At 64.5% G+C, this 115,343-nt stretch carries 88 protein-coding genes and 1 tRNA gene (2 of these 89 running past the window's edge); 43 read left to right on the top strand and 46 right to left on the bottom strand.

Annotated features, from left to right (window positions below; translation table 11 throughout):
* The 8 genes from QRN51_RS10435 to QRN51_RS10470 all read right to left on the bottom strand — a co-directional run.
* On the bottom strand, positions 1 to 66 hold the 5' portion of the coding sequence (locus tag QRN51_RS10435; RefSeq protein ID WP_284989776.1) for an inositol monophosphatase family protein. It extends 762 nt beyond the left edge of the window; only the first 66 of its 828 coding nucleotides appear in the window; it begins with the start codon at positions 64 to 66; its stop codon lies beyond the left edge, outside the window.
* Positions 63 to 2,339: an NAD-dependent DNA ligase LigA gene (gene ligA, locus QRN51_RS10440; RefSeq protein ID WP_284989777.1), complete on the bottom strand. Its 2,277-nt coding sequence runs from the start codon at positions 2,337 to 2,339 to the stop codon at positions 63 to 65. Before ligA ends, QRN51_RS10435 begins: the two co-directional genes overlap by 4 nt.
* 65 nt (positions 2,340 to 2,404) lie before the next feature.
* On the bottom strand, positions 2,405 to 3,028 hold the full coding sequence (locus QRN51_RS10445; protein ID WP_284989778.1) for a hypothetical protein: 624 nt from the start codon (positions 3,026 to 3,028) through the stop codon (positions 2,405 to 2,407).
* A 107-nt stretch (positions 3,029 to 3,135) separates the two neighbouring features.
* On the bottom strand, positions 3,136 to 3,930 hold the full coding sequence (locus QRN51_RS10450; protein ID WP_284989779.1) for a PP2C family protein-serine/threonine phosphatase: 795 nt from the start codon (positions 3,928 to 3,930) through the stop codon (positions 3,136 to 3,138).
* Positions 3,930 to 5,093 carry an adenylate/guanylate cyclase domain-containing protein gene (locus tag QRN51_RS10455; RefSeq protein WP_284989780.1) on the bottom strand — a complete coding sequence of 388 codons (1,164 nt, stop codon included), beginning with the start codon at positions 5,091 to 5,093 and terminating at the stop codon, positions 3,930 to 3,932. The genes QRN51_RS10450 and QRN51_RS10455 overlap by 1 nt, the downstream gene beginning before the upstream one ends.
* Positions 5,083 to 5,718 carry a PH domain-containing protein gene (locus QRN51_RS10460; RefSeq protein ID WP_059387891.1) on the bottom strand — a complete coding sequence of 212 codons (636 nt, stop codon included), beginning with the start codon at positions 5,716 to 5,718 and terminating at the stop codon, positions 5,083 to 5,085. Before QRN51_RS10460 ends, QRN51_RS10455 begins: the two co-directional genes overlap by 11 nt.
* Entirely contained in the window at positions 5,711 to 6,619 is a 909-nt protein-coding gene (locus QRN51_RS10465) for a biotin--[acetyl-CoA-carboxylase] ligase (RefSeq protein WP_059387892.1), read from the bottom strand. Before QRN51_RS10465 ends, QRN51_RS10460 begins: the two co-directional genes overlap by 8 nt.
* Positions 6,620 to 6,666: 47 nt before the next feature.
* Positions 6,667 to 7,566 (bottom strand): SDR family oxidoreductase, encoded by a 900-nt coding sequence (locus QRN51_RS10470; protein WP_284989781.1) that lies wholly within the window; start codon positions 7,564 to 7,566, stop codon positions 6,667 to 6,669.
* 211 nt (positions 7,567 to 7,777) lie between these two features.
* Between QRN51_RS10470 and QRN51_RS10475 the strand changes: the two genes are divergently transcribed.
* The 9 genes from QRN51_RS10475 to QRN51_RS10515 all read left to right on the top strand — a co-directional run bounded on the left by QRN51_RS10475 (position 7,778) and on the right by QRN51_RS10515 (position 19,821).
* Positions 7,778 to 9,361: an acyl-CoA carboxylase subunit beta gene (locus QRN51_RS10475; protein WP_284989782.1), complete on the top strand. Its 1,584-nt coding sequence runs from the start codon at positions 7,778 to 7,780 to the stop codon at positions 9,359 to 9,361.
* Entirely contained in the window at positions 9,358 to 9,609 is a 252-nt protein-coding gene (locus tag QRN51_RS10480; RefSeq protein ID WP_059387894.1) for an acyl-CoA carboxylase subunit epsilon, read from the top strand. The genes QRN51_RS10475 and QRN51_RS10480 overlap by 4 nt, the downstream gene beginning before the upstream one ends.
* Positions 9,610 to 9,864: 255 nt before the next feature.
* Positions 9,865 to 11,550, top strand: coding sequence for a DUF885 domain-containing protein (locus QRN51_RS10485; protein ID WP_284989783.1), 1,686 nt, complete (start codon positions 9,865 to 9,867; stop codon positions 11,548 to 11,550).
* Between the two features lie 230 nt (positions 11,551 to 11,780).
* Entirely contained in the window at positions 11,781 to 13,193 is a 1,413-nt protein-coding gene (locus tag QRN51_RS10490; RefSeq protein ID WP_284989784.1) for a dicarboxylate/amino acid:cation symporter, read from the top strand.
* A 99-nt stretch (positions 13,194 to 13,292) separates the two neighbouring features.
* Positions 13,293 to 13,745 (top strand): YbjQ family protein, encoded by a 453-nt coding sequence (locus QRN51_RS10495; protein ID WP_284989785.1) that lies wholly within the window; start codon positions 13,293 to 13,295, stop codon positions 13,743 to 13,745.
* 37 nt (positions 13,746 to 13,782) lie between these two features.
* Positions 13,783 to 14,469, top strand: coding sequence for a TetR/AcrR family transcriptional regulator (locus QRN51_RS10500; protein ID WP_284989786.1), 687 nt, complete (start codon positions 13,783 to 13,785; stop codon positions 14,467 to 14,469).
* Positions 14,470 to 14,495: 26 nt separating this feature from the next.
* Positions 14,496 to 17,018 (top strand): MMPL family transporter, encoded by a 2,523-nt coding sequence (locus QRN51_RS10505; protein WP_284989787.1) that lies wholly within the window; start codon positions 14,496 to 14,498, stop codon positions 17,016 to 17,018.
* 170 nt (positions 17,019 to 17,188) lie between these two features.
* Positions 17,189 to 17,863, top strand: a complete 675-nt coding sequence (locus tag QRN51_RS10510) for a Maf family protein (protein WP_059387898.1) — start codon at positions 17,189 to 17,191, stop codon at positions 17,861 to 17,863.
* Positions 17,864 to 18,012: 149 nt separating this feature from the next.
* On the top strand, positions 18,013 to 19,821 hold the full coding sequence (locus tag QRN51_RS10515) for an acetyl/propionyl/methylcrotonyl-CoA carboxylase subunit alpha (RefSeq protein ID WP_284989788.1): 1,809 nt from the start codon (positions 18,013 to 18,015) through the stop codon (positions 19,819 to 19,821).
* A gap of 189 nt (positions 19,822 to 20,010) precedes the next feature.
* Here QRN51_RS10515 and QRN51_RS10520 read toward each other — a convergent pair whose 3' ends face one another.
* Positions 20,011 to 21,420 (bottom strand): MFS transporter, encoded by a 1,410-nt coding sequence (locus QRN51_RS10520; RefSeq protein WP_059387901.1) that lies wholly within the window; start codon positions 21,418 to 21,420, stop codon positions 20,011 to 20,013.
* A 290-nt stretch (positions 21,421 to 21,710) separates the two neighbouring features.
* On the opposite strand from QRN51_RS10520, the gene QRN51_RS10525 reads away from it, so the two are divergent.
* Genes QRN51_RS10525 through QRN51_RS10535 form a run of 3 tightly spaced genes read left to right on the top strand, consistent with a single transcriptional unit; the run spans position 21,711 to position 26,906 of the window.
* Entirely contained in the window at positions 21,711 to 23,117 is a 1,407-nt protein-coding gene (locus QRN51_RS10525) for an MFS transporter (RefSeq protein WP_370872196.1), read from the top strand.
* Between the two features lies 1 nt (position 23,118).
* A complete protein-coding gene (locus tag QRN51_RS10530; protein ID WP_284989789.1) occupies positions 23,119 to 25,347 on the top strand; it encodes a molybdopterin oxidoreductase family protein in 2,229 nt (742 codons plus the stop codon).
* Positions 25,344 to 26,906 carry an FAD-dependent oxidoreductase gene (locus tag QRN51_RS10535; RefSeq protein ID WP_284989790.1) on the top strand — a complete coding sequence of 521 codons (1,563 nt, stop codon included), beginning with the start codon at positions 25,344 to 25,346 and terminating at the stop codon, positions 26,904 to 26,906. Before QRN51_RS10530 ends, QRN51_RS10535 begins: the two co-directional genes overlap by 4 nt.
* On the opposite strand, the gene QRN51_RS10540 is transcribed toward QRN51_RS10535, so the two are convergent.
* Both QRN51_RS10540 and QRN51_RS10545 read right to left on the bottom strand, forming a co-directional pair.
* Positions 26,872 to 27,645: a tyrosine-protein phosphatase gene (locus QRN51_RS10540; protein WP_284989791.1), complete on the bottom strand. Its 774-nt coding sequence runs from the start codon at positions 27,643 to 27,645 to the stop codon at positions 26,872 to 26,874. The genes QRN51_RS10535 and QRN51_RS10540 overlap by 35 nt on opposite strands.
* Positions 27,646 to 27,801: 156 nt before the next feature.
* Positions 27,802 to 29,625 carry an HNH endonuclease signature motif containing protein gene (locus QRN51_RS10545; protein ID WP_284989792.1) on the bottom strand — a complete coding sequence of 608 codons (1,824 nt, stop codon included), beginning with the start codon at positions 29,623 to 29,625 and terminating at the stop codon, positions 27,802 to 27,804.
* Positions 29,626 to 29,683: 58 nt separating this feature from the next.
* Between QRN51_RS10545 and QRN51_RS10550 the strand changes: the two genes are divergently transcribed.
* The gene (locus QRN51_RS10550) at positions 29,684 to 29,932 is read left to right on the top strand and encodes a type II toxin-antitoxin system RelE family toxin (protein ID WP_370872622.1); all 249 of its coding nucleotides are present in this window, start codon (positions 29,684 to 29,686) and stop codon (positions 29,930 to 29,932) included.
* A gap of 100 nt (positions 29,933 to 30,032) precedes the next feature.
* Here the strand turns inward: QRN51_RS10550 and QRN51_RS10555 are convergent, their stop codons facing one another.
* Positions 30,033 to 31,448 (bottom strand): NAD(P)H-quinone dehydrogenase, encoded by a 1,416-nt coding sequence (locus QRN51_RS10555; protein WP_059387905.1) that lies wholly within the window; start codon positions 31,446 to 31,448, stop codon positions 30,033 to 30,035.
* Positions 31,449 to 31,593: 145 nt separating this feature from the next.
* Between QRN51_RS10555 and QRN51_RS10560 the strand changes: the two genes are divergently transcribed.
* The 6 genes from QRN51_RS10560 (at position 31,594) to QRN51_RS10585 (ending at position 39,726) form a co-directional block, all read left to right on the top strand.
* On the top strand, positions 31,594 to 32,394 hold the full coding sequence (locus tag QRN51_RS10560; RefSeq protein ID WP_284989793.1) for a purine-nucleoside phosphorylase: 801 nt from the start codon (positions 31,594 to 31,596) through the stop codon (positions 32,392 to 32,394).
* Between the two features lie 105 nt (positions 32,395 to 32,499).
* The gene (locus QRN51_RS10565; RefSeq protein WP_284989794.1) at positions 32,500 to 33,102 is read left to right on the top strand and encodes a hypothetical protein; all 603 of its coding nucleotides are present in this window, start codon (positions 32,500 to 32,502) and stop codon (positions 33,100 to 33,102) included.
* Positions 33,103 to 33,219: 117 nt separating this feature from the next.
* Positions 33,220 to 33,954 (top strand): YcnI family copper-binding membrane protein, encoded by a 735-nt coding sequence (locus QRN51_RS10570; RefSeq protein WP_284989795.1) that lies wholly within the window; start codon positions 33,220 to 33,222, stop codon positions 33,952 to 33,954.
* 505 nt (positions 33,955 to 34,459) lie between these two features.
* Positions 34,460 to 36,064 (top strand): glycoside hydrolase family 68 protein, encoded by a 1,605-nt coding sequence (locus QRN51_RS10575; protein ID WP_059387908.1) that lies wholly within the window; start codon positions 34,460 to 34,462, stop codon positions 36,062 to 36,064.
* Between the two features lie 105 nt (positions 36,065 to 36,169).
* On the top strand, positions 36,170 to 37,825 hold the full coding sequence (locus QRN51_RS10580; protein ID WP_284989796.1) for a glycoside hydrolase family 32 protein: 1,656 nt from the start codon (positions 36,170 to 36,172) through the stop codon (positions 37,823 to 37,825).
* A 152-nt stretch (positions 37,826 to 37,977) separates the two neighbouring features.
* Positions 37,978 to 39,726, top strand: coding sequence for a phospho-sugar mutase (locus tag QRN51_RS10585; protein ID WP_284989797.1), 1,749 nt, complete (start codon positions 37,978 to 37,980; stop codon positions 39,724 to 39,726).
* Between the two features lie 51 nt (positions 39,727 to 39,777).
* On the opposite strand, the gene nirD is transcribed toward QRN51_RS10585, so the two are convergent.
* The gene (gene nirD / locus QRN51_RS10590) at positions 39,778 to 40,149 is read right to left on the bottom strand and encodes a nitrite reductase small subunit NirD (protein ID WP_284989798.1); all 372 of its coding nucleotides are present in this window, start codon (positions 40,147 to 40,149) and stop codon (positions 39,778 to 39,780) included.
* Positions 40,150 to 40,428: 279 nt separating this feature from the next.
* Here nirD and nirB point away from each other — a divergent pair, with 279 nt between their 5' ends.
* Genes nirB through QRN51_RS10605 form a run of 3 tightly spaced genes read left to right on the top strand, consistent with a single transcriptional unit; the run spans position 40,429 to position 45,277 of the window.
* Positions 40,429 to 43,059 (top strand): nitrite reductase large subunit NirB, encoded by a 2,631-nt coding sequence (nirB, locus tag QRN51_RS10595; RefSeq protein ID WP_284989799.1) that lies wholly within the window; start codon positions 40,429 to 40,431, stop codon positions 43,057 to 43,059.
* Positions 43,060 to 43,071: 12 nt separating this feature from the next.
* Complete coding sequence (gene cobA, locus QRN51_RS10600) at positions 43,072 to 44,106, top strand: uroporphyrinogen-III C-methyltransferase (RefSeq protein WP_284989800.1); 1,035 nt, start codon at positions 43,072 to 43,074, stop codon at positions 44,104 to 44,106.
* Between the two features lie 10 nt (positions 44,107 to 44,116).
* A complete protein-coding gene (locus QRN51_RS10605) occupies positions 44,117 to 45,277 on the top strand; it encodes a uroporphyrinogen-III synthase (RefSeq protein ID WP_284989801.1) in 1,161 nt (386 codons plus the stop codon).
* On the opposite strand, the gene QRN51_RS10610 is transcribed toward QRN51_RS10605, so the two are convergent.
* On the bottom strand, positions 45,274 to 46,731 hold the full coding sequence (locus tag QRN51_RS10610) for a sugar porter family MFS transporter (RefSeq protein WP_284989802.1): 1,458 nt from the start codon (positions 46,729 to 46,731) through the stop codon (positions 45,274 to 45,276). The two genes, QRN51_RS10605 and QRN51_RS10610, sit on opposite strands and share 4 nt — an antisense overlap.
* 134 nt (positions 46,732 to 46,865) lie before the next feature.
* On the opposite strand from QRN51_RS10610, the gene QRN51_RS10615 reads away from it, so the two are divergent.
* The 8 genes from QRN51_RS10615 (at position 46,866) to QRN51_RS10650 (ending at position 53,676) form a co-directional block, all read left to right on the top strand.
* Entirely contained in the window at positions 46,866 to 47,876 is a 1,011-nt protein-coding gene (locus QRN51_RS10615) for a LacI family DNA-binding transcriptional regulator (RefSeq protein WP_284989803.1), read from the top strand.
* A 140-nt stretch (positions 47,877 to 48,016) separates the two neighbouring features.
* Positions 48,017 to 48,922: an FAD-dependent oxidoreductase gene (locus tag QRN51_RS10620; protein ID WP_284989804.1), complete on the top strand. Its 906-nt coding sequence runs from the start codon at positions 48,017 to 48,019 to the stop codon at positions 48,920 to 48,922.
* A 94-nt stretch (positions 48,923 to 49,016) separates the two neighbouring features.
* Positions 49,017 to 49,721: a deoxyribose-phosphate aldolase gene (gene deoC / locus QRN51_RS10625; protein ID WP_284989805.1), complete on the top strand. Its 705-nt coding sequence runs from the start codon at positions 49,017 to 49,019 to the stop codon at positions 49,719 to 49,721.
* A gap of 53 nt (positions 49,722 to 49,774) precedes the next feature.
* On the top strand, positions 49,775 to 49,999 hold the full coding sequence (locus QRN51_RS10630) for a hypothetical protein (RefSeq protein ID WP_284989806.1): 225 nt from the start codon (positions 49,775 to 49,777) through the stop codon (positions 49,997 to 49,999).
* 257 nt (positions 50,000 to 50,256) lie between these two features.
* Complete coding sequence (locus QRN51_RS10635; RefSeq protein WP_284989807.1) at positions 50,257 to 50,712, top strand: hypothetical protein; 456 nt, start codon at positions 50,257 to 50,259, stop codon at positions 50,710 to 50,712.
* A 93-nt stretch (positions 50,713 to 50,805) separates the two neighbouring features.
* Positions 50,806 to 51,651 carry a COG1470 family protein gene (locus QRN51_RS10640; protein ID WP_284989808.1) on the top strand — a complete coding sequence of 282 codons (846 nt, stop codon included), beginning with the start codon at positions 50,806 to 50,808 and terminating at the stop codon, positions 51,649 to 51,651.
* Between the two features lie 16 nt (positions 51,652 to 51,667).
* Positions 51,668 to 52,177, top strand: coding sequence for a hypothetical protein (locus QRN51_RS10645; RefSeq protein WP_284989809.1), 510 nt, complete (start codon positions 51,668 to 51,670; stop codon positions 52,175 to 52,177).
* Positions 52,174 to 53,676, top strand: coding sequence for an OmpL47-type beta-barrel domain-containing protein (locus QRN51_RS10650; protein ID WP_284989810.1), 1,503 nt, complete (start codon positions 52,174 to 52,176; stop codon positions 53,674 to 53,676). Before QRN51_RS10645 ends, QRN51_RS10650 begins: the two co-directional genes overlap by 4 nt.
* 9 nt (positions 53,677 to 53,685) lie before the next feature.
* Here QRN51_RS10650 and QRN51_RS10655 read toward each other — a convergent pair whose 3' ends face one another.
* The gene (locus tag QRN51_RS10655; protein WP_284989811.1) at positions 53,686 to 54,489 is read right to left on the bottom strand and encodes a metal-dependent hydrolase; all 804 of its coding nucleotides are present in this window, start codon (positions 54,487 to 54,489) and stop codon (positions 53,686 to 53,688) included.
* A gap of 6 nt (positions 54,490 to 54,495) precedes the next feature.
* Positions 54,496 to 58,212, bottom strand: a complete 3,717-nt coding sequence (gene mfd, locus QRN51_RS10660) for a transcription-repair coupling factor (RefSeq protein ID WP_284989812.1) — start codon at positions 58,210 to 58,212, stop codon at positions 54,496 to 54,498.
* A 144-nt stretch (positions 58,213 to 58,356) separates the two neighbouring features.
* On the opposite strand from mfd, the gene QRN51_RS10665 reads away from it, so the two are divergent.
* The 3 genes from QRN51_RS10665 (at position 58,357) to nhaA (ending at position 60,567) form a co-directional block, all read left to right on the top strand.
* The gene (locus tag QRN51_RS10665; RefSeq protein ID WP_284989813.1) at positions 58,357 to 58,854 is read left to right on the top strand and encodes a DUF2505 domain-containing protein; all 498 of its coding nucleotides are present in this window, start codon (positions 58,357 to 58,359) and stop codon (positions 58,852 to 58,854) included.
* A gap of 1 nt (position 58,855) precedes the next feature.
* Positions 58,856 to 59,077: an SCO4848 family membrane protein gene (locus QRN51_RS10670; RefSeq protein WP_284989814.1), complete on the top strand. Its 222-nt coding sequence runs from the start codon at positions 58,856 to 58,858 to the stop codon at positions 59,075 to 59,077.
* A 182-nt stretch (positions 59,078 to 59,259) separates the two neighbouring features.
* Complete coding sequence (gene nhaA / locus QRN51_RS10675) at positions 59,260 to 60,567, top strand: Na+/H+ antiporter NhaA (RefSeq protein WP_284989815.1); 1,308 nt, start codon at positions 59,260 to 59,262, stop codon at positions 60,565 to 60,567.
* Between the two features lie 387 nt (positions 60,568 to 60,954).
* Here nhaA and QRN51_RS10680 read toward each other — a convergent pair whose 3' ends face one another.
* The 5 genes from QRN51_RS10680 to QRN51_RS10700 form a co-directional block, all read right to left on the bottom strand.
* Positions 60,955 to 61,092 carry a hypothetical protein gene (locus QRN51_RS10680; protein ID WP_172465507.1) on the bottom strand — a complete coding sequence of 46 codons (138 nt, stop codon included), beginning with the start codon at positions 61,090 to 61,092 and terminating at the stop codon, positions 60,955 to 60,957.
* Positions 61,093 to 61,160: 68 nt separating this feature from the next.
* Positions 61,161 to 61,673, bottom strand: coding sequence for a Fe-S cluster assembly sulfur transfer protein SufU (sufU, locus tag QRN51_RS10685; RefSeq protein ID WP_059387921.1), 513 nt, complete (start codon positions 61,671 to 61,673; stop codon positions 61,161 to 61,163).
* Positions 61,670 to 63,004, bottom strand: a complete 1,335-nt coding sequence (locus QRN51_RS10690; protein WP_284989817.1) for an aminotransferase class V-fold PLP-dependent enzyme — start codon at positions 63,002 to 63,004, stop codon at positions 61,670 to 61,672. The genes sufU and QRN51_RS10690 overlap by 4 nt, the downstream gene beginning before the upstream one ends.
* Before the next feature lie 101 nt (positions 63,005 to 63,105).
* Positions 63,106 to 65,760 carry a LuxR C-terminal-related transcriptional regulator gene (locus tag QRN51_RS10695; protein ID WP_284989818.1) on the bottom strand — a complete coding sequence of 885 codons (2,655 nt, stop codon included), beginning with the start codon at positions 65,758 to 65,760 and terminating at the stop codon, positions 63,106 to 63,108.
* 540 nt (positions 65,761 to 66,300) lie between these two features.
* Positions 66,301 to 66,516: a hypothetical protein gene (locus tag QRN51_RS10700; protein ID WP_284989819.1), complete on the bottom strand. Its 216-nt coding sequence runs from the start codon at positions 66,514 to 66,516 to the stop codon at positions 66,301 to 66,303.
* A gap of 28 nt (positions 66,517 to 66,544) precedes the next feature.
* On the opposite strand from QRN51_RS10700, the gene QRN51_RS10705 reads away from it, so the two are divergent.
* A complete protein-coding gene (locus QRN51_RS10705) occupies positions 66,545 to 67,282 on the top strand; it encodes a hypothetical protein (RefSeq protein WP_284989820.1) in 738 nt (245 codons plus the stop codon).
* A gap of 126 nt (positions 67,283 to 67,408) precedes the next feature.
* Here QRN51_RS10705 and QRN51_RS10710 read toward each other — a convergent pair whose 3' ends face one another.
* Positions 67,409 to 68,791, bottom strand: coding sequence for a glycosyltransferase family 2 protein (locus QRN51_RS10710; RefSeq protein ID WP_284989821.1), 1,383 nt, complete (start codon positions 68,789 to 68,791; stop codon positions 67,409 to 67,411).
* Complete coding sequence (locus QRN51_RS10715; protein WP_284989866.1) at positions 68,788 to 69,969, bottom strand: polysaccharide deacetylase family protein; 1,182 nt, start codon at positions 69,967 to 69,969, stop codon at positions 68,788 to 68,790. Before QRN51_RS10715 ends, QRN51_RS10710 begins: the two co-directional genes overlap by 4 nt.
* Between QRN51_RS10715 and QRN51_RS10720 the strand changes: the two genes are divergently transcribed.
* Both QRN51_RS10720 and QRN51_RS10725 read left to right on the top strand, forming a co-directional pair.
* Positions 69,917 to 70,225, top strand: coding sequence for a hypothetical protein (locus tag QRN51_RS10720; RefSeq protein WP_253257238.1), 309 nt, complete (start codon positions 69,917 to 69,919; stop codon positions 70,223 to 70,225). The two genes, QRN51_RS10715 and QRN51_RS10720, sit on opposite strands and share 53 nt — an antisense overlap.
* Before the next feature lie 488 nt (positions 70,226 to 70,713).
* The gene (locus QRN51_RS10725) at positions 70,714 to 71,877 is read left to right on the top strand and encodes a chitinase (RefSeq protein ID WP_284989822.1); all 1,164 of its coding nucleotides are present in this window, start codon (positions 70,714 to 70,716) and stop codon (positions 71,875 to 71,877) included.
* Between the two features lie 202 nt (positions 71,878 to 72,079).
* On the opposite strand, the gene QRN51_RS10730 is transcribed toward QRN51_RS10725, so the two are convergent.
* From QRN51_RS10730 to QRN51_RS10750, 5 genes are all read right to left on the bottom strand, one after another.
* A complete protein-coding gene (locus QRN51_RS10730) occupies positions 72,080 to 72,853 on the bottom strand; it encodes a hypothetical protein (protein ID WP_284989823.1) in 774 nt (257 codons plus the stop codon).
* Positions 72,854 to 72,974: 121 nt separating this feature from the next.
* The gene (locus tag QRN51_RS10735) at positions 72,975 to 73,979 is read right to left on the bottom strand and encodes a dTDP-glucose 4,6-dehydratase (protein WP_059387927.1); all 1,005 of its coding nucleotides are present in this window, start codon (positions 73,977 to 73,979) and stop codon (positions 72,975 to 72,977) included.
* 31 nt (positions 73,980 to 74,010) lie between these two features.
* Positions 74,011 to 75,393, bottom strand: a complete 1,383-nt coding sequence (locus QRN51_RS10740) for a nucleotide sugar dehydrogenase (RefSeq protein WP_284989824.1) — start codon at positions 75,391 to 75,393, stop codon at positions 74,011 to 74,013.
* Between the two features lie 494 nt (positions 75,394 to 75,887).
* On the bottom strand, positions 75,888 to 78,569 hold the full coding sequence (locus tag QRN51_RS10745; RefSeq protein ID WP_284989825.1) for a helix-turn-helix transcriptional regulator: 2,682 nt from the start codon (positions 78,567 to 78,569) through the stop codon (positions 75,888 to 75,890).
* Positions 78,566 to 81,100: a helix-turn-helix transcriptional regulator gene (locus QRN51_RS10750; protein ID WP_284989826.1), complete on the bottom strand. Its 2,535-nt coding sequence runs from the start codon at positions 81,098 to 81,100 to the stop codon at positions 78,566 to 78,568. The genes QRN51_RS10745 and QRN51_RS10750 overlap by 4 nt, the downstream gene beginning before the upstream one ends.
* Before the next feature lie 46 nt (positions 81,101 to 81,146).
* Here QRN51_RS10750 and QRN51_RS10755 point away from each other — a divergent pair, with 46 nt between their 5' ends.
* Positions 81,147 to 81,386, top strand: a complete 240-nt coding sequence (locus QRN51_RS10755; RefSeq protein WP_172465510.1) for a hypothetical protein — start codon at positions 81,147 to 81,149, stop codon at positions 81,384 to 81,386.
* 170 nt (positions 81,387 to 81,556) lie between these two features.
* On the opposite strand, the gene QRN51_RS10760 is transcribed toward QRN51_RS10755, so the two are convergent.
* The 7 genes from QRN51_RS10760 to QRN51_RS10790 form a co-directional block, all read right to left on the bottom strand.
* On the bottom strand, positions 81,557 to 84,316 hold the full coding sequence (locus QRN51_RS10760; protein WP_284989827.1) for a LuxR C-terminal-related transcriptional regulator: 2,760 nt from the start codon (positions 84,314 to 84,316) through the stop codon (positions 81,557 to 81,559).
* Entirely contained in the window at positions 84,294 to 87,014 is a 2,721-nt protein-coding gene (locus QRN51_RS10765) for a helix-turn-helix transcriptional regulator (RefSeq protein WP_284989828.1), read from the bottom strand. Before QRN51_RS10765 ends, QRN51_RS10760 begins: the two co-directional genes overlap by 23 nt.
* A gap of 189 nt (positions 87,015 to 87,203) precedes the next feature.
* A complete protein-coding gene (gene pth / locus QRN51_RS10770; RefSeq protein ID WP_059387937.1) occupies positions 87,204 to 87,788 on the bottom strand; it encodes an aminoacyl-tRNA hydrolase in 585 nt (194 codons plus the stop codon).
* Between the two features lie 121 nt (positions 87,789 to 87,909).
* Positions 87,910 to 88,482 carry a 50S ribosomal protein L25/general stress protein Ctc gene (locus QRN51_RS10775; protein ID WP_284752518.1) on the bottom strand — a complete coding sequence of 191 codons (573 nt, stop codon included), beginning with the start codon at positions 88,480 to 88,482 and terminating at the stop codon, positions 87,910 to 87,912.
* Positions 88,483 to 88,885: 403 nt separating this feature from the next.
* Positions 88,886 to 89,866, bottom strand: a complete 981-nt coding sequence (locus QRN51_RS10780) for a ribose-phosphate diphosphokinase (RefSeq protein WP_028266439.1) — start codon at positions 89,864 to 89,866, stop codon at positions 88,886 to 88,888.
* Positions 89,863 to 91,371: a bifunctional UDP-N-acetylglucosamine diphosphorylase/glucosamine-1-phosphate N-acetyltransferase GlmU gene (glmU, locus tag QRN51_RS10785; RefSeq protein ID WP_284989829.1), complete on the bottom strand. Its 1,509-nt coding sequence runs from the start codon at positions 91,369 to 91,371 to the stop codon at positions 89,863 to 89,865. The genes QRN51_RS10780 and glmU overlap by 4 nt, the downstream gene beginning before the upstream one ends.
* Before the next feature lie 154 nt (positions 91,372 to 91,525).
* A tRNA-Gln gene (locus QRN51_RS10790) sits at positions 91,526 to 91,597 on the bottom strand.
* A gap of 189 nt (positions 91,598 to 91,786) precedes the next feature.
* Here QRN51_RS10790 and QRN51_RS10795 point away from each other — a divergent pair.
* On the top strand, positions 91,787 to 92,473 hold the full coding sequence (locus QRN51_RS10795; RefSeq protein ID WP_370872197.1) for a TetR/AcrR family transcriptional regulator: 687 nt from the start codon (positions 91,787 to 91,789) through the stop codon (positions 92,471 to 92,473).
* Between the two features lie 964 nt (positions 92,474 to 93,437).
* Here the strand turns inward: QRN51_RS10795 and QRN51_RS10800 are convergent.
* The 5 genes from QRN51_RS10800 to QRN51_RS10820 all read right to left on the bottom strand — a co-directional run bounded on the left by QRN51_RS10800 (position 93,438) and on the right by QRN51_RS10820 (position 99,580).
* The gene (locus tag QRN51_RS10800) at positions 93,438 to 95,273 is read right to left on the bottom strand and encodes an ABC-F family ATP-binding cassette domain-containing protein (RefSeq protein ID WP_284989830.1); all 1,836 of its coding nucleotides are present in this window, start codon (positions 95,271 to 95,273) and stop codon (positions 93,438 to 93,440) included.
* 39 nt (positions 95,274 to 95,312) lie between these two features.
* Positions 95,313 to 96,290 (bottom strand): 4-(cytidine 5'-diphospho)-2-C-methyl-D-erythritol kinase, encoded by a 978-nt coding sequence (locus QRN51_RS10805; protein ID WP_284989831.1) that lies wholly within the window; start codon positions 96,288 to 96,290, stop codon positions 95,313 to 95,315.
* Entirely contained in the window at positions 96,287 to 97,168 is an 882-nt protein-coding gene (gene rsmA / locus QRN51_RS10810; protein ID WP_284989832.1) for a 16S rRNA (adenine(1518)-N(6)/adenine(1519)-N(6))-dimethyltransferase RsmA, read from the bottom strand. The genes QRN51_RS10805 and rsmA overlap by 4 nt, the downstream gene beginning before the upstream one ends.
* A gap of 109 nt (positions 97,169 to 97,277) precedes the next feature.
* Entirely contained in the window at positions 97,278 to 98,429 is a 1,152-nt protein-coding gene (locus QRN51_RS10815; protein ID WP_059387941.1) for a resuscitation-promoting factor, read from the bottom strand.
* Positions 98,430 to 98,695: 266 nt separating this feature from the next.
* Complete coding sequence (locus tag QRN51_RS10820) at positions 98,696 to 99,580, bottom strand: TatD family hydrolase (RefSeq protein ID WP_284989834.1); 885 nt, start codon at positions 99,578 to 99,580, stop codon at positions 98,696 to 98,698.
* A gap of 188 nt (positions 99,581 to 99,768) precedes the next feature.
* Between QRN51_RS10820 and QRN51_RS10825 the strand changes: the two genes are divergently transcribed.
* The 3 genes from QRN51_RS10825 (at position 99,769) to QRN51_RS10835 (ending at position 104,817) form a co-directional block, all read left to right on the top strand.
* Positions 99,769 to 100,845 (top strand): AAA family ATPase, encoded by a 1,077-nt coding sequence (locus QRN51_RS10825; protein ID WP_284989835.1) that lies wholly within the window; start codon positions 99,769 to 99,771, stop codon positions 100,843 to 100,845.
* Between the two features lie 22 nt (positions 100,846 to 100,867).
* Positions 100,868 to 102,286 (top strand): DUF58 domain-containing protein, encoded by a 1,419-nt coding sequence (locus QRN51_RS10830; RefSeq protein WP_284989836.1) that lies wholly within the window; start codon positions 100,868 to 100,870, stop codon positions 102,284 to 102,286.
* A gap of 155 nt (positions 102,287 to 102,441) precedes the next feature.
* Complete coding sequence (locus QRN51_RS10835; protein ID WP_350224969.1) at positions 102,442 to 104,817, top strand: transglutaminase TgpA family protein; 2,376 nt, start codon at positions 102,442 to 102,444, stop codon at positions 104,815 to 104,817.
* A 217-nt stretch (positions 104,818 to 105,034) separates the two neighbouring features.
* Here QRN51_RS10835 and QRN51_RS10840 read toward each other — a convergent pair whose 3' ends face one another.
* Together QRN51_RS10840 and rsmI are read right to left on the bottom strand one after the other, a co-directional pair.
* Entirely contained in the window at positions 105,035 to 106,516 is a 1,482-nt protein-coding gene (locus QRN51_RS10840) for an NAD-dependent succinate-semialdehyde dehydrogenase (RefSeq protein ID WP_059387943.1), read from the bottom strand.
* A gap of 188 nt (positions 106,517 to 106,704) precedes the next feature.
* Entirely contained in the window at positions 106,705 to 107,547 is an 843-nt protein-coding gene (rsmI, locus tag QRN51_RS10845) for a 16S rRNA (cytidine(1402)-2'-O)-methyltransferase (RefSeq protein WP_284989869.1), read from the bottom strand.
* A gap of 155 nt (positions 107,548 to 107,702) precedes the next feature.
* Here rsmI and QRN51_RS10850 point away from each other — a divergent pair, with 155 nt between their 5' ends.
* Entirely contained in the window at positions 107,703 to 109,349 is a 1,647-nt protein-coding gene (locus QRN51_RS10850) for a dolichyl-phosphate-mannose--protein mannosyltransferase (protein ID WP_284989840.1), read from the top strand.
* Between the two features lie 117 nt (positions 109,350 to 109,466).
* On the opposite strand, the gene QRN51_RS10855 is transcribed toward QRN51_RS10850, so the two are convergent.
* Both QRN51_RS10855 and QRN51_RS10860 read right to left on the bottom strand, forming a co-directional pair.
* Positions 109,467 to 110,651, bottom strand: a complete 1,185-nt coding sequence (locus QRN51_RS10855) for a TIGR01906 family membrane protein (RefSeq protein WP_284989841.1) — start codon at positions 110,649 to 110,651, stop codon at positions 109,467 to 109,469.
* Between the two features lie 146 nt (positions 110,652 to 110,797).
* Positions 110,798 to 111,790: a stage II sporulation protein M gene (locus QRN51_RS10860; RefSeq protein ID WP_284989842.1), complete on the bottom strand. Its 993-nt coding sequence runs from the start codon at positions 111,788 to 111,790 to the stop codon at positions 110,798 to 110,800.
* A gap of 140 nt (positions 111,791 to 111,930) precedes the next feature.
* Here QRN51_RS10860 and QRN51_RS10865 point away from each other — a divergent pair, with 140 nt between their 5' ends.
* Entirely contained in the window at positions 111,931 to 112,731 is an 801-nt protein-coding gene (locus tag QRN51_RS10865; RefSeq protein WP_284989843.1) for an RDD family protein, read from the top strand.
* A 66-nt stretch (positions 112,732 to 112,797) separates the two neighbouring features.
* Here the strand turns inward: QRN51_RS10865 and QRN51_RS10870 are convergent, their stop codons facing one another.
* Positions 112,798 to 114,030: a L,D-transpeptidase gene (locus QRN51_RS10870; RefSeq protein WP_284989845.1), complete on the bottom strand. Its 1,233-nt coding sequence runs from the start codon at positions 114,028 to 114,030 to the stop codon at positions 112,798 to 112,800.
* A 156-nt stretch (positions 114,031 to 114,186) separates the two neighbouring features.
* Positions 114,187 to 115,343, bottom strand: partial view of a L,D-transpeptidase gene (locus tag QRN51_RS10875; RefSeq protein WP_284989871.1) — the 3' portion only. 76 nt of this gene lie beyond the right edge of the window; the window shows 1,157 of its 1,233 coding nt (coding positions 77-1,233); its start codon lies beyond the right edge, outside the window; it ends in the stop codon at positions 114,187 to 114,189.

Here is a 115,343-nt window from a genome sequence, read left to right on the forward strand (position 1 = left end):
CACCTCCGCTCCTGCCGCCGCCGCCACGCGGGCAACAGCGAGAAGCTCCAAGACATCGGCCGTCATTCGGCAGCGTCCACTTCCGCCGCCGCAGCGCCCGCCAGGGCAACGGCTGCGTCTTCATCATCCGGAGCCGTGCCGCCGGCGGGTTCCAGGACGCCGTCGAGCAATGCCTTGAAGCCGTCCTCGTCCAGTACCCGGATGCCGAGTTGCTCAGCCTTGTCCAGCTTGGAGCCTGCGTTCTCGCCGGCCACGACGTAACTGGTGTTCTTGGAAACCGAGCCCGCCGCTTTGCCGCCCCTGATGATGATGGCTTCCTTGGCTTCGTCCCGGCTTAGGGTGGGCAAAGAGCCTGTCACCACGATGGTGAGGCCTTCCAGGTTCCGCTGGATGCCGGCGTCGCGCTCGTCAACCATGCGCACCCCGGCAGCTGCCCAGCTATCCACGATTTCCTGGTGCCAGTCAACGGCGAACCATTCCTTGAGTGCCGCGGCGATGGTCGGTCCCACCCCGTCAACGTTGGCCAGTTCCTCCTCGGAGGCGGCCCGGATGGCGTCCATGCTCCCGAGGGCCGTGGCCAGGGCACGGGACGCAGTGGGGCCGACGTGCCGGATGGAAAGGGCAACCAGGACGCGCCAGAGAGGTTGCGTCTTGGCTTTCTCAAGTTCCTTGAACAGTTTCTCGGTGGTGGCGGTGGGTTTGGAAGGGGTCTTGGCGGTGGCCTTGGAATAGAAGTAGGGCACCAATTCGAACGTTCCCGTGCCCACGCCTTTGGAGCGCTTCTCGCGGTGGATGCGGACGTCGGCGAGGTCCTCCGGCGTGAGGCTGAACAAGGCCGCCTCGCTGCGCAGGGGCGGAGTTTCCGGTTCCGCAGGCTGGGTGAGTGCGATGGCTGCCTCCCACCCGAGAGCCTCGATGTCGAAGGCTCCCCTGCTCGCGACGTGGAAGACACGCTCGCGCAGCTGGGAGGGGCACGACTTCGCGTTGGGGCAGCGGATATCGACGTCGCCCTCCTTCGCCGGAGCAAGGGGCGTGTGGCAGGAGGGGCATTCCGTGGGCATCACGAACTCGCGCACAGGAGGATCCTGCTGATCGCGCAGCGCCAATACCGGCCCGACGATCTCAGGAATGACGTCTCCGGCCTTCCGGAGAATCACGATGTCGCCGATCATGACGCCCTTGGCCTTGACCACGTCCTGGTTGTGCAGGGTGGCCATCTCCACAGTGGATCCGGCCACTTTGACCGGTTCCATTACCCCGTAGGGAGTGACGCGGCCGGTGCGGCCGACGTTGACTTGGATGTCCAGCAGCTTGGTGTGGACTTCCTCCGGCGGGTATTTGTAGGCAACGGCCCATCGCGGCACGCGCGAGGTGTAACCGAGGGCACGCTGCGTGGCGAAGTCGTCGATTTTGACCACGATGCCGTCGATCTCGTGCAGGAGGTCGTGCCGGTGTTCGCCGAAGTGCTTGATGAAGTCGAGGACCTCCTCGAAGGAGTCCAGGACCTTCAGGTAGGGGCTGACCGGCAAGCCCCATTCCTCCAGCAGCTTGTACGTTTCCGACTGGCTCGTGGAGTCGAGGCCTTCGCGTGCCCCGATGCCGTGGACGAACATCCGCAACGGACGCTTGGCGGTTTCCGCGGGGTCTTTCTGGCGCAGGGAGCCGGCCGCGGCGTTGCGGGGGTTGGCCAACGGCGCCTTGCCGGCCTCGATCAGCGCTTCGTTGAATTCGGCGAATGCCTTGGACGGAATGAAGACTTCGCCCCGGATTTCCACCTCGGACGGATATCCGCTGCCGCTGAGCTGGCGCGGGATCTCCTTGATGGTGAGCACGTTGTGGGTGATGTCCTCGCCCGTGGTGCCGTCTCCGCGCGTGGCGGCACGGACCAGCTTGCCGTCGCGGTACAGCAGGTTCACTGCCAGGCCATCGATCTTCAGCTCCGTCAGCCACGCAATGCGGGAAGCCGCCGTGCCCAGCTTTTCGACCGAAGCCTCGGCCTTGCGGACCCACGCTTCCAACTCGTCGAGCGAGAAGACGTCCTCCAGGCTGTACATCCTCTGGAGGTGCTCGACGGCGGCGAAAGCAGCCGACACCTCGCCGCCTACTTCCTGTGTGGGCGAATCGTTGGACACGAGCTCGGGATGCAGGGCCTCGAGCTCCTCGAGGCGGCGGTACAGGGAGTCGAACTCGGCATCCGAAACCGTCGGCGCATCTTCCTGGTAGTACGCGTAGCGGTACTTGCGGACGAGGTCTGCGAGGTTTTCGTACTCTTCCCGTACGGCTTCCGTTGGAACTGCGGTTTCGCTCTCTGCTGTGCTCACGTACCTATCTTGCCGCAAAGCCGCGACAAAATACGGCCCCCGGACGGGAAGCAGGGATCACAAGCAGGAATCACAAGCGGGTATCAGTGCGTAAAGCGGTGGCGGCTCCACAAGGCGAAGGCAATGCCTCCGGCCGCCACCAAAAGCACGCCGCCCATGATCGCGATCACGGCGAACATGTCCGAGCCCGGTCCTTTGGTGCCGCTCACCGAGGCAGCTTGCGTGGCCTTGAGCCCGTCCTGGATGGGGGTATTCCAATTGGACGATGCCGACGGCGAGGCGCTCGCCGTCGGGCTGTTCGACGGGGTCGCCGGGCTGGAGGCGACAGAAGCCTCCGACGGCGCCACGCTGGGTTCCGGTTCCACGGTCACCTGAGTCATGGGGGCCGGTTCGGGCGCGGCGGGCGCGGGCGCCACCGGGGCTGGTGCCGGGGCCACCGGCACGACGACGGGTGGCTTGGAGGGCGCCGGGTCCACGATTATCGGCTGGGTTGGCGTGGGCTCGGTTGGTGCCGGGTCCGGGGCCGGGGTCGGGGCAGTGGTCGATTGGCTATTCTGAGGAGCCAGAGTGGTCTCGGCATGGGCCGAAAGCAACGGGAAGGCGCACATCACCACGGCCATGGCAATGCCCGCGAGGGCAACGGAGAACGGGCGTCGCACGGCGGCACGGGTCGCGCCGCCAGAGCGCGCTGAGGAGCGTTGGGTCATGTTTACCTCTGCAGGACGGCACGGGCCGCCCGGAGTTGGGGTGGTATTGACCGGAATCTTCCTACATAGTCCGGGCATGTCGCAAATCCCGTTCCCTGCAAAGGCCATCAGGAAGAGCCGGTGCCGGTCCCTGCGGCGTCGTTCAACTCGATCCTGGCATCAACCACAATCGCGGTCACATTGTCCCGCCCGCCACTCAGCAACGCTTCGTGGATGAGGGCATCCACCGCGTCCTGGGGCTTCTCAACCGTCCTCAAGATCCGGAACATGTGCTCGTCGCCCAGCTCCCCGGTGAGTCCGTCCGAGCAGATCAGCATCCGATCCCCGTCCTGGATGGGCAGCAACCAGAAGTCCGCTTCGTTTTCGCCCCCTGTGCCGAGGGCGCGGGTCACCACATTGCGGCGCGGATGCACCGTGGCTTCTTCCCGCGTGATGCTTCCGGCCTCCACGAGTTCCTGGACTTCCGAATGGTCCACGCTGATCTGCCTGAATTCGCCCCCGTTCACCCGATACGTCCGTGAATCGCCGATGTTCATGACCAGCCAATACGGGACGCCCATATGCTCGGCGACGACGACGCCGGTGAGCGTTGTTCCAGCGCGGCCACCCGTGGCATTCCGGATCTGGGAGTCGGCAGCCAGGATGCACCTTTGCAGGGCAACGGCAGTTGCCGTGCGGACTCCCGGCGCCAATTGCGGCATGCTGCCGAGGGTACGCACGCACAACGCGCTGGCAATCTCGCCTGCCTCATGCCCGCCCATGCCGTCAGCCACCGCGAAGACCGGATCCTTTGCGATGAGCGAGTCTTCGTTGAGTTCCCGGCTGAGTCCACGGTCCGTCCCGAAGCCATAGCTCAACGTGAATCCCGGCTCAGGGGCGGTTGCTGCGGACGGTGAATTCATCAGTCGAGGACCAGTCCCTTGCCAAGTCCGCGGGCAAGCCGGACGGGAAGGATTTCCCCGAAACCACGAACGTTTTCGGCCGTCTGCGGAACCAGGACGAAGCGTTCGTCCTGGCCCAGCGCTGCCGCCGTCATCTCGTCGACGAGGACCGTGCCGGGTTCAGCCAAGGCCGTGAGGCGGGCCGCCAGGTTGACGGTGGGGCCGTAAATATCGCCGAGACGGGAAAGGATCCGTCCCCAGACCATGGCCACGCGGGCTTCCGGGAGGATTTCGTCTTCCGTGAAGGCTTGGGCGAGCGCCAAGGAGATCTCGGCACCAGCGGCCGGCGTCTCGGCGATGTAGAGGACTTCGTCGCCGACGGTCTTGACCAGGCGTCCGCCGCCGATGGAGATGATCTCCGCGCACTTGTTCTCGAAGCGCTGGACCAACTGGGCCAGGGTTTTCTCGTTCATGCGGCGGGACAGGCTCGTGTAGGAGACGAGGTCGGCAAAACCTACGGCGCGGGCCAAAGGCAAAGGAGCGTCGTCTTCATCTCCTTCGCGGCCTGCTTCGCTCGCCTGCAAACCTGCCTCTGCACGGACGGCCAGGCGCTGCACACCGGCGTTCATCTGGCGTCGCCATGAGTACAGCAGGATCTCTTCCATGGCGTCCACAAGGTTGGGCAGTTCGTTGACGAGCTGCTTGCGGGCAACGGCATCGGGGATGCCTTGCTGCACCACCATGTCTTCAATCAGCGCCTCGACTTGCCACACCACCATGCGGTCGGTCATCTGACCGATGGCGCGCGTCACGGAGATGGCAGCTTCCTCGGTGAGCTTTCCGGCGCGGACCAGGTCGAGGATGGTGGAAAGCGCCGCGAGGTCGCGCTCGGTGAACGCTACATCCTGGTCACCGAAATTCGGGAATCCCAGCGCCCGCCACAGTTTGCGGGCTGACAACAGCGAGACGCCTGCTCCGGCCGCCACTTCGCGCCGCCGGAGTTTGCGTTCGCCGCCCAAGAGCCGCGTTTCCAGCGCTTTGATGGCAAGCCGTTCTGCTGACAATGCACCGGTCGGCGGGGACACCACGGGGAGGACCCCCGTAGGTGCTTGGTCCACGGAAGGTTCGGGCACGGCGTCGGGCTCGTGGTCCATGTACTCAGGCTCCTGCTCGTCAACGCTCATCTCTTCCACCTTCTCTCACATCCCAGGGCAACGCGGCACCAGAGTAGTCAACTGGTCCAACAAAACCGTCAAAGTCGCCATGCTCCGGTACGGCGCCCGGGCCGAACCCGACATTTGTCGGAAGCTCGGCCATGGCATCCAGGATGAAACTTCGAAACTTGCCGACCTCCGGAACATCCGCGAGAACGGCCTCGCCGGGGTGCCCGGTATCCAAGGATATATTCCCGGAGCGCAATATCCGTTGGAGCAGCGATTGTTTGATCCCCACGCTGCGCACCGCGGCCAGCGGGACCTGCCAGTCTCCCCGGCGAAGCATTCCGAAACGGGCAACTATCCGGCCGCTTGTCAGGATGTACCGTACGCCGCGCCAGCGGATGAATCGCGGAAGGCTGTAGCCAAGCAGCACGATCGCCACGATGGCCAGGCATGCGGCCACCAACCATTGGGTCCAATCACTCGTGATGACCGGAAGCAACTTACCGGGTCCGCCCTTGACTATCCATGCACAGGCGAAGGCCGCCGCGGCGGGGACCAAGATGAACGCCAGGACGGGACCGAAAAGCGCCCTGGGCTGCTGCCGCGTAATCACGATGACTTGCTCCCCGCGCAGGAGCTCTTTACGCATAACCGCTTTCGGTAGCCCTCAGATGGACGACGTCGCCGGCGGTCACAACGTGCTCGCGGCCACCATGGTCCACCACCAAAAGGGAACCATATTCATCCAGCCTGGACGCATGCCCCACCAATTCGTGGTCGCCGGGCAAATGCGCCTTCACTTCGCGTCCCAAGGTGACCATGACAGCTTCCACCCGTTTGTGCAGGGAAGATCCGCCGGCCAATCCCGCCGTGGGGTCGCCGTCGGCATTGCAGAAACTGCGGTAGAGCGCCGCGAAGCGTGACAGGTAGTTCCGCAGAAGCACGGTGCGGTCCGTGGTCGTGGCACCCTCGAGCACAAGGGACGTCGCTGTCGGGACAGGCAACTCATCTTCGCTGAGCGTCACGTTGAGGCCGGTGCCCAGGATCACGGCCGGAACGGATCCATCCCCCATCGGTCCCATCTGGGCCAGGATCCCGGCGATCTTCTTGCCTCGGACCAGGACATCGTTGGGCCACTTGATCTCGGCGGGCAGGCCGGCGGTTTCGAGGAGGGTCTCGCGCAAGGCCAGCGCGCCCAGGAGGGACAGCCAGGAATAGCTCTGGGTGGGAACGGGGAGGCCTTGGGAATTCACGGGACGCAGGACGATCGAAACGGAAATCGCCGAACGTTCGGGAGACTCCCAGTGACGGTCGAGCCGGCCCCGGGCCGCCGTCTGGTGCTCGGCGGTAAGGACCGCGAGGTCTGCCCATTCCTTAGGCTCAATGGTCACGGCGCGCAGCAGATCGGCGTTCGTGGAGCCTGTGGTCTCCACGATCTTCAATTGCGAAATACCGGCGGCCGCGAGGAAGTCGGGGTGAAGCAGGGCATCGCGGTCCAGGCCCAAGCGCGGGGCACGTGGTTCGCTGCTGGCAGGCTGTTCGACGTCCATAGACAGAATCCTATCCAGCCACACCGGTCCGGGAAGAAGTTGTCCGCTTAGAGGAAGATATCCGGTACCAGCTTCTCCTCCGGGGCACCCAGACTGTAGGGCCTGAAGTCGGATACTCCGGTAGCCCTCAACACCTGTTCGTCCGTATAGAAGTTGCCTGTATTGCTTGCTGAAGCGCCTGAGTCTGCGGACAGGTTCGCCCCGGTCAGGACAGCGTGGGCCGCATCGGCCATGATTTCCGGGCCCCTGGCCGCTTGGACGATCTGTGCCCCGCCGGGCATATTCCGAATGGCGGCAGTGTCGATCAGCGTGCAGGGCCACAGCGAGTTGACCGACACGCCGTCGTTCTTGAGTTCTTCGGCCAGGCCCAGCGTGGTGAGGCTCATGCCGTACTTGGCCATGGTGTAGGCCAGATGCATGCCTGCCCACTTCGGGTCAAGGTTCAGCGGCGGCGAGAGCGTCAGGATGTGGGCGTTGTTCGATGTCCGCAGAGCCGGAAGCGCGAGCTTGGACAGCAGGAAGGTGCCTCGGACGTTGATGTCCTGCATGAGGTCATAGCGTTTCATGTCAATTGCGTCAGTGCGGGAGAGGTCTATCGCCGAGGCGTTGTTGACCACGACGTCGATTCCGCCAAAGTGTTCGACGGCGGCGGCAACCGCCGCGGCAACGTCGCCGTCGTTGCGGACATCACCCACCAGCGGCAGCGCTTGGCCGCCCGCCGCTTCCAGTTGTTCGGCGGCCGTGAAGACCGTTCCTTCAAGCTTGGGGTGTGGCTCCCCGGTCTTGGCCATGATGACGATGTTGGCGCCGTCACGTGCCGCGCGGGTAGCGATTGCCAGGCCGATGCCGCGGCTGCCGCCGGACATCAGAATGGTGCGGCCCTTCAGTGATCCACGTGCCTGGTAGGGAAGGGCAGGGCTTGCAGAAGCATCGTTGCTTGAGGTCATGAGGACACTGTAGCCCAACTATGTTACTGGCGAGTAACATCACTCGATGCTCGACTTGAAGTCGGAAAATTGTAGGGTTTCTACAGCGGTCTGTGGCTTTTGCGTCATTAGACTAGCCAACAGGGCCCGCACTTTGTACGGATGCTACTTAAGAGCGCATGCCTAACAAAGCAGTGCCAGCGTAAATCAGCTACAGAGCCGGAGACATTTGATGAGCCACGATCTGACAACGACAGCGGGAAAGATTGCCGACTTCCGCGACCGCCAGGCCCGTGCAGAACAACCGTCCGGCCCCGAAGCCATCGAGAAGCAACATGCCCGCGGCAAGAACACCGCCCGCGAACGCATCGACATGCTCCTCGACGAAGACTCCTTCATAGAGTTCGATGCTTTGGCCGTCCACCGCTCCACCGCGTTCGGCATGGAAAAGAAGAAGCCCCTCGGCGACGGCGTGGTCTCAGGCTACGGCACCGTCGACGGCCGCCTCGTAGCCATCTACAGCCAGGAATTCAGCGTCTACGGTGGCTCCCTGAGCCAGGTCAACGGCGAGAAGATCGTCAAGGTCCAGGAATTCGCCCTCCGCAACGGCTGCCCGATGGTGGGCATCAACGACGGCGGCGGCGCGCGCATCCAGGAAGGCGTCGCCTCGCTGGCGATGTTCGCTGACATCTTCCGCAACAACGTCCATTCTTCGGGCGTCGTCCCCCAGATTTCCCTCATCATGGGCCCGTGCGCCGGCGGGGCGGCCTACTCCCCCGCCCTCACCGACTACATCGTGATGGTGGACAAGACCTCCCACATGTTCATCACCGGCCCCGACGTCATCAAGACCGTCACCGGCGAAGACGTGGACATGGAAACCCTTGGCGGCGCACGCCAGCACAACGCCACCACCGGTACTGCAACATACCTCGCCAATGACGAAGCCGACGCGATCGAGTTCGTCCGCGAACTCCTGGACTTCCTACCGTCCAACAACCTGTCCGAGGCGCCCGTCCTGGAGCACGAGCAGGAACTGGAGCTCGACGACGACGACCTCGCCCTCGACACGCTCATCCCGGACTCGGCCAACCAGCCGTACGACATGCGCAAGGTCATCGAGCAGATCGTGGATGACGCCCATTTCCTCGAAATGCAGTCGCTCTACGCCCCCAACGTGATCATCGGCTACGGCCGGGTTGAAGGCCACACGGTCGGGATCGTGGCCAACCAGCCCATGCAGTTCGCGGGCACGCTGGACATCTCGGCTTCGGAAAAGGCCGCCCGCTTTGTCCGCCACTGCGACGCCTTCAACGTTCCCATCATCACCTTGGTGGACGTCCCCGGGTTCCTGCCCGGCAAGGACCAGGAATTCCAAGGCATCATCCGCCGCGGAGCCAAGCTGCTTTACGCCTACGCCGAGGCCACCGTGCCCAAGCTGACGGTGATCACGCGCAAGGCCTACGGCGGAGCGTACATCGTCATGGGTTCCAAGAAGCTCGGCGCGGACCTCAACCTGGCGTGGCCTACGGCCCAGATCGGCGTCATGGGCGCCCAAGGTGCCGTCAACATCCTGTACCGCCGCGATCTTGCCGCGGTCGCCGAGGCCGGTGGCGACGTCGAAGCCAAGCGCGCCGAGATCATCCGCCAGTACGAGGAAGAACTCCTCAACCCCTACCAGGCGGCCGAGCTGGGCTACGTCGACGCCGTCATCGCGCCGTCGGAGACCCGCCTGCAGATCATCAAGGGCCTCCGCGCCCTCCGCGACAAGCGGGCCAGCCTGCCCACCAAGAAGCACGGAAACATCCCCCTGTGAGCGTCGAACAGAACCCAGGCTCCGGGCCCGGTTCCACGGACGCGGTGCCCGCCGAGCCCTTGCTTTCGGTAGTCAAGGGAGACCCTACGCCGGAAGAGCTCGCGGCGCTTGCCGCCGTCGTCGCCTCCCTTGGAGCGTCCGAGGAAGCCGAAGCTCCAAAACCGAGCACGCGGCACTGGCTGCGCCGGCAGCAACTGCGCATGGATCCCACACCGGGTCCAGGCGCCTGGAAGCGCAGCCGGGGCTGAGTTTTGTGGTCACCCAACCGACTCGCATTTAATGCCGTTTTGAAGGCCCGGAACGACATTAAATGCGGGGGCCCACGCCGCCAGGGTTCCCTGGCCGTGGGGCCACACCGGCGAGGGCCCCGGCCTGAGCTTGCGAAGGCTGGGAGCCGGTGGGGACTTGCGAGGCGAGGGTGGCGGTGGGGATGGTTGGGTTGGCGGCCGGATCTTCTGCAACAACCCTTTCATAAGGCGCCTGGACGCGGTTAGGCTCTTGGGGTGACTACCTCTAACACAGCTCCGGCACGCCTCCAGACTGCCATCGACGCGGTCGCCGACGCCTACACGGACACCCTTCTTGCCCTCAACCCGAGCCTCGCCACCACCCTCGGCCTGCCCGGACACGAAACCGAATACCAGGATTTCTCGCCCTCAGGCGCCGCGGCCTTCGCCAAGGCAGCACGGGACACCCTCGACGAGCTCGCCACCCTCGAACCCACGGACGCCTCCGACGTCGTCACGCTGGACGCGATGCGGGAACGGCTCGGCCTGGCCCTTGAGATCCACGAGTCCGGCTGGGACGCCGCGGACCTGAACAACATCGAGTCTCCGGCCCAAACCATCCGTGCGATCTTCGACCTCATGCCCACCGACACGGCCGAACACTGGGAGCACATCGCCGGCCGCGCTGCCAACGTCGCAGACGCGATCGACGGGTACATCGTTTCCCTTCGCTCGGCGAAGGACGCAGGGAAAGTCTCCGCGGTCCGCCAGGTCAAGATCGTCATCGAACAGACCAGCAAATACGCGGCCGAAGACGGCTTCTTCGCCAAGCTCGCCGCCGAAGCCACCATCGACGGCCAGCCGCTGCCGGCGGAACTGCAGGAAAAGCTCGACGCCGGTGCCGCCGTCGCGCGCTCCGCCTACTTGCGTCTTGCCGCCTTCCTCGAAGCGGAACTTCTGCCCTTTGCTCCCGAAAAGGACGCCGTGGGCCGCGATCGCTACGCCCTGGCCTCACGCTTGTTCCTTGGCGCAACTGTGGACCTCGAGGAAACATACGCCTGGGGCGTGCAGGAACTCGAGCGGCTCATTGCCGAACAGGAACAGGTGGCCGAGCAAATCAAGCCCGGCGCGTCCATCGAGGAAGCCAAAGCCATCCTCGACAACGATCCCGCGCGGCAAATCAAGGGCACCTACGCACTCAAAGCCTGGATGCAGGAACTCTCAGACCGGGCAATATCCGAATTGGCCGACGTCCACTTCGACATCCCGGACATCATGAAGACGCTCGAATGCCGCATCGCCCCCACGGACGAAGGCGGCATCTACTACACAGGCCCTTCGGACGACTTCTCCCGGCCCGGCCGCATGTGGTGGTCCGTCCCCGCGGGCGAAGACACCTTCACCACCTGGGCCGAAACCACCACAGTGTTCCACGAAGGCGTCCCCGGTCACCACCTCCAGGTGGCCACCGCCGTCTACCGCCGCGAGCTCCTCAACAACTGGCGGCGGAACGTCTGCTGGGTGTCCGGGCACGGCGAAGGCTGGGCACTCTATGCAGAAAAGCTCATGCTCGAGCTCGGCTACCTCAAGGACCCGGGCGACCACATGGGCATGCTGGACATGCAGCGCATGCGCGCGGCCCGCGTGGTGTTCGATATCGGCGTCCACCTCGAGCTGGAAGTTCCGGAACGCTGGGGCAGCGGCACCTGGACATCGGACAAGGGCTTCGAATTCCTCAAGGCCAACCTCCCCATCAGCGCGGGCCAGCTCCAGTTCGAATTCACACGCTACCTCGGATGGCCGGGGCAGGCTCCGTCGTACAAGGTGGGGCAACGGCTGTGGGAAGAAATCCGGGCTGAACTCGAACGCCGCGACGGATTTGACTTGAAGTCCTTCCACACGGATGCCCTGAACATCGGGTCTGTCGGCCTGGATACGCTTCGCCGGGCGCTGCTGGGGTGACCCAACTGACTCGCATTTGTTGTCGTTTTGGAGGCTCATAACGACAACAAATGCGAGTCAGATGGGCTGAGACGTACGAGACATTCCCCACATTCTGTCCGGGAATAACTTCATAAACGGGTGGATTGGCGGCGAATTCTTGGGCCTTTTTGGTAGTGGGTCGAATGTGAGACCGTAACATTTCTCAACGTCGGGTCGCGGTGGTATTTTCCGGGGCCTAGTTTGTTTCGGTGAGCAATTCATCCAACACTTTGACTTCCGCCGGAAAGACTTCGTCCCGGCTTCCCAAGTGGGCAACGTCCTTCGGCGTCCAGATCATCGCGGCCCTCGTGATCGGCCTGGCCCTCGGCCTCCTGGCCAAAGCCACCGGCAGCACCACGAAAGCTCCCAACGGGCTCGGCGCCACGCTGCAGACCATCGGCTCGAGCTACGTCTCGCTGCTGCAGACCGCCGTCGTGCCCTTGATCTTCACAGCCGTGGTGAGCTCCATCGCGAACCTGCGCCAAGTGTCCAATGCCGCGAAATTGGCGTGGAACACTCTGCTCTGGTTCGCCATCACGTCACTCATCGCCGTGACGATCGGCATCGGACTTGGAGTGCTCTTGCAGCCAGGCTCCGGCACCGGCATCACCAAGAAGGCCGAGTACGCCGGAAAGACCGGCGACTGGTGGGCGTTCCTGACAGGTCTTTTCCCCAAGAACTTCCTGGGCCTGGGAGCGAGCACCACCGTCACGGACGGCGTCGCCAGCACGTCGATCACCTTCAACGTGCTGCAGATCCTGGTGATCGCCATCGCCGTCGGCGTCGCAGCCCTCAAGGTGGGCAAGCAGGCCGAACCGTTCCTGAACCTCAACGCTTCCGCCCTGGCCGTCATCCAGAAGGTCCTCTGGTGGATCATCCGCATTGCCCCGCTGGGCACCATCGGCCTGATCGGCAACGCAGTGGCCGTCTACGGGTGGGATACCATCGGTTCGCTCGGCAAGTTCACGGTGGCCATCTACGCGGGCCTCGCCCTTGTGCTGTTCGTCGTCTACCCCATCCTGGTCAAGACCCATGGACTGTCCGTCAAGCAGTACTTCTCGGGCGTGTGGCCCGCCGTGCAGTTGGCATTCGTCTCGCGTTCCTCGATCGGCACGCTGCCGCTCACGCAGCGCGTCACCGAACGCAACCTGGGCGTCCCCCAGGGTTACGCATCGTTCGCCGTGCCGCTCGGCGCGACTACCAAGATGGACGGTTGCGCCGCCATCTACCCGGCCGTCGCCGCGATCTTCGTTGCCCAGTTCTTCGGCATCAACCTGGACTTCAGCCAGTACTTGCTGATCGTGGTGGTTTCCGTCCTTGGTTCCGCGGCAACGGCAGGCACCACGGGCGCCGTCGTCATGCTCACGCTGACACTTTCCACGCTGGGACTGCCGCTGGCCGGCGTCGGACTCCTCCTGGCGATCGACCCCATCCTGGACATGGGCCGCACGGCCGTCAACGTGGCAGGACAGGCGCTGGTTCCGGCCATCGTCGCCAAGCGGCAGGGAATCCTGGACGAATCGCTCTACAACGCGCCCCGCAAGGGAACGGCATTCGCGGCCGAGGGTGAGTCCCCGGAGGCATCCGAGGAGACCCGCGAGCTCGCTGGCGCCAAGGCCTAGCGACGGCACATCGTCGCGCGGACAAATCCCCGGGGGCCAGTTCAAAATGCCCCGGGGATTTGTCCTTTTAACGGGGTGGATTCTGGATAGGCTCTGTCCATGCTCATAGTCACCTCAAACAAGATTCCGGGCCACAAGATCGACGCCGTCTTCGGCGAAGTCATGGGCCTCACCGTCCGCTCACGGGATATCGGCGCCCAGGTAATGGCCGGCTTCCGTTCCCTCGGCGGCGGCGAGCTGCCCGAAATGACCAAGGCGCTCTATGAGAGCCGCCAGGAAGTCATGGCCCGCATGGTCAACGAGGCACAGCAGCGCGGTGCCAACGCAATCGTCGCGATGCGCTTCGACACGTCCGAGATGGGCGGCAACTGGACCGAAGTGTGCGCCTACGGGACTGCCGTTTTCGCCATTCCCCTGGCCGAAGGCGAGCCAGGCGCCACAGGCCAGTCGATCTACCTCACCAGCGCGGCAGCCCAACAGCCCACCCAGCAATCCACGCAGACCGCGACGTCGGCCGCGCCCCAGGAATACGAGACCCCACCGGAGATTTAACTTGCCCTGAGTGCAAAGTTGCACTTAGTGTAACTATGTGACGCCTTCCGACACTATCGCCCTCCCGTCGCGCCGCGAACAGAACAAACTGGCCACCCGCCAAGCGATCTCCGACGCGGCCCTCGCCGTGTTGCGCAGCAAGGGGGCCGGAAATTTCACCGTGGAAGACATCGCGGAAGAAGCCGGCGTATCCCGGCGCACCTTCTTCAACTACTTCCCCAGCCTCGAAGCAGCCTTGGCGTCCGTGACCGAAGGCTTCCTGGGCCATGCCTTGGAACAGTTCCGATTGCGCCCTTCGGACGAACCCATCCTCGATTCCGCCCGGGCCGCCCTCACGGCGCTGGCTGACCCTATGACGGTTTCCCCCATGGCCGAACTCTTCAGCCTCACCCACGACAACCGTGCCTTGGTGCGTTCCGAACTGGAAGCCTGGGACCACTGCACCACTCAGATCATCGACGCTGCCCGTCGTCGCCTCGGCCCGGATGTCAACGAGCTATATCTGCGGGCCCTGGCAGGGTCCATCATTTCCTGCGGCAAGGCAGCCATGAGCGTCTGGTTCGAACAACACGGCCCGGATCTATCCGCTGAATCCCTCGCGAGCTTGCGGCAGCACTTGATCGACGCTATTGGCCTGCTCGGTTCAGGCTTCAAGGCACCCGCCCCTCAAACCCCGTCGGCGCACAGCCCTCAGCCCGCGGCAGACTCCCAACACTCGGCATAACCACACACCGACAGATCGGTTCCGATATGGCACTCCTGCTCTACCGCCTTGGCAAGTTCTCCTACCGTCACCGCTGGCTGGTGATCTCCCTCTGGCTGGCAGTGCTCGTGGCCGTCGGCGGCTCTGCCGCCGCCTTCCACGGCACCATGTCCAACAATTTCCAGATCCCCGGCACTGAGACCCAGCAGATGCTGGACAAACTCAAGAAGGACCTTCCTGCCTCCTCGGGCGGTTCCGCAGGGATCGTCTTCGAAGCCGGCGACGCCGGATTCAACCAAGCCGGCAAGGACGCCATTGCGTCGGCCCTCGCCCAGCTGGAAAAGCTGCCGGATGTGCAGTCCACGGTCAACCCGTTCACGACCCAAGCCGCCTTGGACAAGGCACCGTCCGATCTTGCTGCCGGGGAACAGAAAGCTGCCGCCGGGCAAGCTGAGCTGGACAAGGCGCGGGCCACGCTCGACGCAGGCGATGCCCAACTCAAGGCCGCCGAGCAGCAAATGACCGCCGTCGGTATGCCCGCGGCGCAGATCCAGGCCCAGCTTGCCCCTCAAAAGGCCGAACTCCTGGCCGGACGCCAGAAGCTCGATGCCGGCCAGAAGCAAGCCGCCGACGGCGCCGCCACCCTCGCCCTGGCCAAACGCCAAGTGACCGCTTCCCAAGGGATGCGCTTTGTCTCCACGGACGGTAAAGCGGCGATCGCACAGGTCCAGTTCAAGACCTCGATCAATGGCCTGACCCCCGCCGTCCGGCAGCAAGTCCAGGACATTGTCCATGGGGTCTCCTCGGCAGGCGTCACAGCCTTGGCCAGCAAGGAAATCACCGAGGACGTCTCCCAATTGTTCGGTGTCTCCGAAATCATCGGTATCGCCGTCGCGGCCATTGCCCTGATTGTGATGCTGGGAACGCTCGTCGCCGCCGGCCTTCCCCTGCTGATGGCGATCGTCGGCGTGGCGGTGGGCGTCGGCGGTACCTTTGCCCTCACCGGCGTCATTGACATGAGTTCCATCTCCCCGATGCTCGCGCTCATGCTGGGACTCGCCGTCGGGATCGACTACTCGCTCTTCATCGTCAACCGCCACCGCGGGCAATTGCTTTCGGGGATGGACGCCGAGGAATCAGTGGCCCTCGCGACCGGCACTTCAGGCAACGCCGTCCTTTTCGCCGGCCTCACTGTCGTCATCGCGCTTGCGGCACTGGTGGTTCCCGGGCTGCCATTCCTTGCGGTCATGGGTCTGTCGGCCGCCGCGACGGTGGCAGTCGCCGTCGTCGTCTCCCTCACTCTGACTCCGGCAGTCCTCTCGCTGGTGGGCCGCAAACTGATCTCTAAGCGGGCCTGGGCCAAGGCAGAGCGGCACAACGCCGAGCCTGACCACGCCTCGGCGGACCGCGCGGCGGACCAGCAGCGAAGCAGCCGTGGTTGGGGCGGGCTTGTGACCCGGCATCCGGTGGTCTCGCTGCTTGCCGGCGTCGTGCTGCTCGGGGTGCTGGCCCTCCCGGCCTCCCAGCTGCGCCTCGCTTTGCCCGACGGCGGTTCGGAGCCGGTCGATTCGCAAGCGTTCAAGGCGTACGACCTCACCCGGACCAGCTTCGGCGAGGGAATGACCGGTCCCATCGTGGTTGTCGGCACCTTCCCGGACGGGCTCAGCGACGATCAGGCCAAGACGAAGCAGTTCGACGTCGCGGACAAGCTGCGCAGTGTCGACAACGTCGTGGCGGCCGTTCCGGTAGCCCTCAGCCAGGATCACCGCACGGCCGTTTTCCAGGTCATCCCCAAGGACGGCCCCGCGAGCGCCAGCACGGTCCAGGTGGTCTCGGAACTGCGGGGCAAGGGTTCCGAAATCCAGCAGGCCACAGGCGCCACCATCGGATTGACGGGGCAGACGGCCGGCAACATCGACGTCTCCGCGAAGCTCGGTGCCGCCTTGCCGCCGTACTTGGCGATCGTCGTCGGGCTCTCGCTGGTCCTCCTGCTCCTGGTGTTCCGCTCGATCGTCGTCCCGCTGCTCGCCACCGGCGGTTTCCTGCTCTCGCTCGCGGCAGCGTTCGGCGCCGTGGTGGCCGTATACCAGTGGGGCTGGCTGGGCTCCGTGTTCGACGTCGCCAATCCCGGAGCGGTGCTGAGCTTCCTGCCGATCATCCTCATTGGTGTGCTGTTCGGCCTGGCCATGGACTACCAGGTGTTCATCACATCGGGCATGCGCGAATCGTTCATGCATGGCGAGAATGCGAAGCAAGCAGTCCGAAGCGGCTTCAGCCATGCCGCAGCTGTGGTCACGGCCGCCGCCATCATCATGGTCAGCGTGTTCGCCGGCTTCATCTTCAGCCACCTGACCATGGTCCGGCCGCTCGGTTTCGCGATGGCGTTCGGCGTGCTCGTCGATGCGTTCGTGGTGCGGATGACCATTGTCCCGGCCGTGATGTACCTGTTGGGCGAAAAGGCCTGGTGGCTGCCGCGATGGCTGTCCCGGGTCCTGCCCGACGTCGACGTCGAGGGCGCAAACCTGCAGCGCACGACGTCGGCGGGCGGGACCAAGGAGCTGGTCCACTAAGCGTCTGGTTGCCTATCAGCGGGCGTCGGTTCTGTGTCCAGAACCGACGCCCGCTCACCTTTAAGGCCCTTTCCCCAAACGCCCGCTCACCCAAGTGAGCGAGCGTCCGGCCAAACACCCATATAAGTGAGCGAGCGTCGTGGGAAGGCAGCGCGTACTACGCTTGAGCCGTGACCCGATTGATCCTGGCTTCCCAGTCCCCCGCCCGCACCAAGCTCCTCACGGAGGCCGGCATCCACCACGAGGTACTCGTCTCGGACGTGGACGAGGACGCCGTGCAAGCCCGGTACGGCGTCACCGATGCGCATGACACCGCTCTCCTCCTCGCCCGCGCCAAGGCCGAGGCTGTCGCTTCCCTGCCCGACGCCGAGGGGGCCCTGGTGATCGGCTGCGATTCCGTGTTCGAGTTCGACGGCGAATCGCACGGTAAGCCGTACACAGTAGACATTGCCAAGGAACGAATGCTGCGCATGAGCGGCTCCAAGGGCGTCCTCCACACCGGGCACTGGCTCGTGGACTGCCGCGAAACCGCAGCGGACATGAACGACGGCGAGACGGCCGTCGGCACCGGAGCAACGGTCGGTGCGGTGTCCAGCGCAGAGGTCCACTTTGCGGAGATGAGCGAGAAGGACATCGACGCCTACATCGCAACCGGCGAGCCCCTGCACTGCGCCGGTTCGTTCACGATCGACGGCTTGGGCGGGGCCTTCATCCGCAAGGTCGACGGCGACCCGCACGCCGTCGTCGGGCTCTCCATCTCGACCCTCCGCGATCTGCTCGGGCAAGCGAACGTCGGGATCACCGAACTCTGGACCCACAACGGCTCCGAAGCGGGCAGCGAATAGCGGCGGTCTGGGTCGCCGGCCCGGCGGCCAATTTCCAGCCTTTGTAGCAACCCTACAAAGACAGGCCGTCTCACACACGGAATCCCCCATCAATATGGGCGGAACCCTCAAAATCACGCTAGGCTCCCTGAAGGACAGAAGGAGTCAACTTGTCAGCTAATCCGGCGCAGCCCATTTCCAGCCCTCTCACCAAGGTCTTGATCGCCAACCGAGGCGAAATCGCGGTCCGCATCATCCGCGCAGCCCGGGACGAAGGCATCGCATCCGTGGCCGTCTATGCGGACCCCGACCGCGACGCACTGCACGTCAGGCTGGCAGATGAGGCCTACGCACTGGGCGGCAACACCGCTGCCGAGTCGTACCTCGTGATGGACAAGTTGATCGACGTCGCCAAGCAGTCGGGTGCGGACGCCATCCACCCGGGCTATGGCTTCCTCGCAGAGAACGCCGAGTTTGCCGCCAAGGTCATCGACGCCGGCATCACCTGGATCGGCCCGTCCCCGGACGCCATCTCCGCATTGGGCGACAAGGTGCAGGCCCGCCACATCGCCGAAAAGGTCGGCGCCCCCTTGGTTCCCGGTACGGCCGACCCGGTCGAGTCCGCTGACGAGATCCTGGCCTTCGCCAAGGAGTTCGGGCTCCCGATCGCCATCAAAGCCGCCTACGGCGGCGGCGGACGCGGCATCAAGGTGGCCCGCACCATCGAGGAAATCCCCGAGCTTTTCGAGTCCGCAGTACGTGAAGCCATTGCCGCCTTCGGCCGCGGCGAGTGCTTCATCGAGCGCTTCCTGGATTCCCCCCGCCACGTCGAGACCCAGTGCCTCGCTGACGCCTACGGAAACGTCGTTGTGGTGTCCACTCGCGACTGCTCCCTCCAGCGCCGCAACCAGAAGCTTGTGGAAGAGGCCCCCGCGCCGTTCCTGAGCCCGGAGCAGAACGAGCGCCTCTACGAGTCCTCCAAGGCCATCCTGAAAGAGGCAGGCTACCTCGGCGCTGGAACGTGCGAATTCCTGGTGGGCCAGGACGGCATCATCTCGTTCCTCGAAGTCAACACGCGTCTTCAGGTGGAGCACTGCGTTTCGGAGGAAGTCACAGGCCTCGACCTGGTCCGCGAGCAGTTCCGCATCGCCCGTGGCGAGAAACTCGGCTATGGCGATCCCGAGGTCCGCGGCCACTCCTTCGAATTCCGCATCACCGGCGAAGACCCGGGCCGCAACTTCATGCCCGCACCGGGAACCATCAGCACCCTGAAGAACCCGACAGGTCCGGGCATCCGCATCGATTCCGGCGTGGAGCAGGGCGACGTCATCAGCGGGAACTTCGACTCCATGCTGTCGAAGCTGATTGTCACCGGCGCTACCCGCGAACAGGCCCTCCAGCGTTCCCGCCGCGCCCTTGAGGAAATGGTGGTTGAAGGCATCCCCACCGTGATTCCTTTCGACCTCGCAGTGGTGACCGATCCCGCGTTCGCTCCGGCCGAAGGCCCGTTCAAGGTGCACACCCGCTGGATCGAGACCGAGTTCGTCAACAACGTCCCCGCGTGGACGCCTACCGGAACCGGAACAGAAGCCGCCGACGCCGGTGAGCGCCAGCGCGTCGTCGTCGAGGTTGGCGGCAAGCGGCTGGAAGTTGTCCTTCCGGCGACTCTCGGCTCGGTTTCCTCTGTCGCCAACGCGGGCACCAAGGGCGCCAAGGTCAAGAAGCGTTCCCGCTCTGCGGGCGCCACAGCCGCAGTCGCGGGCGGCAACGCCCTCACCTCGCCGATGCAGGGCACCATCGTCAAGGTGGCAGTAGCCGCCGGCGACGTGGTTGCAGAAGGCGATCTGATCGTGGTCCTCGAAGCCATGAAGATGGAACAGCCCCTCACCGCCCACAAAGCCGGCACCATTCATGGCTTGGTGGCAAAGGCAGGCGAGACCGTCTCCGCGGGCGCCGTCATCGCGACAATCGAAGACTAGTCCCCACTGCCCCCCTAGCCTCGCTTCGCTCGGCCAGGGAACCCGGGCAGCGTGGGCCCACCCACTGGCTCCCTAGCCTCGCTTCGCTCGGCCAGGGAACCCGGGCAGCGTGGGCCCAATTAAAGAGCTCCGGCCCCGCACCATGGGTGCGGGGCCGGAGCCATTTAACCCGAGCCTGTTAATTCAAGCTCAAGCTACGTTGTTTTCGTAATCCGTGTCCTTGGTTTCCTTGGACAGGAACAGGGCCACGAGCGTCAGTACCGCCATGGCGCTGAGGTAGACACCCACCAGGACCGTGCTGCCCTTGGCCGACTCCCAGAGCCAGACCGCGATGAACGGAGCCACAGCCGCGCCGAGGATGCTGGACATGTTGTAACTGACGGCGGATCCGGTGTATCGGACGTTGGTCGGGAACAGTTCCGGAAGCAGCGCACCCATGGGGCCGAAGGTAAGGCCCATCAGCGAGAAGCCGATGATCAGCAACGCCATGGTGCCAACAAAGCCGCCACTGAACAACGGCACGAAGAGCAAGCCGAATACCAGGATTCCCGCGGTCACGGCCAGGAGCATCTTGCGGCGGCCATACTTTTCGGCCAGCGGACCGGCCACCAGGGTGAAAATGCCGAAGAAGACGACGCCGGCAATCAGCATCCAGAGGAAGTCGTTCCGGCTGAAACCCAGGCCTGGTACGAACGCCGCGGCGGCCGCGTCGGTCATGGGCTTTCCGGCCTTCACCGCAGCGGCTTGGGCGCCCACCAGGGTTGGTTTGGTGCCGTAGGTCAGGGTGAACGTGGTCATGAGGTAGAACAGCACGTACGTCGCAAGCATGATGAAGGTACCGAGGATCAGCGGGCGCCAACTCTTCTTGAACACGCGTCCGATGGGCAGCTTGGCCACTTCGTTGGACTCCAGCACCTTGGTGAATGCGGGAGTTTCAATGAGCTTGAGGCGCACGTAGAGGCCAAGGATCACCATGACGGCGCTGAGCAGGAACGGCACGCGCCAGCCCCAGGCGGCGAAGGCCTCGGGAGTCAAGGTGTAGCTGAAGACCAGGAAGATGATGTTGGCCAGGATGAAGCCGATCGGCGCACCCATCTGCGGGAATGTTCCATAGATGGCGCGTTTATTGGCCGGCGCGTTCTCCGTTGCGAGCAGCGCGGCGCCGCTCCACTCTCCCCCGAGGGCCAGGCCCTGGGCGAACCGCAGCACAACCAACAATGTGGGAGCCAGGAAGGTCCAGCCCGGGACCTGTGCCGTGGGGAGGCAACCGATCAGGAACGTGGCGATACCCATGGTCAGGAGGGACGCAACCAGGGTTCCCTTGCGACCGAATTTGTCACCGAAGTGGCCGAAAACTATGGAGCCGAGCGGCCGGGCGACGAAGGCGACACCGAACACCGCGAAGGAGCTCAACAGCTGGGTGGTCTCGTCCGCCGTCGGGAAGAAGAGTTTAGGGAAGACGAGCACAGCTGCCGTGGCGTAAACGTAGAAATCGTAGAACTCGATGGACGTTCCGATGAGGCTGGCGAAGATCACCCGGCCCCGCGAGTTGACCGGCTTGACTGACTCGCTTTCCTTGGATTCAGCGATGGAAGACATGTAGTGGATGCTTTCGTTCACGCCGGCCCGGCGTCGCTGAGCCTGCCGGCAGATTATTGAGAGTTCAATAATAGTTCCCGCTATCCAACAAATGGACAATCAAGTCCAGCATGTGGACGCTTTGGAAAGTCTCACTCTGTGGTCCGCACCACAACAACCTCACCATCGCCTCACGCAGTGGTGACCCCCTCCGATAGGCAAATGTCACAGCACGTTTACAAACCGCGACGGTCCGCGAAACGCGCCGTACCTAACGTGTAAGGACAACGTCCCCACAAAGGAGGCACTCCGTGACAGTTGACCGAAGCACCGAAATCCTCACCAACGAGCAGGCGCCCACCGCCCTCGTCCCCGAGCTTGAACACCGCCCTGGCCGCTGGATTGCCAACTGGGATGCAGAGAACAAGGAGCAGTGGGACGCCGTTGGCCGTTCCATCGCCAAGCGCAACCTGTACTGGTCCATCTTCGCCGAGTTCCTCGGCTTCGTCGTCTGGCAGCTCTGGTCGATCGTCGTCGTCCAGCTCCCGGCAGCAGGCTTCAAGTTCGACACCAACCAGATCTTCTGGCTCATCTCGATCCCCAGCCTGGTCGGTGCCACACTGCGCATCCCGTACACCTTCATGGTCCCGAGATTCGGCGGCCGAAACTGGACCATCGTCTCGGCCCTCCTGCTGCTGATCCCGACGGCGGGCCTCGCCCTCTGTGTCTCAAACCCCGGCACCCCCTTCGGCGTCATGCTGCTGGTTGCGGGCCTTGCAGGCTTCGGCGGCGGCAACTTCGCCAGCTCGATGGCAAACATCACCTTCTTCTACCCCGCCCGTGAAAAGGGCTGGGCACTGGGCCTGAACGCCGCGGGCGGAAACCTTGGTGCCGCCGTCGCGCAGCTCATCGTTCCGATCGCCGTCACCCTCCTGGCCGCCGGTACGGTCAACCTCCCCATGGCCGGCCTCATCTGGATTCCGCTCATCCTCGTCGCCGCGTTCGGCGCCTGGAAGTACATGAACAACCTCACCAGCGCCAAGGGTGACGTCGCAGGCTCCATCGCCGCGCTCAAGGAACCGCACCTGTGGATCATGGCCTTCCTGTACATCGGTACCTTCGGCTCGTTCATCGGCTTCTCCGGAGTCTTCCCCAAGCTCATCAAGGACTACTTCCCGGCCTTCTCCTCCATGCACCTCGGCGCGGTTGTCCTCTCGCTCGCCTTCCTTGGCCCGCTGGTCGGTTCCCTCGCCCGCCCCTACGGTGGACGCATGGCTGACCGCATGGGCGGAGCCCGCATGACCGTCACGGCGTTCGCAGCGATGGCCGTCATCACCTTGACCATGATCTGGACCCTTCCGCTCAAGAACTTCTGGCTCTTCCTGGTCCTGTTCCTGTTCCTCTTCACGGCGAGCGGCTTCGGAAACGGCGCGACGTACCGCATGATTCCGGTCATCTTCGCCACCTCCAGCCGCGCAGCGCGCTCCGGTGCGAGCGCCGCCAGCACGGCACGCCTTGCGTCTTCCTCGCTCGGCCTGATCTCGGCGATCGGCGCCTACGGCGGATTCGTCATCCCCCAGGTACTCAATGCATCCAGCGCTTCCGGCTCCTACACCCCCGCGTTCTATGGCTTCGTCGGCGCCTACGTGCTGATGCTCATCGTTTGCTGGGTCTGCTACCTCCGGAAGGCCAACCGTACCGCGATGGGACACATCTAATATGCCCAATGGCGCCAACACCCACTGCCCGTATTGTGCGCTGCAGTGCGCCATGACCCTGACCCCGGCGGCGCCCTCGGCGCAGCCGGGGTCAGACCCCGCTCCCGCGGCAAAGGCACTTCCGCTCCTGGACGTGTCCGGCCGCGACTTCCCCACCAACCGGGGCGGGCTGTGCCGCAAGGGCTGGACATCGGCGTCGTTGTTGAACCACACCGGACGCGTCACGGAACCCATGCTCAAAGGGTCCGACGGCGTCCACCGGCCAGTCACGTGGGACCAGGCACTCATGCTGGTCACCGGCGCCGTCAAGCAGACCCGCGAGCAGTACGGGCCAGACGCCGTCGGCGTGTTCGGCGGCGGCGGACTCACCAATGAGAAGGCCTACCAGTTGGGCAAGTTCGCCCGCTTGGCGTTGGGAACCTCGCGCATCGACTACAACGGACGTTTCTGCATGTCCTCCGCCGCGGCGGCCGGAAACCGCGCGTTCGGTGTGGACCGCGGCCTCCCGTTCCCCGTGGAAGACCTCGATTCGGCAAACGTCATTTTCCTTCTCGGCTCCAACGTCGCCGAGACCATGCCGCCGTTCGTCCAGCACCTGCAGGGCGCGCGCGATTCCGGCGGGTTGATCGTGGCCGATCCCCGCCGTTCCGCGACGGCCGCATTCACCGGCGACGGCGGCGGCATCCACTTGCAGCCGACCCCCGGAACGGACCTGGCCCTGCTGTTGGGTATCTCCCACGTGGTGGTCCACGAAGGCCTCGCCGACGCCGAATACCTCGAGGATCGCACCACCGGGTACCCGGCGATAGTTCGTAGCCTCTCCGCTTTCTGGCCGGAGCGCGTCCAGTCAATCACCGGCGTGCCTGCCACACTCATCCGGGAAACCGCCCGCCGCCTCGCCGACGGCGCCCGGCGCGGCGGCAGCTACATCCTCACCGGCCGCGGCGTCGAACAGCACGTCGACGGTACGGACACCGCCACCGCCGCGATCAACCTCAGCCTCCTCCTCGGCCTGCCGGGATCCTCCCGCAGCGGCTACGGCACACTGACCGGCCAGGGAAACGGCCAGGGCGGCCGCGAGCACGGCCAAAAGGCCGACCAGCTCCCCGGCTACCGCAAGATCACCGATCCCGCCGCCCGCGCCCACGTCGCCAAGGTGTGGGGCGTCGACGAATCACTCATCCCCGGCCCCGGTCTTCCCGCCGTGGAGCTGTTGAAGTCTTTGGGACAGCCCGACGGCGTCCGTTGCCTCTTCGTGCACGGCGCCAATGTTGCGGTGTCAGCCCCCGACGCCGGCGCGGTGATCGAGGGCCTGCGGAGCCTGGACTTCCTGGTTGTCTGCGACTTCTTCATGTCCGAGACGGCGCTGGAAGCCGACCTGGTCCTCCCGGTCACCCAGTGGGCCGAGGAAGAAGGTACCCTGACCAACCTCGAGGGCCGCGTGCTCCGCCGTCGTAAGGCGCTCACCCCTCCCCCGGGCGTCCGCAGCGAATTGTGGCTCATGGCCCGGCTCGCCGAATCGCTCGACGCTCCGTCCACGTTCAGCGACGATCCCGAGACCGTCTTCGAGGAGCTCCGGCTCGCCTCGGCGGGCGGCCTGGCCGACTACTCCGGAATCGACTACGCCATGCTGGATCGAGGAGAGGCTGCCTACTGGCCTTATCCCACCGGTAGTTCGGGAACGCCGCGACTCTTCCTCGACGGTTTCGCGCACGCCAGCGGACGCGCGGTGATGGTCCCGGTGGCACCGCGGACGCGGTCCCGGCGATCCGCCGTCGTCGGCTCTGATCCTGACCCGCTGACGCTTGTCACCGGGCGGTTGCTGGAACATTACCAATCGGGCGCCCAGACCCGCCGCGTGGCCGAACTCGCCGCCGCGCAGCCGGAGGCGCTCTTGCAGATCCACCCCGCGACGGCGGCCGTCAGGGACATCACCGACGGCGACTTTGTCCGGGTCTCCAACGAACGCGGAGAGGTCCTGTGCAGGGTGGAGCTCAGCAACAGCATCCGGACGGACACCGTCTTCCTGCCCTTCCATTTCCCTGGACTCGGCAGCGCCAACCTGCTCACTGAAGCGGTTACGGATCCCATCTCGGGCATGCCGGAGTTCAAGACCAGCACGGTCTGGGTCCGGAAGGCGGCACTACCAAATATCGAATCGGCGTTGGCTGGCCAGTTGGCTGTTCCAGCGGGCGCCGGCTTGTTAACGCAGGTCAAGGAGGCATCGTGAGCGAGCGAATTGTGGTGGTCGGATTCGGACCGGTCGCAGCCCGGCTGGTGGACGAGCTGTTGCCCGCCGTGCGCGGCGGCCTTGTCCAGCTGCTCGTCGTCGGGCAGGAAAGCGAAGCGGCCTACAACCGTGTCATGGTGGCAGAACTCGGCGTGGGTCGTACTACCGCGGCAGCCCTCGCGATGGCGGACGCTGCCGATTTGGCGGCGGACGGCGTCGAAGTCCGGCTGGGTGTCACCGTCAAACGCATCGACCGCGCACGCCAGCAGCTTGTCCTTTCGGACGGGACCACGCCTGGCTACGACCGTTTGGTGTTCGCCACGGGTTCGCGACCCGTCATTCCGAACCTCACGGGTATCAACCCCGACCCTGCACACCCTGTCCTCCCTCCAGGGGTGACCGCCCTCCGGGACCTCCGCGACGCCGCTCAATTGCGCGACGCCGTGACTGCCGGCAAGCGCGTGATCGTGCTCGGTGGCGGTGTACTCGGCCTTGAAACGGCCTTGGCCGCAGCCGAAGAAGGCGCCCTGGCCACGGTGGTGCACAACGGCTCCTTCCCGCTGGGCCGCAACATCGACCGCGGCGGTGGAGCCGTTCTCGCGGCGAGCTTGCGCAACAGCGGGATCACCATGGTGGGCAACGCCCGTTCCACGGCGGTGGAGCACAATGGCCCCGACGGCATGTTTTCGGCCCTCGTGCTCAACGACGGGTCGCGGATCGAAGGCGACCTTCTTGTCCTTTCCTGCGGCGTGCGCCCCCGGATCGAACTGGCCGAAGGCTGCGGGCTGCCCGCGGCCACCGGCATCCTTGTGGATCACCACTTGCGGACCTATCACGAGCCGCACATGTTCGCCATCGGGGACTGCGCCGAAGTCCGCTGCGCCGATGCCGAGTGCGCCGAATGCCGCACAGCACTTGGCCCCTCCGGGCTGGTGGGACCGGGTTGGCGGCAGGCCGAGTGGCTTGCCGAGTACCTGATCCTTCTTGCCGAAGGCGGCCAGGACGCTGCCGACACCTTGGCACCGCTGCCGCAGGAGAAGCCCGGCGTCGTGGTGTTGAAGGCGCGAGGCATCAACCTGGCGGTCGCTGGCGACAACAGCGCTGAGCCGTGGGATGACGAGCTGTTGTCCGTGGGTGTCTCGGAGGGAACGCCCCGGCGCCAGGTCGCCCAGTGGGCCGATCCCGAACACGGCCGCTACGTCAAAATGACGACGCGGGGCGGCGCGCTCGAAGGACTCGTCACCGTAGGCATGCCGCGCACGGCCGCGGAGCTCGTGATGCTGTTCGAACGCGGCTCCGAGTTGCCAGCAGACCGTTCACTCCTCCTACGCCTGGACGGGCCGGACCAGCTCGGCTCTTCCGCTTCGAATGATGATCCGCAGCGCACAGTGTGTCGCTGCGCAGGCGTCAGCGGCGCGAGCATCGAGGAAGCCGTGTTGGATGGCTGCTCGTCCGTGCCGGAAGTTTCCAAGGCGACCCGCGCGGGGACGGGGTGCGGAGGGTGCCATGGGGACATCAAGGGGATTATCGAGAAGCATTTCCAGGGCGTTGCGGCGTAGGGGTTGCCGCGCCGCGCCACGTGAACAGGCCCTCCCGGTCCCTGTCGGTGAGCTTCGCGGCGTCGAGGAAGGTGTGGAGATCGAATTTTTCCAAGGCATACCGGAAGGCGCCTTCAGTTGTTGTGCCGTGTTGCCGGCATAGTTCCTCAAGCCTAGGTTCGACGTTGTTTCGCTCGCCTCTGGCCGCCCGCGCATCGCCTAGCCTGACGGTTTCCAGATAGTCATCGACGATGCCTTCGGGGTCTGTGCCGATTGCGTGAAGCAGAGCCATGGCGAGCAGGCCAGTCCGGTCCCTGCCGCCCATGCAATGGAAGAGGACCCCTCCTGCCGGCGCGTTGATCACGGCGGATATAGCGGCGCCGGCCCGTTCGGGCATGGCGGCGAGGTGCGGCTGGAAATACATCGCTGTGCCCACCAGACCGCTGTCCCAGTAGTCGGCCCAGAATTCCTTGTTTTCCAGGCCGTCAAGATCAACGTGGATTGTGGTGAGCCAACTGGGCCGTTCCTTGGTATCCGTGTCCCGTTCGCCTTGCTGACGAAGGTCCACCACGGTTCGGATCCCGGCATCATGGATCTGTTGCCATCCGTTCCCGGTGATCCAATCGACGTTCTCGCTCCGGAACAACACGCCTCGCGGAGAAAGTGTCCCGTCTGCACGCCGTAGACCACCGAGGTCACGTCCGTTGACCAGGCCGTCAACTCTGAGTTTGCGATCTTTGTTTTCTGTCAGATCCCCCATGTGCCCTAGTAAACCAGAGCGTGCAAGTCGCCCTTCTGGATAATCACCCACGCGCGCATCCTTGCAGCTAGGTCACCTCGCGGGCGCGTGGTCGCCATCTGGTCGATCGGCCCCGGCACATCACACTCTCAAGGCAGGTAACACCGACACGCGCGATCACACATGGAAGTAGCGGTTCTTGCGTGGTTGTTGGCGTGGGTCGACGTGGGGTGGCGGGATGAACCAGGGCACGCCTGTTTGGACTTGGATGTGCCATTCTTCGTTGTGGATCAGATGGTGGTGGTGGCTGCACAGCAAGACACCATTGTCGACACTGCTTGGTCCACCCCGCGACCAGTACTCGATGTGGTGGGCTTCGCACCACGGGGCCGGCATCGTGCACGAAGGGAACGCGCAGCCTTTGTCCCGGGTGGTAATGGCCTTACGGATGTGCGCCGGGAAGATCCTGGAGGACCGGCCGATGTCCAGCACCTGCCCGTCACCGCCGAGGACGACGGGAATGATGTCGGCGTCGCAGGCGATCTTCCGCAGCGTGGCCGCCGGGACCGGGCCTGTGAACGTAAAGCTCCCCGTGCCGCGTTGCGACCCGCCGGAGCGCCCGGCTTGTCCAGATTGCCCGAGGAACGTGAGCTGCTCCGCGTCTTTCAGCGCTGCCAGGAGCTCCCGGTGATCGATGGTGGCCATGATCTGGGGGCGTTGGCCTCCGGCCGCAGGCAGTGCACCCGTGGCGAGGGCAATCTTGCAGGCGCCCAGCAACCCGTCCAGGAGTTTTTGCGCCCTCGTGCGGCGGTCCAGGGACGCGGCATCATCACCTGAACCACCCGGCAGAGCATCCGCCCGGCCGTCCGTCGGAGCGTTTGCCGGCCCGCTCCCGCCGTCTCCGCCGCCCGCGTCCACCGCATGGTCCCCGGGTCCGGGCTCCGCGGACGTGCGGGTCCGGGGATTGGTGGCGGTGTTCATGACGGTGAGCAGGTGCTCGTACTGGTCCTGGGTGGCGAAGATTTCCAGATGCTGCAGACCGTGTTTGGGTTTACGTAGGAAAGCGCCCTGGAGGTGGCGCAGGGCTTCTTCGCTGGGCTCGGCCCCGTCCTGGTCGATCGCGTCGGTCCAGCGGCGGGCGATCCTGGCCAGGAAATCGGCGTCGTTCTCGGCCGCCGTCATGGTCAGCGCGTGTTCCATGTCCGCGGCTGTCTCCGCGCTGCACCGTGGCCGGACCCGGTCCAGGGCCATCGTAATGGTGGTCGCCGGCCGGGCCGCGATGCTCCCGCAGGCCAGGGCCGCGGCCACTTCCCCATATCGCGGCTGGATCCTTTGACCTGTAAGTGAGCGGCCCGGCAGCAGATCCTCCGCCAGGGCAAGGCGGCGACGGGCCTCCGCCGAGCCGATCCGCAGCAGCGAGCGCAGGTGCTCGCCCGTGTTCCGGAACTCCCTGACCGCGGCCCGGGCGTCACCGGCAGCGAGCCCGCCGCCGTCGACGTCGACCCTGGCCCCGGCTGCTCGAGCTTCAGGTTCGGCGCTGCGGGGACCATCGCTGGAGCCGCCCTCCCCGGCGTCGGCTCCCCAGCCCGTCGTCCAGCCGGTCCCCCAGGCCGGCTCCTGCTGCCGGACCCGGTGCAACTGCCCCGCGGCGACGAGCTGCAAGTAGTCCAGGGTGCGGGAGAGTTCCTCCACGCCTGAGGCAAACGCGGCGGAGTCCTGCAACCCCAGCGTCCCGACGTCGTCCACAGCCGTCCGTGCCAGCGAGCGCAACGCCGCGAGTGCGCCCTCAAGAACACCCTGCGGACCACCGCGACCGCCGTCGTGACGGCTGTCGCGATCCTCGGGCGGATCCAGCAGAGCGAGCCGACGCGGCCCCGGCATTTGACCCGCCGCTTGAGCAGCCGCCGTCACCATCCGCGGCTCGCGCACCTTATGGAACACGACGAACCCGCCGCCGGGCGCAGCGGCCTGGCGGGTAGTGAGGTGTCCGATCGCTTCCATACCCAAAGCATCTCAGGAGGCTCTGACAAAATAGCCGACCCACTGATCTGGAACGCACATGCGATCTGGGCCTGACGTGAGCTACAACATCACGGTCCTGCCAGCGGCCCTTCGGCAACTGCGCAAGCTCCCTCCCGAGGGCCGCCGCCGGGTCCAAGCAGCCATCGAGTTGCTGGCCGAGACTCCGCGCCCACCCGGCGCCAAGAAGCTGGCAGGGCGGGTCGAGTGGCGCGTCCGAACGGGAGATTATCGGGTGCTCTACCGGATCGACGACGGCCGACTCGTCATCGTCGTCCAAAGTGCTTGATCTGGTTTCACGCGACGGAAAATGCCCCACGACACGCGAATTCGCGCGTCGTGGGGCATTTTCTGTGTCGCAGGATCGAATGCGAGTCGAGAGCCAAGCCCTACATATGCACGTGCAGCCGCCGCGCCGCTTCCGAGATGGAACCGGTCAGCGATGGGTACACCGTGAAGGTGCTTGCGAGGTCGTCGACGTGCAGTTTCTGCTTCACGGCAACGGCGATCGGATAGATGAGCTCGGAGGCATTCGGACCGATGACGACGCCACCGATCACGGTGCCCGAGCCCTTGCGCGCAATGATCTTCACGAAGCCGTCCTTGGTGTTGCGCATCTTGGCGCGGGCATTGCTCAGCAGGGACAGCATGACCACATCACCCTGGTACTTGCCCGATTCGAGGTCGGCCTCGGAGACGCCCACAGAGGCGATTTCGGGTGAAGTGAAGATGTTGGAAGCCACTTGGTGGAGCTTGATCGGCATGACGGCGTCGCCCAGGAAGTGCGCAACAGCGATGCGGCCCTGCATGGCAGCGACCGAGGCGAGGGCCAGGATTCCGGTGCAGTCACCGGCGGCATAGATGTTCGGCGCGGTGGTGCGGGAGACGCCGTCGACCTTGATGTGGCCGGACTCAGTGACAGCCACGCCCGCCTCTTCGAGTCCGATTCCGGCCGTGTTAGGGATGGAGCCAACACAGACGAGGCAGTGGCTGCCCGAGACGGTGGTGCCGTCGCCAAGCGTCACCTTAACACCGCCGTCGGTCCTTTCAACGGCCTCCGCGCGTGAGCGGGACAAGACGCGTACGCCGCGGCGTTTGAAGACACCTTCAAGGACCTGGGCCGCGTCCGTGTCCGAGCCGGGCAGGACCTGGTCGCGGCTCGAAATCAGGGTGACGTTCGAGCCAAGGCCGTTGTAGGCCGAAGCGAATTCGGCGCCGGTGACGCCGGAACCGACGACGATCAGGTCTTCCGGAAGTTCCTCGAGGTTGTAGATCTGTGCCCAGTTCAGGATGCGCTCACCGTCGGGCTTTGCCGTGGGCAGTTCGCGGGGGTGGGCGCCGACGGCGAGAAGAATGGCATCGGCGGTAATTGTCTTGACACCCTCCGAGGTAATGACCTCGATGGTGTGGTTGTCCAGGAGTTTTCCGGAGCCCATCAGGATCTCCACGCCAAGGTGCTCAAGGCCCACCCGGATGTCGTCCGACTGCTCCCGCGCGAGGTGCAGGACACGGTCGTTGATGTGGCCCAGGTCCGCGCGCATGCCCGGCGCCACATCGCTGCCGTCGACGGCGAACTTGACTCCCAGCTCCCCCGCCTCGCCGACGCGGGTCATGAGATCCGCCGTCGCGATCAGGGTTTTGGAGGGTACGACGTCGGTGAGGACGGCTGAGCCGCCGAGTCCGGCGCGCTCGATGAGGGTTACCCTCGCTCCCAAGTGCGCCGCGACCATGGCCGCTTCATATCCGCCTGGACCTCCGCCCAGGATCGCGATTCGTGGTGAGCTGAAGTCAGGATGCATGGTCACAATGTTCCATTCTCACTTAATGCGGGCGGACCTGCCACTAAGCCCCACCTGAGAACGCCTGTAGAGGCCGCTTACCTGCCCAACTGCGCCCTGTTCAACAACGCGCGCAGCACTGTAGTTTGTACCAGTGAGTAACACAGAGCTGATGAATACAGACCCATTCGAGGCCGCCAAAGCTGCGGCCGACTACATCGCGGCCGAGACCGGCGTCGAAACCCACGACGTCGCACTCGTGCTCGGCTCAGGCTGGGGCGCCGCTGCGGATCTCATAGGCGAAACAACGGCGACCCTCACGGCGTCGGAAGTTCCCGGCTTCCACGCTCCTGCCGTTGAGGGGCATGTGGGCACCATCCGCTCGGTCCTGACCAAGGAAGGCAAGCGGGCCCTCGTTCTCGGCGCGCGTACCCACTACTACGAAGGCAAAGGCGTCCGCGCTGTAGTCCACGGCGTACGCACAGCCGCGGCAGCCGGATGCCAGACCCTGGTGGTGACCAACGGCTGCGGTGGCCTGAACGAAGCCTGGACCCCCGGCACACCCGTGCTGATCAGCGACCACATCAACCTGACGGCGGCTTCTCCCCTTGAAGGCGCCACGTTCGTGGACCTCACGGACCTGTACTCCTCGCGCATCCGCGGACTGGCCCGCGAAGTGGATCCGACGCTCGACGAAGGCGTCTACGCCCAGTTCACCGGCCCGCACTACGAAACTCCGGCCGAGGTCCAATACGCCAAGCGAATCGGCGCGGACTTGGTGGGCATGTCCACCGTTCTGGAAGCCATCGCCGCCCGGCACGCAGGCATGGAGGTCTTCGGCATCTCCCTCGTGACCAACCTGGCCGCCGGCATCAGCCCGGTACCGCTGAGCCACCAGGAAGTCATCGAGGCAGGACAGACGGCGGGCGCACGCATTTCGCGCCTCCTGGCGGACATCATCGCCAAGCTTTGATCGAATAGCCGGGAGCCCAGGCTCCCGGCTATTCCGGAGTTCGCAGCGCAGTAGAATTTGAGTGATTCTCCGCCCTAAGCGCTCGAACCGGAAGGACCGCCGATCATGACATCCGCGCCTTTCCGGTTCTTGCGGACCAGCCTGGTCGGCTCGATCATTCTTGGATTGGCCGCGGGTGGGCACCTTGCCGGCGGCGGAAACCTTCCGGCACCAGGCATTTTGACGGCGCTCTGTGCCCTGACAATCCTCCCTGTCGCCATCCTGACCCGCGCCCGGGTTTCGCTTCCCGTCGTCGCAGGGCTGCTGGGAGCCGGACAGCTCTGCCTTCACTGGGCATTCTGCGCCCTGTCCGGAACGCCCACCGCGGCATCGTTGCAGTCCGGGCATGCAGGACATGTTCCCTTGGCGTCAACCCCGGAAACCGTAAGCGCCATCGCCTCAGCCCACGCTGCCGCCAGCGACTGGCACATGCTCGGGGCGCACTCAGTCGCAACCCTGGGCACGGCCCTGGTCCTCGCGCGCGGCGAACAAGCACTGTGGGCACTGGCAGCGTGGCTGCGGCCGCTGGTCCAACTGCCTGCTCCAACAGCGATTCAGCCACTCCGAACCTCTGCTCCGTGCCCGACCCCGGTTGTGCATCCACGCAGCCTTCCCGGCCTTCGGCTTCCTTCCCTGCGCGGCCCGCCAGCCCCGGTGCCCGCCGCCTGAGACTCTCCCTTTCACATATGGCCAGGGACAGGCGGCACCTCGCTGCCTTCACCGGTCCGGACCTCCGTCCGCCCCGGTCCCCAAACCGCTTTTCTTTTGTGAAAGGGCATCATTGCCATGAAGACCTCCTCCCGCCGTACCCTCAAAACCGCCTGCGCCGCGACGATGGCCGCCGGGCTGCTCGCCTTCGGCGTCTCCGCAGCGTCCGCACACGTCAACGTCAATCCCGACGACCCCGCAGCAGGCGGCTACACCCACCTGACCTTCAACGTTCCCAACGAGTCCCCGACGGCCAAGACCAACAAGCTCGAAGTATCACTCCCCACAGATACGCCCTTCAACTCTGTGTCCGTGAAGCCGGTCGAGGGCTGGACGGCCGAGCTCGTCACCACCACCCTGCCAAAACCCGTCACGGTTGGGGGGGCAACGGTGACCAAGGCGGTCAGTTCGGTCGTCTGGACCGCGGACGCCGCACACCAGATCGGGCAGAACGAATACCAGGCGTTCTCGATCTCGGTGGGTGTACTCCCCGACGCCGGCACCACCGTGACGCTGCCAGCCACACAGAGCTACACCGACGGCACGGTGGTGAAGTGGGACGAGAAGACCGTTGGGGGGCAGCCTGAACCGGAGCACCCGGCTCCCTCGTTCGTCACCACCGCGAGCGACGCAGCCGCATCGGCGGCTCCCACGTCCTCCCCGTCCGTGACCCCGGCGCCGTCGGCCGCGGCATCGACGACATCCAGCGACGCAGGATCCACGGCTGGCTGGTTCGGACTCGCGGCCGGCCTCATCGGCCTGGCCGCGGGCGTCACCGCCTTGGTGCGAACCCGCTCCACGAAGGCCAAATAGCCCCACCTCGAACGAGCGAACTGCCCGCGCCGGACCCCGGCGCGGGCAGTTTTGTATCCCGCTCCGGCCGACCACGAATCCCACCAACGACAGCCGTCCCCACGGCAATTTTCCGACTCCTGTCAAGTCAATTCGCCCCCGCGTTAATGGCATGTGAACTTTTCAAATAAATCAGATTTATTCAGAAACATTTGACCCCCGCGCTTTCCATGGCACGCGCGCGGTGTAAAAATGTAAACGCTTGCGCACACATGTCTGACATGTGCTCCAGAGCCCCGAACGGCACTCGAAACACGGCTTGCAACCCCATCATCCGCACGTCAAGCTTTGAACGGTCCCGGCAAGTCGACGTGCCGGACCGAAGGATGGGGGGCTTCCTAAGAATCCCCCGTCCACCCGACACGATGGCGTTCCCGACGACGCCATTGGTGTTACGGGAACGCCGGAGTGCGGACCAGGCCTTGCGCCAATTCCACGTAGTCCAACCTCCGCGAGAAGAGCAAGCATGAAATCTCACTCAACCCCCAACAGGCCACGCCGACGCCTGCGGTCTGTAGCCGCTTTTGCGGCCGCTGCCAGTGTGGCCGCGACGGTGCTCATGGCATCCCCGGCAGCCCAGGCAAACCTGCCTGCCGACAAGCCGGCCACCACAATGCCGGCTCCCACGCCGGGATTCCCGCTTCCGACGGTCCACACGCAACAAGCCTTTGACCCCGCCGCAAACTTCACGTCCAAGTGGACGCGGGCGGATGCCAAGCAGATCATGGCCCAGAGCAACCCGAACGTGACCGCCGGCCAGAACTCCATGAGCCCCAACGTCACCATGCCGGAGATCCCGAAGGACTTCCCGGCCATGAACGACGACGTGTGGGTCTGGGACACGTGGTCCCTGACCGACCAGAACGCCAACCAGATCAGCTACAAGGGCTGGGATGTCATCTTCTCCCTCGTCGCCGATCGCCACGCGGGTTACGGCTTCGACCAGCGCCACTGGAACGCCCGCATCGGCTACTTCTTCCGCAAGACCAACGCAGACCCCGCGAAGGACAAGTGGAACTACGGCGGACACCTGTTCCTGGACAACACCTCCATCGGCAACACCGAATGGTCCGGTTCCACGCGCCTCATGCAGGGTGACCACGTCAACGTGTTCTACACGGCCACCACGTTCTACGACCGTGCAGAGCGCAACGCGGGCGGAGGCGGGATCGCTCCGGACGCAGTCATTGCCAAGGCCCTCGGCAACATCCACGCCGACCAGAACGGCGTGACCTTCGACGGCTTCCAGCACACCAAGCTGCTCGAACCGGACGGAAAGCTATACCAGACCAAGGCCCAGAACGCCGGCTTCGCCTTCCGTGACCCGTACACGTTCGAAGACCCTGCCCACCCAGGCCAGACCTTCATGGTCTTTGAGGGCAACACCGCCGGAAACCGCGGCTCCTACAAGTGCACCGATGCTGATCTCGGTTACCAGGCAGGCGATCCCCACGCCGAAAACACCAACACGGTCAACACCACCACCGGTTCCTGGTTCCAGACCGCGAGCGTGGGCCTGGCCGTCGCAGACAACAAGGACCTGACCCAGTGGCACTTCCTGCCGCCGATCCTGTCCGCCAACTGCGTCAACGACCAGACCGAGCGCCCTCAGATCTTCATCCAGAATGAAAACGGCAAGAATAAGTACTACCTGTTCACGATCAGCCACCAGTTCACCTACGCCGATGGCATGCGTGGTCCCGACGGCGTCTACGGCTTTGTTGGCAACGGTGTCCGTTCGGACTTCCAACCGGTGAACAACTCGGGCCTCGCGCTCGGCTCGCCGACCGACTTGAACCTGCCGGCGAACAACCCGAGCGGCACCCAGTCTGCACAGCAGAACGGCCGTCAGTTCCAGGCCTACTCGCACTATGTGCAGCCGGGCGGGCTGGTGCAGTCCTTCATCGACAACGTTGACGGAGTCCGTGGAGGGTCCCTCTCCCCTACGGTAAAGATCAACTTCGCCGGTGGCGTCACGCAGGTTGACCGCAGCTTCGGCAAGAACGGCCTCGGCCCGTTCGGCTACCTCCCCACCAACGTCCGCGTCGGCGGGGAAGGCCTCTACAAGTAGGCCACAGTCAAAACCAGCCGGGCAGGCAGGGGATTCGCTGCCTGCCCGGCAACATGGGGCGCCCGGTTCACCCCGGGCGCCCTGCTCCACAACCCAGGAAGTCCCATGCTCCACTCTCCCCAACGCCCGTTCCGGCCCGCTCGCAAGGCGGCACTCGCCGTCGTCGCCGCCGTCATCGCAATGTTCGCGAGTTCCTGCACCCCGACGCCGGACGCGTCGCCGTCCACCGGCGGCACCGCCGTCGGGATGGCTTCCCCCGCACCATCCGAATCGGACCCTTGGCGGCCCGCCGCTCACCTCACGGCGTCGCAAAACTGGATCAACGATCCCAACGGGCTTGTTTACGAAAACGGCACCTATCACGCGTTCTACCAGCACAATCCGCACGGCAACTTCTGGGGAGACATGTCGTGGGGCCATTCCACCAGCACGGATCTGGTGCACTGGACCCAGAAACCGGTAGCCATGGAAGGCTCCGCCAGTGAGGAAATCTTTTCCGGCGCCATCGTTCCGGACAGCAAGAACGCCTCCGGCCTGGGCAGCGCTGAAAACCCGCCGTTGGTAGCCCTCTACACCAGCTCGTACGGCGACGGCGGGGCGCTGCCCAAGGGCAGCCAGGCCCAGTCCGTGGCCTACAGCCTGGACCATGGAACGTCCTGGACCAAGTACAAGGGCAATCCGGTGCTCAGCCTGAATCCGGCGTCGAACAACTTCCGGGATCCGAAGATCACCTGGTACGAGCCCGGCAAATACTGGGTCATGACCACTGTGGTTGCTGACGCCCAGGTGGTGAAACTCTTCAAATCCACCGACCTGCTGCACTGGACCTTCCTCAGCGACTTCTCGGGAGTGGGCGCCCAGGGCGGGCTCTGGGAAGTTCCCGAGCTGCTCCAGATGGACGTCGACGGCGGCAACGGCCTGAAGAAGTGGGTCATGATCCTGAGCATCAACCCGGGAGGCATCGCAGGAGGCTCCGGCATGCAGTACTTCGTGGGCAATTTCGACGGCACACGGTTCACGGCGGAAAACGCGGCAAAGCCGGGCGACCCGCTGACGGAATCGCAATGGCTTGACCATGGCGCGGACTTCTATGCGGCCAACACCATCACCGGGGCTCCTGGAGGAAAGCCGGTGCTTCTCGGCTGGATGGGGAACTGGGACTATGCGCAATCCGTCCCGAGCACGCCATGGCGCGGGTCAATGGCCATCCCCCGCCAGCTCACCCTCGCAGCCACAGGAAGCCGTTTCGAGCTCCATTCGAGCATCGCCCAGGCTGCCGCGGATGCGCTCACGGACACCAAGACCAGTGAAGTACATGGCAAAAACCTCACCGTCACCGATTCAACGGAACCCCTCGGCGGCGATTTCGGAACCCGAACCCAGCTGATCGACGCCGAAATGGACGTTGCGGGCGCCTCCGAGGCCGGATTGGTACTGCGGGCTTCGGCGGACGGGAAGGCAGGCCTCCGGATCTCGTACAACCGCGCAAGCCAGACCCTCAAAGTGGACCGCTCTGCAGCCGGGACCTCCAACTTCTCGCCGAAATTCAGCCCCTACCACCAAGCCTCCGTGCCCCTGAAGGACGGCAAGGTCCGTCTCCGCATCCTCTTGGATTCCTCGTCGGTGGAGGTCTTCACCCAAGACGGCTCGGTAGTCATTTCGGACATCTTCTTCCCGCAATGGGGGAACACGGGTGCGGCAGCGTTCAGTGCAGGCGGCCCGGCGAGCTTCGTCCTCACCACCACGCGGCAGCGACCCTGACGCCAGGGGCCCACCTGACTCGCATTAGTTGTCGTTTAGACGCCTCATAACGACAACTAATGCGAGTCAGTTGGGTGGCGTGGGCCGGACTGTGACGGCTGACATAGCCGGTGACCTCGGCATTCATTCCCTTTGACGATAGCTTTATCCCTATGACATCGAGCGATGCCGAATTTGAAAAGCTGATATCCGACGCCGGCGAGTGGGCTGCCCAGGACCCGGACCCGGTCACTGCGGCAGCGCTGTCCGAGCTGGCCGGACTCGCCTCCAATGGCGTCGCCGCGGCCCGTCAACAGCTTGAAGACAGCTTCAGCGGAACGCTGCAGTTCGGTACCGCTGGGCTCCGTGCCGCCCTCGGTCCTGGTCCCAACAGGATGAACCGCGTAGTGGTGCGCCGGGCAGCGGCAGGTTTGGCGGCCTTCCTCAAGGACGCCGTTGAGGCTGCTGCCCCCGGAACGCGGCCGCGCGCCGTCGTCGGCTATGACGCTAGGCACAACTCGGACGTCTTCGCACGGGAGTCCGCAGCCATCTTCACGGCCGCGGGAATCGAGACCTTCCTGATGCCCTCGGCGCTTCCCACCCCGTTGCTGGCTTACGCGGTCCGTTCGCTTGATTGCGACGGCGGTGTCATGGTCACAGCGAGCCATAACCCGCCGCAGGACAACGGTTACAAGGTGTACTTGGGTGGCCGGGCCGTGGAGGAAAGCGGCCGGGGTTCCCAGATCGTGGCACCCTACGATTCGCAGATCGCGGCAAGCATCGAAGCCGTGGGCCCTTTGGATTCCATCCAACTGGCCGAGTCCGGCTGGACTGAACTGCCCGCTTCCATCACCGGGGAGTATGAGGCCGCGATGGCCGGCCTCGCCGACGTCGAGAATTTCCCGGCCCGTGGACTGAAGATCGTTTTGACCCCCATGCATGGCGTGGGTGGTGAGACTGCGGTGTCTGTGCTGAATGCGGCAGGCTTCACCGACGTCTCACTCGTGGAAGAGCAAGCAGAACCGGATCCGGACTTCCCCACCGTCAGTTTTCCGAACCCGGAAGAGCCCGGCGCACTGGACCTGGCTTTGGCGGCAGCGGCGCGTTTGGGTGCCGATATCGTGCTGGCCAACGACCCCGACGCCGACCGCGCGGCCGTAGCGGCACAGGACCCGGATACGGGTGCTTGGCGGATGTTGCGGGGCGACGAAGTGGGCGCCTTACTTGGGGCACATGTGGTGGCCCGGCACGCCGCGGATGTGCGGCAAGGCGATTCAACACGGGGCGTTTTCGCCAACTCAATCGTCTCGTCCCGGCTGCTTTCCCGCATCGCGGCGGCGGCCGGCTTCGCCCACGAGGAAACGCTCACGGGATTCAAGTGGATCTCCCGGGTGCCGGGACTTGTGTACGGCTACGAGGAAGCCCTGGGCTACTGCGTTGCACCCGAACTCGTCAGGGACAAGGACGGCATTTCCGCCTCCTTGCTCATCGCCGAACTGGCGGCGGCGGCCAAGGCCGAAGGAAAGACGATCTTCGACACCCTGGACGAAATCTACCTGGTGCATGGATTGCATGCGAGCGACCAGCTCAGCATCCGGGTGGCGGACCTTGGTTTGCTGGACGCCATGATGAACCGGCTCCGGGCCGATCCGCCGGAGTCCTTTGGCGGTTCCGCCATCGAGACCTTTGTGGATTTGGCCCAGGGAAGCGAGCAACTGCCGCCGACGGACGGCCTCCTCTACCTGACCAAGGACCTAAGCCGCGTCATCATCCGGCCCAGTGGCACCGAGCCAAAGCTCAAGTGCTACCTGGAGGTCATCAAGTCGGTCGGTTCGGCGGCGGAACTCGCCGAAACCCGGCACGCCGCGCGGACCACTTTGGACCACATTCTTGCCGATGTCCGCGAGGCGCTCGGGCTCTGAGCGCTTCGGCTCCACGACGGACGACGGCGGTGCGCGGCTGGGGGCTCCGGGCTACAGTTCGACTTCGATGAAGCCGTCAACCATGCGGGTCTTGAATGCCGGAAGCCGGAGCCCGGGGTTGGAATAGCACTCACCGGTCTGCAGGTCGTAGACCTCCTTGTGCAACGGCGAGGCGATAGTGGGGCGTGATCCCCGGGAGCCGGTGATCCCCCGGGCCATGACATTGGCCAGGGTTGCAGGGTCCTGCTGGGCGACTGCGTAGACATTGTCGGCATCGAGGCGGAAGAGCGCCACCTGCACGCCGTCGATCAACGCCGCCTCGCCCCAAGCGGGTTCCAGCTCGTCCAACGGGCATACACGATGCCAGCCGGACTCGGTCGGCGCGCTCGTCAGTTGTTCTTCCCGTTCCAGAATGACGGTCATGCCAACCCCTCTCGCTATGCCTGCAGCCGGACGAATGCTGTCCATTCCTTCAGGCGGTGGCCGCCGAGCGGCCATGTCTTCAAGGTAGGCGGGGAGTGTTTCACTCGAATGCAGTCAATGTGTCGGGTGCGTAAAAGAGACCTCACGGGTCCCGACATCCAATCGTGACCCAGAAGTTAAGATCACGAAACAAAAGGGAAACTGAGGAGAAACTGCCCGTCCGTAGTCTGAAGTGACAAGTTGCGGAGCACGTTCTGCGGCGTATGCGAAAGGCCACCAGTGACCGGACACACTTCCACCCCAGAAAACCAGCGCCGTATCGTTGTCGCCGGCGGAGGCCCTGCGGCCCACCGTTTTGCCGATGCCATGCATACCCGCGGTCTTGAGGGCTGGCACGTCACGGTCCTGACCGAGGAAGCCCACGTTCCGTATGACCGGGTCACCCTGAGCAAGGCGCTGACCGATGTGGACTATGACCTCACCCTCGGGCATGCATCGATGTGGGACCACGAAGCCCTGGACCTGCGCACTAGCGAGCGGGTGGTCAAGATCAACCCCCAAGCCAAATCCGTGGAAACCGCGGCCGGCAACACTTACGACTACGACCACCTGGTGGTGGCCACCGGCTCGGACGCGGCACAGCTCCCCTTCCCCGGCGGCGAGCTCGCCCATGTCTACCGCACCCTCGACGACGTCTGGGCCATCAACAAGGCCATCGCCGAACTCACGGAGAAGCTTGGCCGGACCGTCAGGACCGTGACCATCGGCGGCGGCCTCCTCGGCTTGGAAGCAGCGGCGGGCACCATGGAGTTGGGCGCGCAGGCCACCGTCATCAACGGTTCACGCTGGCTCATGAACGCCCAGCTGGACGAGGGAGCCGGCCAGGCACTGGGCCGGCTGGTCACCGCCAAGGGACTCGAAGTCCTGACGGGAACCTACCCCGCCGAAGTATTGTCCGACGACGGCCAGATCACCGGCGTCCTCATGAAGGACGGCCGCGTCATCCCCGCCGACATGGTTATCGCGTCCATCGGCATCCGCCCCCGCGATGAACTGTTCCGCGGAACGGAAGGCGCCGCGGACGGCCCCACCGTTGAACGGCTGTTCGAACTCGGCAAGAAGGGCGGCGTGGTCATCAACGACCATTGCGCCACCCCGGTCCCCGGCATTTGGGCCATCGGCGAAGTCGCGAACTTCGATGGCATGTGCCTGGGGCTCGTGGCTCCGGCGAACACCATGGCTGAGATCGTGGCCGACCGGCTGCACGGCGGCCAAGCGACGTTCCCGGGTTTCGACACCGCGACCAAGCTCAAGCTCTCCGGTGTGGACGTGGCCAGCTTCGGCGACGCGTTCGCCACAACCGAGCACTCCCTGGAGATCGTGTACGCCGACCCCGCCCGCGGCGTCTACCAGAAGATCGTCACCACCGACGATGCCAAGACCCTGCTCGGCGGGATCTTCGTTGGCGACGCCACCCCCTACATGAGCCTGCGCCCCCTGCTCGGCCGCGAACTCCCCGCCGAACCAGGCGCTTACCTCACCGCTGCGGGCGGCGGGGACGCCCCCGAGACCGAACTGCCGGACGACGCGATCCTCTGCTCCTGCAACAACGTCGCCGCAGGCAGCGTCCGCGATGCCATCAACGGCTGCGGTTCCTGCGAGGGCAACGCCCCCGTCCAGGAACTCGGCGAACTAAAGACATGTTCGCGGGCCGGCACCCAGTGCGGCTCCTGCGTCCCGATGCTCAAGAAACTCCTCGAAGGGGAACTGAAGAAGTCCGGCATCGAAGTCTCCAAGGCCCTGTGCGAGCACTTCAGCCTCTCCCGCCAGGAACTCTTCGACGCCATCCGCGTGCTGGAGCTGACCTCCTTCGAGGACATCCTTGCCAAATACGGCACCGGCGCAGGCTGCGATATCTGCAAGCCGACGATCGCCTCCATCCTCGCCTCCCAGAACAGTGAATACGTGCTCGGTGCCGGGCGCGGTACCCTGCAGGACACCAACGACCGCGCCTTGGCAAACATGCAAAAGGACGGCACCTACTCGGTGGTCCCCCGCATCGCCGGCGGCGAAATCACGCCGAAGGGCCTGGGTGTCATTGCCCGCGTTGCCGAGAAGTACGGCCTCTACACGAAGATCACCGGCGGGCAACGGATCGACATGTTCGGCGCCCGCCTCGAACAACTCCCGGAGATCTGGAAGGAACTCGTCGACGCCGGCTTCGAGTCCGGCCAGGCGTACGGCAAGAGCCTGCGCACCGTGAAATCCTGCGTCGGCTCCACCTGGTGCCGCTTCGGCGTCCAGGACTCCGTCGCCATGGCCATCAACCTGGAACTGCGCTACCGCGGCCTGCGCAGCCCGCACAAACTCAAAATGGGCGTTTCCGGCTGCGCCCGCGAATGCGCCGAAGCCCGCGGCAAGGACGTCGGCGTCATCGCCACCGACAAGGGCTGGAACCTTTACGTCGGCGGCAACGGCGGCTTCCTGCCCGCCCACGCCCAGCTCCTCGCCCAGGACCTGGACGACGACACCCTGATCAAATACATCGACCGCTACCTCATGTACTACATCCGCACCGCCGACCGCCTCCAGCGCACCGCCCGCTGGCAGGAAGAACTCGACGGCGGCCTCAAACACATCGAAGACGTCATCATCCACGACTCCCTTGGCATCGCGGACGACCTCGAAGCCGCCATGGCCCGGCACATCGACACCTACCAGGACGAATGGGCAGAGACCCTCAAGGACCCCGAACGCCTGCGCCGCTTCCGTTCCTTCGTGAACGCACCCGATCAGAAAGACGAGGCCATCGCCTTCGTCCCTGAACGCGGCCAAATCCGCCCCGCCACCAACGAGGAAAAGGGCGGCGTCCTCATCGCCAGCACGATCCCCGTTCGCGGCCAGGACTAAGGAGCACAAACCATGCAGCTCACCATCGACCTCACAGGCCGCGACGTTCTGGTCACAGGCTCTACCCACGCCGCGCGGCAAGCCGTACGGCGCTTCGAAGCCGCGGGCGCCGTCGTCCATCGGCTCAGCACCCCCGACGGCGCCGACTCTGACGGCCCGCTGCCTGAACGCCCCTTCCTGGTCGCGGCCGTCGACGACGGCCAGCCCGGCTGGGAGCCCTTGCTCGCACGCTGCCGGGAAGCGGGGATCCCCGTCGCCAGCGAACCGGCTGCCGGCGAGGCCGGCCACGTTACCCTGGTCGGCGGCGGTCCCGGCACCCTCGAGTTGCTGACCATAGGCGCGGTCAACGCGCTGCGTGACGCCGACGTCGTCTTCTACGACCGGCTTGCCCCCTACGCGGAACTGGCGCGACTGACGTCCGCGGAACTGGTGGACGTCGGCAAACGCCCCGGGCACCACAAGGTCGCCCAATGCGACATCGAAACGCTCATGGTGGACGCCGCGTTGACCGGCAAGAACGTAGTCCGGCTCAAAGGCGGCGACCCTTATGTGTTCGGCCGTGGCGGCGAAGAAGTCAGCGCCTGCGTGCAGGCTGGGGTCCCGGTCCGCGTCATCTCGGGCGTCACGAGCGCCATCTCGGTCCCGGCGGCCGCGGGCATTCCCGTCACTCACCGCGAGGTCAGCCACATGTTCACCGTGGTTTCCGGCCATGCACCGCTGACCGAGAAGGAACACACGCACCTGGCCGGACTCGGCGGGACCATCGTGGTCCTCATGGGCATCGGCACCCTCCCCCAGCTCGCTGCCGGGCTCCGGCGGGCCGGGATGGATCCAGCGATGCCCATGGCCGTCGTCGAACGCGGCTACCGCCCCGGGCAGCGCACCACCATCGCCGAACTCGGCACCATCGAAACCGCGGCCGCAGGCTGCACCAACCCGGCCGTCCTGGTCATCGGCGAGGTGGTCCGCGTGGCCGAAGCCAACCGCGATCACACCGAAGCCACCGCAGACCTTGACCTCCTCGCGGCTTCCCTCCTTGAAGCCTGAAAGAACACACATGACTACGCTGAATGCCCTTGATTCCATCGATGCAGGCTCGCCGCTGGCCACCCTTGGACCAAACGACGATGCGCCGCTGGACGGTTTCCGGATCGGAGTGACTTCACACCGGCGTTCACGTGACCTGATCGAGGCGCTCGAGCGGCGCGGCGCTTCCGTGCTGCACGCTCCGGCTTTGAAGATCGCGCCGGTCCAGGAAGACATCACCCTCATCGAGGACACGAAAACGATCATCGCGGCCAAGCCCGATATCTGCATCGCCACCACCGCCTACGGCATGCGGCGCTGGTGCGAAGCCGCGGACTCCTTCGGCATCGGCGAGCAACTTCTCGATGTGCTGGGGGCCTGCCGCATGTTCGTGCGCGGGCCAAAAGCCCGGGGCGCGGTCCGCGCGGCAGGCCTTGCCGACGTCGGGATCAGCAGTGACGAAACCACCTCCACACTGGTGGACATGCTCCTTCAGGAAGGAGTCCGCGGGAAGACCGTCGCCGTGCAATTGCACGGCTACACCGACGTCCGCCAGTTGGAGCGCCTCCGCATGTCCGGCGCGACGGTCCTCACTGTCACCCCGTACCGCTGGGTAAAGCCCGACGGCGAAGACAAGCTGCCGCGCCTCATCGAAGCCGCCTGCTCCGGGGACTTGGATGTGCTCACCTTTACGAGCGCGCCCGCGGTAGACGCCATGTGGAGCACGGCCCACGAGATGGGCCTGTACCGCCAGCTGATCGAGGCCCTCAAGACCCAGGTGACAGTCGCCGCCGTCGGGCCTGTCACCGCACAGCCGTTGATCGACGCCGGACTCAGCCCCCTCATCCCGGACCGCTACCGCATGGGTGCGCTCATCCGCCTCGTCACCGAACATCTGGCCCTGAACCATGTCCGCCGGCTCGACACTCCCGCAGGGCACATCGAGCTGCGCGGCCGCTGTTTGAGGATCGATGGTTCCGCGGTGGAACTGGCCCCGGCTCCGCTGCTCCTGCTGCGCGCGCTTTTGGGAGCCGGGGGCGCGGTGCTGTCCCGAGAGGCCCTTTCCGACCTTCTGGAATTGCGTGGCTCGGTCCACGCCCTGGACATGACGGTGAGCCGCTTGCGGTCCTCGCTGCCGGACGGAAAGCTCGTGGAAACCGTCGTCAAGCGGGGTTACCGGTTGCGCGTCTAGCCCTGGTTCTTGTGGACGAGGTAGATGGCGCCGGTGGTGACGTCTTCCTCCAGCGCTTCCAAGGTCCGGCCACGGGTTTCCGGAACTTGCTTGACGACGAAGACAAGGGCAAGCGCCCCGACGACGGCGAAAAGGAAGAAAGTGCCCGTGATCCCGAGCCCCGCGACCAGCGACGGGAAGAACAGCGAAAGGAATCCGTTGACGACCCAGAGGAAGAAGATCGAGACGCCGGTGCCGAAGCCGCGCATGTGCAGCGGGAAGACCTCCGACAGGTAGACCCACACCGCGACGTTCAGGAATGTCTGCATGGACCCCACGAAGGCAACCACCAGGAAGAGGATCACGTACGGGCGGATCGGGTTGCCGACGGGCAACATCATGGATGCGAACCCGATGAGCAGGTGGCAGCTGGTGGTCAGCGCGAGGCCCAGAATGAAGGTCTTGCGACGGTCGATCCGGTCCATCAGGGTCAAGGCGATGACGCCGCCGATCACGGCGATCACTCCGGGCGCGATGTTCGCGATGAGCGCGCCGCTCTCGTTGAAGCCCGACTCGACGAGCACCGTCTGGCCGTAGTACATGATCGAGTTGATGCCGGTCAGCTGTTGGGCGACGCCCAAGCCGATTCCCACAAGCAGGATGCGGAACAGGTTCTTGTTGCTGAAGACCGCACGCCAGCCGATCTGCTGGCTCTCCCGCTCCTCCTTGGCGACGTTCTCCACCTCGCCGAGCTCCGCGAGCGCACGGTCCTCGGAACGGACGGACCGAAGCACGGCGAGGGCCTCATCGTGCCGGCCCTTCTCCACCAGCCAGCGCGGCGACTCGGGCACGCGGAGCATGCCGAAGAACAGCGCGATCGCCGGCAACGCGCAGACCGCGAGCATGATGCGCCAGACGCCGGGAACGTCACCCCACACGATGCCGATGATGGCGTTGACGACGAAAGCCGCCAGCTGACCGACGACGATCATGAGCTCGTTGCGGCCCGCCAGGGAACCACGGATCTCGAACGGGGCCATCTCCGCCAGGAACACGGGGACCACCGCCGAGGCGCCGCCCACGGCGAGACCGAGCAGGACGCGGCCGACGACGAGCACGCCGACACTCGGGGTGAACACGCACACCAAGGTGCCGGCGAAGAACAGTACCGCGAGCAGAATGATCGTCTTGCGGCGCCCCCACCCGTCGGAGATGCGCCCGCCCGAGAGCGCGCCGATCGCCGCGGCGAAGACGAGCGAGCTGGCGACGATGCCCTCGGTGAACGGGGTGAGGCCGAGTTCGGCCGTCATTGGCCTCAGGGCGCCGTTGATGACACCCGTGTCATAACCGAACAGCAGTCCACCGAAGGTGGCAATCAGGGCGACCAGGCCAAGGCGCTTACGATGCGGGCCGTTGCTCAGGGGAGGAAGCGCGACCGCGCTGCCGACTCCCCTGTGGCTTTGCGTAGCAGACATCAGGACTCCTTTGTCTTGTGATGCGGGTCATACACCCGCTCTGAATAACAGACTAACGCGCGAAAGACTTAAATGTAAGGTCAATCTAACAAATGACTTAATTGAGACTTTCTCCGCCGTGGGAAGATGAGGGCATGGGTCTTGACCGGCAGCTCCGTCCCGCAACACAGAGCGATGTTGCTCGTGAAGTCGGCGTCTCCCGCACGCTCGTGTCTTTCGCCTTCCGTGGTGCTCCAGGCGTCAGCGACGAGACGAAGCAGGCCATCTTCGAGGCGGCAAAACGTCTCGGTTACCGGCCCAACGCAGCCGCTGCAGACCTGGCACGCAAGCATCGCTCCGCCGTCGGGCTCTATTTGATGGACATCCACAACGAGGTCTATGCCGACATCCTCAGCGGCGTGAGGATGTCGCTCCCCCAGGCCCACAACCGACTCATCCTAAGCGTCTCCCAGTCTATTGACGGCGTAGACGCGGGAGCCGTGGACTCGCTGATCGAGGCACGGGTGGGGATCATCATCGCCGCAACGCTGCTGGAGCCGGACGAACGGGTGCGGGAACTGGCCCGGATAGTCCCGATCGTCAGCGTCGCGCGGCCAGTACCCGGCGTCGACAGCGTGTATTCCGACGACGACGCCGGCGCCCGCGCCGCCACCGAACACCTCCTCAGCCTTGGACACACCCGGATCGCCCATCTGGCCGGACCCGATTATGACGGCCATACGGTCCGCCGGAGAAGCTATGAGAAGGCAATGCGCGGCGCCGGCCTGGCTCCCCGGACCGTACCGGCCCATGACTTCACGCAAGATGGCGGAATGCGTGCCGCAAGTGAAATCCTTGACTCAGCGGACCGCCCGACCGCCATCTTCGCCCACAACGACCAGTTCGCGCTGGCGGCACGCGAAGCCGCCTACGCCAGGGGCCTGGCCATTCCCGGGGACCTGTCGCTGGTCGGCTATGACAATTCACGGACCGGCCGGCTCCACGGCATCGAGCTGACGTCCGTCGACCTCCACGCGATGGAACTGGGAAGTGTCGCCGGAGCCGTGGCCATGGACCGGCTCAATCATGCTCAGGCTCCCATCGCGGACGAGCGCCTCATTCCCGAGTTGGTGGTCCGCAACTCAACGGCGCCCGCTTCCATGTGACCCAGCTCATTACCGGCGGGTAACCATCAGGGAACGAGCCACCGCCAAATGGCAACAACAGGGAAACACCACCGAAAAACCCCCCGCCTACGCTGGGCATAGGCACATCAACCACAGCTCAGTTCAGCGAAGGGACCATCATGTCCATCACACCGTCCGCAGGCTCCGTCCACCTCGTCATCGCCGGAGCCGGGCCCGCAGCCCAGGCCCTGGTCCGTCGGCTGACAGGCAACAGCACTACTTCGCGACAGCCGGGAACCACCGTGTTCCCCGGCAACATCACCGTGCTGAGCAACCGCGACGAGTGCCCCGATGCGCTCCTGGAGCTGGCCGCCCTCCCCCAGGTATCCGTGCGTTTCGGCCAGGCCGCGAGCTTCATCGATGTCCTGGCCCGTACGGTGACCACCACCGAAGGCCTCGAGTTCACCTACGATCAGCTTGTCATTGCCACCGGTTCCGCCCCCATGTACCCGCCGGTGCAGGGCGCAGCACGCAGCCTCAACTACTCCACCATCGACGACGCCGAACCGATCGGCACCGCGGTCAAGGACATCACCAGGGTCCTGGGACGTCGTCCTTTGGGGATTCTGGTTGGTACCGGTCCGGCGGCCGGCCAGGCCGAAGCGGTGCTGCGTGCCCGCGGAGTCCGACCCATCCGTACCACCTTGCGTCCAGCTGCGGTCATGCCTTCCGTCGCCGGTTCGGTCCTGCCGGCTACCGGAATCGTTTTCGAGGACGGTAGCAGCATGAACGGCGACCTTGTGGTGCTCGCCGAGGAACGGCTCCCCCGCAACGGCCTCGCTGAAAGTGCCGGCCTCCAAACAGCTCCCGACGGCGGCATCAAGGTGGGGCGCGACTTCGCCACTTCGGTGCCGGGTATCTGGGCGATCGGGGACGCCGCCTCCCGGGACGGCATGCGCCTTGGGCTTGTTTTGTCCTCGAATGCCGCAGCGGCTCACTGCGCCGCCCGGCTTGAGGAAGACGCCAGGCTCCGCACTTCCAGTGCCACCCAGTCCCCGAGTTCCGCGCGCTCCGCAGCCGCCTAAGGGAGCCTCCACGGCAGCCGGGCAGTGTGGCAAGATGGTCATTTGATGAGCCGCGACCCTTGCGGCACACCGGGCCCGCCACGGAAGGACCTCCATGAGCAACGAAGCCTCGAGCGTACTGGACAACAGTGCAAGCATCGCTTCATACATCGACCACACTCTTCTCAAGCCAGAGGCCAGCGAGGCCGAGGTGCGCCAAGTCTGTGCCGAGGCGGCTGAGTACAAGTTCAAGTCGGTGTGCGTCAACCCGATTTGGGTCAAGACCGTCACGAAGGCGCTCAAGGGTTCCGGAGTCCTCACCTGCTCGGTTGTCGGCTTTCCGCTGGGCGCCACCCCCAGCGACGTCAAGGCTTTCGAAGCACGCGGTGCCGTATTGGATGGCGCCGATGAAATCGACATGGTGATCAACATCGCCGCGGCCCGCGCTGGGGACAAAGGCGCATTGGTGGATGACATCACGACAGTGGCGGAGGCGGTCCACGCGGGTGGAGCCATCCTCAAGGTCATCATCGAGACCGCCCTGCTGACTGATGAGCAAAAGGTCCTGGCTTGCGAGGCGTCGGTGGAGGCCGGGGCGGACTTCGTGAAGACCTCGACCGGTTTCAACGGTGGCGGCGCCACGGTGGAAGATGTAGCGCTCATGCGCAAGACGGTAGGCCCGGATCTCGGCGTCAAGGCCTCGGGTGGAGTACGTTCCCTCGCCGATGCACAGGCTATGATTGCTGCTGGTGCAACACGTATCGGTGCGAGCTCCGGAATTGCCATCGTCAAAGGTGAACAAGGTTCATCCGCGTACTGAGTTTCCCGGCAGCCGCCATAGTTTTTGAGCCCCTCGGGGCCGAGGAGGAAAGCATGTCCCAGAACGCCAGCCAGCCCATCGAAAAAGAGAACCCCATGGGCCAGAGCATTCTGCTCTTTGTATTCAGCATGGTCCTGTTCCTGGGCGCCATCTACTCCTTGACTTTCCTGACCCTGGAGAACACCTGGCCGATGGCCGTCTGCCTGGTCCTCTTTGGCCTCGCCTTCTGGATCCCGCAGACCATTCTCGGCCGCTCCAACTCGGCGGGCGAAAGCTAAGACCTAACCGCAAAACTGTGGCCCCGGACATTTAGTCCGGGGCCACAGTTGTTTAAGTGCGACTCCTTCGAAACCAAGTAGTACCACTCGCATTGGACAGAAAAAACGGGTAACACCACTCGTTGTTTGTTAAAGACCGCCCATGCCAGCATGTGGTCATCGATTGAATGGGCAATCGAAGCAAGGGTTGGAAATTTCGAATTCATTGCCGCTGTCGCCTGTTCTGGGGAATACCAATTCACAAAGGAGTCTCACTCATGCGCAAATTCAGCAAAAAGGGAAAAGTCTACGCGGCAGCAGCAACAATCGCCCTCGTGGCAGCGAGCGGCGGAGCGGCTTATGCCTACTGGAGCACCACCGGTAGCGGATCTGGCGGAGCGGCCAACTCGGCCGGCGGCGGAACGGTGACGCTGCACGCAAACTTCGCCCCGGGACTTGCCCCCGGTAACTCGACGTCTGTCGCCTACACGGCCGACAATGCGAGCAACACTGACACTGTGGTGGGAGCCCTCACAGCAACGGTATCCACCAGCGACCCCACGCATTGCCTCGCTACCTGGTTCACGGTCACGGCGGTGACCTCGACTTCGCCCGTGGCACACAACTCAACCGGCACGTCCGTCGGCAGCGGAACACTGACCTTCCTCAACGACGCCGCGAGCCAAGACTCCTGCAAAAGCGCCACGGTTACCGTCACGGTCGGAAGTCTCTAGTAATTCAACTGGTGGGTCCATCACGGGCCCACCAGTTGTCGCTGTGCGTTCGCTTGAGAAAAACCCACGAAAACAGATCTAGAGGAGGCCCAGGTGCCGAGCATTCCGGAGTTATTCCACTCGCCGCTTCGCATCGTGCGGGCGGGAGCCAAAGTGCTTCTGGCAGGCCTCCTTTTGGTGACCCTCACGTCGGGCGTCGTGCTCGCCGCCAGTAGTAATGGCAACGGCAACCAGAACACGCCAAAAGCCATCACCCTGCAGCTTGCCCCAAGCAGCAGATCCGTCACCCAGGGGACAACGGCGAGCTACAACGTCGTGGTCCAGCCCTCAGGCGGGTTCGTCGGCAACGTCGCACTGACAAACTCGGGGTTGCCGGCAGGAGCCACAGCATCGTTTTCGCCTGCGGTTGTCGCCGTCGGGCCGGGATCCGCGACGGCAAACCTCGACGTTTCCACGACTTCAGCAACACCTCTTGGAACCTACTCCCTGAGCCTCAAGGGCACCAGCGGGACGCTACAGTCCGCCGTCGTCGTCGTTTCCTTGACGGTGACCGCCGGCCAGCACCAGCCGTTCACCATCTCAGGCGACCCCACCGGCCTGCTGGCACCGGGCAACTCGGTGCCGATTAATCTTCAATTGACGAACCCGGGCAATTCCAGCCTCAATGTCACGGGCCTTACCGTTTCCGTGACAGGAGTCACCCGGAATGCCCAGGCCGTGGCGAACAACCGGCCGTGCAATCCTTCGGACTATTCAGTAACCCAATTCAGCGGCAACTATCCGATCGCCGCCCCGCCAGGGAATTCCTCGCTCTCGTCGAGCGGTATTCCGGCGTCTCGGTGGCCACAGATAACAATGCTGGACACTTCGCTCAACCAGGACGGTTGCAAAGGCGCAACACTCCAGATTTCCTACTCCGGGACGGGACAGGGCAATTGAAATGCGGGCAACTGACATGAAAGCGAACAAGTGGATGAAGGCCGGCTCCTTGGCTGCAGCCAAAACAGCCGCAACGGCCGCCGTGCTCAGCCTGGTACTGGGTGTCGGATCGGCCTACGCCTATTGGTCCACCGTCGGGATCGGCAGCGGCTCGGCAGCCAGCGCCACCATGCAGACAGTGACCGTGGACGCCTTCGTTGCCGGTGACAGTCCCGCTACCACCCTCATCCCGGGAGGTACCGCGGACGCCATCGTGCGGGCAAGCAATCCGAATGCCTTCGCGGTGCAAGTGTACGGTTTCACCGCGAACGGAACAGCCACCGCGGATGCATCCCACCCGCTGTGCACCACTACGGGCGTGACGTTCAATGCTCCCGGCGCTCCTTTGACGCCAACGGTTTCCATACCGGCGAATTCCTCCATTCTGATCACCCTGCCGGCAGCCGCGTCGATGTCGACGGCTTCACAATCAAGCTGCCAAGGCGCTGTATTCCACCTTCCAGTGACGATGGCGGTCCGCAAATGAACAAGTCCAAGCACTCTGCAGGCCGCGGAAACAGGCACGCACTCCGCCGCCGCGCGACCTGGACGCTCTTGGCGGTGCTGTTCATCTCCTGGGGCGGCCCGGCGGCCAACGCCTTTTGGCAGTCGCTGAGCAGCAGCAACTTCGGAGCGGCACAAGCCGACAGCATGCCGCAAGGCGGCACTCCCTCTGCGTCCCTGAACGGCACGAGTGTCACGGTCAGCTGGGCGGCTGTTTCCACACCGGCCGGACATGCAGTGACGGGTTACACCGTCGCCCGCTACACCTCTGCGAGCGGTGGTACCGCGGTGGCCGCAGGAGGCGGATGCGCGGGCACGGTGACCACCCTTAGTTGCATTGAACAAGGCGTGCCAGGCGGCTCCTGGTACTACACAGTCACGCCTGTCATCTCCTTGTGGGCCGGCGCTGAAAGCGCACGCAGTTCTGCAGTCAATACTGATTCGACGCCCCCCTCTATTAGCGTGACCTCGGTTTCCCCGACGCCGAACACGGCAGGCTTCAACCGCACGGGCACGGTCACGGTCAACCTCGCCGCCGTGGACAATACCGGCGGTTCGGGCGTTGCGAACATCAAGTACGCGGTCGACGGCGGCAGCACAGTGACGGTCAACGCCGCCACGGCGGCCGTAAGCGTCAGCGGCGACGGCAACCACACGGTGTCCTACTTCGCCACTGACCTCGCCGGGAACGCCAGCACCCTGCAGACCCAAACGGTCAAGATCGATACCACTGCCCCGGTGGTGGGAGTTGCCTCAATCTCGCCGACGCCAAACTCCTTGGGCTACAACAGGACCAGCACGGTGACGGTTAACCTCAGCGCGACAGACGCCGGCGGTTCGGGCGTCGCGTCGATTACCTACCATGTGGACGCCCTTCCCCCGGTCACCGTCAACGCGGCCACAGCCGCGGTGAGTGTCAGCGGCGGTGACGGCACTCATACGGTGTTCTACTCCGCCACTGATATCGCAGGGAACACCAGCAATTCCCAAACTCAAACGGTCAAGATCGACACTACGGCCCCGGCTGTCAGCTCGGTCACCATGGCCAACGGTGGGACAGGAAAGACAGCCGATTTAGGAGATACGCTCACCATCGTCTTCTCGACCGACATGGACGCACACACCCTGTGCAGTGGTTGGGATTCGACGTCCGCCGCCCTGACTGCCACCGGCACCGCCAGTATCAGCGCAGGCAACGTATTGACGTTCGTTGGCTCCACCTGCCCGGCGCCAGCATTTGGCAGCGTCTCCCTTGGTGCCGCCTACAACACAGGCACCTCGGCTCGAACCTTCTCGGCAACCATGGCCTGGACCCAGTCCTCCGGAACCCTCGTCATCACCTTCACCTCCAACGGCTCGGGTGGCACCGCGGGAACTGGCCTCTCACCGGCTACTCCGGTCTACTCTCCGGCAACGGGCGCTACTGACAAGGCTGGCAACCCTGTTGGAACTGTGACCGCCGGCGGCCAATCGAAGTTCTGAGATCCACCGTCAACCACCCAGCCCCACCATGAGTGCCAGGAGGGCAGGCCACTGGTTCCGGAGCAATGCCCACGCCGCCAGGCCAAGCCCGACCATGGCGTAGCCGCTCACGGGAATCAGGACCAGCCATTCCCGCCGTGAGCCGGCCTTGCCAAGCAACGGGATGGAGAACGCGCCGTTGGCCCGCCAAATCCCGCTGACAAGGGGCAGCTTGCGCCAGAACTTGGGCGGTTTGATGACGATGGGCCACAACAGCGGCACTCCCCCGGTGGTGATCATGTCGCCCGCAATGTGGACCACGACGCCGGTGAGCATGGCCAAGGGCAGCCAGCTCCACTGATGCGGAGCGAACCACGTGACCAGCCCGGCCATGGCGAGCGCGAAGATCCAATGGGAGATCCACCCCGAGTTCGGGAACAGCTTCAGTGCTTTTGCGGCCAGGTTGATCATGAACATGCACAACAGTCCGGCACCCACGGACAAACGGCCTACGGGAGTGTCCAGCTGGAACTGGGCGGCCATGGCGGCGAGCACCACGAAAGCCGAAGCGCCCAGCAGCGAATGGGTTCCCTGCCGGTGCCCTCCGCTGGCCTTCTCGATCCCGACGGCGATCACGTTGGACAGCGGCGGCAGCGAGTGGGCGATGGTGCTTGAGCGGTGGTCCCAATCGCACACCAAGGCAGTTCCCGCCGTCGTCATCGCTCCGATGAGGATTCCGGTGGCGTCCAGCGGGTACCAGCCCAAGGCGTACGGGCCGGTTGAAGCGATAGCTATCCACGCCGCGGCCCCGGACGCGGCGTGGTGTCCTCCCATCAAGCTTCAGCCCGCAGTCTGGGTGGCCGGCGAAGCCGCGAAGATAGCTTCGATTACCGTGTTGGCCCACTCCAGGATTTCGGCGTCCTGCAGGTCGCGGCCGCCGATCCTTGCCGTCTTCGGCTTGGGGAGCAGCACGGCGTCGAGGGCCGGCTTGATCTGCGATCCCGGGTACATGCGGTTGAGCCGCATGACCTTGGATTCAGGCAACTGGGCGGGCGAGAAACGGATGAAGTTGCCTTGGAGCGCGACGTCGGACAGCCCGGCTTCGCGGGCACCCACCCTGAAGCGGGCGACGGCGATCAGGTTCTTCGCGGGCAGCGGCGGCTCTCCGTACCGGTCGACGAGTTCGGCCAATACCTCGTCGATGGCCTCATTGGTGATGGCTGCGGCCAGTTTCCTGTAGGCCTCAAGGCGCAGGCGTTCACCCGGCACATAATCGTGCGGCAAGTGGGCGTTGACGGGCAGCTCGATCTTCATGTCTGCGGCCTTCTCTTCGGCCTCGCCGCGGTATTCGGCCACGGCTTCGCCCACCAGGCGGATGTACAGGTCGAAGCCAACCCCTTGGATGTGCCCGGACTGTTCCCCGCCCAGCAGGTTGCCGGCACCGCGGATTTCGAGGTCCTTCATGGCCAACTGCATGCCCGCGCCAAGCTCGTTGTGGGCCGCGACGGCCTTGAGCCGTTCGAGCGCCACCTCGCCCAACGGCTTCTCGGAGGGGTACAGGAAGTAGGCGTAGGCGCGTTCCCGGCCACGGCCCACGCGGCCACGCAACTGGTGGAGCTGCGAGAGGCCGTACTTGTCCGCGCCGTCCACAATCAGGGTGTTGGCATTGGAAATATCCAGGCCGGTTTCGATGATGGTGGTGCAGACCAGGACGTCAAAACGCTTCTCCCAGAAATCCACGATGATCTTTTCCAGGCGGCTCTCGGACATCTGCCCATGCGCCACTTCGACGCGGGCTTCGGGGACGAGTTCCCGGATCTGGGCGGCGATTCGCTCAATCGAGGACACCCGGTTGTGGACGAAGAAGACCTGGCCTTCGCGCATAAGTTCGCGCCGGATCGCCGCGGAGGTCTGCTTGTTGGTGAACGGCCCGACGTACGTCAGCACGGGGTGCCGCTCCTCCGGCGGTGTGGCCAGCGTGGACGTTTCGCGGATGCCCGTGAGGGACATCTCCAAGGTACGCGGGATGGGAGTGGCGCTCATGGCCAGGACGTCCACGTTGGTGCGCATCTTCTTGAGCGCTTCCTTATGCTCCACACCGAAGCGCTGCTCCTCGTCCACGATCACCAGGCCAAGGTCCTTGAACTCGAAGTCCTTGGACAGCAGGCGGTGCGTGCCAATGACCACGTCCACGGAGCCGTTCTTGACTCCCTCCATGGTTTCCTTGGCTTCCTTCGCGCCTTGGAAGCGGGACAGCGGCTTGACGCGCAAAGGGAATCCGGAAAAGCGCTCGGTGAACGTCTCATAGTGCTGCTGGGCGAGCAGCGTGGTGGGAACCAGTACCGCGACCTGCTTGCCGTCCTGCACCGCCTTGAACGCGGCCCGGACCGCGATCTCGGTCTTCCCATAGCCAACGTCGCCCGAGACCAGGCGATCCATGGGGATCTCGCGCTCCATGTCGGCCTTGACCTCGTTGATGGTGGTGAGCTGGTCCGGCGTCTCCACATACGGGAAGGCTTCCTCAAGTTCCCGCTGCCACGGCGTGTCCGGCGCGAAGGCATGTCCGCGCGAGGCCATGCGGGCGGAGTACAGCCTGATGAGCTCGCCCGCGATTTCCTTGACAGCTTTCCGGGCCTTGGACTTGGTGCTCGCCCAGTCCGCCCCGCCCATCTTGCTCAACGAGGGCGTATCGCCGCCGACATAGCGGGTCACCTGGTCCAGCTGGTCCGTGGGCACGAAAAGCCGGTCGCCGGGGGCTCCGCGCTTGGACGCCGCGTATTCGAGCACGAGGTACTCGCGAAGACCGGCGTCCCCTCCGGAAGAACCGGCAGACGAGCCGGCCACCTTACGCTGGATCAGCTCCACGAACTTCCCGATCCCGTGCTGTTCGTGGACCACGAAGTCACCGGCGTGCAGCTGGAGGGGGTCGACGGCGTTGCGCCGCTTCGAGGGCATGCGCCGCATGTCTTTCGTGGACCCGGCCGACGAGCGGCCCAGGAGGTCCGCTTCCGTGAGCAGCCCCAGCTTGAGGCCGTCCAGCACAAAACCGCGTCCGACGGCGGCAGTGGTCACCTCGATGATGCCGGCCTGGGGTTCGTGGGCCAGGGAGTCGACGCGGGAACACGGGATATCAGCATCATGGAACAACTCGGCGAGTCGCTGGGCAGGACCGGGCCCGTCCGTGGCCACCACGATGCGCCACTGCTCGCGCACGTGGGAGCCGATGAATTCGAGCATCTCCGCGACGTCTCCCTGGTAGCCGCGCGGTTCACGGGCGTGCAGGTTCAGGACGTCGATGTCGAGGACCAGGTCTTCGTCGGTCGCCAAGGACGTGATGGACCACCAGGAGACCCCGTGGGCTAGTGCTGCGCTCCGGGTGTCCGTCAAGGATTGGAAGCTGGCCGCATGCAACGCCGAGGCGGCTTGGGAGCCCAGTACCGAGTCGAGATCGAGGGGAGCCGTCCCGCCGTCGGACGCCGTGGACCAGGCTGCCTCGAGGAACTCCTCGTTGGTAGCCGCGAGGTCATGGGCTCGGGTCCGGACCTTTTCCGGTTCGATGACCACACCGATGGAACCGGCCGGCAGCTGGTCCACGAAAGGCACCATGGCGTCCACGAGGACCGGCGCCAAGGACTCCATGCCCTCGACGGCGATGCCGCCCGCGATCTTTTCCAACATGTCAGCGGCGGCCGGCATCTCGGCCTTGAGCCTTGCCGCCCGGGACATGACGGACGGCGTGATGAGGATTTCCCGGCACGGCGGGGCGTGCAATTCGCTGGGGTGGTGCACGGCCGGACCGGAGAGCGAACGCTGGTCTGCCACCGCAAACCAGCGCATCTGGTCCACTTCGTCGCCGAAGAATTCCACCCTGATCGGGTGGTCCTCGGTGGGTGGGAAGACGTCCAAAATACCGCCCCTGACGGCGAATTCACCACGGTGGGTCACCATGTCCACGCGGGAATAGGCAGCGTCGGCAAGGCGGCGTACCACGTCGCTGAAGGGCATTTCCTGCCCCACCCTCAACGTCACCGGGACCAGTTCTCCGAGGCCCGCCACGACCGGCTGGACCACGGCGCGAACCGGCGCCACGACCACCCGCAAGGGACCCGCCGTCGAGCTCTCCGGGTGGGCAAGGCGGCGAAGGACCGAGAGCCTGCGGCCCACTGTGTCCGAGCGCGGGGAGAGCCGTTCGTGCGGCAGGGTTTCCCAACTGGGGAAGGCCGCCACCGAGTCCGCCGGGAGATAGGCAGCCAAGGCCTCGGTGAGGTCCTCGGCTTCGCGGCCCGTTGCCGTCACGGCCAGCACCACGGCGCTGTCTTCGAGACTCTGGGAGGCGAGGCCATCGGCCATCTCGGCCAGCAGCGCGGCCCGCAGGCCCGCGGGGGCGCTGATCTGGTAGTCGGAACTGCGTTCGGTGAAGGCCCGGGAGGCCTCGGGCCGGACCCGGGCGAAGGTCCGGTCCTCACCCAGGGCCCGACGCAATCCATCAAGGGATGCGACAGTGCCGGCAGGGCTGATTCCTGAGTTGACCGCTGACGGTTGGCCTTTGGGGCTCATGGATGGCACTCCTGGAGTGGGGAAGGCAGCACGAAAACCCGAAATTCTCTCGAATCCCGGGGCGTTCCTAGCCTACCCCGCCCACACCGTAGGATGTTTGGGAGCCGCAAGAGCTTTCAACCGAGATATTCACGGAGGACCCCCATGGCCCTGAACGCATCCACCACCCTGCCCTACGGCGTCGACCGCGTAGCCGCCACTTTCATCGACGAAGACTTCCTGCGCCACACGAGCGAGTATGTCGGCGGCACTTTGGAATCATTCCAGATCGACGGCGACGTCGCCGGCGCCTTCACCACCACCACGGTCCGCACGTTGCCCACCACGCGCCTCCCGGAGATCGCCCGGAAGTTCGTGGGCGAGAAGCTCACTGTCACCCAGACCGAGAAGTGGGACGCCCCGACGGCCGACGGCTCGCGAACCAGCAACATCTCCCTCAAGATCTCCGGCGCCCCGCTGGATGTCACCGCAACGCAGCGCCTGGTGGCCGACGGCGGCAGCACCCGCGTCGAGCTCGAAGGTGCCGTCACGTCGTCGGTTCCGTTCCTCGGCGGCAAGATCGCCGACGCAGCCGAACCGATGGTGGGCAAGGCCTTGAACATCCAGTCCCAGCAGGCCCAGGCCTGGCTCGAAAGCCACTAGCGTGCAGTTGGCAGCCGGGCTGTCGATCGTGCTGATCGTCGCGGGTGCGTGGTCCCTCATCGTGTGGCCACAGTTCCTGCGCCGGGTCATGTCGGACCCCCGTGCCCGCGACGCCAACGGGAAGGCCACGAAGTTCCTCACCGTCCACGTCGTGCTGGTCGCCATCTCCATGGTGCTCGGACTCGCGACGGCGGCCATCGGGATCACGGCGCTGCTCACGTAACGCCCCTTCCGGCCCCAACTGACTCGCATTTGTTGTCGTTATGACGCCTCATAACGACATTAACTGCGAGCTAGTTGGGGCCTCGGCGGGGTGGGTGACCGTTCCGCTAAAATAGAACACAGGTGCGCCGGGAAGTCTGGTCGGCAATAGTTTTGTTGACCCCGCACTCCCCAAGGAGCCACATGGCGAACCGCCCCCACGACGCTGCCCCCTCAAGGGTATTCAGCAGATCCAGTTTCCCGGAATATCAACGGATCCTGGCTATTCTCCGCACTGAAACCGTTGGTGGCGCGCTTTTGCTCGCCGCTACTGTGGCCGCACTCGCCTGGGCAAACTCGCCCCTTGCCAACGGCTACTTCGCGCTGCGCGAAGTGAAGATCGGCTACGCTCCCTGGCACCTGGAATTGAGCCTGGGCCACTGGGCCTCCGACGGGCTCTTGGCCGTTTTCTTCTTTATCGCCGGACTGGAACTCAAGCGTGAATTCGTGGCCGGGGAACTGCGGAAGCCGGCAAAAGCGATCGTTCCGGTGGCGGCAGCGGTGGGCGGCGTGGTTCTTCCCGCGCTCATCTACGTGGTGATCAACCTCGGCTCGGGCGCGGAAACACTCAAGGGCTGGGCCATCCCTACTGCCACTGACATCGCTTTCGCGTTGGCCGTCCTGGCCGTCATCAACACGCATTTGCCCGCGGCATTGCGGACCTTCCTGCTGACACTGGCAGTGGTGGACGACTTGATTGCCATCGGCATCATCGCCTTCTTCTACTCGAGCGGCCTACAGCCCTTCATGCTGCTGGCCGCCGCGGTGCCCTTGGCCCTCTTTACGTTCCTGGTCCAGAAACGCGTCCGCAGCTGGTACCTGCTGCTCCCCTTGGCCGCAGCCACGTGGGCCTTCATCCATGCCTCGGGCATCCACGCCACCGTGGCCGGGGTCCTGCTTGGTTTCGCGGTGCCGGTCGTAGCCTCAGGCAAGAACGGCGAACCTGCCGCCGGGCTCGCCGAAAGCTTCGAACACCGCTTGCGTCCCTTCTCCGCCGGCTTTGCGGTGCCTGTTTTCGCTTTCTTCTCCGCCGGCGTGGCTTTGGGCGGGGCCGAAGGACTGGGAGCGGCCCTGCGCGATCCCGTGGCGGCGGGCATCGTCCTGGCCCTCGTGGCCGGCAAGACGGCTGGAGTGCTCGGCACCACGTTCCTCATCACCAAGACCACCCGCGCGCGGCTGGATGACGGCCTGGCATGGATCGACGTCGCAGGGCTGGCCATGCTGGCGGGCGTCGGTTTCACCGTCTCCCTCCTGATCGCCGAGCTGGGCTTCGGTAGCGGTTCTCCGCACGACGACCACGCGAAAGTGGCCATCCTCGCCGGTTCCCTCGCCGCGGCGGTGCTTGCCGCCGTCGTACTCAAAGCCCGTAACCGGCACTACCGCCACGTGGTGCGGGAGGAGCTAAGGGACGACGACGGCGACGGCGTGCCTGACGTTTTTACCCGCGCCTGACGTGCCGGGACCGCATACGAGTAGCCCCCATTTTAATGCGAGTAATGCCCTTTTCAATTGGGGTGGTCGGCACGCTGTTTGGGCGGTATCTGCAGGAATACCTTGCTGCTATGGACGCGAATAGTATGGAACGAGTGTGGCATGGGGCCCACAGGAAAGCCCAAGAGAAGAACTGGTCATTGATCTTTGTTTGGGTAATTCTCGGTCTCATGTCGATTTCGGTGCTCATCGCAGCGGGTACCCAAATGATGCGATGACTAGGCCAATGGTACAAAAAAGCTCGGACCGGTTTTTCGGGTCCGAGCTTTTCTTTGCCTCGTGCGGTTTTCCAACCTTTATATAGTCAGCCGTGAAGGCCGCAGCACAGCTGCGGTGAACCATTCGGCCTTACCGCACGAATCCCGCGACGGCGGCAAGAATTGTCGCGGCGACGAGGGCGAGCAACAATCCCACAACCACGAATTCCGCCCGGCGGACCCTATGCTGGCTCTGGCGCCATTCGCGCCTGCTCTCCAAGGTAATCATGCTTCGAGGCTAAGTCCGGACCACGGGCCGAAATAGAGTGGAGGGTACTCGACCTCGGCCCACCCGCACTAAAGAGCCTGGGCCAACCCTTGGCCCGCCTCGGCCTGGCGCAGCGCGTCCTCCGCGGCAACCCACGCGAGCATGGCGCACTTCACCCGGGCAGGATACTTGGCAACGCCGGCCAGGGCGGCAGCGTCTTGGAGGAGTTCCTCATCCGCTTCCAGCTTGCCGCGCGAACGCATCAATTCGCGGAAGTGGTCGATCGTGTGGCGAAGAGACACCGGGGACATGCCCGGTGCCATTTCACTGAGTATGGACGCCGACGCCATCGAAATGGCACATCCGTCGCCGTCCCAATGGATTTCCGTGACGGCCTGTCCGTCACCGGCGGTGCCAAGACTCAGCCGGAGGGTGATTTCGTCCCCGCAAATGGGATTCAGCTGGTGGCTCTGGCCCGTGTAGCTCTGTTCCGTGCCGGGGGTGCCGGTTCCCGGGGCCGGAAGCTTGGCAAGGTCTCCGCCGCTGCGCGCCTTGGAATGCTCCAGGATCAACTGCTGGTAGAGCGAGTCCAGGCCGCTCATGATGTGGCTCCAGGAGCCGCTACCCCAAAGTACGGCCTGATCCGGGCAACCGCATCCACCAACAGATCGACTTCATCGGATGTGGTGTAGAGGTAGGTACTGGCCCGCGTGGACGCGCTCAGGCCCAGCCTGCGGTGCAAGGGCTGGGCACAATGATGGCCCACCCGGACGGCGATGCCCAGCTCGTCGAGGTACTGCCCGACGTCGTGCGCGTGCACTCCGGCGACGTCGAACGCGGCAAGACCGGTCCGTTCTTCTCCCGGCCCGGGGCCCAGCACACGCACGCCATCGATGGCGCTGAGGCCGGTGACAAGCCGCTGGCCGAGCTCCGCCTCACGACGGGCGATCCGCTGCATTCCTGTTTCGCTGAGGTAGTTTGCTGCGGCAGCGAGGGCCACGGCCTGCGAAATAGGCTGGGTTCCAGCCTCGAAACGCTGGGGAGCAGGCAAGTATTGGGCTTCCTCCATGGTCACTGTGGTGATCATGGAACCGCCGGTCAGGAACGGTGGCATGGCATTGAGCAGTTCGCTGCGGCCATAGACCGCACCGATTCCCGTGGGCCCCAGCATTTTGTGGCCGGAGAACACGGCGAAATCCACGTCCAGCGCCTTGAAGTCCAAGGGGAGGTGCGGCGCGGACTGGCATGCGTCCAGGACCACCAAGGCGCCTACTTCCCGCGCCATTCCGACCAACACGCCAACGGGGTTGATATTGCCGAGGACGTTTGACGTGTGGGTGAAGGCCAGGATCCGGGTGCGCGGGGTGATGAGGCGTGCTGCTTCCTCGAGACGCAGCGCACCGGCGTCGTCGAGGGGAATGTACTTGAGGCTTGCCCCGGTCCGCCGGCACAGCTCCTGCCACGGAATCAGGTTGGCGTGGTGTTCCATTTCGGTGACGAGGACTTCGTCCCCCGGCTTGAGGGCGAAGCGTCCGGCTTCCCCGCCCGCACTGCCTACGCTGGCGTTCGAAAACGAATAGGCCAGGAGGTTCAGCCCGGCGGTGGCGTTGGCGGTCCAGATCAGCTCGTCGTCCTCCACACCCACAAAACGTGCCACGGTGGAACGTGCGTCTTCGAAGGCGTCGGTTGCCTCTACCGCAAGGTGGTGCGCTCCGCGATGGACGGCCGAGTTCCGCTGTTCATAGAATTCCTGCTCAGCCTCAAGCACGCTCCGGGGATTCTGCGAGGTGGCCCCGGAATCCAGGTAGACCAGCGGTTTGCCGTTGATTTCCTGCCCAAGAACGGGGAAGTCGTTGCGGATGCGACCGACTTCATCGTCATCGAGTGCGGAAACCTGGGCATCTCCCCACGCGGGGGTGGAAACCATTGTCAAAACCGGTGCTCCTTGTCAGGACTACGTGGCAATCGCCAGCGGCGGACCGCCAGGACTGGCGGCGTCACCTTGTAATTGTCCCACCAATAGGAGCGTTGGCCCTACTCCTCCGGCTTCGCGAGCTCGTCCCACAGTTCGGAAAGCTTCTGCCTGCGGGACACTCCGAGCTTGCCGTAGACCCGCTGCAGGTGGGCGTTGACCGTGTTCACGGCGATACCCAGGCGGGCAGCCACCTCCGCACTGCTCAGCCCGGAGGCCACCAGGGCAGTCACTTCGCGTTCACGCTGGGAAAGCTTGACGACGCCGGGAAGGACCGAGGATCCGGCCTCCGGACTGGCCGGGTGGGGTTCGTCAAAAACGAAAGCCTCCTCCTGGTCCAACGCTTGCTGAGGTTCTCCGATGCCTACTTGCCCAGTTCCCATTTCCTGTCCTGCTTCCTGTCCCGACGGCATGCCGGACTCGACACTCCACACCAGCTCGGACACTCCGGCCCCCAGCTGCCGGTCTCCCCGGGTGCCGGTACGGGCCGCAAGGCCGAGATTCAACATTTCAAGCGCCCGGTGCCCCTTTTTGGCGGCAGACCCGGCGAGTTGGAGCAGTTTCCGGTGCGAGTGCTCAGCGCCAATCAGCACCGACCGGGCGGCGGACGAATAGCTTTCGGCGAGCTGCGAGGCCAGGTAGTTCCCTCCGCTGGCCCGCGAATCGTAGGCAGCCAGGGCGCGACGGACCTGGTTGACGTCCCCCAGCAACCACGCAGCCGCGGCAAGTCCGCCGAGCGCCGGCGGGAGGAGCCCGTCAGGGTCGGCTTCATCCAGCCGGGCCTTGGCCTGGCGGAACTGTTCACATGCCAGTTCCAGGCTCCCCTGCCTGGCAAGTACGAGTGCCCTGTACAGATGCGCTGAGCCACCGAAATAGCTCATCCGGTTGCTGAAGCTGGAACTTCCGGCGCAGAACATTTCGGGCCCGCCCCATTGCCCGCGCCAGATCAGGTTGGACCCGTGGATGGTCAGCACAGTGGAGTGGAAGTCCACGGGGCAGCGCGGCAGCCGCCCCACCGCTTCGAGCGCCAGGGTCGAAAGTGCGACGGCGTCCGCGAACCGTCCGCTGACAGCCAGCCCTTGGGAGACGAGCGCCATCAACAGCACGCCGGCCTGGGTGGGCGGGGGTGGATGGCCCTCCGATCTCAATCCGGGATCGACCAATTGGCTATGGCAAAGTCTTTGGAACAGCTCGGTGTTGGCTGAAGGCCAGCTACCGTTTTGGGCGTCCAGATACAGCTGGAGGACGTCCAGTTCGTCCCGGACGGCGGACTCGCCAAGATGGGCTGGCTCGCCGGGCTGGATGCCGACGGCGGCAGCCTCCAGCCGCCGTCGGGCATCCTGGAGGACCGTCTTCAGCACATTGGCTCCCGGCGATGTCGGCAGAAGCGCATGCAGCAGAAGCCACACAGCGTGGGCGAAGTCGAGCGTCAGGACGTCGGGGGTGTTCGCCACCAGACCCTTCAAGACCGTCACAGCCCCGGGAAAGTCCCTTGTCTGATAGAGCGCCCTCGCCAGTTCCACGCCGGCAACCAGTCCGAGTTCCGGCGCCCGCACCGCTTCCGCGGCCCGCCGGGCCCTCCGGTTGTCGTGAATGTCGTTCGCGGCGATGGCCACGGCCAAAAGATCGGCGTCCGGCACCGGTAAACCGCTTGCCTGTTCTAGGTCCACGCGGCGGAACAGCGTCCACAGCGAATCATCGCCAACAGGTGAGGACGTCGCGTAGATGCTCCTCCGAAGTTCGAGGATCCGTTCAGGTCCCAAGTGCTGCCGGGCCAGCCTCGCTTCGATGGCATGGCTGAGCGTCGCCGTCTCCTGGCTGTCTTTCAGGACCCGGATGGTTCCGTCGGACCGCAGCGCGTCGATCGCCCGCTTTGGGCCGAGTTGTTCAAGGACGGCCAGCGGTATCGGCTCCCCCACCGCCAGAATGTCCACTACCTGCCGCTGTGGCACGGAATAGCCCTCAAGCCGGTGGCGGGTCAGCTCGAGCGCTTGCGAACCGTCCAAGCGGATTGGTCCGGACAACATCCAGGAATCGGCCTGTTCCACGATCTCGCCACGCGCTGCGGCTTCGTCCACCAACAACTTCGCGGTCTGCAGGTTTCCACCGGTGAGGGTATGGATGTCCCGGACCAGGCTGCGGGCTGCGCGCCCGCCGAGGCGATCATCAAGGAATTCGCGAAGCTGCTCCTGCGTGAGATCGTCCAGGGTCACCACCGACAGCTGCCGCGACACCACGGATTCCATGAGTTCCATTCTCAAGGGCCGGTCCGAGCGGTGGGTGGCAATCAGGCGGATGTCCGGTTCAACAAGCAGTTGGCTCAGGAGCCAAAGAGACATGTCATCCAGGAAATCTATGTTGTCCAGCACCAGCAGTGCGGCGGATCCGGACGTCGCTGCGCCACGCACCGCTTTGCGGCAAGCCGCCACGATGGAGCCCGGCCACACTTTGGCCCTCGCCGGCAGGTCCGGAACAAGTGCCATGGCGATTCCAAACGGAATGTCCGCGAACGACTCCGAGACGTTGTGGGCGATCACGCTGAAGGAACCGCCCAGCACTGAAGCCGCTGCGTCCAAGAGGGTGGTCATTCCTGAGCCTCCCGGTCCCGAGATGACTATCCCGGCCGGTTCCGGCCCGGACAAGGCAATAACAATCTCCTGGAGCTCCGCGGCCCGAATAATCGGGGGCGGGGTGTTGGTCCCTTCGGTATCGTCCATGGTCCTGTCTCATCTTCGGGCCGCCGGACACACGTTCCTGACGGCTGTGGCACGGACCGGTGTCATTTCCAAACGTTACCTTCGGGTTTCAGTCCCTGGATTGAGTGGTAACTACTTGGTTTTCCGGGGCTACTTGCACGAAACATCCCCGCTCCACGGAGCCTCCGGGCGACGCACCACGGCGCCGTTTCCACCCCGGTTTTCCCGCCGGATTTGCATCCTCTGTTACCGCTCTGTGATCTGACTGTGTAAGCTGGTGCCGCAAGAGTAAGTTCCGGCTGGCTACTTCTGGGGAGTTGAAGCGCAGCCGATTTCCGCAACAACTCTGTCGTGACACACCGTTTGGCCGTGTACGACGCTGCCGCACGTTCAGCTGCAGCTCGCCTTATCCATTGCCCAGGTCTCGTATGTCTATGTCCCCAACAGATATGTCACCCAAAATATGAAACACCTGTTCACAGCACTCATCGCCGTGGCTGTACTTGCCTTTGGTGGGTTCGCCACCATCTCAGCTGTCCAGTCATCACACAAATCCTCCTATCAGGCCGGCGACCGCGGTTCATATTCGCGGCCAAGCTCATCGCCTTCGCCTTCATCCGCGCAAACGCGCACCGCCACGCCGGCACCGACGCCGACGCCCACACCCAGCAATGTTCCGGCCGCGGCGCCGTCGAGCACGCCCGCTGCCGCCGCCCCCGCTCCGGCCGCAACAGCCGCCGGCGCACCCGCACCAACGGCAGCGCCCCTCCCCGTCACGGGAACCTACCCCCTCCACACCAACATCGTGAGCACCACCTTCTGGGTGGGCGAGATCTTCAATGCCAGCCTCTCGGACGGCTCCCAGGTCTGCTCCACCTACAACGGCCAGTGGGCCTTGCAGCACACGGGGGTCAACATGGGAACCACTCCGTCCAGCGCGAGCGGTTGTCCCGGCAGCACTTACGGCGGTTGCGACGGAGTCAGCTCCGGCACCGGCACGAGCTTCCAGTGCGCCACGGAACAGCGCGTAGCCAGCAATGGGTACTTCCCGCTGCACCAGCCCAAGCCTTTGCAGAACCCGTTCTACTTGGACCTGCCTTACGACGACGTCAATGACAGCGTCGCTTTCGCCGAGCGTTGCAATGTTATTCCGTGGGCCGCCGCGGACAACGCCAAAACGGGCGTCAACCACTGTGCGGACTCAAGCTACAGCTACATGAAGAACGCATGGGTCCAGATCACCGGCCCCAATGGCGCCGTTTGCTACGGACAAGTTGAAGACGCCGGGCCCTCGAGCGGTTCGCTCTACCACGATTCGGCCTACGTCTTCGGCGCGAACAACGCCCGTCCGGCCAACAAGTCCTTCTCCGGCGACCCGAGCCAGGGTGCAGGCATGGATGTCTCCCCTGCATTGAACGGCTGCCTGGGCTTCGCTGAGCTGAACGGCGACAATGACCACGTATCGTGGCGTTTCGTTGACCGTGCCAGCGTGCCGGCCGGTCCGTGGCTCAACGTTGTCACCACTTCGGGAGTCACCAACTAATATCCCGGGACCCACGGGTCAGCAGGACATTACCCACTCCGGGAGTGTCGGACGCCCATGCCACCCAGCCGCAATGGCTACCTGGCATGGGCGTCCGCGTGTCCGCCCACTTTTCCAGGGCTGTCCCTAGCCGGTCCGCACCACGGACGGCCCCGGCGTCGCGATTTCCTGAGGTTGGCGTTGGATCCTCCGAACCGGGCTGACCCACACTCCCGACGAACTCGCCGAGTACGCCTTGGGCAAGACCTGGAGGCAAATCACTGCGTCCAATATCCGCATCAACGGAAAGAAGGGCGCCATCAACAAAAAGCGCGGGTTGCGCATCGAAACTGCGGCAAGGACTGTCAAGAAGAGGTCCGGCAGGAAGACCCCAATGAGAACGTCCTGGGGCCGCAGGACGCCTGACAGAAAGATAAAAACCTCTGAGCGATTGCCGAAAATCCACACCTCGATGGCAGCGAGGGACGATAGCAGGAATGCCGGCACCAGAAGGACGAAGAAAAGGCAGCTGGCTACGAGTTCAACAATGTACAGCCCCAGGACAAACCAAAATCTGCTGAATTGCAGGCCGTGCCGCCTGACGGTTTGCCAGAAACCAAGAATCCACCGCCGCACCTGCTTGATATAGTCCTTCAGGTTGTCCGGATCCTGGGTGTACGCAACAGCCGCAGAGGGATGGAATGCGATCCTTCCCAGTTTCTTCGCATGGATTTCAAACGTCATGTTGAAGTCTTCAATCACCAGTCCCGGCGCCAGGACCTCTATTTTTGCGAGTGCACTGGTTCTGTACATGCTGGCGAATCCGGGCACGATGGAGACGACATTTGCCCCTTGCGCCGCTTGGCCGTATTTGAGGAGCAATTGGACCACGATGTACAAGCGCTCCCGGTATGCCACGAGGAATCGGCCGATCGCCGTCGGAGGTGCCGGGCTCATGATCGATTTGGCCCGTCCCGCGACGGCAACCACCGTCGGATCGTCAAACAGCGGCAACCCCGTTTCGAGGTAATCCGGCGTCGGGCGTGTGTCCGCGTCCAGGAGCATGACCACCTTGAACCGCTTGCACAGGTCGAAGTGGGCGATGCCCGCCGCGAGTGCGCCTGCCTTGCCACGGTTCGGTTCAAGGTCAAGGACCTTCACCCCCGCGGCCCGAGCAATAGCTGCGGTGTCATCAGTGGACATGTCCGAAACGACGTGGATGTTGCGGCGAGGTACCAAAGCGGACGCGGCGAGGATTGTCTCCCTGATGACCAGGGCCTCGTTGTGGGCGGCCACGAGGACCGCGACATTCGCCGGGTAGAGCCGCACCCCCTTCGCACGATGGCGGGCCCGCGGACGCCGAGGGATCGGTACCGTGCCGCCGCGCAGCAGCGCGATCCACCCCCGGATCCGGGAAGACAACCCCTTGACCCGCCACGACTCCTCACCCGCCAGGCGGACCAGCCCGGCAACCGACCAAAAGATCGTACTGACCCCCAGAACCAAGAAGATCGAAAGCAGAACTATCACGGCGACGGAGCTCCCACTGTGTCGTACATTTCGTAATCATCGGTAGCAAGCTGGCCATCACTGAAGAGGTTCAGTCCAAAGCTGATGGCCTCGGCTCCTGCCGGAACGGGCGGCGTATCCCAGATCGCCTGCTCGTAACTGGTGTTGGCCGCGAACCACGGACTGGCCGTCCAGTAGGTCCACGTGCCCAGCTTGTTGCGGTAATACACTTCGAATTGGGTCTTCGCGTTGGACTGGTACCACGCCCTGAGCGAATAGCTGTGGCCGGGACTCACGCTCGGAGCGCATGCTCCCAGATCGAGGACGGGAAGCAGTTTGGCATCACCGGACGAGTATTCGCTCACGTCCAGGCGTCGGGCCACAGCGCCGGAGTGTCCAGGGGTCAAGGTGCTCAGGACCACGGCATTCTTGCCATAGGACGACACCTGCCAGCATTGCGGCAAGCCATACTTTCCAGCCGTTTCCAGCCCCGGATTCCGAAGGGCATTCGTTCCTGGTGCAGCCGGCGCCGCGACGGGACCGTTCACCACGGGTTTCGCCACGCCGCCGATCACGTCATGTATCGTGCGCACGGCCATGGTCCCTTGTTGGGTCCTGGCCGCCAGCCAAGTGGCGAACTGTTCGAACAACGCGGGGCTGATGGAGCGGGGGCTGCCGCTGTTGTCGACGTCGTAGAAGGTCAATTGCAACCAGCCCCCGGCCTTTTCGGCCTGCGCTACTGTCGCCTGAAGGTCGGCCAACGTCCACTTGCTGCCGACTTCCGATGTTGCCCGTGTCCGGAACAGGTCCGCCGGACGGACGGTTTCCGCTGCAGCGCAGCCCGCGCAGTCGATGGGAGTGGTTATCTCGCCGAGGCCACGCGCGCTGTTGTAGCCACATCCAGCGACCTGCTCTTCCGACTTCGGCGTCGAAGCCGCAAACGGATAGGCAAAGGAGGTGACCTTGAAGCCCCAGTCCGTAAGGTTTACCCGATCGTTGCAGATCTGCCTCGATGCTTCGTCAGGCTCTACGGAAGTCACATCGGCAAGGGTGACCGTATGCCCGCCGATTTCATTCTGGTCCGCGGCCAGGGTGTGGAGATTGTCCGTTGTCATGTAGTCAGGCGCTCCAACAAAGCCCGAATCGATGAAAAACGTGCCCCGGAGGCCGTGGTCCTTCAAGATCCGGGCCGCCTCCATCTGGCTTGACCGGCCCGCATCAAACGTCAAGCTAACGGATGAGAGCGGGGCGGCAGACGGCGTGGGGCTGGTGGTTCCGGATCCGGAGGGAGCCTGGCTTCCGTTGATCAGCGATGTTGCGCCCGTCAACAGGAGCAGCACCGACACCCACGAGGCAGCCCAAAGACCTGCCCGCTTCCTCGACATGCGGATCGGTCCGGATGCGATGCCCTTCCCCCGCGGACTCATCGCCAACCCGCACTGCCGTGGTTCCTGAAGGGGCCGGTGGCGACTGGGGGAAGCCTCGGTCTCAAAGGCTTATTCACCACCGGCCCCCGCTCAGGGGCCCTCTCTCTGAGGGCGCGCTGCCGTCCGGCAGCGCCGTCAGTTGGCGCCGGGTCCATGGGAGGGACCGTGCTGGATCCCCCAAGAGCAGGTTCGAACTCCAGGCAAACGCCTTCTCGGTTTAATCCGCCGCGTCCTAATGCCGCTCGGACCAGAGCGTCCATTTCCATTGTGAGACCTGTCTTTCCCCCGTTGCCCTCAACCAACTGACACCATCAGCGTAAGAACCAGGGCGACGACGGACACGAGTACGCTCTACCCGTCTTTACACTCAACCTTGACGTCCGGACGGTGCCACTACTCGTGCGCTGCGCGCGCAACACCGGGCTCAAACGTCGGGGCGCGGGCAGGGGCGAATCCGATCCGTTCGTGGTCAAATGGTGCAATCAGGCAGTCGGAATTTAAGGATGGCGGAAGAGAGTGTCCAGGAACCGGGGAAGCGGCGCGTCCGTTTCGGCTGAGTCGGACGGCGCGCGGGACGTCCGTCGCTCGTCGTCCCCGGCCAAGGGACCTCGCCGCCAGCTGTCAGCTTTCGCCCGGGCCTGCATTGCCACAATCCTTGTGGTGGTGGGGATGGGGGGCATCCTCGTGTGGCGTTTTACCACGGACGCAAACGGTTCCCTCGAGCCCCCGTGGTTTTCCGGCTACGTCGACGTGACTGTGGTCCCTCAATACGCTTTCGAGACACCCGTGGGCGAGGGCACCAAGAATGTCACGCTGGCGTTCGTGGTGGCAATGGCTGGACAGCCCTGCACACCGAGTTGGGGTAGCACATACAGCCTCGATGCCGCGAAGACCTCGCTCAAGCTCGAAGAACGTATCGCCAAGCTTCGGTCAAACGGCGGCGCCTTCGCTGTGTCCTTCGGCGGCTCAGTCAACAGCGAGCTCGCCAACTCCTGCTCGAATACAACAGATCTGGAAAGGGCCTATCGTGCGGTCCTGGAACGCTACAACCCCGGAACAATCGACTTTGACATCGAGGGCGACAACCTGGCGGACAGCGCGGCCTGGCAGCGCCGCGCCGCAGCCGTCGCTGCCCTCCAGAAGGAGAGGATCAAGGAAGGGCACGCCCTCTCAATTTGGCTGACCCTCCCGGTCACCCCGCAAGGGCTGACCGACGCCGGAACCTCCGCCGTCGACCAGATGCTCGCCGCCGGCGTCGAACTCTCCGGGGTCAACATCATGACCATGAACTACGGTTCAAGCCGGAGCGAATCGCAAAGCATGCTCGATGCCGGAACCTCAGCGGCCCAGTCCACCAACGACCAGCTAAGCATCATCTACCAGCGTGCGGGAATCACCCTCAACAGCGAACAGATCTGGGGAAAGATGGGCCTGACCCCTATGATCGGCCGGAACGACCTCCCGGGCGAGATATTCGACCTTGACGCGGCCCGCGGATTGAACTCATTCGCCATCAGCAAGGGGGTTCAACGGGTGTCCATGTGGTCCTTGAACCGGGACACGTCGTGCCCCCAGGACACCCCCGAGGATCCGGCCAGCCATGTGTGTAGCGGGATCGAACAAGGAACCCAACGCTTCTCCGATGTATTGAGCGCGGGATTCCACGCCAAACTGCCCTGACCCGCCGATCAACGATCCCGCCGATTGGCAGGATCATGCCTGGCCTGGACGGTCCGCCCTGTTCTGGTTCTTGGCTTCGGCCGGGCGGGCGAGGTGCCTTCCGTTACCGTGCCGAAACAGCTTCTTAAGCCACTGCATGGATACCTCCGGTTTTCTTGGGACTGTCACTACCGGATTGCCTGGACGGCTCCGGTTGCCGGTGCTACTTCACTTGGCTGAACGTGACGATGTTCAGCCACGGTCCAGCGGGAACCTGGTCCCGTGGCACGAACTGCCAGTCGACTTTGTCCGACTCGCCATCAAGATCGGAGAAACCAAGGCACCCGTTGAGCGCAGGCGAGACGTCCATTCCGGCACCGTTGAACTTTTTGTTGGCCGGACGGGCGTCATTGGAGCCGAAAACGTAGTCCTTGTCGTGATACTGGCCCGGACCCGCATCTTCAATCTGTCCGTAGCATTCCCGGTTGCCCATCCGGATCCTGACCCATTGGTTCTTCATGTAACTGAAGGAACGGTTCTGGGCATTGCCCGCGAAACCCGGATCGTTTGCCCACGGGATGACACTGGCCCGTTCCGCGAAGGCGGTGGGATCGTTGACGTCGTCGTAAGGAAGATCGAGGTAGAACGGGTTCTCCTTTGGAGTCATGCTGGTCGGTGCATAGCCTTTGGCCTGCGTTCTCGCCTCGGTCTTGCAGCCGTTCGTCACGACGCCGTCACAGCCTCCATAGCTCTGCATCCACTGGGAGTCGTAGGTCGACATCACTTGGCTCCCGTCTGCCGCTTTGGGATCAAAGATCTCGCCGACCCAAAAGGTGGTGGACACAATCCCGGTGTGCCAGGGATACCGGCCGGCTGATTGCGTCGGACTCGGGCTCGGGCTCGGTCCACCGCACGCTGCCGTCAGCAAGGTCAGGACCGCAAGCACAGCCGCTCCACCCCGGCCGTGACGCTTGGATCCGGATGCTGGGCGATTCACATCGTGCTCCTGGAAAAGGGTTCGTCGGATCTTTCCTTGGACAAGGGCGGGCGACCGGTCAGCGCGTACTCCACTCACCCAGCCGCCCGTCCTTACGCTGTAGGCTATGCCGTCCCTTCGTTCACGACGCGAGGGTAATCTTCCAACCTGCCGGATCCAGGACTTTTGCGGGTTTGTAGTCGGCCGCGACGTTGAGGATGATCTCATCCAAGGTGGTCTTCGGCTCGAAGCCAACAAGCCCGAAGGACTTGCTGTTGTCCGGAACCCGCCGGCGCATGTCCTCGTAGCCCTCTGAGTAGGCCTGCTCATAAGGCACCAGAGTGATCGCGCTGCCGCTCCCAAGGAGTTCGACAATCCTCTCGGCCAACGTCAGGATCGAAATCTCGTAGCTGCCGCCGAGGTTGTACGCATTTCCGTAGGCAAGCGGTTCCTCGGAAATGCGGACGATGGCCGGAACGATGTCGCCGACGTAGGAGAAGCACCTGGTTTGATGGCCGTCTCCGTAAACCGTCAGGGGTTCACCGACGAGCGCCTGCCGCACAAGCCGCGGAACAACCATTCCATAGCGGCCTGTCTGCCGCGGACCGACCGTGTTGAAGAGCCGCACGATGGCAACCGGCAACCCGAATTGGCGCCAGTACGCGTGGGCAAATGCCTCGTCAATACCCTTGGCGGCTGCGTAGGTCCACCGGGACTTGAGCGCGGATCCCAGGATGCGGTCCGCTTCCTCCGAGAGGCTGTCCGAGGTGTTCTTACCGTAAATCTCGCTTGTGGATGCCAGCAACAGCGAGGCACCTGATTCAAGGACCGAGTCCAGGACCACTTCGGTGCCATGGATGTTCGTGCGAAGGCTCTCCAACGGGTGGTCGACGATCAAATTCACGCCAACCGCGGCGGCCAGGTGGAAGACCCTGTCGGCACCCGCCACCACCTTGTCCACTGCGTCACGGTCGAGAATGGTGCCCTCGACGAAGTGGAAGTTCCTGTGGCCGATGACGCCTTTGAGATTCTCCAGGCGTCCGGTCGACAAGTTGTCCAGCACGGCGACTTCGTCCCCGGCCGCCAACAAGTACTCAACAAGATGGCTTCCTATGAACCCGGCACCGCCGGTTATTGCTGTTTTCATTACTCCTGCTTCCGTCGAAAACCTGGTGGATCTAGAGCCGGGTTACGTTGCCGGCCTTGGGCAAGCGGTATGTCGTGTCCAGGACTGCCGGAGCTCCGGCCAGCCAGTCAAGTTCCATCTGGCTGTGCCTCGTGTGCAGGATCACCAGGTCCGCACCCCAGTCAGCAGGCGATTGCTCGGATTGAAGGGTCCCGCCATGGCCGTCGGGAGCCGTCTGGCACCAAGGATCCGAGAATGCCACTTCCGCTCCGTCGGCGATCAAGGCGGCAATGATTTCCAACGCCGGGGATTCCCGGAGATCTTCGACGTCGGGCTTGTACGCAACCCCGAGGACCATGACGCGTGCACCGGAAACACCGTGGTTACGGTCCGACAGGATACGCCGGGCCTTCTCCACTACCTGGTGCGGCCTGCCCGCAATCCCGGCCATCGCCTGCTCGATCACGGGGGCAGTCAAGCGGGCCTTGCGCAATTGCCACAGCAAGTAGTGGGGGTCGCACGGTATGCAGTGTCCGCCGACTCCGGGACCGGGTGTGAAGGCCATGAATCCATACGGCTTGGTGGACGCCGCATCGATGACGTCCATGACTTCCATGTTGAGTTCGTGGCAGATATCGGCGAATTCGTTAGCCAGGGCGATATTGACGGCCCTGAACGTGTTCTCCACAAGCTTGGTCATCTCGGCGACATCCGCCGACGGCACCACGTGAACCAACTTGGTGCTGGCGCTCAGGAGCCGTTCGGCAACTTCGCCGCACGCCGGGGTCACGCCGCCGACTACCCGGGGGACGTCTTCGTGGGAGAACGAATCCACGCCGGGGTTGATGCGCTCGGGCGAGAAGGCCACGAACACGTCATGGCCCGGGATAAGTCCCCGCGCTGCCAGGGGCAAAGCCAGGAGGTCGCGCGTGGATCCGACGTACGTTGTGGAGGTCAGCATCAGCAACTGGCCAGTGGTGGCGAAATCGACCACCGAGGCACAGGCCGCCCGCAGAATGGAGAGGTCCGGAACCAGGTACTCGTCCACGGGAGTGGGAACGCACACAACCACTGCCGCCGCGCGGGCAAGCAATGACAAATCGCTGCTCAGCATGAAGGTCGGGTCCAGCAGCGCGTTGCTGAGCCGCTCCCTGTCGGAGTCCAGAAGATCTGCCCGTTGCTCCCGGATCACGGCCAGGCGGGCGTCGGACACGTCAAGGCCGAGGACACGCCGACCGGAAGCGTTGATGGCGAGGGCCGTGGGCAGGCCCACATAGCCCATGCCCACGATCGCCACGTCGAAAGTAAACGCCTGATCTTGTGTGGTTGTCCGTGTTCCCGCGCCCTCCGGCCAAGCTGGTGCCTGCGTGTGCAAGGACTGCGAGCTCCCGTTGGGCTCTGCCTTGAGGGTCTTTACCTTCGTGTTCGGTGCCATGGTCAGTCGACCTCCCGGTGCCTGTTGTCTCCAGTGTGAAAGAAAGCCGGCGGCGGAACGGGACGTGCCCTGGTCTCAGAGGGCACATGACCGCCCGCCGCCGGCTCGATTGTGGGGGTGCCCGCGGAATGCGGGAAACCGGTCGCATTGGAGTTGACTTCTCGCTGGATCACCGGGTGGTTTTCCTGTAGCAAAGAATTCTTCCTGCGTTTCATCTCGAGACCCACTTATCCCCAAATGAGTGGCGGTTGCCATCAGGAAAAGCGTATTAACGAACCCCCAAGGCGGGCGCGAGTGGGCTCTACCCGTCTTTGGATGCGCGGTCCCTCCCGCGGCGATTGACTACCCGTCCGAGCGCTTTTAACCACTCGATTCAGTACTCGCTTTTAGGCCTTTCGCCCTTTGCGTGCCGTCTGTTCAAGCGCACGACGGCGGAACGCGGCTTCGGGGAAGCGGTCACCCGATCCCAGTGGTCAACCCAGTCGCGCCTGCGGCTAGCCCAGTCCCTGCGCGCCGTGGGCACCGTTCATCAAGTCTTCGCGGTGGCTGATGCCAAGCTTGGCGAACATTCGGTACAAGTGGCCTTCAACCGTGCGCAATGACAGGCCCAAGCTCAGCGCAATGTCCTTGTTGCTCGATCCCGACTGCACGAGCGTCGCGATTTCCTGTTCGCGCCGGGTCAGCTTCTGGAGATCCGGGGAGGCTCCTTCAACGGCCGGGCCGGCCTTGTCGAGAGCGGCGGTGCGACGCTTGAGGAGTCGCTGTCCTTCGAGCTGGCGAGCCTTGTCCCCCCTGCTTTCCAGGATCCGTAGGGCGTGGCTGGCGCAGTCAGCGGCGGCAAGCTCCAGTCCGTCCTTGGCTGCCGAATCACTCAGCTCAATGAGGCGATCCGCGTCCTTGTGCGCGAGGGCAAGCCCGACGCTCAAGGCGAACTCCGCAGTGCGGCCTTCGCTGCCCTGGGCTACCGCTACCAGCCGACGCGCCACACTGGGGTCTCCCAGCCTCAGGACTAACATCAGGATGTCGATCTCGGCGCCGATAGCCCCGTCCGCGGCCGCGGAATCCGCAAGGGACATGAGTCTCGAGATCGCCGTTTGCGTTCCGGTGTGCTCGGCTCGCGCAACTGCCGCATGACCTTGTGCCAGCAGCGACGGATGCACGCCTTCCCGGACCAATGTGTCGTATTCGTTCGAGTACGTCATCGCGGTTTCCCGGCGTTTCAGGATCGACGCCGCGTAGGCGGCGGCAGCAACGGCGTCGGGCAAGTCGCTCCCCATGTCGGAGACGCGCAGCATGCTGACAGCCTGGCGAAGCCGGGGCAGGGCCACTCCCAGGTCTCCCCGGCGCAGGTCCACCATTCCGGCAGCCAGGTGGAGCATCCCGCCCGAATAGATCAGGGAGTTCGGTGCTTGGGAAACATGGTTCTTGAGGAACGTTTCAAGAACGCCGAATTCGCCTGCCTGCTGCAAAGCCAGGATGTATCGGCGCATCACCATTCCTGCGTACTGGAGGCTCCAGTCGCCGCTCGCGGCGACCATTTCCTGTATCTCCATCAGAATCTGGATGGCGGACACCGGCCGTCCCGTGACCGCCATGGCCTCTGCGAGGAGGGTGCCCGCCACGAGGCGGGACTCGTCGTCGTCCGCTTCTTTCCAGATCTGGCGGAGTTCCCGCTCTGTCTCGACGTAGTGGCCTTCCGTTTGGAGGCCTTCCAGCGAAAGGAGCCTGCTTCCCAGTTTCCCGCGTTCCAGCTCATCGGGGTCGATGTCCTGACGGGATTCGGCAAGCCTGGCCAAGGCTGCCTCCCATTCGTACGCAGCCTGTTTGATGGCGTTCGGCCCGACGCCTTGCCGCCCGGCGAGCTGGGCCGCCAACATCGATGCCTGCCGGACCGTCCGCGGATCATTGGTCCGATCCACGACCCCCGCAAGCGAGGACACCGATCCCCTGATGTCGCCCCGGTACCATTTGGCCCGCGCCACCTCTACTTGGGCGGCAAGCCTCAGGGACGGATCCTTGATCGCGCCGGTAACCCGCTCCACGTAGCTGGGGATGAACAACCGGTTTGCCAGCTGGGCCGCCTCCAGGATGTCGGAGTCCGGAACCTCGGTGCCCGATTCCAATCCCCAGGAGACGTAGCGCAGCAGCCCGTCCATGGTCTGCGGCTTGGACTCCATGAGGTTCACGATGCGCCGCCGGATGGTCATGCTGTGGGCGGTCGGGACCAGCTGGCGGATGACTTCGCCAACCAGCGGCTGGGCCAGCCGGACATGCCGCTCGGGGTCGGACGCAATCTCGATGAAGTGCAGTTCCTGCAGTTCGTCCACGGCGCTGGAGTCGCCGGCCCGTTGCACGACGTTCAGCGGGACAGGCTCGGCGAGGGCCACCGTCTCCAGGGTGTCGCGCTGCGCGGCGCCCAGCATCAGGATCTGGTTCCGGACAAGGTCCATCAAACGCACGCTGGTTCCCCGAAGCTCACCCGAAAGCATCCAGGCGTCGTTGCGGCAGACCAGTTGGCCCAACGACTTGGCGTGTTCGATGAGTTCCAGCAGGAACATCGGGTTTCCACCCGAGTACTTGCAAAGGACGGCGCTGGTGCCCTGGACGACGGGCGCATCCAAGGCCTGGGCGCAAAGTTGGTTGACTTCCTGCTCGTTGAGCGGCTGCAAGTCGAATCGGTCCACGAGTCCCTCGGACCACATCGAGAAGACCTCTGCGGGCGGCGCCGGATACGGACGGCAAAGGAACACGACCTTGGCGGCTTCCGCGGCTGCCAACTGGGCCAGGACAGCCACACTGCTGTCATCGATGTGATGTGCGTCCTCCACGATCAGGACCGCCGGTGCCGGATGTGGCTGGCCTGCCGGGTTCAACGCCGCGACCACGGCCCTCAGGACCGACAATGGCTCGTTGATCTGGCTCGGGGTCAAGGCCGTCAAAAGGGGCGCCAAGGCAGCGAACGGTACCGAGGCCAGGGTTGGACCGGCAAAGACCCTGAAGGGGCGGACACGTTGCCCTAATTCATAGACCACTTCGTTAATCAGTGCCGTCTTGCCGATGCCCGCGTCACCGAAAAGCAGGACTCCGGGCCCATTGGCGTCGAGAAGGCAGTCGACGACGGCGGCCATCACGTTGAATCGTCCGACAAGCGCATCGGCCGCAACCACTTCAGTCATTTCGCACCACCTTCGACGTTGCCAAGCGCGAAGCTCAGCTCAGAGCGTTCAACGATTTTCAGCTTGCCGAAGATCTGGTAGAGATGCCCTTCCACCGTGCGAACTGAAACATGGAGCTTCGCGGCGATACCCTTGTTGCTCTCCCGGTTCGCCGCCAGCTTGGCGATCTCCATCTCGCGAGCGGTCAGCTTCAATCCCTCTTGGTTTCCGCTTTGCGGGGTGCGCAGGCGCTGCCGGCACGTTTCCGCGAGCTGCCGCGCCTTCCTGAGGGCCGTCTTGTCCAACTGAACCTGGTCCAGCTGCAACACCGTCTCCGCGATATCGAAGGCGAACCTGTCGTTCTGCATGTCTTCGGCCAACCGTGCAGCCTCAAGAAGAAGCTCTGCGCTTCCGGACATCGTCGCCCGTGCGTACGCAACGCACAGTTCCGCGAATCGTCCCTGGCAGCGGAGTGCCGAGTCCAACAGCCGTGGAGCGGCTGCCACCGCGCCAAGCCGAACGGCTGAACTGAGGCAAAAGATCTCGTGACCGGGGGCGCCCTCGTCCCGGTCGGCGTCGGCCAAGCGGAGGAGCTCCTCGACGGCGGCATCCGGGCCGTCGACCCGATCACGGGCCAACGCCGCGAGGTACCTCTTCGTCCGTTCCTTCCGCCACGTCGGCCGGCGCAGCTGGGTGGAGGCTTCCTTCAGGTAGCGCAGGGCCTGCTCCTGCTCGCCCTGCAAAGCCGAGGCGTAGGCCGCCGCAGTGCAGGCGACATCCAACATGCCTTCGTTGTCCTGGACGCGCAATTGGCTTATGACCGGAATGAGCGCGTCCAAACCGTCCTGGCCCCGTCCCTGGAGGCACCGGAAGATCGCTTTGGGAAGATCGATCGCTGTAGGCAGTGCCTCGGCGACGGAAACCAAGAGGTCGTCGCCGGGTTGGACCATTTCCGCCTCTTTATCCCACCGTCCTGCAAGTACGAAGGCGAACCGTAGCCGCGATGTGGCGCGTCGGGCCGCCGCGACCGAAACAGCAGGATCATGGCAGTCAGCCGTCAGCTGTTCCGCCATGTCCGCCGCCTCGGATTGCCGTCCCGTCAGGGCCCACGCCTCGCACAGCCAGCTTCCGGCAAGGAGGCGGAACTCGGTGCCGTGCGATTCAAAGTCTTGAAGAACTTCTTCCAGTCTTGCCGCCATCTCAGCGTAGGAACCCGAATAGCTGGCTGCCTGCGATTCGGCAAGGACAAGTTCCTCCCGAAGTGTTGCGATGTCCTGCCCTTCGCCGGTTTCGGCTTCGAGCCGCTGCCTTACGCGGGCCAGCGTTTCGCAGGCTTGCGCCGTGGTTTCGGGAAGGGCCAGAAGGACTGCGGCCTCGGCCAGCTTGAGCCGGACCCATTCGGCCAGGGTGGCTTCATCCCCGGGTTCATCCAAGTGAAGACCCAGCAGCTCCCGGGCCGCAGCGACGTCACCCAGTGTCATCATCGCGCGGGCTTCCTCGGCTACTGCCCCGGGCACCGTGGAGTGGCCCGGAATGGACCGGACCAAGCGCAGGGCCAGCCGCGCATCAAGTTGCCGGTTCGCCATCGCGGCAGCTTCAAGCGCTTCTTCCCTTCCCAGCTTGGCTCCGCAGTCCAATGCCCAAGCGGCCATGGATAGCAACATCGAGCGTTGGCCAAGGGCCGGATCCATCGATTTAAGGAGCAGGCCCCGGAGTTCGTTGCTGCGGCCAGGGGGTACGTTCGCCCGGACCACGTCACCGACCAGCTGGCTTTGGAGCCGGGCCATCCTGGGCAACGAGTCGTCGACGACGAGGACGCCCCTTTTCTCAAGGGAGTCCACATCGTCCGCTGAGGCGAGTGCCAGCAGGGATTCCAGGGGCACGGCCCTGGCCAGTGAAAGGATCTCCAGGACTTTGCGCTCACCGTCGCCCATTCGCCCAAGCCGCGTGGTGATCAGATCGGTGATTGCCCTGCCATGCTGTTCGCTCCGGGACGTCAGGACCCAGACGCCGTCGCTTTTCAGGAGCGAACCCGATTCGGCGAGCTCCGCTGCGAGCATCTTGAGGTAGTGCGGGTTGCCCCCGCTGGCCGTCCACAGGGCATGGGCGCCGGACGGGGAGACCTGTGCTCCGAGCCCGGCTTCGAGCCAGGCGTGCGATTCCTGGAAAGTCAGGGGCTTGAGGTCGATCCGGTGCAGGAAGCCATCCCCGCACAGCCGCGTGATCTCGCCGCAGAGCCGCTGCGGGTCGGTGCAGGTGAGGACAAGTTGCGCTGTGCCGTTCCTCGCAAGTTGGGCCACTGTCATGGCCGCCAGCTCATCAAGCTCGGTCGCGTTTTCTATGACCAGGTACACCGGCTTTCCCTCGGAGCGCTCACGGAGCAAATTGGTGAGTGCCGACAACACCAGGACTGGATGCGCCAGGTATCCCGGGTCAAGATCGCTCAGAAGGATATTGAGGGCGCCGTACGGTGATCTCGCCAACGCCGCGCTGCCGCGGATGACGACGACGAATGAGCGCCCGCGTAGTTCGTTCACCGCGCGAGTAGTCAAGTAGCTCTTGCCGCTCCCCGACGGCCCAGTAACAAGGACGCCACCCTTGGAAGCTGCCAGCGCGACGGCGATGTCCTCAACAGCGGCTCTGGGTCCAATCGGCGGCCAGGCCGTCGAAATTACCGATTTGCCTCCGGTTCCATCCGACGAAGACGTCGCCGAAGATGCGTCGAACGCCTGGTACCGGGACGCGTTCCCGGACCGAACGGCATGGACCGTAGATGCACTGCCTGCTGTCAACATGAGCGAGACCCCCAGTGATCGAGTGGTGACACCCCCCAATTAACCAGCTGGCCGTCAGGCCCACACCAGTAGTGAGTACTCGACTTTCCTGGTGCCGGATACTCGTATGCGGGTGTGAGTACCTTTCCCCCGGGTGGCGGGTACTCGTCGTTGGCAGTGGCGTCCGTTCGAATCGAGAGTGCACTACCACTCCCCCCGCGGCCATTCCCGGCTTCAGCCTGTACTCGACGCTCCTTGCGCGACGGCCGCGGCTCCTGCAAGTTCGTCCCTGCCGGTGATCCCCAATTTCGAATAGCAGCGGTATAGGTGCCCTTCGACCGTCCGGACCGAGATAAGCAGCGTGTCCGCAATCTGCCGGTCGCTGAGTCCCTGGACCGCCAGATTGACGATGTCCCATTCCCTCTTGGTCAGCTTCGGAACCACGGACTCGTTCTGCGTTTCCTCGCTGCCCTGGCCGAGTTCTTCGTTGCAGTGCGCCAGCCCCGCCCGCGCTACGGCGCTGAGCTCCTTGGTCTGGCCGCGATCCGGTGCTGCCAACGCCAATCCATATGCCTTCGCGGCCAGATGGTAGGCAGTGGCGGCCTGTAGCTTCTCCCCTGCGGACAGGTACCGGGCAGCTCCCCCGAACTTGAGTGCCCGTCCGTACTCGGCGAGCGCTTGTGCCCACTCGCCCTCCGTTGCAGCCGCGGTTTCACAAAACCGGTCCAACCTGCTGGTGTCTCCCAGGCCGAGCGCAAGCTCAAGGGCATGAAGTTCAAGGTACGTCGCGTTTTCCTTCGCCGCGTCGTCAGCGTTTTGGTGCAACGCTTCCACTCCCGAACCGTCGGCGTTGAGGAGTTCAAATCCGGCGTCGAAAAAACTGTTTGCCTGTGCCGCGAGAAGGTGGGTGCTGTGTTGTCCCCAGGCTTTGAAGTCCGCCCGGAACCGTTCGGCTTCAGGCAGCCCGGCGCCGGCTGCGGCATAGAAAGCCATGGCGGCACACAGTCCGAAGAGATTCTGCGGATCGCTGTCCCTCAAGGCTTCGAGTCCCGCCGTCAGCAAGGGCAGGGCGTCGCCGGTTTTTCCCTGCCTGATGGCAATGTATCCGGCCACCACGTAGGCCGCGCCGCCATAGGTCGCCATCGAGACGCCCGACGATTCGTAGTACCTGTCGAGGAGATTTTGTGCGTCGGCCCAGTCACCTACGGCCAACGCGCAGATGACGAGGCGGGCGGAGATGAACTCGGGGATGAAGAAGACATCGTTCTCCTGGGGCTGCGCCAAGGCGGCAGCTTCGAGAACCAATAGCCTCGCCTGGCGCCCGCGGCCGAGGGCGCACATCATTTCTGCCTTAAGTGCGAGTGCCAGGCCCCTGAACAGTGGGGCCAAGGAGCCTTCCACGGTTCCCGACTGGAGGAGCACCCGCTCCAGTTCCGGGCCCATCCTCTTGTAATCGCCATCGACGGAGCCGGCGAGCAGCCCGATCACGGTGGCGGCGAGCGTCACCGCGGCTTGCGCGGCCGGCGTCCGCTGGCCGTCGAGGCCGGGCTGCTGTTCGCCCCATTCGCGGAGGATCTCGGCCTCCGCCCGGATCAAGGAAGCCGACTGCCCGACGGCTGCACGCGTGGCCGCGCGAAGGACGCTGCTGGATACGACCTGGGAGGGTCCGGCGTCGCCATCCACAGTTTCCTGGGCCAAGGCTGCCGCGGCCTCGTCCCGGCGGCCGAGATTGAAGTATGAGCGGGCCAAAACGGCTTGAGCAATCGATTGCCATTGCACGTCCCGGACCGCGGACGCCATACGCAATGCGGTCTCGCTCTGCAGTAGCCTCGCCGAAAGGACCGCGGCCCGGATCAAAAGACGATCGGGCACGTCCGCCCCGCAATCAAGTGACCATGTCACCATCCGCAACAAGGAATCCGGGTTATCCTCCAACACATCCATCCGGGAGATCAGCTGCCGATGCAGTTGGAGGCTCTGCGCGGCCGGGACGATGCTTCTCAGCACCTCTCCGTAGACCGGATTGACGAGCCGGAGATTTGGCAACCCGTTGCCTCCGGGCTTGATCAAATGCTGGTCAACCAGCTCCTGGACGGCCGCTTCACCGGCCACAACGTTAATCAACGTCTCGTCCACCGGTTCTGCCAATGCGATCAAGTTCAAGGCTTCCCGGCCCGCGGCCGAAATGCGCATCAGCTGAAGTTTGACGACGGCCTCCAGCTTTACCGTGTGGACCGGAGTCGCGGCCGTCTTGAGCCAAACGCCGTGCCGTTGGACGAGGGTTCCCGAGCTCTCAGCTTCGCGGACAAGGGTCTTCAGGAGGAGGGTGTTGCCGCCCGCCTCCGTCCAGAAACCATGGCTCGTGCTGTTCAAGACGATTCCCCCGAGCAATGCCTCGCACAGTTCGTGGCCTTGCTCAGCGGTCAAAGGCTCCAGGTCGAACCATTCGGCGGTCCCCTCGTGCCACATGCGCAAGAGGGGTGCTGGAACTCCCGGCCGTGGAACGCATGCGGCCACGACTTTGGCCCATCCTGCCTGGACAAGCTCGGTCAGCATCGCGCACGTGGCATCGTCCAGGTAGTGCGCGTCATCGACCAGCAGCAAAGCCGGTCCTGTACCTACGCGGATGCCCTCGAGGTGATCCCACAGTGAGCGAAGCACGGCAACCCGGGAAGATATGTCGGCGAGTGAAAGATGGGCAAGGAAAGGAGCCAGTACCCCATACGGGACAGCGGTCAGTGACGGACTTCCGTGTATCGGGACTACCGTAACTTCCCCGCCAAAAACGCTGCCCAGCTGGGCCAGGAGGGACGACGCGCCGAGGCCGGAATCGCCCACGATGAAGACTGCCGAACAATCATCCGCGCGGATGGCGGCCGTAATTCCGGGGAGCAAATGCCCATAGTCGAGCCACGGTTCGGGCGGCCTTGTAGCGCGTTCTCCGGCATGAGCATGAACCGCCGCAGCGTTGTCATGACTGCGCGGTTCCTTCAAGCTCGCTCCTCGATGAGATTCCCATTTTCGTGAAGATTTGGTAAAGGTGGCCTTCCACTGTGCGCACGGAAACTTGCAACTGGTTGGCTACCTCTTTGTTACTCAACCCTTGACTGGCCATCTTTGCAACCTGACGCTCCCTTTCCGTCAGTTCGGGTCCAAAAGTGTGAGGTGTCAGGGGAAGTACCGGCACGGTCCCGACCAAGCGGTCCAGCCGTTGCTGGGCCAGCCTTGCGGACGCTGAATCGCCGGCTTCCCGGGCGATGTCCAAGGCCAGGACGGCACAGCGGGACTCCACCGCATCCAATTTCAGTTCCTGGGCAACCGAAGCTGCAAGTAGTAACGTCTTCGGGTCCTTCTTGCGGGTTCCCTCCGCCACCATCCGGTTGACTGCGGCCATCTTGCCCTGGCGGCGGGACGAAACCTGCTCCAGGAGCAACAGTTCCTCCTCGGTGCCGTGGACGGTGGCGCCGAAGAGGCTGATGGACGCCGTGGTGATCCGTCCTTTCGCCAAATCCCGGTTGGCCGACTCGATGAGGCTTTGCTTCGCCCCGGGATCCTTCAGCCAACGCCTGGCCATCTTGACGCAGAATTCGGCCATCCAGGCGGGGAACCAGGCCGTTTCCCCTTGTCCCTTTTCGGCCAATTCGAGAAAAGTCCGGGATTCCTTCACGTCTCCGGCCTGGGCGTACGCAAAAGCGAGCGCGGAGTAGGCCAGTGCTGGTCCGTAGTAGTTGCGCCTGATTTCCAACTGCGCCTGGGCGCCCAGCAGGGTGTCGATCGCGACTGAAGCCCGTCCTGCGTAGGTGTAGGAAACGCCCAGCGCCAGTTCGGCGGCACCGCCAAGATAGTGGATGTTCTTTGGTTGCTGATCGAGGGTCGCAGTCAGCATCCGGGCTAGTTCTTCCCACTGTCCGCTGCACAGGAGTGCGGCAAACAAGCCTTCGGACAACCAGTTGTGCAACCGCGGCCGCGCCTTTGCACGCTGTATCTTGTGCCTCAGCTCGCGCGCCAGCTCGATCGCTTCCATTTCCCTGCCCAACACCGCCCAGGCCATGATCAGCAGGCTCCCGCAGCTCAGCCTTTGTTGAAGATCGATGCCGTCCCGGTACTCCTGCTCCAAGGCTTCGGCAACTTCGGCATACTCGCCCTGATGGACGTGGAGCTCGAAACTCGCGAGCCTGAGCATCCCGCTTGCCCGTTCGATTTCCGTGGCATCCGCTCCGGTTTCCTGCGATCGGCGGGAAAGATCCTCCCGGGCCTCGGCGATGAGGCCGGGTATTTGGAGGTGCCCACCTGGAACCCACAGCAGCGCGCTGCAGAGTTCCTGGACATAGTCCGCGTAGTCATACGCCGGGAGGCGCCGAAGCTGCTCGGGCGTCACATCCTTCAAAGCGGCCACCGCGGCCTCGTGCTCGGCCAGAATAACGTGGGAAACGCAGCGCTGCTGGGCGGCAGCCACCCATTCCTTGTCCTCGCGGCCGATCTGCCGGGCGCATTCCAAGGCGAACCAGGGATCGAATTGCCTGTTCGCTGCCGTCGCAGCTGCCAGTGCCACTCCTGGTTCAAGGGTTTCGCGGACGTTCAGTGTCGAAGAGGCAAAGCCCAGGAGCGCCTCGGCATCAAGGTCCCGGGTGATGCTGCCGATCACCCCGGCGGCGAGCCGCCGCAGTTCATTCCGCCGTGGCAGATCCATCCAGCCCCGAATAACCTCACCCATGTACTCGTCTCGCAGCGCCACCCGGCGGGCGCCTGACGGTTCGACGCGCAGGTAGCCGGACCACTCCATCTCGGCAACCACTTCAGGTTCCAGGACGTCCAAGAGCACGGCGAGCGGGGCCGTTCGAATGAGGGCAAGCAGCTCCAGGGCTTCCTGGACCGCGGGGGTCTCCCGGGCCAGGCGCGAGCGGACCAGGTCGGTCAGGACTTCAGCGGAAGAAAGGTGGATTTCGCCCTTCATCGCCCAAACCTGTCCGGCCAGGTGCAGGTTGCCTGAGCGGAGCTGTTCGGTGACGATGGCCTGGAGCACCAAGGGATTTCCACCGCTGGACGCGTGCAAAGCGCTTGCAGCAGTAGCGGTCACCCGTTTTCCAAGGACGCCGCTCAGTAATTTAGCAACTTCCGCCCGTGAAAAAACCTGAAGTTCAACTTCGTCCAGGAGGCCGTCTTTCAACAGCCTGATCAGGTCTTCTGGCATGTCTGTGGCTTGGCGGACAGTGACGAGGACTTTCGCTGTCCCACTGATTAACAAGTGCACCAGAAGGGCCGTGCTCATGCTGTCCAAAGCGGGCAGTTCCGAAAGGACCAAGAGCACTTCGCGCCCCGCGGCGTCCGAACTTATCAAATGCGATATGCCGTGGATGATCGCGCCAGGGGAATCTGCGGCATCGACGGGAAGCCTCGCCACCAGATGGGCCAGCGCCCCAAAAGGAGTGCTGACGTCCGTGGAGCCGTGGAGGTGCAGGACGTGAGTCTTTGGAGTGAGCCGGGCCTCAACCGAACGGGCGAAAGTCGCTTTGCCGACGCCCGGCGCGCCAACCACCACCACTCCGTACAAAGACGGGTCGCCGAGCGCGTCAATAACCGTGTTCTGAAGATCCTGCCGGACCAGGGACGACCATTTTCGACGCTCTGCAGCGCCCAGTGCTTGCCGCTCCGTTGCGGGTCGCTCTGTTTCAGACTCCGGTGTTGCTCGCAATTTAGATCACGCTACCTTCGCAGCTCTGGCGGACGTGACGTTCAGCGGGTCGTTTGCTTTTGTATTTCCTCTTCACCCCCAGCAGTGATTTGCAAAGTATCATAGCGATCGGCGTGAATCAATTAGCCAGCCGACTAACGATCAGGGTACTTGTTAACCACCGAAATGAGTGCACGTAGGCCCACGCTGCTAGGCCTTGACGGGGTGGAACTTCTGCTGGGCGGCAAGCAAACCTTGAGTCATCAATACCTCGACGGCATCCGCAGCTTCATCCAGGAGGAATGGCAGCTCCTTTTTCTCGGAAGCTCCAAAATCCCTGAGGACATAATCCGCGGTGTCCATTCTTCCGGGCGGCCTGCCCACCCCCACGCGAACCCGCAAGTAGTCCTTTGTAGCCAAGGCCTTGGAAATATCCCGCAGGCCGTTATGCCCGCCCTCTCCGCCGCCGATCTTCAGCTTGACCGTATTGAAGGGAATATCAATTTCGTCGTGGACGGCAATAACGTGATCAGGGGCGATGTCGAAGAACCTGGCCAGGCCGGATACGGGTCCCCCGGAAACGTTCATGTAGCTCATCGGTTTCGCCAGCACTACGCGCGGTCCGCCGATCCCCAGCCTGCCCTCGACCACTTGCGCCCGGGCCTTGTGGGCTTTGAAGCTTCCGCCCATCCGTGAGGCCAGTTCGTCCAGGACCATTTGGCCGACGTTGTGGCGGTTGTGGCTGTATTCAGCGCCGGGATTGCCAAGGCCTACGATCAGCCAGGTGTCTGTCATGGAGTCATCCTAGGGAATCAAGAGTGTGGAATGAAAAAGAAGTGGCCGGGACCCCTCAGGGACCCGGCCACCCGCTAAGGCTAATGCCGCAATTAGTCGGAAAGACTAATAAACCGAACGACTACTCAGCGGCAGGAGCTGCCTCTTCTTCGGCCTCCGAAGTGGCCTCCGAGATGTTGATGATGAGGGTCTCGGGATCGGTGAGCAATTCCGAACCGCTCGGGAGGACGATGTCCGAAGCGTGGACGTGCTCGCCGGCCTTGCGGCCTTCAATGCTGATTTCGACGAAGGTGGGCAGGTGCGTAGCCTCGGCTTCGAGGGAAACCGTGGTGGCTTCCTGGTTGGCGACAGCGCCAATGGCAGCTTCACCGATAACGTGGACGGCAACGTCAACGGTAACCTTTTCGCCCTTGCGGACGGTCAGGAGGTCGATGTGCTCGATGATCTGCTTAATCGGGTCGCGCTGGATGTCCTTCACGAGGGCAAGGTGCTCTTCGCCGTTGACGTCCAGGGCCAGCAGGGCGTTGGAAACGCGGACGGCCAGGGTGGTGGCGCGGCCCGGGAGGTTGATGTGGATGGGCTCAGCGCCGTGACCGTAGATGACGGCGGGGATCTGGCCGGCTGCACGGGCGCGGCGGGCGAAACCCTTGCCGAATTCAGTGCGCAGTTCTGCTGCGAGCTTCTGCTCAGACATGTGTACTCCTTGATTACTGTGGCGCCGGCGAATTGCCGGCAAGTCGATCAGCAAGGGCGGAGGTCTGTGGTGACCTTCCACGCCCGGCGGAATGCCAGCCGCTGAGCAGCAGGTTCGGTCCGCCTTCGTTGAAGGAGATTCAGACCCAGTCGATAACGGAGACCCGCAATCCGGTTTTAACCCGGATGTGCTCTCCCTCGCCAAGGTATCCCCAAGAGTTTAGCAGCCGCGTCCCGCCAAAGGGAAAACGACCCCGCCCCGCCCCAACTGGCTCGCATTAGTTGTCGTTTTGAGGGCTCATAACGACAACAACTGCGAGTTAGTTGGGTTGGACCAGCGATGAGTGGGCCCACGCCGGCGAGGGCCCCGGCCTGAGCTTGCGAAGGCTGGGAGCCGGTGGGGATCAGGCGTTGCCGTCGAAGAGGCTGGTGACGGAACCGTCGTCGAACACTTCGCGGATGGCGCGCGCAATCAACGGTGCGATCGACAGGACCGTGAGCTGCGGGAAGCGCTTGTCGGCCGGAATCGGCAAGGTGTTGGTGACGACCACCTCGCGGGCACCGGAATCGGCCAGGCGCTGTGCCGCCGGCTCGGAGAAGACGGCGTGGGTGCACGCGATGATGACGTCCTTGGCGCCGGCGTTCTTGAGGACCTGGACGGCGCCGGAGATCGTTCCACCGGTGTCGATCATGTCGTCGATCAGGACGCAGGTGCGGCCTTCGATCTGCCCGACGACGGTCTTCGAGACGGCCTGGTTCGGCACCGTGAGGTCGCGGCTCTTGTGGACGAACGCCAAAGGCGCACCGCCCAGGCGCTCGGCCCACTGTTCCGCAACGCGGACACGGCCGGTGTCCGGCGAGACAACGGTGATGTTGTCCGCTTCGACCCTGGTGCGGATGTAGTCGGCAAGCAGCGGAATGGCCATGAGGTGGTCCACCGGGCCGTCAAAGAACCCCTGGATCTGGGACGTGTGCAGGTCCACCGACATGATGCGGTCCGCGCCGGCGGTCTTGTAAAGGTCTGCCACCAAGCGGGCGGAGATCGGCTCGCGGCCGCGGCCCTTCTTGTCCTGCCGGGCGTACGGGTAGAACGGCGACACAACCGTGATCCGCTTCGCGGACGCGCGCTTCAGGGAATCGATCATGATCAACTGCTCCATGAGCCAGTTGTTCAGCGGGGCCGGGTGCGCCTGGATGACGAAGGCATCGGTGCCACGGACGCTCTCCGCTGAGCGCACATAGATCTCGCCGTTCGCGAAGTCGTAGGCGTCGATAGGCAGGAGTTCGGTCTCCAACTCCTTGGCGATTTCCTGCGCCAGCTCGGGGTGGGCCCGTCCGGCGGCGAGAACTAGTTTCTTCTCGCCGTGTGCGGTAATTTCGCTCATGCCTGTGTGCCCTCTTCTGTGGTTGCCGGAGTACTTGAGGAATCGGGGGTGGCAGTGGAGCCAAGCGCGGCTTGCGCAGCCTGCGCCCGTTGGGCCGAGTTGCTGCCCTGCCGGTTGGCGATGACCCAGCCTTCCGCGTTGCGCTGGGGAGCGACACTCAGGGTGAGGGCTCCGGCGGGAACGTCCTTGCGGATGATGGCACCGGCGCCGCTGTATGCGCCGTCGCCGATCGTTACGGGGGCCACGAAGACAGTGTTGGAACCGGTCCGTACACCGGAGCCGATCACCGTGCGGTGCTTCTTCTCGCCGTCGTAGTTGGCCGTGATGTTGCCGCAGCCGATGTTGGTGTCCTCGCCGATCTCGGCGTCGCCGGCGTAGCCGAGGTGGGACAGCTTGGAACCGCGGCCGATCGTCACGTTCTTGGTTTCGTAGAAGGCGCCGATCTTGCCGGTCTCCCCAAGGACAGTGCCGGGACGCAGGTAGGTGAACGGACCAACGCTGGCTCCCGCACCGATGGTCGATCCTGAGCCGTGGGTGCGGGTCACCTTCGCGCCTTCGCCCACCGAAACGTCGGTGAGGGTCGTGTCGGGGCCGACGACGGCGTCGCGCGCCACGGTGGTGGTGCCGTGGAGCTGCGTGTTGGGCAGGAGGCGGACGTCTTCGTCCAGTGTGACGGTGGAATCGATCCAGGTGGTGGCCGGGTCAACGACCGTGACGCCTGCACGCATCCACGCCTCGATGATGCGGCGGTTGTGCTCTGCGCCGAGCGCGGCGAGCTGGATACGGTCGTTGGCGCCCTCGACCTGCCAACGGTCGGCGGTGACGACGGCGGAAACCCGGCCTCCGGCGTCGCGCGCCAATTCAAGAACGTCAGTGAGGTATTTTTCTTGCTGGATGTTCTCGGTGGTCACTTTGCGCAACTGCTCGCGAAGCACCTTTGCGTCAAAAGCGTAGATGCCGGAGTTGACTTCGCGGATGGAACGTTCCGCGTCGCTCGCGTCTTTGTGTTCGCGGATGCCCAGCACGGTGCCGTCCTCGGCACGAAGGATGCGGCCATAGCCATTGGCGTCGTCGAGCACCGCGGTCAGGACCGTCACGGCGTTGCCTTCGGATTCGTGCGTGGCGACCAGCTCGGACAGAAGGGAACCGGTCAGCAAAGGCACATCACCGTAGGTGACCACTACCGTGCCGGTGAGTTCTGCCTTCGCGTCCAAGGCGTCAAGGGCTACTTCCACCGCGCGCCCGGTTCCCGGAACATCGTCCTGGTCCACGATGACGGCGTCGGGATCGATCAGTTCAATGTGCGCGGCGACGAGGTCCCGCTCATGGCGGACCACGAGGGCCAGCTGCCGGGGATCGATGGAGCGAGCTGCGAGGATGGCGTGCGCCACCATGGAGCGTCCGCCGATTTCGTGGAGGATTTTGGGAGTCCGTGACTTCATCCGCGTACCGGCTCCGGCAGCTAGGACAATTACAGCGGCGGGGCCAGTAGTATCGGGGCTCACGAAGTCGCTCTCCTTGCTCGGTTACGTCCGGGCGAACCCGGCTGCGGCATCTGCTCTATCCTACTCTTGCCGATTCACAGCCTTCCGTGCAGCCAGTGGACAGCTTCGGGAGAGACGGTGCCTTCAGAGGCGGCGCCGGCAGACCACCGACAAGTTCCGCCCATAGGATTCGAACCTATACTCCACGGCTCCAAAGGCCGGGGTGCTGCCATTACACCAGAGCGGACCGTGCGCACTTAGCCCTTGCGGACGCAAGGTCCGCGGGGTTCCCGATTGACCGGGTCGCACACACAAGAATCTAGTTTGCCATGACCATCGCGGTGTTCGCGACTTGGCGCAACCCCGAGTCCTTTCCAGCGGTATTGGCGGGCACTCCAGAGGCCGCTTCACGCTTGCCATAAGGCATGATGGATGCGTGAGCAACAGCACAGGACTTCCCCGGCAGTCGACGGGTTCCAGGGTGATCAACCACCCACCCGCAGCCCAGGTTGTCCGTGCCCGGATGACAGGCTCCCAGCGCCGCTCCCAGCTCATCGAAATTGGCCGGGGCCTCTTTGCCGCCCGCGGCCTGGACGCCACGACCATCGACGAAATCGCAGCCGCCGCGGGCGTGTCCAAGCCGGTGATTTACGAGCACTTCGGCTCGAAGGAAGGCCTCTATACCCAGGTTGTGGAGTTCGAATTCCGGATCCTCCTCGACGCCATCAACGAGTCCCTCGCCGCCGAAGCCAAACCACGCGTCCTCGTTGAACAGGCGGCCCTTGCCTTGCTCGGCTACATCGAGGAGCGGAGCGACGGCTTCCGGATCCTCATGCGCGACGCCCCGCCCTCCCAGCCCGAAGGCGCCTTCTCCACCCTCCTCTCCCACGTGGCCGATCGCGTAGAGGACCTCCTCGCCGACGAATTCGCCCGGCGCGGTTTCAGCGCAGCCGACGGCGCCATGTATGCCCAAATGCTCGTGGGCATGGTGGCGATGACCGGCCAATGGTGGCTGGACCACCGCGAGCCCGACAAACGCGCGGTAGCCGCCCACCTGGTCAACCTGGCATGGAACGGCCTGACGGGCCTGCAAAAGGAGCCGGAACTCCGGAGCGAGGGCTAGGGCGTCTGGTTGGCTTTTGCGGTTGCGGTTGCGGTTGCGTCCACGGTTGCCGTGGTCGCCTCCGTGCTTGCGTTTCCGTGGTCGCCCACCCGGCGCAACGGGCCTTTCGCACGCATCCGTGCTCGCTTCCGCGGCGCAACGGGCCTTTCGCACGCATCCGTGCTCGCTTCCGCGGCGCAACGGCCCTTCGCCGTCGCTTAGCGCGGAGGTTCCTTCCCAAAGCTCGCAAGCTCACTTCGGGGCCCTCGGAACGCCGCTTCAACGCAAATGGGCCCCTGCGGTCGCTGAGCGACCTCCAAACCCCGATGCGCCGCGATGCGCTCCTACCCGAAGGCCCGCAGCACCGCTCTTGCCATCGTTCCGTTTGGCGCCTGGCCTTCAACGCCGAGGCGCTCCGTCGACACGCAAAATTCCTATCGACACTGGAATCCGCGCATCGGATTTCACTTTCTGCGTCGCTGGCAAATTTGGGGGTCGAGAATCGCCCCCGATTCCCCAGCAACGATTTCCGACCCGCGCCCGGACCTCCGACGCCGATGTGCCCCGTCGACGCGCAAAATCCCGCTCGACACCGGAATCCGCGCAGCGATTTTCTCGATCTGTGTCGCGGGCAAATTTGGGTGTCGAGATTCGCTCGTTCGCGACGACCTACCGTCTCCTTCGAGCCTCGAGTTCCACGGCCCCCTACCCATCCCACCGCTGGCGGACGACGCCGGCAGTCCGCCCCCGCGAGGTGACTTACCCCCGCCGGAGGCCGTTCTTCCGAAAGGAGCGCATCGCGACGCAACGGGCCGGGGAGGTCGCTCAGCGAGCGAGCGGACCCTCTTGCGTCGAAGCGGCGTTCCGAGGGCCCCGAAGCGAGCTTGCGAGCTTTGGGAAGGAACCTCCGCGCTAAGCGACGCGGAAGCGCCGGCTCAGGCACCAAAGGCAACCGCAAAGGATGCCGGCGCCTGTCCCAGCCCGCCTACTCCCCCAGGATCTCCGCCGCCTCGAGCCATTCGAGCTCTAGGCCTTCTTTTTCGTCGAGGAGTTCCTGGAGCTTGGTGTTCAGTTCGCCGAGGGCGTCGAAGTCGCCGGATTGGGACTTGGCCGCCATTTGGACGTGGAGCTTCTCTTCTTGTTGCGCGATTTTGCCCAGTTGACGGTCGATCCTGTTCAGGTCTTTGCGGGCTTCGCGCTTCTCTGCTTCGCTGGGCCCGGAGGCTGCGGCACTCGAGCCGCTTCCCGCCGTCGGCCTCGCGCTGCCGCTCGACGCGCCGCCGGTCACCGCGCCGCTCGCCAGCGCGGCTTCGCGCAATTCCAGGTACTGGTCCACGCCGCCCGGAAGTCCGCGGAGCTTGCCGTCACCCAGGAGTGCCATTTGGGAATCCGTGACGCGTTCCAGCAAGTAGCGGTCGTGACTGACAACAACCAGCGTGCCGGGCCAGCCGTCCAGGACGTCTTCGACGGCGGCAAGCGTGTCGGTATCGAGGTCGTTGGTGGGTTCATCGAGCATCAGGACGTTCGGTTCGCCCACAAGCAGACGCAGAAGTTGCAGGCGGCGCCGTTCGCCGCCGGAAAGGTCGGTGACGGGAGTCCACTGCTTTTCCTTCGTGAACCCGAGCTGCTCCACGAGCTGGCCGGCCGTGAATTCCTTGCCGCCCACGCTGAAGGAGCGCTTCTCGCGTTCGATGACCTCGATCACGCGAAGGTCGGACACGTCATCGAGTTCCTTGACGTCCTGGCTGAGCACCGCCGTGACAACAGTCTTGCCGCGCTTGACCTTGCCGGAGCTCGGCGTGATCTCGCCGTTAAGGAGCCTCAGGAGAGTGGACTTTCCGGCACCGTTGACGCCCACCAGCCCCAGCCGCTGCCCCGGAGCCAAGCGCAAGGTGACGTCGTCGAAGAGCTTCCGGCCGGCGTCGTCCCCCTTGAAGTCCAGGGAGACGCCTTCAAGGTCCAGCACGTCCTTGCCGAGGCGGGCGGTTGCCATCTTGCTGAGGGCCACCGAGTCGCGCGGATCAGGAACATCTGCGATCAGCTCGTTGGCGGCTTCGATGCGGAACTTGGGCTTGGACGTGCGCGCAGGGGCGCCCCGGCGCAGCCACGCCAGCTCCTTCTTGACCAGCTGTTGGCGCTTGCTTTCGACGACGGACGCCGTGCGGTCACGCTCGGCGCGGGCCAACACGTAGGCAGCGTAACCGCCATCGAACGGGTCCACTATGGCGTCGTGCACTTCCCACGTCCGGTTGCAGACTTCGTCCAGGAACCAACGGTCGTGAGTCACCACAAGGAACGCGCCTTGGTTGGCGCGCCAGCGGGTCTTCAAGTGCCGGGAAAGCCAGGCGACGCCTTCCACATCGAGGTGGTTGGTTGGTTCGTCGAGCATGATGACGTCGTGGTCTTCGATGAGCAGCTTGGCCAGGGCGACTCTGCGCTTTTGTCCGCCGGAGAGGGCATGCACGTTGGCGTGCCAATCGACGTCGGCCACGAGGCCACCCATGATCTCGCGGATTTTGGGGTTCGCGGCCCATTCGTGGTCGGCTTGGTCGCCGACGATCGCGGCGCCGACCGTGAGGTCGCCGTCGAGCACGTCGGACTGGTCGAGGTAGCCGACGTTGACGTCGCCGCGTTTGGTGACGCGGCCGGAGTCCGGCGTCGAGCGCAATGCCAGCAAGCGCATCAGCGTGGATTTGCCGTCGCCGTTGCGCCCGACCATGCCGATCCTGTCGCCGTCCTCCAAACCAAGGGTTACGCCGTCGAGGATGGTGCGGGTTGCGAATGAAACGGTGAGGTTTTCACCGCCAAGCAGGTGGGCCACTGGGTACTACTTTCTGGTGTGAACAGTCAGGGCGACGTGTCAAAGAAGGGTATCGGAGATGATTCGGGCACCCGGAACCGGGCCGTGCACAGCAAGGGCGTTGTGTCCCAGGTGCCGAAGATCCTCGGCGAGCCCCTCGGCCGCCCGGGGGTTGTGGGCAAGCAAAGCCACGGTGGGGCCGGAACCGGAAACAATCCCGGCCAGGGCACCGCTGGACTCCCCTATCCCTATGGTGTCCCGCAATTGCGGGGCCAGCTCGATCGAGGCGCGCTGGAGGTCGTTGATGAGAACTTTGCTCAAGGCATCGGGATTCCCGTCGCGCAGCGCCTGAAGGATCTTGGCGTCCACCTCGAGCGGCTCGGGGATGTCGAGTCCCTCGGTGGTCCGAAGCCTGTCCAAGGTGTGGAAAACCTCGGGTGTGGAAAGTCCGTAGTCTGCGCAGACGAGGACCCAGTCCATCTGCGCTTTCGCGAGTGCAGGTGAGAGTTCGTCGCCCACGCCAAGCCCGACGGCGGTACCTCCGAGAAGCGAGAACGGCACGTCCGCGCCCAGCTCGGCTGCAAGGTGGGCCAGTTCTTCGCGTGACAAACCACTGTTCCAGAGGGCATCGCAGGCCAGGAGTGTCGCCGCGGCGTCGGCCGAGCCGCCGCCCATGCCCCCGGCGACGGGGACGCGCTTGGTGATTTCCAAGTGCACGCCCGTGGCTTTCTCCGAGACATCCCTCATGATGGCGGCAGCCTTGTAGGCCAGGTTCCGCTCGTCCAGCGGGATGTCCACACCGTCGAGGTCCAAGGTGCTTGAGGGAGCGATGCTGACCGTGATCCCGGTCCCCTCCGTGCTCGTTGCGGCTACTTCCTCGTACAGGGACACCGCGAGATACACGCTGGCCACAGAGTGGTAGCCGTCGGGCCGCAAGGGGCCGACGTTGAGGGAAACGTTCACTTTGCCGGGTGCCCGGACGCGGACGGTCCGTGCGACGAAGCGCCCGCGGTTCGCACCGCCGATTGCCGGATTCATGCGTCCAGGGGGTGGCGTGCCTCGGCGATCCGGACAAACGCGTTGATATCGAGCACCTCTCCGCGGGCAGTCGGATCAACGCCTGCAGCGACAATGAAACGTTCGGCCTCCGCCGCGCTCCCCGCCCATGTCGCGAGGGCCGCGCGGAGCGTCTTGCGCCGCTGGGCAAAAGCGGCGTCGATGACTGCGAAGACCTGTTCGCGCGTGGCGTGCGTTGCCGGCGGCGCGCCGCGGGTGAAGGACACCAGGCCGGAGTGGATCTTGGGGGCCGGCCAGAAGACATTCATGCCGATCACGCCGGCCTTGCGCATGTGGCCGTACCAGGCGGCCTTGACCGAGGGGACTCCGTAGATCTTGGAGCCCGGCCCCGCGGCCAGCCGGTCCGCCACCTCGTCCTGGACCATGACCAGCCCGTGTTGCAGGCTCGGGAAATGTTGGAGCAGGTGCAGGACCACGGGGACGGCGACGTTGTACGGCAGGTTGGCCACGAGAGCCGTGGGCTGAACCGGAAGTTCGGTGACCTTCATGGCGTCGGAGAGGACCAGGTGGAATTCGTCCACGGCTTCCGGGCGCCACGTGCGCACCGTTTCCGGCAACTTGCCGGCCAGTACGGGATCGATCTCGACGGCGACAACTGTCTTGGCGGCGTCGAGCAGGCCGAGCGTCAGCGAACCCAGCCCGGGGCCGACCTCCAGCACGGTTTCCTCGGGATCAATACCGGCGGCGGAGACGATCCTCCTGATCGTGTTGCCGTCGATGACGAAGTTCTGGCCCAGGGTCTTTGTGGGGCGGACACCGATTTCCTCGGCGAGCCGTCGGATGTCCGCAGCTCCCAGAAGGGGCGCGACGGCGGCGGGTTCGGAATTCGGTTCAGTCACCTAGGTATCGTATCGTCTGAGCGACCGGCGGGAGCGCCGCCTCTTGGCTTCAGCACGCGAAAAGGCCGGGCCCGAAAAAAATTCCGGACCCGGCCACTTTCATTTTTGCCTAGCTGGATGCTGCCCATCCGCAGCCCCACGGAGACAGGCCGCGCTGCGCGTAGACGCGGTTGGCGATGTCGATCTGCTGGGCCTTGCTGGCGGCGGCGGCGTTGGGAGCGTAAGCGCCACCGCCGGAACCGATCCAGGTCTGGATGTCGAACTGCAGGCCACCGTAGTAACCGTTGCCGGTGTTGATGGCCCAGTTCCCGCCGGACTCACACTGTGCGATCTTGTCCCACATTGCCTCGTTCGGCGCACCCGTAGGTCCGGAGGCAACAGCTGCGGCAGGTGCGGGCTTGGGGCGTTCCTTGGTTCCGACCGTTACCTTCGCGGAGACCGGCTTGACGGTGACGTCCGAGGAGACCAACGTCCGGGAAGCCTCACGGCCATCCACCAGGACGAGCTTGAACGTCTTGCTGAGCAGCCCGAGGACCCCTTCCTGGGTGACCGTCTTCTGGTCGCTGAACTGGGTGGCGTCTTCCGTCGTGACCGTGTCGAACGGGACGTTCTCGGTCTCGGTGGCGGTCTTGCTGGTGTCCACCCGCGAAACCTTGATCACCATGTTCTGGACAACGGGAGCCGAATTGGGCTGCGAAACCCGGTCGTTGGCGCCAAGCGAGACGCCGGCATCGCTGAGGACGGTGCCCACGTCGGCCGCCGTCGTGGTCTTTGCCGAGCTCTGACCGTCGACAATCAGGCTGATCGTCTTGGGGGTCAGGATCGAAACGTAGGATCCGGAGACGGCCAGCTGCGTGTCTTTCGGCTGCGAGACGGCCGATGCGCTCGCGACGCCGAGCTCGGAAACGAGGCCTTCGACGTTGGGGGCGGTGGTGTTGACCGTCCGCTGGGCGCCATCAAGGCTGACGGTGACGGCTTTGGCCAGGTTGACGTTGATGATGGAACCGTTCTGCACCGAGGCGTCCAAGGCCGGGGATACCCGGTCTTCAGCCTTCAGATCGACCTTGGCTGCCTTGACCACTTGGTCAACGGTGTTGCCGAAGGTCTGGACGGAACTCACTTTGCCGTCGACGTTGAGGGTGACTGATTTGTTGTTGCCTGTAAAAGCAACCACTCCCAGCACCAGTGCCGAAAGCACCAGCAGCTGCGCACCGACTTTGACGAAACTGAACTTGCCGCCCGTGGTGAAGAACTTAACCATGTTTGCCCGTAACTTTTGGACCATCCGGGCACGGGGAAAAGCGCACAGGGGCCTCCTGCCGCGGTCCCGGATGCCTGCCGAAGCATGCTGGAGGACTGCAGCGGAGTTGTGCGCCGCCACACTCAATTCAACTGAAAACACCAATTGCGAACGGAGTTAGTTGTCCGAAGGCCTTCCCCGACCCCGGCTACTGGTTACCCACTGTAACCGAAGCGTTATAAAGTGACCAAGATTTTTACATACTGGGTATGTAAACCGGATTCGGCTCAGTCCCAGGAACCGTACGTTGCGACGGTGTTTTGGGCCAGTTGCGAGCACAGCGTGGAAAGCTCGGTTCCGGTCACTTCGGCCATGGAACGAACGGTGTACGGCACCATGTAGCTCGCGTTCGGACGGCCCCGGTAGGGGTGCGGCGTGAGGAACGGGGAATCCGTTTCGACGAGCACCAGTTCCGGATCCGCGATGGCCAGCGCGTCCCGCAGATTTGCGGCGTTCTTGAACGTCATGGTGCCCGCAAAGGACATGTACCAGCCGTTCAGGTTACAGATCCGCGCCAGTTCTTCATCGCCCGAGAAGCAATGGAACACCACCCGCTCCGGGGCCCCCTCCTCCCGGAGAACCTGGACGACGTCGTCATGCGCGTCACGGTCGTGGATCTGGAGGGTGAGGTCCAGCCGCTTCGCAATATCGATGTGGCGGCGGAACGAATGGCGCTGGTGCACCAGGCCGTCGCCATGGGTGCGGTAGAAATCAAGGCCGGTCTCACCGATCGCACGAACCCGAGGATGCGCCGCAAGCTCCTCGATTTCCGCGAGCGCCGATTCCAGCTCTCCGCGTCCCGCGTACACGGGGGCATCGTTGGGGTGGATCGCGACAGCTCCGAGGAGCCGCCGGTCCGCGTCCAGCGCCTGGACCGTGAACCGCGATGACTCAAGGTCGCAACCTACCTGCACCGCGCCCTGGACCCCCACGGCTTCGGCGGCGTCCAAAGCATCCGTGACGGCTACTTCGAGCAGGCCGTGCCGGAAATCGAGGTGCGTGTGGTTGTCCATCACGGGGACCGGCAGCGGTTCGGGAGCCGGCGGGTATTCCTTGCGGGAATCGCCGGTTTCAGTTGCGCGGTAGGAAGCCGGTGGGAGGGAATTGCACATGGATCCACCCTATCTTTCCCTGCTGATGCCTTCGGGACCGCGAACTAATCCCCCGTGTATCCATTCCTCAAGAACATGCCTCTGTCTGCGGCGGCCCTAGGCTGGGTAGTCTGGTACAAAAGGCGGTATATCCCGGCCAGGGCACCGCGGCCCGGCTGGGGTTTCTGTCATGGCTGAGGGGATTGTCCATGGACTCAAAGCGACACGGCACCGTTGACGAAGAGTTGCTACGGGACGAGGCCGTGGTTGCCTTGCCGCCTGAGCGCGAGTCCCTTAACGGGCACAAGCCGAGCGTCATGGATCCTGGGCAATTCCATGCTGCCAGCGAGAAGATCCTGGCGGCCATCAACAAAGTGATCGACGGCAAGGCCGAGGCCGCCACGCTTGCCCTCACCGTGCTCCTCGCCCAAGGCCACCTGTTGGTGGAGGACGTGCCGGGCGTTGGCAAGACGCTGCTCGCCAAGACCCTCGCCCGGACCATCGATTGCAAGGTCAGCCGTATCCAGTTCACCCCGGACCTGCTTCCTTCGGATGTCACGGGCGTCTCCATCTACAACCAGTCCTCGCGGCAGTTCGAGTTCCGGATGGGTGCGGTGTTCGCCAACATCGTGATCGGCGACGAAATCAATCGCGCCTCCGCGAAGACGCAGTCCGCCCTCCTCGAATGCATGGAGGAACACCAGGTGACAGTGGACGGCCATTCGTACCAGCTGGGCGAACCGTTCATGGTTGTCGCGACGCAGAATCCCATCGAGATGGAAGGAACGTATCCGTTGCCGGAGGCGCAGCGGGACCGTTTCATGGCCCGCATCTCAATGGGCTACCCCGACAAGCTCTCGGAGATCGAGATGCTCGAGACGCATCAGGCTGTCTCACCCCTCGCCAAAGTCACCCCTGTGGTCACTTCCGCGGACGTAGCCGCGATGATCGCCACGGTACAGCAGGTTTACGTTTCCCAATCGGTCAAGGAATATACGGTTGCCTTGGGCCGGGCCACGCGCGACAGCGCACGCCTGCGCCTCGGAGCCAGCCCCCGTTCCCTGCTGCAACTACTGCGGGCGGCCAAAGCGACGGCCGCCCTTGACGGCAGGGATTTCGTCCTTCCCGACGACGTCATTTCCGTCGCTGAGTCCGTTCTGGCACACCGCATCATCCTTGACCGCAAGGCCGCGAGTTCCGGTGACACTCCGCAGAGCATCATCCGGGCCATCCTGGCCTCCCTCCCCGTCAGCCAGGACGCCGGCGCGGAACGCCGCGGCGCCTAGGGAAGCGAAGAAGGGGGCAGGCATGGCGCTGGTCGATCTACTTCCGAAGCATCTGTTCACGACCCGTGGGTGGGGCTTGCTTGCCAGCGGCGTGGGTTCCTTGCTGCTTGCCCAGATCATGGGCAGGCGGGATCTGCTGGCCCTGGGGATCCTGCTGTTGGTGCTGCCGCTGGTATCGCTTGCCGGGGTCCGTATCCTCAAACCGCGCTTCCAGGTGTTCCGCGAATTCCATCCCTCCTCCGTGGAAACCTCTTCCACGGCCACGGTGCGGTTGGCAGTGGCACGGACCGGTGCAGCCGCCGGGCCGGTGATCATGGAGGAGCAGTTGCCGCCGCGCTTCGGCGAACCTCCGGCCTTTCGCTTTCCTGCCCGCGCCGCTTCCGGCGGTACCAGCCGCTATGAATACCATTTGCGTTCCGGCAAGCGCGGCCAGTTCAAGATCGGTCCGGTGACGGCCGAGTTCTGCGATCCCTTCGGCTTGTCGCTGCACCGCCACGAGATCGACGACGGCGACATCCTCACCGTGACGCCTGCCGCCGTCGAACTCCCCGCCACCGGCCTGGCCGGCGCGCGCGGAAACGACGGCGTGACGGCCACCCGGATCCGCGCCAACCCCAGTGACGACGACGTGATGACCCGCGAATACCGGCACGGGGACCCCATGCGACGCGTCCACTGGGCCGCGACAGCGCGGCACGGAGAGCTCATGGTGCGGCAGGAGGAATCCGTCACCACGCCAGAGGCGACCATCATACTGGACCAGCGCTATTCCGCTTTCGTGTCCGGCCCGGCCGCGGTCTTCGGCCCTGCCCACGACGACGCTTTTGAACTGGTGAGCAGCGAGAACTTCGAATGGGTCGTGACGGCGGCGATGTCGATCAGCACCCACCTCGCCGATCGCAACTATTCGCTGCGGTTCCTGGATGCCGCGGGACACCCCGCATTCCGTTCATCCCGCTCCGCCCCGTATCCCGAAACCGAGGAATTCAGTGGTTTGGGAGGCCTGCAGTCCATTGCCGAAAGCCTCGCCGCCATCCAGCTCAGCGGTCCACGGCACGTCCACGGCGAGCGCGGCCGTAAAGAAACCGCCGCCGTCGAGGGTGCAGAGGCCCCCTTCGACGACCACCTGATGGACAAGCTGGCCGCGCACCGCCTCCGTGGCCCCGTTCTCGCGCTGCTGGGCAACATGCCGCTCTCCGAGGCCCGGGCGTTGGCGCCGGCCGCCGGCTATGGGGCCAACGCATTTGCCCTCGTGGTTACCGACCACCCGCGCCATGTCCAACCTGTCATCGAAGCCCTCAAGCTGGGCGGATGGCGTGCCGTCGCCGTGAGCTCGAGGACGGACCTTCCCGCCGCCTGGGCCGGCTTCGATCAGGGAGAGATCCTCGCAGCTGCTGCCGCAGCGATGGACGTCCGCCGTGGAGCGGCGGTGCCACGATGACCACAACCTCCAGGAACGGCCCTCCGGGACGGCCCCCGAGCCCGCAGCCGCCGGGGACAAGTGACCCATCCTCCAATAGTCCGGGAAGGTCCAGCGGTCCGGGAAGGGCGCCCCTTTCCCCGCGGAAGCCGGGACCTGGAGCCTACCCTTGGGCAATGTCGGCGGCCATCGCTTTCGCCGTACTCGGAGCCTCGTTCTCCCTCAACGGGGTTTTCAGGGGCTGGGCGTGGTTGGTTCCCGCTATCACCACGGTGTTCGTCGTCGGATTGACCCTCGCCGTCCTTCGTGCCTTGAGGGTCCACCCGGTACTCACCACTTTGGGCGGGTTTCTCGCCTTGGTGTTCATCCTCGACTTCACGTTCTTCCGGCCGGAAAGCATCGCGGGCTTCATTCCTTCCGGCGCGACCCTTGACACGCTGGGCCAATTCCTGAAACGGGCCGGCGAAACGGTGGTATCTGAGACGGCGCCCGTCTCCCCGAACGCCGGAATAGTTTTCGTTGCGTGCGCGGGGCTGGGCTTGGTAGCTATCCTCATCGACGCCTTGGCCGTCCCGCTCGGCATGCCCGCGACAAGTGGACTGGGCCTGCTGGTAGTCCTCGTGTTCCCGGCGACCATCAAGCCGCAAGGCGGCGGCCTGCCCGGATTCCTGGCTGCCGCCGTCGGATTCATCCTGATCCTGGGCTGCAGCCAGTGGTTCGCACCGGACTCGAGGCTGCAGACCGACAACGCCCACGGTACGGGGCAGCTCAAACGGTCCATCGTGATCGGTGGCGTGGCCCTGGTGGTGGGGCTGCTGTTGCCGTTGGCGGTTCCGGGCTTTGAGCGCGGGACGTTTCCGGTCGGTTCGAGGCTGAATCCCTGGGGCGTGTCCAACGGCCTGAATCCCATGATCACGCTCGGCAACAGCCTGCGGAATCCCACCGGTGACGGCAGCATCACCTACGCCACGAGTTCCACGGCCCCGGTGTACTTGCGTTCCGTCACCATTGACAAGTTCGACGGCGATACCTGGGCGCCGGACGACCGCGAAGCCTCCCGGCGCATCGGGCCTGGCCGGATGGCGCCCGACTACCCGCTCCCCGCCGAGCTGGTCCGCCAATTGACCGTGGTCGATACCGGACAGTTCACCAGCCCGTATCTCCCGGTCCCCTATGCCCCGACCGCCGTCAACGGCCTGAGCGGACGCTGGTCCTGGGATCCCGAGACACTGAGCATCCGCGGCGAGGACAGCACCACCCGGAACCAGCAGTACACGGTATATTCGGCGCTGCCTTCCGTGACGTCCGCGACGTTGAGCCAGGACAATGCCAAGCCCACCTCCATCTCGCAGGATTTCATCCAGTTGCCAAGCAATGTTCCTGACATTGTGAAGAACACCGCCAAGACAGTGACGGCAGGCGCCAACGGCAACTATGCCAAGGCGATGGCGATCCAGAACTATCTCCGCTCGTCCCAGTTCAGCTACTCCCTGCAGGCTCCCGTCCAGGGCGGTTATGACGGCAACGGCCTGTCCGTGCTGGCGGATTTCCTGCAGCAGAAGAGCGGCTATTGCGTGCACTTCGCTTCCGCGATGGCCGTCATGGCACGGCTGGAGGGAATCCCGAGCCGCATCGCCGTCGGCTACGCGCCGGGCCACGCCACGGGGGCCACAGTTGCCGTGGCGGGACAGGAACCCCTTCCCGAATACCAGGTGGATGCCCGCGACGCCCATGCCTGGCCCGAGCTCTATTTCGAGGGAGTCGGTTGGGTCGCCTTCGAACCAACCCCTTCCCGCGGCGTCGTCCCGCCCTACGCGAGCGACCCTGTTGCAGCCGGCGGCCCGAGCACCAACCTGCATGACGAAAACCTGGCCCCGGGTGCCTCGACTCCCGCGCCGAGCACCGCCGCTGTACCGCCCGTTGCGGGTCCGGGGGTCGGATCGGGCACGGGCACCGGTTCCGCGGCCATTTTGTACGTCACCGCAGCGGCGCTCCTTTTGGCGGTGTTGGTGGCCTCCCCGCGGCTGGTCCGCTCCGGCATCCGGGCGCGGCGCCTGAGGCCGGGTGGTCCGGTCCTGGCGTGGGCTGAGCTCCAGGACCTCGCCACGGATTACGGTGTACCGCCGGTGCCGAGCGAAACGCCGCGGCATTTCGCGGCCCGATTGAGCAACTCGGCTGTGCTCGGCGCGCCCGTGGCGGCAGCGTCGCCGTCGGGAGCCGACGACGACGCCGGGCAGCACGCAGTCGCCTCGCTCACGGGCGACTTCGAACGGCAGCGCTACGGTCCCCCGGCGGGCGTCCCTGCGGACACTGCGGCAGAGCAAGCGAACCCGGCCCCGATCCGGATCGCGGCTGTCCGTGCGGCGTTCCGGCGCAATGCCACATGGTTCGAGGCCTTCCGTGCGGATTGGTTCCCGCCATCCTTGATGTCCCGGTGGTTCCAGCTCCTATCGACGCCCTTCCGTTGGCTGGGTGGCATGTCCACCGCCGCGGCTCGCCGTGCGGCAGCATCCTGGCAAAGGCTGTTCAGTTCCATCCGCTGGCGGCCCTGACCCAACTCACTAGCAGTTGTTGTCGTTATGGGCGCCTAAAACGACAGTGAGGGGCCACGCCGCCAGGGTTCCCTGGCCGAGCTTGCGAGGCGAGGGTGGCGGTGGGGATCAGTTGGGCTTGGAACGGCAAAAGCAGGGCACCGGAACCCAAAGGTTTCGGTGCCCTGCCTTTCACTCAACGGCAGTTCCCCGTTGCGAGAGGTCCGCCGAAGTCCTACTAGTCGGCGTAGGGATCCGCGATGCCGACGTACTGCGTGGTGAGGTATTCCTCGATGCCTTCGAAACCGCCTTCACGGCCCAGGCCTGACTGCTTCACGCCACCGAACGGTGCCGCAGCGTTGGAGATGACGCCCGCGTTGAGGCCGAGCATGCCGGTCTCGATCTTTTCGCTGACGCGCAGTCCACGGTTCAGGTCCCTGGTGTAGACGTAGGCCACCAGGCCGTATTCGGTGTTGTTGGCCAGTTTGATGGCCTCATCCTCGCTCTTGAAGGTGATGATCGGCGCAACGGGCCCGAAGATTTCTTCCTTCAGGATGCGCGCGTCCGCGGACACGTTCTTGAGCACGGTGGGCTGGTAGAAGTAGCCCGGGCCGTCCACCGGGGCACCGCCGGTGACGGCGACCGCTCCGTTGGCAACGGCGTCGGACACGAGTGCATGCACCCCGTTGCGGGCCTTGCCGTCGATCAACGGGCCGACCGTGGAGTCCGGTTCGGTACCGCGCGCGGTGTTCAGTGCCGAGATCTTGGCAGCGAACTTGTCGGCGAATGCGTCAGCGATGGAGTCATGCACAATGAAGCGGTTGGCTGCAGTGCAAGCCTCGCCCATGTTGCGCATCTTGGCCGCGACGGCGCCTTCGACAGCCCTGTCCAGGTCGGCGTCCTCGAAGACCACGAACGGGGCGTTGCCGCCGAGTTCCATGGAGCTGCGCAGGACCTTGTCCGCGGCTTCGCGCATGAGGGCCTGTCCGACGGCGGTGGAACCCGTGAAGGAGATCTTGCGCAGGCGGTCGTCCTTGATCAGGGGCCCGGTGACGGCGCCGGCCGTGGAGGTCTGGATGACGTTGAGCACGCCTGCGGGGAGGCCTGCTTCCTGCATGACCTGTGCGAAGAGCAGGCTGGTCAGCGGGGTCAGGTTGGCGGGCTTGAGGACCATGGTGCAGCCGGCGGCCACCGCGGGAGCAATCTTGCGCGTGGCCATGGCCAGCGGGAAGTTCCACGGGGTGATCAGGAGGCAGGGACCAACCGGCTTCTTCTGGACGAGGATGCGGTTCTTGCCGTCCGGAGCTGCGGAGTAGCGGCCGCTGACGCGGACGGCTTCCTCGGAGAACCAGCGCAGGAACTCGGCTCCATAAGCTACTTCACCGCGGGCTTCGGCCAAGGGCTTTCCCATTTCCAAGGTCATGAGCAGTGCGAAGTCTTCGGCACGTGCCGTGACCAGCTCGAATGCCCGGCGCAGGATTTCGCCACGCTCGCGCGGAGCTGTACGGGCCCAGGAAGCCTGGGCGGCAGCAGCAGCGTCCATCGCCGCGGCGCCGTCCTCCACTCCGGCGTCGGAGATGCTCACAAGCACCTTGCCCGTGGAGGGATCCTCGACGTCGAACGTCTTGCCGGACGCGGCAGGCAGCCACTGGCCGTTGATGAGCAGCCCCGTTGGAACGGAGGCGAGAAGTTCGCTTTCGCGATCGGCGGTAACAGTCACAGTGACTCCTTCGTCAGTCAGCGCACGTTGTAGCGATGCACCAACACTTGATTTTTGTGGAATTACTGTCACGGTACTGCCCGCCGCGAAGCAGTGTCTACGCCTTCGCGCACTGCCGCGGGCGCAAGAGTTTGTGCAGTTGCACAGCCCCGGAGTGGGGGCTGAAGCAACCGCGCCGCAAGCACGGCCTAACGCGCCGCGAGCACGGCAGAGTACAGCTCGCGCTTGCTGATGCGGGCGTCCTCGGCCACTGCGGCCACCGCCTCCTTGAGCCTGATTCCCTGGGCGATGAGTTCATTGACGGCGGCAACATGGTCCTCAGGCTTGCCTGGCGCCTGTTCGGGGGCGCCGGCGACGACGACGGCGATCTCGCCGCGGACCTCGTTGTTTTCGGCCCACTCGAGCAATTCCCGGATGGTTCCCCGAATGACTTCCTCGTAGGTCTTCGTCAATTCGCGGCAGACCGCGATGCGACGGTCCGAGCCGAAACGCTCGTGCAAGGCACGGAGCATTGGCTCAAGCCTGTGCGGGGCCTCGAAGAACACCATCGTCCGGCGTTCGTCGGCGAGGTCCGCAAGCCGGGAGCTGCGTTCTCCGGCTTTGCGGGGCAGGAATCCTTCAAAGCAGAACCGGTCGGTGGGCAGCCCCGATAGCGCCAAGGCCGTCAACACGGCGGACGGGCCGGGGAAGGCGGTGACGAAAAGCCCGGCGGCCACGGCTCCCTCCACGAGGCGGAAGCCGGGGTCGGACACTGCGGGCATTCCGGCGTCGCTCACCATGATGATGGTCTTGCCGGCCCGGACGTGGTCCAGCAGTTCCTCGGTCTTGGCGGCCTCGTTGTGCTCGTGGTAGCTGATGACCCGGCCGGACACGGTGATGCCGAGCGACTGGACGAGCCGATGCAGGCGCCGGGTGTCCTCCGCTGCGACGATGTCGGCCGTCTGCAGCAACTCGATGAGCCGGCTGGAGGCATCGCCAACGTTGCCGATGGGAGTGGCAGCCAGCACTATCCGGCCTACGCCGTCGGGCAGGTCAGGAAGCGCGTGCGCCTCAAGGGACTCCGCCGAATCAGGAACGGTGGTTTCATCCGGGGAGCTCAGCTGTTCAGTCACCCAACAAGCCTAATGCCCTGGCTCCGCCTCCGGCCTTCAGGGAGCTACCGGAGGCAAAAGGTAGCATGGGCTGAGTGACCGATACCTCCGTGCGCCCCGCCCCGCAAACCTGGTTGATACGGCCCCGGGAGGCTTTCACGGCCGAGGCCCTGCGGACGCGGCTCATTGGAACCATCCAGAGCTGGCGGGATTATCCGCCGTCGTTGAGGCTGTGGTTCTGGCTGATCCCCGCCATCACGGCCGTGATCGGCGGGATTCTGCGTTTTGTCCGCCTCGGTGACCCGCATAGCCTCGTCTTCGACGAGACCTACTACGTCAAGGATGCCTACTCGTTCCTGGTCAGCGGTTACGAGCGGAGCTGGCCGGACAAGGCCAACGATGCCTTCAATGCGGGCAACCCCAACGTCCTGCTCAACTCCCCCGAGTACGTGGTGCATCCACCGGTAGGGAAATGGATGATCGCCTTCGGGATGTGGCTCTTTGGTTCGGACAATTCCTTCGGCTGGAGGTTTTCCGCGGCTCTGACCGGCACGCTCTCCATCTTCCTGGTCGCCTTGATCGCGCTGAAGCTGTTCCGTTCCCACATCCTGGGCGCGGTGGCGGGACTGTTGCTCGCCGTGGACGGCCACCACCTGGTCATGTCGCGGACCTCGCTCCTGGACATCTTCCTGATGTTTTGGCTGCTCGCCGCCTTTGGCGCCCTGCTGATGGACCGCGACGACGGACGACGCCGCTTGGCGGCACGGCTTGCCGCGCTGGCGGGCGGAGCCAAGGACGGCCGTCCGACGGCGGTGCACCTCGCCTCGGGCCCGTGGCTCGGATTCCGGTGGTGGCGGCTGGCGGCGGGTGTCTGCCTCGGCTTGGCGGTCGGCACCAAGTGGTCGGCGCTGTTCTTCGTTGTTGCTTTCGGCTTGATGACGGTGTTTTGGGACATGAGCGCGCGGCGCATTGCGGGCATCCGGAGCTGGCCCAGCGCAGGCATCATCAAGGACGGCATTCCGGCGTTCTTCACCATGATTCCCGCGGCGACTGCCGTGTATTTGTCGACCTGGACCGGTTGGTTCCTTTCCAACGACGCCTACTACCGGCACTGGGCCGACACGAATCCTTCCGCCACGTGGGGCTGGATTCCCGGGCCGTTGCGCTCCCTGGCGTACTACCACGTGCAGGCTTACAACTTCCATCAGGGCCTCAGCTCGCCGCACCCGTATTCGGCGAGTCCGTGGACCTGGCTTGTCATGGGGCGGCCCACATCGTTCTACTATGAGTCCCCCAAGCCGGGCACTCCCGGCTGCGATCTGCCCAACTGCACTTCGGCGATCCTGTCGGTCGGCAACCCGGTGGTCTGGTGGGGTGCCACGATTGCGCTCTTTGTGGTGCTGTTCTGGTGGGCGGGACGGCGCGACTGGCGGGCAGGGGCCATCCTGGCCGGGGTCGCCGCCGGGTATTTGCCGTGGTTCATGTACCCGGAGCGCACCATGTTCTACTTCTATGCGCTTTCCTTCGAGCCCTTCCTCGTGCTGGCCCTCGTCTATGGATTGGGACTGGTGCTCGGCAGGAGCGGGGCTCCTCCATGGCGGCGCCGCTCCGGCCTGTACCTGGTGGGCCTTGTGGTGGTCCTTGCCGTGCTGTTGTCGGCGTTCTTCTATCCGGTGTGGACGGCGGAAGTGATCAGCTACCAGGACTGGCGGATGCGCATGTGGATGCCGTCCTGGATCTGAGCGGCCTGACCGGAAGGCCGGGACGGCTCGCACACTAAACACCCCCGCATGAACGAAGCGGCCCGCCTGGGATTGGAGATTCCCAGGCGGACCGCTTTCCTTGTTGTTGCGGTGGTGCTACTTCTCCGGCGTGCCGGCTTCCGCGCGGACCTCCGGGTCCGCATCCGCGCTGTGTTCCGCAGCAGCTTGGTTCTTGGGTGCAAGTCCGCGACGACGGCGGGTAGGCCAGGTGAAGATGAGTGTCAGCAGGGCCGTGATGAAGACCAATGCACCGATCGCAATCCCGGAGTCCATCCAATATTGCCCCGGGAACAAGCGGATCAGCGTGTCGTCGAGCGCAAATGTCCAGGTGCCGTTGGCGAAGAAAATGTGGTGGAAGTCCGTGAAGAACTGCTGCCAGCCCAAGGCCGCAAGCGTGCCCAGTCCAAGGATGAGCACCAAAGTGACGATCGAACCGGCAAACATTCCGCGGCGGATTCCGCCCGTGCTTCGCTTGCGCAGATAGAGCATGGCGATGATGCCGATGATGATCATGAGCGCGCCGGCACCGAATGCGGAGAGCATCACGGTCTTGACGTCGGCCATGTGGGAAACTTCGCCTTCCTTGAACAGCTTCTCGCCGTTCTGGTTGACGAGCTCGCCCAAGTAGCGTGGACCGGACCAGTTGCTGAGATAGTCCAGGGCGTAGGACCCATAAGTCATCCGGTCATCGGCGTTGAAGCCGTAGCCGTCGCCAGGGAATCCCGGCCGGTAGTACTCCACCCACAAGAACAGCGGGCTCGCCACGGCGCGGATTGCCAGCACCAGGAGGACCACCGGGTAGAAGACGGCCAGCAGGACCTGGAAAATGCGCGGGGCCAGCGGCTTGGCGTTGGCGGCCTGCTCCCGCTCGTGGTTGCGGCGTTCCACTTCGGCTTCCGGGGGGCGGACCTGAAGGGCCGATGTCGGCAAGGGCTCCGCGAAGAGGGCTGGTTCCTGTCCGGCCTCCGCAGCCTCGGCGGCTTTGCGGTCAGCCCGGCTCTCCGCCTGTTGTCCTGCGACGGGAGGTCCTGCGACGGACGGTCCTGCGGGAGGCCGTGCCGCTTCGCCTGCGGTTGCCGCTCCCACGGCGCCGTCTCCCGGTCTGCCCCCTTCGGGCTCCCGTGTGCTCAAAGAGTCCCGGGCTCCGTCAGGGGCCCCGGCCGGACGTGCATCAGTGGCTGCGGACTTGGCCGCGGGCTTCATCCATTCGAAGGCCGGCTCGTCGCCGTCGTCGTGGATATCCGCGTCCGGATCTTTGGGGATCGGGCTCTTCTCGGTCACTTGGATTTCACTTCCGTAGGATTCACATGCCGGAGCAGGAACGGTCCGCTGGCAATCTTCTCTGCCATCGAGCCTACCGTCAGCCCTCGCGGAGAGACGATGAGCCACCCCGGCGGACGTCGGATTGCGGCCGGACCCGGGTGCCGTCAGGCGGCAATCTCCCGGTATCCGGCGTCGTTTGCGTCCAGGTCACCCGTGGCGCCGGCGCGGAATGCCCGCCCGCCCAGCACCAAGGCATAGATCCAGTATGCCGCGAGAACGAGCGAACCGATCAGGATCTTGGCCCACACGGGAAGCGGGCTCGGCGTGACGAAGGCCTCGACGAGTCCGGAAACGAACAGGACAAGCACCAGGCCCAGGGCCACGGTGATCAGGGAACGGCCTTCTTCCGCGACTGCCTGCATCCTGCGCCTCGGACCCGGTGAAACCATCGCCCAGAAAATGCGGAGACCGCCCGCGGAGGCGATGAACACAGCCGTCAACTCCATGAGGCCGTGCGGGAGGATGTAGCTGAAAAACACGTCCATCTTGCCGGTGGCGGCAAACACGCCAGCGGCAACTCCCAAGCCCTGGGCATTCCCGAACAGCATGTAGGGTACCCAGAATCCGGTGATGCCCAAGGCCACGGCCTGCGCCCCTATCCAGGCATTGTTGGTCCAGACCGCGCCGGCGAAGGATGCAGCAGGGTTCTCGGAGTAGTAGTCAACGAAGTCGTGGTCGACGTATTGCTTCACGGCGTTGCTGCTTCCGAGGGCCCTCAAGGCATCCGGGGACGTTCCGATCCAGAACGTGTAGGCACCGGCCACAAGGCAGAAGAAAACCCCGCACCAGACAGTGAGCCACCGCAATCGGTAGAACGCGGCTGGCAGGGACACCACGAAAAAGCGGGCGAGGTCTTCCATGAAATTCGATCGTGCCCCGGTGAAGCGCGTGCGGGCCTGGGCGAGGGCCGCCGACAAGGAGGCGGAGAGTGCGCTCTCCGGGGCCACGGACCGGATGAGGGACAGGTGTGATGACACCACTTGGTACAAACGCAGCAGCTCGTCGGCTTCGCCGCCGTCCAGGCGTCGTTTGTGCGCGAGCTCGTGCAAGCGGGCCCATTTGGTCCCGTTCACCACGGAGAAGGCATCCATGTCCACGGCTCTACCCTAATCCCCACCCTCCCCAAACAGTCCCACATCCACGCAAAGCCCTCCTCCGCATCGGCGGCCGCGGTTAGACTCGATCCAGCGGGAGCCGTCCGGTCCTGCGGAGGTCGTGGCAATGCTTGGGGGCGGGCTTGAGTTCTATCATTACCGGCGAGGCCGTAGTCCTTGAACTGCGGCCGGCATCGTTCGGGGCGAGGGCCCTTGGGCTCATGCTCGATGTCCTGGTTCACGTCGTGTTGCTGGTGGGCCTGTTGTTCCTGATCGGTATGGCGGCACCTAATGTGGACGTGGCCGCGGGCAACGCGATGGTTTTGTCCAGTGGGGTGCTGTGCCTCGTGGTGGTCCCCGTGGCGGTGGAAACGCTGAGCCGTGGCCGTTCTCTGGGCAAGCTGGCTACCGGGCTCAGGATCGTGCGCGACGACGGCGGATCCATCCGTTTCCGGCACGCGGTGATCCGCGGCTTGATCGGGTTCCTGGAGATCTATGCGACGTTCGGCGGATTGGCCATTGCCGTGGCACTGTTCAATGACAAGTCGAAGAGGCTCGGGGACGTCGTGGCAGGAACCTATGCGCTCAGGCAGCGCGTTCCTGCCGAACCCAAAATTCTCCCCTTCGCGCCTCCGCACCTGCAGGCTTGGGTGGCGCTCGCCGATATCGGCAGGGTTCCCGACGGGACGGCGAGGCGGGCCTCACAGTTCATCCAGCAGGCCTGGCGGATGGCTCCGGACTCACGCGCCCGCCTGGCCGCGGCCCTTGCAAGCGAGCTGGCGGCTTACGTCGCTCCACCTCCGCCGCCCGGAACGACGCCGGAAGGCTACCTGAACGCAGTGTTGGGCGAGCGGCGAAACCGGGATCTGGAACGGCTGCGTCGCGCTGAACAACGCAGCGCCGTTATGGGCGACCGGCTCAACAGGCTCCCGTTCACGCGCTAGCAAAGCGCGCGGCACGCACGGTGCGCAACGCAGTCGGGCACAACTGCCTCCACGTCCCGGCAGGGCTTAGCGCTTCGCGTAGCCGGCCCAGGCGATGTTCCAGTCCCCGAAGCCTTCAAGCGGTTCAACCGCGGGGGCTCCGGTGTTCAGTACCTGCACCACATCCCCCGTACGCATGTTGTTGAAGAACCACGCGGCATCGGCCGGGAGCAGGCCAACGCAGCCGTGCGAGACGTTGTATGCGCCGACGGCCCCGTAAGCCGATGGAAGCGCTTGGTGAACGTAGACCCCTGAGTTCGTGAGCCGGTTGGCGTGCTCGACGACGAGCGGTGCGTAGTAGCCCTTGTCACCGGGTTTGAGTCCGATGCTGCCGGCGTTGAATTTGGAGTGGCGTTCCTGCTCCATGATCACGGCGTATCCGGTGGGCGAGAGCCAGTCCGGGCTGCCAAGGGTGACGGGAGCTGTCTTGACGAGTGCGCCGTCGAAATACACCTTCATGGTCTTGGTGGCGTCGTCCACTACCGCTATCCGCTGCGGACCGGTCGTGAACACTGCCTTGACGTTGGAGTTGCCGATCATTCCGTTGCCGAAATCCTTGCCGAACAAAGGCATGTCCACTGTGACGCTCGTGTTGGCCGCCCAGAAGGTCTCCGGGCGGATCCGCACTTTGCGGTCCGAGTACCAGCGCCAGGCCACTTCCTGGCCAGAGGAAACGCCGATCTTCACGGCCTGTTCCATGGCGGCTTTATCCGCCACAGGCTCGCTGAAGTTGATTTCGATGGGTTGCCCCGAACCCATGACGGAACCGTCGTTGGGGAACACCAAGGCATTGGCCTCGTTGGGCGTGGATACTGTGCTGAAGGATTGCGTCTTCCGGGTTTCCCGGCCCGCGCCGTCAACAACAGTGAAGCCATAACGGTACTCGGTGTTGAACGCCAAGGGATCCAGCGTGGACCAGGTGCTGCCATCGGAACTGATGCTTCCCGTGATGGCCTTTCCGCCCTTGGCCGGGACGAGTTCAACGTCCTTCAGCGTGCCGTGTACCGCCTTCACGGAAGGCCCGACGGCGGGATTCACTTCGCGGGCGCCGTCAAGGGGCGTGATTCCCAGTTCCACTGCCTTGACGACAGCGGACGCCAACCCGGCATCCGTGCGTTGCGGAGATCCCGCTTCTGATTCGACCGCCGTTTGCAGCCAGTTCGGGGCGGTTGCAACACCGATTCCTCCGACCGCAACGCCGGCACATATCCCCATGATTCCGAGAATCTTCCCGGTCTTGCTTTTCCTTTGCGACGCCACAGTGCAACTCCACATCCCCCGGCAGAAAGCCAGCCCCCAAGACTGACCCGCCAAGTCTACCGGGGGTTCCGATGCGTCCGGGGCAGTGCGCTCAGGCGCGCCCTATCAGTTGGCGTACTGGGTCAGTCGGCGTATTGGGTCAGTCGGCGTATTGGGTCAGTTGGCGTATTGGGCCCAGGGGATGTTCCAGTCGCCAAAGCCGTCGTCGTAGTTGGCGTAGTCACCCTGGGTATTGACCACTTGGACGACGTCTCCGGTCGTCATGTTGTCGAACACCCATTTCGCGCCGTCAGGTCCCAATCCGATGCAGCCGTGGGAGAGGTTCGTGACGCCGATGTACGGCAAGGCCGAGTCGGTGGCCTGGTGGATGAACTCGCCGCTGGGCGTCAGGCGCGTCGCGTAGTTGACGTCAAGCTGTCCGTAGTAGGCCGGATCCCCCGGCTTAAGGCCGATGGTGGAGGCGTCCATGTGCTCCACCCGGTACTTCTCCATAAGGACCAAGTAGCCGCGCGCGGAAGGGAACCTGGTGTCGCCCATGGTGTCCGGCCACTGGCCCACTTGCTGGTCGTTGATACTGACCGTGAACGTGTGGGCAACCGCGTCGGCCACCGCCACCTTCTTGTCGCCGATCTTGAAGGTGTTCGTCTTGTTGAAGTTGCCGATCTGGCCGTTGCCGAAGTCCACCCCGAACAGCTTGAGATCCACGGTGACGGTGCTGTTCGCTGCCCAGAAGTTCTCCGGACGGTAGCGCACCATGGTGTCGCTGAACCAGTGGAAGGCCCCCACCTGGCCCGACGTGGAGGTGACCTTGATGGCCTTCTCGACAGCGGCCTTGTTGACGACCGGTTCGCTGAACGTGAGCTGGAGCGGCTGCGCCACGCCCACCTTCGCCCCGTCCAGGGGGTACATGGCGGCGTCGGCCTCGTTCTGCGTGGAGACCGTCGTGAAGGATCCGGTCTTCGACGTTGCGCGACCGGCCGCATCGGCAACGGTGTAATTGAAGGTGTAGGAGGAGTTGAATTCGAGCGGAGTGGATGCCGTCCAGCTCAGTCCATCCGGGGTCAACGCACCATCAACGGTCTTGCCTTGAGCGCTCGTCAGGGAGACCCTGTCCAGGGTTCCGTCCTTGACGCTGATAGTGACAGGCGCGGCCGGGTTCACCTGCTTGGCTCCGCTCGCTGGCGAGGCAACCACCGTGGCAGGCTTCACGACGGGCAGCACCGCCGCGGCCTCGCTGCGTTCACCTGATGATCCCTCGGACTCGATTGCCGCACTCGCCGCATGCGGGGCCACTGCGGCGAACGTGCCGCTGA

This window comes from Arthrobacter sp. efr-133-TYG-120 (genome assembly GCF_030209785.1).
Taxonomy (GTDB): Bacteria; Actinomycetota; Actinomycetes; order Actinomycetales; family Micrococcaceae; genus Arthrobacter.

Excerpts from the sequence above, each read along its gene's own strand:
- QRN51_RS10445 (WP_284989778.1), bottom strand. The coding sequence starts at position 3,028 with ATGACCCAACGCTCCTCAGCGCGCTCTGGCGGCGCGACCCGTGCCGCC.
- QRN51_RS10450 (WP_284989779.1), bottom strand. The coding sequence starts at position 3,930 with ATGAATTCACCGTCCGCAGCAACCGCCCCTGAGCCGGGATTCACGTTG.
- QRN51_RS10455 (WP_284989780.1), bottom strand. The coding sequence starts at position 5,093 with ATGAGCGTTGACGAGCAGGAGCCTGAGTACATGGACCACGAGCCCGAC.
- QRN51_RS10460 (WP_059387891.1), bottom strand. The coding sequence starts at position 5,718 with ATGCGTAAAGAGCTCCTGCGCGGGGAGCAAGTCATCGTGATTACGCGG.
- QRN51_RS10465 (WP_059387892.1), bottom strand. The coding sequence starts at position 6,619 with ATGGACGTCGAACAGCCTGCCAGCAGCGAACCACGTGCCCCGCGCTTG.
- QRN51_RS10470 (WP_284989781.1), bottom strand. The coding sequence starts at position 7,566 with ATGACCTCAAGCAACGATGCTTCTGCAAGCCCTGCCCTTCCCTACCAG.
- QRN51_RS10475 (WP_284989782.1), top strand. The coding sequence starts at position 7,778 with ATGAGCCACGATCTGACAACGACAGCGGGAAAGATTGCCGACTTCCGC.
- QRN51_RS10495 (WP_284989785.1), top strand. The coding sequence starts at position 13,293 with ATGCTCATAGTCACCTCAAACAAGATTCCGGGCCACAAGATCGACGCC.
- QRN51_RS10505 (WP_284989787.1), top strand. The coding sequence starts at position 14,496 with ATGGCACTCCTGCTCTACCGCCTTGGCAAGTTCTCCTACCGTCACCGC.
- QRN51_RS10520 (WP_059387901.1), bottom strand. The coding sequence starts at position 21,420 with ATGTCTTCCATCGCTGAATCCAAGGAAAGCGAGTCAGTCAAGCCGGTC.
- QRN51_RS10530 (WP_284989789.1), top strand. The coding sequence starts at position 23,119 with ATGCCCAATGGCGCCAACACCCACTGCCCGTATTGTGCGCTGCAGTGC.
- QRN51_RS10540 (WP_284989791.1), bottom strand. The coding sequence starts at position 27,645 with ATGGGGGATCTGACAGAAAACAAAGATCGCAAACTCAGAGTTGACGGC.
- QRN51_RS10545 (WP_284989792.1), bottom strand. The coding sequence starts at position 29,625 with ATGGAAGCGATCGGACACCTCACTACCCGCCAGGCCGCTGCGCCCGGC.
- QRN51_RS10550 (WP_370872622.1), top strand. The coding sequence starts at position 29,684 with ATGCGATCTGGGCCTGACGTGAGCTACAACATCACGGTCCTGCCAGCG.
- QRN51_RS10560 (WP_284989793.1), top strand. The coding sequence starts at position 31,594 with ATGAATACAGACCCATTCGAGGCCGCCAAAGCTGCGGCCGACTACATC.
- QRN51_RS10565 (WP_284989794.1), top strand. The coding sequence starts at position 32,500 with ATGACATCCGCGCCTTTCCGGTTCTTGCGGACCAGCCTGGTCGGCTCG.
- QRN51_RS10570 (WP_284989795.1), top strand. The coding sequence starts at position 33,220 with ATGAAGACCTCCTCCCGCCGTACCCTCAAAACCGCCTGCGCCGCGACG.
- QRN51_RS10575 (WP_059387908.1), top strand. The coding sequence starts at position 34,460 with ATGAAATCTCACTCAACCCCCAACAGGCCACGCCGACGCCTGCGGTCT.
- QRN51_RS10580 (WP_284989796.1), top strand. The coding sequence starts at position 36,170 with ATGCTCCACTCTCCCCAACGCCCGTTCCGGCCCGCTCGCAAGGCGGCA.
- QRN51_RS10585 (WP_284989797.1), top strand. The coding sequence starts at position 37,978 with ATGACATCGAGCGATGCCGAATTTGAAAAGCTGATATCCGACGCCGGC.
- nirD (WP_284989798.1), bottom strand. The coding sequence starts at position 40,149 with ATGACCGTCATTCTGGAACGGGAAGAACAACTGACGAGCGCGCCGACC.
- cobA (WP_284989800.1), top strand. The coding sequence starts at position 43,072 with ATGCAGCTCACCATCGACCTCACAGGCCGCGACGTTCTGGTCACAGGC.
- QRN51_RS10605 (WP_284989801.1), top strand. The coding sequence starts at position 44,117 with ATGACTACGCTGAATGCCCTTGATTCCATCGATGCAGGCTCGCCGCTG.
- QRN51_RS10610 (WP_284989802.1), bottom strand. The coding sequence starts at position 46,731 with ATGTCTGCTACGCAAAGCCACAGGGGAGTCGGCAGCGCGGTCGCGCTT.
- QRN51_RS10615 (WP_284989803.1), top strand. The coding sequence starts at position 46,866 with ATGGGTCTTGACCGGCAGCTCCGTCCCGCAACACAGAGCGATGTTGCT.
- QRN51_RS10620 (WP_284989804.1), top strand. The coding sequence starts at position 48,017 with ATGTCCATCACACCGTCCGCAGGCTCCGTCCACCTCGTCATCGCCGGA.
- deoC (WP_284989805.1), top strand. The coding sequence starts at position 49,017 with ATGAGCAACGAAGCCTCGAGCGTACTGGACAACAGTGCAAGCATCGCT.
- QRN51_RS10630 (WP_284989806.1), top strand. The coding sequence starts at position 49,775 with ATGTCCCAGAACGCCAGCCAGCCCATCGAAAAAGAGAACCCCATGGGC.
- QRN51_RS10635 (WP_284989807.1), top strand. The coding sequence starts at position 50,257 with ATGCGCAAATTCAGCAAAAAGGGAAAAGTCTACGCGGCAGCAGCAACA.
- QRN51_RS10645 (WP_284989809.1), top strand. The coding sequence starts at position 51,668 with ATGAAAGCGAACAAGTGGATGAAGGCCGGCTCCTTGGCTGCAGCCAAA.
- QRN51_RS10650 (WP_284989810.1), top strand. The coding sequence starts at position 52,174 with ATGAACAAGTCCAAGCACTCTGCAGGCCGCGGAAACAGGCACGCACTC.
- QRN51_RS10655 (WP_284989811.1), bottom strand. The coding sequence starts at position 54,489 with ATGGGAGGACACCACGCCGCGTCCGGGGCCGCGGCGTGGATAGCTATC.
- mfd (WP_284989812.1), bottom strand. The coding sequence starts at position 58,212 with ATGAGCCCCAAAGGCCAACCGTCAGCGGTCAACTCAGGAATCAGCCCT.
- QRN51_RS10665 (WP_284989813.1), top strand. The coding sequence starts at position 58,357 with ATGGCCCTGAACGCATCCACCACCCTGCCCTACGGCGTCGACCGCGTA.
- nhaA (WP_284989815.1), top strand. The coding sequence starts at position 59,260 with ATGGCGAACCGCCCCCACGACGCTGCCCCCTCAAGGGTATTCAGCAGA.
- QRN51_RS10680 (WP_172465507.1), bottom strand. The coding sequence starts at position 61,092 with ATGATTACCTTGGAGAGCAGGCGCGAATGGCGCCAGAGCCAGCATAGG.
- sufU (WP_059387921.1), bottom strand. The coding sequence starts at position 61,673 with ATGAGCGGCCTGGACTCGCTCTACCAGCAGTTGATCCTGGAGCATTCC.
- QRN51_RS10695 (WP_284989818.1), bottom strand. The coding sequence starts at position 65,760 with ATGGACGATACCGAAGGGACCAACACCCCGCCCCCGATTATTCGGGCC.
- QRN51_RS10720 (WP_253257238.1), top strand. The coding sequence starts at position 69,917 with ATGAAAAACGTGCCCCGGAGGCCGTGGTCCTTCAAGATCCGGGCCGCC.
- QRN51_RS10715 (WP_284989866.1), bottom strand. The coding sequence starts at position 69,969 with ATGGAGGCGGCCCGGATCTTGAAGGACCACGGCCTCCGGGGCACGTTT.
- QRN51_RS10735 (WP_059387927.1), bottom strand. The coding sequence starts at position 73,979 with ATGAAAACAGCAATAACCGGCGGTGCCGGGTTCATAGGAAGCCATCTT.
- QRN51_RS10740 (WP_284989824.1), bottom strand. The coding sequence starts at position 75,393 with ATGGCACCGAACACGAAGGTAAAGACCCTCAAGGCAGAGCCCAACGGG.
- QRN51_RS10745 (WP_284989825.1), bottom strand. The coding sequence starts at position 78,569 with ATGACTGAAGTGGTTGCGGCCGATGCGCTTGTCGGACGATTCAACGTG.
- pth (WP_059387937.1), bottom strand. The coding sequence starts at position 87,788 with ATGACAGACACCTGGCTGATCGTAGGCCTTGGCAATCCCGGCGCTGAA.
- QRN51_RS10775 (WP_284752518.1), bottom strand. The coding sequence starts at position 88,482 with ATGTCTGAGCAGAAGCTCGCAGCAGAACTGCGCACTGAATTCGGCAAG.
- QRN51_RS10780 (WP_028266439.1), bottom strand. The coding sequence starts at position 89,866 with ATGAGCGAAATTACCGCACACGGCGAGAAGAAACTAGTTCTCGCCGCC.
- QRN51_RS10805 (WP_284989831.1), bottom strand. The coding sequence starts at position 96,290 with ATGAATCCGGCAATCGGCGGTGCGAACCGCGGGCGCTTCGTCGCACGG.
- QRN51_RS10815 (WP_059387941.1), bottom strand. The coding sequence starts at position 98,429 with ATGGTTAAGTTCTTCACCACGGGCGGCAAGTTCAGTTTCGTCAAAGTC.
- QRN51_RS10820 (WP_284989834.1), bottom strand. The coding sequence starts at position 99,580 with ATGTGCAATTCCCTCCCACCGGCTTCCTACCGCGCAACTGAAACCGGC.
- QRN51_RS10825 (WP_284989835.1), top strand. The coding sequence starts at position 99,769 with ATGGACTCAAAGCGACACGGCACCGTTGACGAAGAGTTGCTACGGGAC.
- QRN51_RS10830 (WP_284989836.1), top strand. The coding sequence starts at position 100,868 with ATGGCGCTGGTCGATCTACTTCCGAAGCATCTGTTCACGACCCGTGGG.
- QRN51_RS10835 (WP_350224969.1), top strand. The coding sequence starts at position 102,442 with ATGTCGGCGGCCATCGCTTTCGCCGTACTCGGAGCCTCGTTCTCCCTC.